Source organism: Enterococcus sp. AMC2644, from assembly GCF_058216475.1.
Window position 1 is genome coordinate 792,501 of sequence record NZ_CM177095.1, and the last position, 115,343, is coordinate 907,843.

The following is a 115,343-nucleotide window of genomic DNA, read 5'->3' on the forward strand; positions in this document are numbered from 1 at the left end:
GCGGGCCCCCGTCAATTCCTTTGAGTTTCAACCTTGCGGTCGTACTCCCCAGGCGGAGTGCTTAATGCGTTTGCTGCAGCACTGAAGGGCGGAAACCCTCCAACACTTAGCACTCATCGTTTACGGCGTGGACTACCAGGGTATCTAATCCTGTTCGCTCCCCACGCTTTCGAGCCTCAGCGTCAGTTACAGACCAGAGAGCCGCCTTCGCCACTGGTGTTCCTCCATATATCTACGCATTTCACCGCTACACATGGAATTCCACTCTCCTCTTCTGCACTCAAGTCTCCCAGTTTCCAATGACCCTCCCCGGTTAAGCCGGGGGCTTTCACATCAGACTTAAGAAACCGCCTGCGCTCGCTTTACGCCCAATAAATCCGGACAACGCTTGCCACCTACGTATTACCGCGGCTGCTGGCACGTAGTTAGCCGTGGCTTTCTGGTTAGATACCGTCAAGGGATGAACATTCTCTTCTCATCCTTGTTCTTCTCTAACAACAGAGTTTTACGATCCGAAAACCTTCTTCACTCACGCGGCGTTGCTCGGTCAGACTTTCGTCCATTGCCGAAGATTCCCTACTGCTGCCTCCCGTAGGAGTCTGGGCCGTGTCTCAGTCCCAGTGTGGCCGATCACCCTCTCAGGTCGGCTATGCATCGTTGCCTTGGTGAGCCGTTACCTCACCAACTAGCTAATGCACCGCGGGTCCATCCATCAGTGACGCAAAAGCGCCTTTCAGCTTTCTCTCATGCGAGAAAAAGCATTATGCGGTATTAGCACCTGTTTCCAAGTGTTATCCCCCTCTGATGGGCAGGTTACCCACGTGTTACTCACCCGTTCGCCACTCCTCTTTTCCAGTGAACCGAAGTTCGGCGGAAAAGAAGCGTTCGACTTGCATGTATTAGGCACGCCGCCAGCGTTCGTCCTGAGCCAGGATCAAACTCTCATAAAAAATTTGAAACAATCTTTCGATTGTTAAGCTCAATAAAAAATTTAACTTTGCTAGCTATTGCTTGCTTGTTGTATAACTTCTATCTAATAGAAGTGTCCTACACAATTGGTTCGTTTGCTTGCTTTGTTCAGTTTTCAAAGGTCTACTTTTTGCTGCGTTAGCAACTTTTATATAATATCACTTCGACAATCGAATGTCAACTATATTTTAAAAGTTTTTTTATTGAAGTATTTAACTTCTTCACAGCGACTTTATAATATTAACAAATGAATTGTTATTTGTCAACAGAATTTTTTAGTTATTTTGTTGTGATTACAACGTTTATAACCTCTTCAATTTTGACGACTTCGTTATAATATCATCTGTCATTTACTTCGTCAACTCTTTTTTTAAAAAAATTTCAAAAGTTTTGTTTGTTGTTTGTCATTCAATCAACGTTGATTAATTTATCACGTTTTAGCTACAGCGTCAACTAAAAAAAGAACAGACTTTCGAGTTAAAATACGACTCATTTATACATTTGTTCGCATTTTAACTCGAATAAGGTTCATACTATGTGTTATCCATTTTTATAAACATGAAATTCGAACATTCTACTACTATCCATCCTAAAAATATCGGTAAAAAAAAGCCGAAAATCGGCTTCAAATCATTTATTTTTAGAAAAAAGGCATCCCATCAATATCATAGTCTTGAATAATTTGACGAAAATCTTTTGCCTCTCTCCAAGCATATTTTTCTGGTAAAGAATTACTTTGATCTTTTTCTTGTGTTTCAAACACAAACAGCGGAATGCTCATATTATCTGCATAACCATTCGTTAATTCTACTAACTCAATGCAGGAAATATCAAGGTGTACTGTTTCTTTCAATAACTGTAAGATATTCGCTAATCCTGTACGTTCTTCTGAAAAATCTGTAGATGCTAATTCTAAATTCTCATCAACCATGCGCATCAAAAATTTCTTCGAGCCATCTTCCAAATGAAGCATGACTGTTCCGGCAACTCTTTTGTTTTTCAACATACTCACCTCGATCGGTATTCTCTTCTATTCCTATATGATAACACAATTTATCAACAGATACAGTTGATTTTCAGCATTTTTCTGAAGAAAGCATTTCCATCGCTTCTTTCATCCAAAGTGGTAATTGCTCATCAATGGTTCGAAAACCAATACGCTTATTTTTATTCGTGAAGTAGCGTTTTTTTCGATGACCTGTGTGTACAAATTTCGTTTCTAAGGTGCGTCGTGATAAACTAATTTTCTTTGTATATTCATCAATATCAATCACTTGTACATTTACTGAGTCACCTATTTGTAGGACTTCATGAATGTTTTTTGTAAAACCTGACTGTATTTCTGACACATGAATCAGCCCTTGTGTTTCGTCATCTAATGAAACGAATGCACCATATGGTTGAATTCCGGTCACTGTTCCTTCTAAAATATCCCCAATTTTATATGTCATATCGTTCCCTCTCTTCGCATCTTTTATTATACTATAACTAATAAAAAAATGAAGCAGAGAATCACTAGCTTTTATGGAGGGAAATTTATTATGAATCGATTCGATACAGTCATTCCAAGAAAAAACACCAATAGTGTCAAATGGGATACACCTGAAAAAAAATATAAAAAAGAAGATTTACTTCCATTATGGATTGCCGATATGGATTTTCCTGTCTTGCCTGCTATACAAACTGCACTTCAAGAATACATTCATCACGGAATTTTAGGTTATGCAACATTTCCTGAAAAACTATACGAAGCAATAATCGATTGGCAAGCAAATCAACATCAGTATACCCTACAAAAAGAAGAGATCCTCTTTCATAGCGGTGTCGTACCAAGTATCGCCTTAGCGATCCAAGCTTTCACCAAACCCAATGATGCTATTTTAATTCATGATCCTGTATATCCGCCTTTCGCCAATGTAATCAAAGCCAATCAACGAAGACTTGTTCGTAATCAATTGATTAGTCATCAGCAATTTAAAATTGATTTTGAAGCTTTTGAAAAACTAATTATAAAAGAGAATGTTCAACTATTTATCCTATGTAATCCTCACAACCCTGGTGGACGAGTGTGGAGTCAAGAGGAACTATACAAAATTGGAATTATTTGTCAAAAGCATCGTGTCCTTGTAATTAGTGATGAAATCCATCAAGATATTGTTTTTGCTCCTCATATATTTACAACTTATCATAATGTTGATTCAACATTCATGGACCATTCAATTATATTAACTTCAGCAACAAAGACATTCAATTTAGCTGGAATTAAACAATCCATGGTTTTTATTAAAAACCCCGACTTACGTCATAAGTTTAAAACGCTACAGCAACAACTTTATCAAAATGAAGTGAATACATTTGGCATGCTAGGAACACAAGCAGCCTTTCAACATGGCGAAGATTGGTTAATCGAATTACTAACTTATATAGAAGGAAATATACAATTTACTTTAAATTTTTTAGATCAACATCTGCCAAAAATCAACTATATGAAGCCAGAAGCGACTTATCTATTATGGCTTGATTTTTCAGCCTATCACTTAACAAATAGCCAGCTAAATAAAAAAATGATTGAAGAAGCCGGTGTTGTGTTAAATTCTGGTATTACATTTGGCTCAATGGGTAATCAACACATGCGCTTAAATGTTGCTTGCCCAAGAAGCATCTTAGAAGAAGGACTGCAACGAATTGCTCAGGTATTTTAAATATAAGCTAAAAAAAATCCGAATGGTCCTCTGCTTTATTTCTAGCAAGAGGAGACCATTCGGATTTCAGCTTATCCTTTAAAAGGTTATTCACTGATTTCGATTGTTTCAATAACTACATCATGGACAGGACGATCTTGGGGGCCACGTTGAACATTGCCAATTTCATCAACAACATCCATGCCTTCTGTTACTTGACCAAATACTGTATGACGGAAATCTAACCAAGGTGTACCACCTTTTTTATAGACATCAACAATTTCTGCTGGGTAACCAGCACTTTCCATTTGTCCAATCATATTTGCAGGTACGTTTTGGTTGGTTACGATAAAGAATTGACTACCGTTTGTATTTGGCCCAGCATTTGCCATTGATAAGGCACCACGTAAATTGAACAATTCTTGTGAGAATTCATCTTCAAAACTTGAACCATAGATACTTTCACCACCCATACCAGTGCCGGTTGGATCGCCACCTTGAATCATAAAATCAGGAATAACACGGTGGAAAATAATGCCATCATAGTAACCTTTTTTGGCTAATTCAACAAAATTTTCAACAGTTTTTGGTGCGTGTTCTGGGAATAATTGAATTGTAATATCCCCACGGTTTGTTTTAACGAGTGCGTTAACACCCTTTTGATTTGCTAAGTCTAATTGTGGAAATTGAGACAAATAAATCTCCTCCTTACGGTTTGATAGTCTAATAATAGCAGAAAAAAATAAAAATGCCACGCACAATATTCTTTGTTATAATGGTAATTACAAAAACAATGTTCAGTTTACAAAGGAGCTTATACTGATGAATATTTACGATATTACAATTGTAGGCGCAGGTCCGGCCGGGATGTTTGCTGCCTTTTATGCCGGTATGCGGAATGCCAAAACAAAAATTATTGATACCTTACCACAGCTTGGTGGACAACTTGCAACATTATATCCTGAAAAATATATTTATGATATTCCAGGGTACCCTAAAGTGAAAGCTGGTGAGTTAGTGCAAAAGTTAGAAAAACAACTCACTACGTTTAATCAACGGTATTGTTTAGAAGAACAAGTCTTAAAAATTGAACGCCTAGAAGATGGTATTATTGAATTAACAACAAATAAACGCACACACTATTCTCGTGCCGTTATTTTAGCCCTAGGAAACGGATCGTTTCAACCACGAAAATTAACGGTTCCTAATGCTGAAAATTTTGAAAATTATGGTGTGGATTATTATGTGCCTGACTTAATGAAATATGCAGGAAAAAAAGTAGCGATTGCTGGTGGTGGTGATTCAGCCATTGATTGGGCTTTAATGCTCGCACCAATCGCTGCAGAAGTGTCGCTTATCCATCGTCGCTCAGAGTTTCGAGCACATGAATATAGCGTGAATCAATTAAAACAATCATCAGTCAACATTATGACACCTTATATCATTAAGGAAGTAGCTGGTGAACGTATGCTTGAAGAAATTTCTCTTCAAGCGCCAAAAAGCGAAGAAACAGTACGTCTATCAGTCGATTATTTAATTGTTAATTATGGCTTCACTTCTTCTTTGAACTTAAAAGACTGGGGTCTCACTAGTTCTCGACAAGGAATTCCTGTCCGTTCTGACATGCGTAGTTCGATGGAAGGTGTCTATTGTTGTGGAGATATTACTTTGTACGATGGCAAAGTGAACTTGATTGCCACAGGATTTGGCGAAGCACCGACAGCAGTAAACAATGCTCTGCATTACATTAATCCAAAAAATCGGACGCAACCTGCCCATAGCACTAGCCTTTTCCAAGAATAAGCAAAAGAGGAAAGTTCAAACAGAACTTTCCTCTTTTTATCTACAAGTAATCTTCATAGCTTGCAACTATTTTTTTCACTAAAAAGAGCAGTTTTTCTGGCGTCTCAGCAGCTAGGTACTCGCCTGCAAAAAGCCAAAAAAGCTTTTGATTTACGCTCATAAGTAGGAACCCATCTAGTCTCTTCTTCCATTGAAAAAATGATTCCATCACTATTTGACTACCTTTCTGCTCAATTCGTTTCAGAAAAATCAACAAGAGAAAACGTCACTTCCCTGCTTTTCTTTATTTGATTCCAGTCGTGCAATAGTATAACATAAAGGAATAACATACTCGAAAAGCTAATAGGAGGTTTTTTATGGTCTTACAAACAAGTGACTTGGAACAAAAAGCTCGCCAATTATTAGGTGATCGCGGTGTTTCCATTGTTGACATCGCGAATTTAGTCATGCATCTTCAAAAAAAATATTTGCCTAATCTCACCTTGGAAGAATGTGTGGATAGCGTCAATTCTGTTTTAACTAAACGAGAAGTCCACAATGCGATTTTAACAGGCATTCAATTAGATATTTTAGCTGAAGAAGACAAATTGCTTCAACCTTTACAAGAGATTGTTGCTGAAGATGAAGGCTTGTACGGCATTGATGAAATTCTTGCGCTATCAATTGTAAATGTATATGGTTCTATTGGTTTCACTAATTATGGATATATCGATAAAGTAAAACCAGGAATTTTAGCCGAGCTTAATAGCCATGAAGGTCCACGTGTGCATACCTTTTTAGATGATATTGTTGGTGCAATTGCGGCATCTGCTGCGAGCCGTATAGCTCATCAATATCCAGATAAAGCACATGATATTACTCAATAAAAAGAAGTTCGCATGATTTAGTTGTGCGAACTCCTTTTTATTTCTATTTGACCTAATATAAACGGTATTAAGAAAAAAATCTCTATCAAAATAAAAAATAGAACAAAACAATACATAAAGAATTGTTCTGGTAGTACATTAATAATCGGGTCTGTCACTGGATTAAATAACCAATCATCATTACTAAAAAACAACTCATGAAATTTAGTGAAAAAAGTATCGAAACCAACCATCATAAAAAAGCCAAAAACGATTGGTACAATCATCCCCATTTTTGTTGGTAATAGCAAGCGCCAAAAACGACGATGTTTTTGGAGATAGCGGAAAAACATCCCCGTCGGAATAATCGAAACTGCTAAAACGCTGTAATTTAATAGAAATAACTTTTTCACATCATAAAAATGCCCCGCTCCTGCTTCAGACATCGGAAAGTCCGGTAATGCCAAGGTTTGATTCCATGGATTATTTAAAAAATTTAATAGTAAGCGATAATTATCCAACAATTCATTTTTAGACAAACTTGTATAGTTTAATACTTGAAATTGATCGACAGACCAACTATATAAAGGCTGGAAATTAATCGTTACTGTGATTGCTAAACTAATGGCTGTTAAGAAGAAAGATACCATTCCTAATCGCTCAATCCATTGCCATTTTTTATTCATCATCAAAGTCCCATTCATCCAAACTATCCAAAACATACGTAGGTGCAACTGGTAAAGTAGGAACTGCTGCTTTCGGCGTAAAACCCGACAACACTAATAAACTATCCATGCCATTATTAATTCCTGAACGAATGTCTGTTTCGTAATTATCCCCTACCATAATGACTTCTTCTTTTGTTAAACCAATATGTTCCAAAGCTTTTTCCATAATTATCGCTTCTGGTTTACCAATAAAAATTGGTCGAACACGTGTCGCCGTTTCTAATAAACTAATTAAAGCACCTGCTCCTGGGAGCAAGCCACGCTCAGTTGGAATATTTTTGTCAGGATTTGTCCCAATAAATGTCGCACCATTTTGAATTGCTAAAGTGGCAATCGTTAATTTTTCATAAGTAACCTGAGAATCTAAACCAACCACGACATAATCCGGATTTTTTTCATCCCATTCAAAACCAGCTGATAAAATCAAGTCGATTAAACCTGTTTCACCCACAACATAGACTTTATTACCTTTTTTGTCATCATGCATATAATCAATAGTTGCTAGGCTAGCCGTATAAATCTTTTCAGACTCCACATGAATATCAAATTCATTCGCCAAACGATGAGCTACTGTCTCAGGCGTTTTTGTTGTATTATTTGTAACGAATAGAAAAGGTAAGTTGCGGCGTTGCAATTCTTCGACGAAACGTTTTCCCGCAGGAATTGGTGCACTCCCCAAGTAAATCGTGCCATCTAAGTCAATTAAGTATCCTTTATAAGTCATTTATTCTTCTCTCTTTCGAATCGTAAAACTTTTTTTATCTTTCACTTGCTTCTGTTTTTCTGGTTTTTCTTTTGGTTGACGAGTTTTAATTATTGTTTTCGCCTTATTTGTGACAACCTCTTTCTTTTCAGAAATATGTGCTTGCGGAGGTGTTTGGCGTTTTTTTCGCCGACGACTGTTCACTTTATCTCGTTTACCACCTACACGCTGAATCACAAAGTAGGCACATCCAAAGTTACAATACTCGTATAAATAATCTTCTAACATATCGATACGCTGATCGGGTAGAGCTTTGCGATTTGAAACTTCAAAGAATCCCTTTAAACGTAGCTGTTCATAACCCCAATCACCAACGACATAATCATAACGCGCTAATACTTCACTATAACGTTCGCCTAAGCGTTGGGCATCGAAACCTTCACGATAATTCATCACTAATTTATATTGACGATTACCAATCATAAATTCTGTATCGCTGATTGGTAAAACAAGTTCGCCTTTTTTGGGTTGTTCTTTTTCAGTTGTTTCAACAATTTCTTCTAAAACTGCTGTCATTTCATCAGTAATATTCGCTTTTTCTTTGGTCATTTTTTCACCACCTATTCATCATTATACCTTCTTTTAGATAATGTGTGTAGTCCGTCAATTATTTTCTTCCAATGCGGCTAAAGAGTACGTCTGTGCAAGATGATTTCCTAAAACAGTACGAATAAATTCTGGAAATAAAAACTCGTATTTGCCAGCAATTTCAATTGTTGGGATAAAGGGAACAAACATCAGATGATCCACTGTTGTCAATGAATATTCTTTTTCAGATTCTAATGGTTTTCCTTTCCATAAAACAGTATGGTTTGCTGCATCATACGTCAATCCATCATAGATAATTTCACCAAAAATTTTCCCACGAAATCCCATTCCCACAATTGGATAATTACGCAAAAATAGGCGGTTTTTTTCAATTTCTAGCACCATTCGAATGACATCTCTCCCTAATAAAGTAACCCGAATCAAGCGCATCGGATGAGGCAAAATCATATGCAGTTGTTCTTGATTAACCAACCCTTCTGGTAATTCATCTAAGAATAAACCTGTATTTAAAAGGGCAACTTCTGTTTTTCCCCGTTTACGTACAGCAGTTAGTGTTTCACGAACTAATGAATAATCATCATAAGGATTAAGCGTTAAATCATAGGGTAACCAGGCTACTTTATTAGCAGCTAATAATTTTTGACCTTGCTCCATATAACTAAAAATCTCTTCATTATCCTCCGAAAACTCCAACATTTCGGCAGTTGAATAGGTTTGGGCGGTCGTTTTTAAAATGTGGTGGTTGTCATCTAAAAAAAGCGTCACCTCGCCTACATAATAGCCAAATTTACCAGCTGCTGCTAATTGAGTGCCATTTACTCGCTCGCCATCAACAAATAAGTGGTGCGTGTGTGAGCCTAAAATTACATCAATTTCTGGTAGTTCTTCAGCAATCAAATAATCGTCGGCAATTCCTAAATGGCTTAACAAGACGATAACATCGACTTGTTGACGCAGTTGTTGAACTAAATCCGGTAAGATATCCATCCATTGGCGGATATCCCAACCATTTGGTGTATAAGTTAATGGAAACGGTGCAGTTACACCAATCAAACCAATTTTTGTTCCATGTTGGCTAGTTATAATTTTATAAGAACTTGCCCAATCAGGTAATTGCAACGTTTGTTTATCAAAAAGATTGGCTAAGACAATATCGAAATTTGCTTCATTATATAATTGATTTAAAATGGCTTTGGCATTGCCAATCCCTTCATTGTTTCCAATGGTAACAGCATCATAATGAACTTGATTCATTAAGGCAATATTTGCTTGCCCTTCACTTGCTTCTGTCAACGGATGCCACCGATCGGAAAAATCCCCTAAATCAACGGTTAGCACAGATTCATCTTCTGCGCTTTTTTGATGCTCTTGAATAAAGCGACGAATTTTAGGCCAATTCTCAAAATGTGAATGCAAATCATTCGTATGTAAGATTCTAATTTTTTCCATTTCGTTCCCTCTATCCTCAGTAATTGTTTCTAGTCTCAGTTTACCAAAAAAAGAAAGATTCTAACAAGGATTCTTTTTGAACGATAAAAAAAGCTCAAAGAAGTTCCTTTGAGCTTCGCTAATGTTTACTGGCGTTTAGTCCAGTCGAAAACATTTTGACGAATATATTCTAAATCTTTCATTGATAAAAGGGGACTAATCTGAATTCCTGCCACATTTTCCTCTGTTGTAATGATAATATCTACTAGTGTTTCTTCAAATACAACGGTTGCACTGTTTTTTAAATAATTACTAATTTGTAACTGCATATGAAGAATTGTTTCATTAGGTAAACTGGACAGCATTTTCATACGAACCACTGGAAACAGTGATTCTGAATCAGCGAATTGATAGCAAAGTAAAAAATAGGCTTGTTTAAATGATTCGTTAGAAAATTCAGCTGGTTCAGCTAGCCACTCTTGCCATAACCGCTCAAATTTTTTGTTTAACAAAGGCGGATGTTTACAAATCGCTGTTTGTTCGATGGCTGTCAAAAATAAACATTCAATGCCCAAGCACTTCCCTAAATAGTAGCGATACATTTGTTTTGCAAAATTTTGTTTTTCTGAAACTGTTAGTTTACGAAAATGTTTTTCAAACAAATTAACGCTAAAACGTGTTATTTCTGTTGCTTGTGACTCATAAAGTTTTTCAAAATCCCAGCGTGGCTCAATTGTTAACAACGATAATACAAATACCACAGTCAAAACATATTCCCAGTCTTTTGGAGTTATAGCACTCGCAGGTAAAACTAAATCAAAGCTTTCAAGCTCAAGATTCTGTTCTAAAACATTGTTTTGCTTAATTGCTTGCAAATTGACAAACAACCACAAAGCAATAACTTCTACATTCAACTGTTCTTCTGAAAAACAAGCCCAAGTCACGCGTTTTGCTAAAAAAAGATACTCTGTACTATCAATCCAAGAAACGCGAGAAATTCCCCGATGTGTCATTCTTAAAAAAGCAAAAAGTAAAAAACGAATTTGAGATTCTTTTCCCACAATGGTAACATTTTTCCCGATTTTTAAAACGACCTGATACCCACTAAAAAAATGATTTATTCGATCAATATGGCGTCGAAGTGTAGACAAACTAATTTGATGTTCTTTACAAAATTCTTCGGCTGAAAAAGCTCGTTCTAAAATTAATTGTTTAAATAAATGATAATTCATTGTTTCAGATATTATTTTTTCGAAAATTCGATTAAAATTTACACCATTACGTACTAAATACACTCCATAATGACGATTGATTTCTAGACGCATTTCTTCTTTATCATAGCAACTGTCCAATTGTTCTGCTAATTCTTTAACTACTTTTAGTAATGTTTGAATGGTAACTTTATTTAAATCTTTAGCCATTTTTTGGCTACTAACTGGTTTTGTTTGTTGTTCTAAGTAAAATAAAATATCCCGTTTTAATAAGACATCTTTTGATAATCCAAACACCGTCACTCCTCCTATCTCCTGTACTTACCAGTGATAAATACGTTAATTTCCCCTTTTATCTTTATTCTTTTTTTGGAAATTATATATAGTATATTGTGTTTAAATTAGAAACGTCAATACACTCGATAGTTCTTTTAGAAACATATGTATCCTTTTGCGTAACGATATTTTTCAAAGCACAAAAAAAGACCTAGGAGCATATCCTAGGTCCTCTCAACTCTATGTACAGGCACATGAGAATCACTGCTTAGTGCTGCTTCCTTCCAGATCTGACACGCTTCACAATATTCCCATTGCCCAAAAAATAGTATAACGTATTTTTTACTATTTGACTAGTTCTTTTTTTCTTTTTTTGCTTGTTTTTTTAAACGACGCAATTCACGGAAAAAATCCGTTAATAATTGACCACAGGCTTCAGCTAAAATTCCTGATTCCACATAACTCCAATGATTAAAACGTTCATCTTCCAATAAATTTAACAAACTACCAGCCGTCCCACCTTTAGGATCAAATGCACCAAAGTAAACTTCTTCCACTCGAGATAACAACAATGCTCCGCTACACATCGGGCATGGTTCTAAGGTAACAAATAATTGAGCATTCTCTAAACGCCAACTGCCCATTTTTTCACAGGCTTGTTGAATTGCAATCATTTCCGCATGTGCTGTGGCATTCTGTGTTGTCTCTCTTAAATTGTGTCCTCGTCCAATGATTTCTCCGTCTAATACAACGACTGCTCCGATTGGTACCTCTCGCATCGTTTCTGCTTTTTTAGCTTCTAAAATTGCTTCTTTCATAAAGCATTCTTTTTGTTCTTGTGTTAAAGAACTTATCTTCATTCATTTCACCTCGACTCACTTTAGCATGGAAAAAAGAAAAAGCAAATAAAAAAACTACCCCTAGTTATTAGAGGTAGCTTATGGATTAGAATTTACTTTCTACAAAGTTAGAAATTTTGTCTTTGACGTTACCTGTTGCATCTTTAACATTATGACCATATTCTACGATTTGGTCACGGCCGTTATTGACTTTTTTAGCTACTTTCATAAATGAATCGATGTCTTTGTCTTCTAAATTGTCAACAAAACCTAATAACGTTTCATTTCCATTAAATTTGTCATCGACAAAACGTTTTACTTTACGTCGGTTAGACATAGAATGTACCTTGCCAATTATTTTTTCTGATACAACTGCAGCAGTTGCGATTCCTGCAATTGCTGCTACGCTTAATCCTATTGTTACTTTTGTTGATGTTTTCATAATACGACATCTCCTTCTTCTTTTTTACTATGATAACACGTTGAGAAATAGAAAAACAGTAATATGAATAGCTTCTACTTGTTACGGCATCGCTTTCAATAACGAAACAGATTATTGCTTCATTGCTTTTTCCACACTTTTAGTAATAAGTGGTTGCGAAATTTTTCCGTCCCAAAATTTAATAAATGGTCCTGTTAAAAAGGCATTGATGAACGTTCCTATACCGATAGGGCCTTTGAAAAAAAAGCCAATTAGAGCAAAACTGACATCTTGGACCATCCGTACTTTTTTATAGTCCCAACCAGTTTTATCCACAATTGTTGGCGCAATAGAATCGTAAGGGGCAGCACCCACATTCGCTGACATATAAAAAGATGCGCCAAAAGTAAAAAATAAAACACCCACAACTAAACAAATCACTTGTTCCACTAGTCCGTTTGCCATTATTTTTAAATAGGCAAAAAGCGCAGTATACATATCAATAAAAAAACCCGTCAACACCATATTAATGACTGTTCCTGTCCCTATATATTTACGACCAAACAAAAAAATGAGAATTAAAATAACTATGTTCACTCCAAGTTGGTAAACGCCTAACGACAAACCAAAAAGTTGACCTAAAGCAATGTTGGCACTGGTAAACGGATCTAAACCGACGTTTCCAATTTTCATAATAGTTACTCCAAAAGCCAAAATCAAAACTCCAATTAGAGCATAAATAGAACGAATGATAATTTCTTTGATATTCATGTTTTTCATAGTGAGCTCCTTTAAGCAACAAACATGTGCTAGTTTCATAAGAAAATCCTTCTTACTGCAGTTGCATAAGAAGGATCATAATTAATCTCGATTGTTATTACCAAAAATTAAAACAAGACGAAGCAATTGTAAAAAGGTACTAACTGCGGCAGCAACATAGGTCAATGCTGCTGCGGTCAATACTTTGCGTGCCATCGGAACTTCTGCTTCCGTTAAAAGCCCACCTTCACTTAAAATATTCAATGCACGACGTGATGCATCAAATTCTACTGGTAAAGTGACTAATTGAAACACTAATGCCATTGAAAAAGCAATTAATCCCAGATTCACTAATACTGGACCTTGTAATAACGCTCCAATTAAAATTAATGGAATCGAAATACTTGAACCAATGTTAGCCACAGGTACAATCGCTGCTCTTAAACGCAAAGGGAAATAACTTTGCGCATCCTGTACAGCATGTCCACATTCGTGAGCTGCAACGCCAATCGCTGCTACTGAAGTTGATTGTGCCGTAGCCTGCGATAAGCTTAATATTTTTGTTCCAGAATTATAATTGTCTGTCAGATTACCTGCAATTCCTTGGACTCCTACGTTATGAATCTGTTGGTTTTGCAAGATAAATTGTGCTGCTTGGGTACCAGTCACATTATTTTGACTGCGTATTTTGTCATATTTGCGAAAGGTGCTATTTACATAAGCTGAAGCTGCCATTGATAGTGCCATTCCAATAATGACTAAGATAAATGTTGGATCAAAAAACATTCCATAACCGGGCATCTCAGATTTCCTCCTTTATTCACTTTTCATTAGTTTAACAAGTTATCTTGAATTTTCCATGAAGAGAAACTGAAAAAATCCCCTTATAATTTCTTCACAAATTCTGATTTTAATTTCATAGGACCAAAACCATCAATCTTACAATCAATATTGTGATCCCCTTCTACTAAACGAATATTTTTCACTTTAGTTCCTTGTTTTAGTGCGTTTGATGCACCCTTGACTTTTAAATCTTTAATTACTGTAACAGCATCGCCATCTGCTAACAGATTACCATTGGCATCATGCACCACAAGTCCTTGTGATACTTCAGCAGTATCCCATTCATGTCCACACTCTGGACAAATAAATAATCCACGATCCTCATAAGCATATGTTGATCCACATTCTGGACAATTTGGTATTTCAGTCATTGTTATTTCCTCCTTGATTTTAACTAAAAAGAGGGAAGTCTCCCTTCCCTCTATTATACTAATATTTGAAAAAAATTCTCGTTTGATTATGTTTTGTGAGTATTTTCTTATTCAAGAATTAGTTTAATGACTCCGGAATCCGCTCATTTTGAATAATTTGTTCATAGCTTTGACGCGCTACAATAATATCTGCTTTACCATCTTTAACTAAAACAACGGCTGGAATGGGCAGTTTATTATAGTTACTAGCCATTGCATACCCATATGCGCCTGTTGCAAAAGTAGCAAAAATATCCCCCGATTCAATAGCTGGTACTTGAATGTCTTTCACTAGGATATCCGTACTTTCACAAGCTTTACCAGAAATAGTCACGGTTTCAGTCACAAGTTCTTCAGCTTTGTTGGCAAGTATTCCTTCATACTGTGCTTGATACAAGCCTGGACGAATATTATCGGTCATGCCTCCATCGATCGATGCGTATTTTCGAATACCTGGTAAATCTTTAATCGCGCCAATTGTGTGCAAGCTAATACCAGCTTCGGCTACGACACTACGACCGGGCTCAATTACAATCGCTGGACGAACCAAATTATTTTTCTGACAAAAAGCTTCCGTTAGTTCCATTAACGGATCTAAGAAATAACTATACGGTTGACGAATATCTTCTTTGGTATAAGTAACCCCAAATCCGCCACCGTAATTTAACTCTTTGACATCGTAAGCAAAACGTTTCTTAATTTCTAAAAGCAAACCTAAAGCTACTCGTGCAGCTGCTAAATGAGTGCTATTGTCTGATAATTGGCTACCAATATGGAAATGAATACCATAAAAATTAATTTCCGGTGCATGAATTGCTTGCTCAATTACTGGAAATAAGATTTCTTCATCCAAAGGAATCCCAAACTTAGAATCTTTTTGCCCAGTTGAAATAAATTCATGCGTTGAAACATTGACTTCAGGTGTAATTCTAAAAAGAATGTTAGCGGTCTTACCTTTTTCCCGACAAAGCGCTTGTATCCATTCAATTTCTTGAATACCATCGACAATAATTCGACCTACCCCATAATCAATCGCCATTTCTAATTCTTCAATTGATTTATTGTTACCGTTAAATTCAATATGTTCAGCTGGAAAATCAGCTTTAATTGCTGTAAATAATTCTCCCCCACTGACAACATCTAAACAAAGTCCTTCACGCTCAATAATTTTTAGCATTGCCAATGTATTAAATGCTTTGGATGCATATGCCACTCGAACATTGTCATATTTTTGAATGAAATCTTGTTGAAAGGCCTGACATTCATTTACAACCGCCGTTTCCGAGAGTACATACAAAGGTGTACCATAAGTTTTTGCTAATTCGACTGTATCACAGCCATCCCAAAATAAATGGTTATTTTTTACTTCTTTAATCATCGAATGACCCCTTTATTAAAATTAATTGTTACATTCATGCGAATTTGAAAGCTATTTTCGTATAAAAATTTACTATTTGAGGACAAAAACGAATTTTCCTCATCAATTTATTAGGAAAATCTTTCTAACCATTGAATTATTCTAATCATATAGTATATAATTTCAATAATCTACATAAAAACTTCTCATTTTTAAGTTTTTTTGCCAGTAGATTAAATAGAACTGATATATAAAATTCGAGAGGATGTGTAAAAAATGGCAATATTTAAAGGTTCAGGCGTTGCTCTGGTCACTCCAATGCATAATGATGGTTCGGTGGATTTCGATAAGCTGAAGGAATTGACAGAGTGGCATATTGAGCAAGGTACGGACGCAATTATTGCTTGTGGCACAACCGGAGAAGCATCTACTTTAGACGATGAAGAACATATTGCAGTAATCGAAGCAGTCGTAAAACAAGTCAATGGACGAATTCCAGTGATTGGCGGAACAGGCTCTAATAATACACAACATGGGATTCATTTATCAACTGAAGCAGAACGTGTAGGCGCAGATGCGCTGCTAGTCGTTACTCCTTACTATAACAAAGCTACGAAAAAAAGCTTAATCGCACATTACGAAGCAATTTGTAGCCAAGTTTCCATTCCTGTTATTTTGTATTCTGTTGCATCACGCACAGGAATGAATTTAGACGCTGCCACAGTTGCGGAGCTGAAAAAGATTCCAAATATTCAAGGAATTAAGGAAGCTAGCGGTGATATTTCACAAATTGTAGAAATCGGACGCTTAGTTGATGAAAATTTCGCGCTTTATTCTGGCAATGATGATCAAGTTCTACCACTACTTTCAATCGGAGGTTCTGGAGTTATTTCAACGATTGCAAATATAGCGCCAAGACAAACATCTGAAATGGTGCATAATTATCTGTCTGGCAATTTTGAAGCAGCAAAAGAAACCCAATTAACACAATTACCATTAATTCAGGCGATTTTCTCAGAAGTTAATCCCGTTCCTGTAAAAGCTGCCGTTTCTTTGCTTGGAAAATGTCATTTAAGCTACCGTTTACCACTAGGTGCACCTGAAAAAGACACAATCGAAACATTAAAGCGTGAGATGACTGCTTACGGAATCTTGTAGGAGGAAGTATATGAAACGAATAATATTAAGCGGCTGTAACGGCCGGATGGGACAAGTATTACAAAAATCAATTAAAGCGAATAATGAATTAGTCCTTGTAGCGGGAATCGATCATAATCCACAACAAAACGCTGATTTCCCTGTATACGCTACCGCAAAAGAGGTACAAGAAGAAGCCGATGTGATTATTGATTTTTCCCATTATACAGCTGTTCCTGATTTAATTGAATTCGCTGTTAATCAAAAGTTACCAGTCGTCGTAGCAACAACTGGACTAGAAGAAGAGACAAAAAAATTATTAAAAGAAGCTGCAGCAAAAATCCCTGTCTTCTATTCTGCAAACATGTCATTAGGAATTAACGTTTTGGCCAAAGCTCTACAAACGATTACTCCAGCTTTGGAAAGTGACTTTAACATTGAAATTATCGAAAAACATCACAATCAGAAGAAAGATGCACCAAGTGGCACCGCCTTGCTTTTAGCAGATGCCATCAACGATGTTTGTGAAACGAAAAAAGACTATATTTTTGGACGTTCAGGTAATGATAATGAAAACAAATTAAGCGAAATGGGGATTCATGCTGTCCGTGGCGGTACGATTCCTGGCGAACATATTGTGATTTATGCAGGTGATGATGAAATCATTGAACTAAAGCACACTGCTTTATCACGTGATATTTTTGCCAACGGAGCATTAAAAGCCGGTATTTTTTTAGCAGACCAACCAATTGGCTTTTATAGTATGTCGGATCTTTTAGCTTAGAAAAAGAGTAGCGAGAATTGCTTCAAAATTCTCGCTACTCTTTTTTAATACAGTACGACGCAACCTGTTTGTGCCGATTCATAGGCGCATTCAACTAAACGCGTCAATGTCTTAGCTGCCTCTAAACCATAATAAGGTAGCTCCTTTTCATCAGAATGATTGACTAAATCCACAAATAACTCTATGGGATAATCTGTCAATCTACTAATACCTTCAGACGAAATCAACGTTTTACGTTGATATTCTGCTTTTAAATTACTTTGAATAAAAATGGCTTGGGGTTCGTGTTCATTCCCAACAATTTGTAAAGAACCTTGAGTACCGATAATTTCGAGATAATTATCTAGTGTAGAGGCCAAAAATGAGGTTGTTGCCGTTCCGATGGCCCCAGAAGCGAATTCAATGACTGTTGTCGAACGTTCATCTACACCACTCCCCCATTGTTCATTCATTGTACAACTTACCGTTTTAGGTTTCCCACAAATCAATGGCAATAATGTAAAACCATGCGATCCTAAATCAAGGGTCACGCCACCACCAGACTGACTAACGTCAAACCAATAACTTGGTAAATGATTTTGGATAACAGCCCCATGCGAACGACGAAAATAGGCTGAGGTAACTTCACCTAATAGACCATCATGCACTAGTTGAAGTGCATAGTGGTAAGCATTATTAGCTAACGACTCTAAAGAAATCATAAATTTTACATTGTTTGCCTGAATCGCTTCTTCAATTTCTAAGCAATCTTGAGAAGTTAAAGCTAAAATTTTCTCTGAAAAAATATTTTTTTTCGCTTGTGCTGCCAAAATGATTAATTCTTTGTGCATTGTCGTTGGCGCTTCAATAATTACGGCATCAATTGTATCATCTGCTAAAATCACTCGATAATCTGCTTCAAATTGTGCGTGATATTCGCGTGCCGCTTGTTTCCCACGTACTTCATCAAAATCCCAAACATAGACACAGTCTACTTTTTTCGCTAACAAACGCGCCATAAATTTTTTTGTATGTACATGCCATGCAGAAATTAATGCTACTTTCATAGGTTCTCTACTCCTTTTTTCTTTTAGTATAGCATGAAAAAAAGAAGGAAAACGAATCTTTGTTTTCCTTCTTTGTGATTAACTAATTTTTTTACGATTTAAATAAATAACATATATAGCTCCAAGAATTAAAGAAAATAAAGGCAAAGAATAAACTGTCAACATCCCTAAACAAACTAGCGCAAATTTCATTTTCAAATCCATTTTAATGGTCTCCTCGTTTCATCTTTCGTGTTACAAATCTTTTATCGAGATTATTGTACAAAATCTAGAATAAAAGACGACCATTCGCTAGCATTTCTTACTAAATTATTATAAAACTGGGACTCTCTTAAGAAACGTTTAATTTTAACAAAGAAAACGTTTCAAAAACGATAACTACGTTAGAAAACATCACATAAATCAGTTGACGTCTTCCTACTTATCTCTTAGTTTCTGACTACGATTCTGCCTCTTCAATATCTTGTTTAATTTCGTCTATATCAATTTCACTTTCTAGATATTCTTGGTTATCAATCGGAAAATGTTGACGAAATTCTTCTAATTCATTTAGCATAATTTGACCATCTTCTAATTCAAAATCTAAAATATGTCCACCAAATAAACGGTCATCGCTTATAAAATGTAAATGGAAACCGGCTGCGGCAGCTCCATGAAATAGTTTTGGTGTAAAGAAACCTACAATAGTTCCTGAAACATTTTTTCTTTCAAATTCTGGTTGATGGCGAGCTATTTCAACAAAGCGCGGATAAGGTTTTTCTTGCTTTGGAGCTACTCGTACGTGCATCATCGCAAAAGTACCTTCAATTTTAATTGCTGTAAACAAATTAGGACTAATTTGTTCACTAATAATCGCTTTGACATCGGCTGCTTGCTGATTTGATAAAGCAAATGTTTTCTCTTCTTCAAAATTAGTTACTGCAGCATATGGTGTTAGTTCTTCGCCAGTGAGTTGAACTATTTCTCCTGTTTGATAGGCATGATACATCACCCCATCTAAAATAATAACCTCACCATTTGAGCCCGCCAACGTCCCAATACCAAAATCACCATAATTTAATAACTGACCTATTTTTTCAGTTCCATCCATCAAATCATTCATCAATCCGCCTAGCAATCCATGTTGATAAAGATAGCTTCGATTTTTCACTGCCATTTTCTCACTTCCTAATAAAATTGATCTGGTAAAATAACTTTACCTAGTTCACTATTGTCAGCATAATCAATTGGAATATCAATAATTACAGGTCCCTCTGTTGCTAAACCTTCGATTAACGCTAGTTGTAACTCTTCTTTTGTAGTTGCACGTAGACCTTTTGCCCCAAAAGCTTGTGCGTAAGTAACAAAATCTACGGGTCCAAAATGAACACCTGAGGAACGATTGTATTTCATTTCTTCTTGAAATTCTACCATGTTATAACTACCATCATTCCAAATTAAATGAATAATATTTTGTTTTAAACGCACTGCAGTCTCTAATTCTTGTGCCGAAAATAGAAAACCTCCATCGCCAGATACCGAAATAATTTGAGATTCAGGATAAACTAAAGCAGCTGCAATCGCCCACGGTAACGCAACACCTAAAGTTTGCATGCCGTTGCTAAATAATAGATGACGTGGTTCGTAACTTCTAAAATAACGAGCCATCCAAATATAATGACTACCTACATCCACGGTAACAGTCATATCATCTGTTACGATTTTTTGAAGGCTATCAATCACTTCCAGCGGATGAACTTTACCTGAATCTGGACGAACAGGTGTACATTGAGGTTGCATTTCTTTTTGCAAAACACTTAGATACTCTTTAGCATCTAAAGGCAATTGATAATTATGGATATTTTCTGCTAAAGCTTGAATATTCGCACCAATATCGCCAATCAATTCAAATTCTGGTTGCATAAACTGGTCAATTTCCATAGGTATTTCATCAAGGACAATCACATGCGCATTTTTTTCTGCATTCCAGTTACGGGCTTCATATTCAATCGGATCATAACCGATTGCAATTACTAAATCACTACGCTTTAACAACATATCTCCTGGTTGATTACGAAAAAGTCCTACGCGCCCAAAAAAGTGATCTTCTAACTCTCTAGAAATAACTCCGGCACCTTGAAATGTCTCTACAACAGGTAATCCTGTTTGAGCCACCAATTGTCGAATCGCTGCCGTTGTTTCTTTAGTAGAAGCTCGCATCCCTACTAAAAGGGTAGGTAATTTTGCTGATTGAATACGTTCGCCTAAACGTTTAATTTCTGTCAAAGTTGCCTGTCCTAATTTAGGTGTGCTTAATGGTTGAATTGCTTTTCCTTCAACCACACTGTCTGTGACATCTTGCGGAATTGATAGAAAACTTGCTCCTTTTTTCGCTGACTTAGCAATTCGAAAAGCATTTGCGATGTTTTCAGACAAAGTTTCTGGATCTTGAATTTCATTGCTATACTTAGTAATTGGTGTAAACAAGGCTGTATTATTCATACTTTGATGTGTCTGTTTAGCTAAGTCAGAACGTTTTACTTGTCCAGCCAAAGCTAAAACGGGATCTCCTTCTGCTGTTGCGGTGACTAATCCGGTAGCTAAATTGCTCGCTCCTGGCCCACTCGTCGCAATGACAACACCCGGTTCCCCTGTCAAACGTCCAATCGCCTGTGCCATAAAAGCGGCATTTTGTTCATGTCTAGTTAACACTAAAGTTGGTCCATCATCTTCTAATGCATCGAACACACCATCGATTTTCGCTCCTGGAATCCCAAAAACGAACGGAACATGATGGTTTTCTAAACTTTTAACAATAATATCTGCACCTTTATCCATTATAAAACAGCTCCTAAATTCTGTATCATTAACAAATACAAAAATAACACCAAATAATTTTTTTATCAAACAAAAACAACTATAAATTTAAGTTAAAATGAAAAACAAATTATTTCACATATACTATAACAGGTTTTAAAACTGTTTAAAAATAGATAAAAAAATACACTTAGATGGCCATCTAAGTGTATTTTTTATAGAAAATTTTACTTATAGTTTAATTATTTTCAGCTAAACGATTTTTTTCCATTACTTTGAAAAATGGATAATAAATAGCCGCACTAACCAACACCAACACAAAAGTAAAGACGACATTCCGCCAGTCCATGCTAGATAAGTATGCTTGCGCAAAAAATGGCGTAAATGATGGGTCAATAATAAATCCATAACCAATTAAATGAACTTTTTGAGCGAAATAAGTCAATAACAAATTAACAATTGGAGCTGTTAAAAATGGGATAGCTAAAATAGGATTTAATACAATTGGCAAGCCAAAAATAACTGGTTCATTGATTGAACAGATACCCGGAATGAATGATAATTTACCAATAGTCCGAAACTCACGCACCTTACTGCGCATCATTAACAAAATTAACCCCAGTGTTGCACCTGCCCCACCCATCACAGAAATCCGGAACATTTGTAAATTCATTAAGTGAGTCATTGCTTCGTTTGCCGTCATTTGCTCTGCATTGTAGCCGGTTTGTGCAATTCCTAATGTGAAAACAATCGGAAAAATAATGGATGAGCCGTTAATTCCAAACAACCACAAAATGTTGCCTAAAGTCACAATTAACAAAAAACCACCTAAACTACCAGCAATGTTCGTCGCAGGTGTCAACACTTGCATCACAGCTTCTGGAAAAATTTGATCTGTCGTTACAACGAAGATAATATTGATACCATAAAATAAAATAATATTGACCAACAACGGAATCAACATATTAATAAACGTTGCAACCATTGGTGGAACACTATCTGGTAAAGAAATTTTAATCTCTTTTATCTCAAACCAACGGCAAATCTCAACAACTAATAATCCAACAATAATCGCAACAAATAACCCATTCGTTCCTAAATAATTTAAATCGATTTTACCTTCAACTACAGGTGTACAAATCATTGCGTATACGACTGTCGCAATCATTCCTATCATTGCTGCATTTAGTTTGTACTCATTAGCTAATGAGTAGGCAATTCCAAAAGCACTAATTAAACCAATAATTCCCATAGTTAAATTATAAGGTGCTGTAATTAGATCATAATTTGCGACCGCAAATTCTTTCCATGTTGCTAAAAAATGCATGAAAAAATTCGCTGTTTCCGGATTATATTGTTCCATGTTAATTGATGGATTGGCAAAAATTAAAAAGAAGGAACCAATCACAATAAACGGTAAACTAAACATCATCCCCGTAGAGATTGCTCTTAAATGACGCTGATTCCCCAATTTCGCTGCTAATGGACTTAATACGCCATTCAACTTATCCACTATAGATACATTTCCCATTTTTTCTCCTCCTATTTACACTTGCCATGAATTAAATTGAAACGCATTTTCTACTTGCTCACTTGGATTGTATTTTTTCAAAATTTCATTGTATTGCTCTTTATAGTCATTCTCTACTTTAGCTTGAGGAATCACTTTACTAGCTTCGTGTAAAAAATGATGAGAATCACGACCCATTGCTAACCCGCGAGTGGTATGCTTGTCTAAAGCATATTCAGGAATTTCCGGAACATACCCCATAGCAAAACTCTTAATCATAATATTTTTCAATAAATCGGAAGAGCGATCTTTTTCTGAAGCACATAGGTAACGAATTGCATGGATAATAAACATTAAGCGATCAGACTCGTTGTATTGAAATTCTTTACGCATTTGGTTAAAATTATTAACCATAATAGCTGCTTGTGGATTTCCCATCCCAATATCTTCTACAGAGATTGCTAATAAACGACGCCATAATTTTTCTTCATATTGAGGAGAGGTAATGTACATTTCATAAGCAAACTCACATGCAGCTTTTTCGTAGCCACGACGAATCGATTTTTGTAAAGCAGAAATAACCTCGTCACCTGCTAAACCATTTCTAGTTGTTGTTCTTGCCCAAGGATCTTGAATAATTTTTTCTTTTTCCATGATATAATGCTCCTATCAAATAATATAAAGGTGATTGTGAAATGAATATTGAAATGCTAATTGAGAAATATCAATTGAATGATGCAGAAGCGCAAGTTTTGCGTTACATGCAGGAAAATAAGCAAACATTAAAACAAATGGGAATTCGCGAAGTCGCCAAACAATCTTTTGTTTCGACCGCAACTATTGTTAACATGTCAAAAAAAATTGGTTTTTCTGGATATAGTGAATTAGTTTTTTTCTTCCAAAACGAACCGACTCCAGCCCCTACTTTTCAAGTTGTCTCAGATAGTGAAATTCAACAATTCACCCAGCTATTAACTGCCTATAAAGATAAACGTATTATGATACTAGGTTTTGGTTTCTCTCAAAATTTGGCTAATTACTTTGCTGAATATTTAAATTTATACGGTTTTCGAGCAACCGCTAATGGCCATTTGGAATTTTTACGCGTATCTGTTGAAAATGAGATGTTAATTATCATTATTTCTAATTCTGGTGAAACGCGTCGTTTAATTGAACTAACACACACTGCAGTTGAACATCGTTTAAAGGTGATTGCTTTTGTAGGTGAACGTTGCTCTTCAATTGGCTCACTCGCTCATTTAACTATTAGTAGTGGCACCTATTCCCCCCGTTCATTTCAAGAGTTTGCACCTAACTTATTTTTCGGTACGGCTCTTAATCAATTTGAATTACTCATGAGCGAAACACTCAAATCCATTTTCACTTAAAAGTTGTTTATCAACTCCTGCTTCATTATACGACATCTTGCTTCTTTTATATGTGTTTACAGAGATTATTAAACATGTTTAGTTGTTTTAAAACATGTTTTTCATAAAAACACGAACATTCATAACCATACAAAAAAAACCTCTAGCTTATACTAGAGGCTTGTATCTCCACAAATATTCTACATTGGCTACAGAACTGATTTTCCTAATAATTTTCAGTTTGATACAACTAAAGCTTACCTATCCTTTAAGAGAATTAAACCTAGAGTGTACTAAGCCTATTTCTTTTCAAGCTGTTCTAATGCTTTTTGGGGAATTTCTGCTTCAGAGACTTCTTCGTAACTATTTTCTCCTGCAAAACGGGTAACATTAATTTTCAAATAAGCATTTTGTTTAAAAGGTCTACCTAGATCAGGATGGGTCGTAAAGTCTAACATTTTTTTCTCACCATCTTTGTCGTAACCTGGTTGATTATATTCGTATTTTACATATTCTTCTTTATTATCAAAGCTGCCTTTGATTTCTGTTCCTTTATCATTGATTTGTGTGTAATAAGCAGTTGGTACTAACATGTAGTAGAAAAACCCGCCTCCTGCAACTACTAATAACACAAAGAAACTAACAAGTGATTTGGCTAATTTACTCATAATTCTTTCCTCTCTTTCTATTTTCATTTTAGTCGCTTTGGAAAATTTTGGCGAGTGAATGAACTGACATTTTACTTACAGTATTGTCATATGATGTTTGATTTCCAGTAACTTGTTTCAGCAATAGTTTAACTTTAGATTTTGGCTTTTTCAAAATTTAGCTGAATCCTTTGCTAAATTTTCAAATTCATTTTAAATAATTACTAAGTGAAACAGTCAAATTGCTTGTATTTTTAAGTCTACCAACGATTTCCCCATAATAAAAACTGACCTCTCAACAGGTAGATTTTTAGGTCTACCTGTTGAGAGGTCAGCTCACTTCGATGGGTTCTTTTGATTTAAATATGTTCTGCAATATAACGCACAAGTTCTTCGGTTTTTTCCCAACCTAGACAAGGATCCGTAATTGATTGACCGAAGATTCCGCCACCAGGTTCTTGACGACCGTCTTCTAGGTAACTTTCAATCATAAAGCCACGAACATATTGTTTGATGTCTTCATTCCATTGACGATTAGTTAGCACCTCTTGAACGATACGAATTTGTTCATTGTATTTTTTACTAGAATTATCATGATTCGTATCAACCATGATGAATGGATTTTTATAATTGCCTTTTTTGTAAGTTTCAATCACTTTTATTAAATCTTCGTAATGATAATTCGGAACAACACTCCCATTTTCTTTTAAAGCGCCACGCAAAATAACATGAGCTAAGGGATTTGAACTTGTTTCTACTTCCATTCCATTGTACATTAATTCTTGTTTTTGTTGGCTAGCATGTAACGCATTGAATAACACATTGATATTACCACTTGTCGGATTTTTTAAACCTGTTGGATGGTCAATACCACTTGCTACAAAACGATGCTGTTGGTCTTCTACTGAACGAGCACCAACTGCATGATAACTAACAAGATCTTCGATAAACTCTAAATTTTCAGGATATAACATTTCGTCCGCAGTTGTTAACCCAGTTTCTGTTAAGACACGTTTATGCATTTTGCGCACTGCTACCATTCCACGAACTAAGTTAATTTCCCCTGACGGATCTTGTTGGTGCAATAATCCTTTGTAGCCATCACCATTGGTGCGTGGTTTATTTGTGTATACACGTTGAACGATGAAAATTTTATCTTTTACTTCTTCTTGTAATTTTGCTAATCTTCTTGCATATTCTAAAACTGCTTCTTCGTTATCTGCAGAACAAGGTCCAATAACTAATAAAAAGCGGTCGTCTGTTCCTTCCATGACTGCTTTTAATTCTGCATCGCGTGCAGCTTTTTTGGCTGCTTCCTCTTCAGTTAGTTTTGAAATTGATTTAACTGTATCTAAATTAATATGTTGGCTTAACGCTTTAAAACTCAAATTCTTTCTCTCCTTTGCTATTTCTCTTATAGTAACAGATTTCAAGATAATAGTGTGAATATTTTGAATACTTTCTTACGAATTCTTTTATAGATAATACGCAAATTGAAAATCATCAACCCAAGTATCATTTATCCAAAATTCTTTTTTGTAATGGGCTTCCTGTTCAAACCCGATTTTTTTATAAAAGGCAATCGCTCCAGGATTAGTTGCCATTACACGTAAAGAAAGTTTAGCAATACCTGCTGCTTTTGCTAAACGAAACAGCTCTTCAATTAATAAACGCCCGATACCTTTCCCTTGTGCAGTCGGACTAACTGCAATCCCAAAAACCCATTGTTTATTGCGAGAAGGAATCACATCAATAACGTGATACGACAATGATCCTACCACTTCTTGACCCCAGTGTGCAACTAATAGCTGTTGATCAACTAAATTTTTCTTAAACGTTTCATAATCTTCTGTATTTAGAGGTACTGGCGTATTGGTTTCATTCCAAATTTTTTCCAATAACCATAAGCCCTCACTATCTTCTTTAACAAATGGTGCAATTGTAATCTCCATTTTTTCTCCTTTGCCTTTAAAACAATTTCTTTATTCCTATTAACCCATTTTTTTTGAAAAAAAACAAGCTGTTAAACAAGTCACTCTCACTAAAAATAAAGGGTCAGCGAAAGATATTCCCATCATCTATACAGAACCATATTTTCACAGGAGTTCCTCACTTTTACATAGCGCTACTTTTCAAGCTACCCTGCTTGGAAATCGTTATCATTCCACGGTTTTTTTCTACTGCTCATTATTGTTCTTACTTTTTTCTCATTTTTAAAAGAAAGACTGTACAAAAAGAAAAAACTTGATATAATCGGGTCAGTTTCATCAAAATTAAAAAGATTTCTTAGAGAGAAAAGCAATTCATTTTAGAAAGGATTTACAACACCATGATGTTCATCAATTTTCTTCTTGTAGGTACCTTTGCAACAATCGCAGAATTACGTTGCTCTAGTACTTTACATGGGAAAAATAAGACAGTCATCTTTTTACAAAATACGGTATTTATTAATTTATTTTCGCTCTTTTTATTACGTTTTGTTTTACAAAAAAATCATTTGTTTCTAAATGCTACTTACACAATGACGTATAGCGTCAAATATGTATTATTTGCAATGATTGTTGCGCTAGGTTTTTTATTTATGAAATATCAAATTCATCATTCTGCTCATTTAAAAGAGTGTAAAAAACCACGAACAAAAGCTGAACGACGTTGGTTAATTGCTGATTCGGCAATGTTTTTAATTGGTTGGTTTTTGCTAATTGGTACCGATTGGTTTCATCATTTAGTTGGTTCGATTGCTCCAGAACAGTTTATGTTTAACTTCACTTCACCAATAAATGGTGCTGCCAATGATCTTTTAATCGATGTAGCAGATACGCAAATTTTATTATACGTGACTGGTGCAGTTGTGTTTTTAACTTTTTTATGGGCACCTGTTCATGTCGTCAACAAATATCGTACCCCTTTGCCCAACGGACGTATTCGTAAAATTGGCGGTATCATCGCAGCATTTTTATTATTTGTCTCTAGTATCTATGCAGTTTCAACTTTGCGTTTAGATGAAGTCATCCATTCATTAACATCTAAATCGTCTTATCTTGAAGAAAATTATGTTGCACCCGATTCAGTCGCATTAACCTTTCCCAAAGAGAAACGAAACTTAGTGCATATTTATTTAGAATCGATGGAAAACTCTTATTTAGCTTCTTCTTTAGGAGGCAATTCAGAAGAGAATTTAATGCCAGATTTAACTGCCTTGTCCAAAGAAGGCATTCATTTTTCGCAAAACCAAGCATTTGGTGGACCTTATCAAACATATGGTTCTAGTTGGACAATGGCTTCTGTTGTGAATATGACAGCAGGTGTGCCGATAAAAATTGCCACAGATAGTAATGCCTATGGTAAAAAAGGTTATTTTTTACCAGGTGCAACAACGTTAGGCGATCTTTTATCCGAAGCTAACTATAGACAAACTTTATTAATCGGCTCTCCTGCTGATTTTAGTGGCATGGCAACTTATTATCAAACACATGGAGCTACACAAGTAGTTGATTATCAGCAAGCAAAAGAAACCAAGCGGATTCCTGATGACTATTACGTTTGGTGGGGATTTGAAGATCAAAAATTATTCCATTTTGCTAAAGAAGAATTATTACGTTTGGCTAATACTAAAGAACCGTTTGCTTTAACCATGCAAACAATTGATACTCATTTTCCAAATGGATACCTTGATAGCCAAACACCCCAAATTTATGAAAAGCAATACGCCAATGTCATTGCACATTCTCAAAAACAAGTGGCCGATTTCGTCCGCTGGATGCAAAAACAGGCTTTTTATAAAGATACAACCATCGTGCTAACAGGCGATCATCTAAGTATGGATAAAGACTATTTTGATAAATTCCCTACTGATTACCAGCGTTCAACATTTAATTTAATTTTAAATAGTGCCACTCCTGCTAAAACAACCAAACGATCATATGCTCCTTTTGATTATTTTCCAACAATTTTAGCTAGTATGGGTATCACAATCCCCAATCATCGTTTAGGTCTAGGTACTGATTTAACCTCATCCACGCCCACATTGATTGAGCGAGATGGTTTTAAAAAGGTTAATTTAGAGCTTGCAAGAAAAAGTAAGTTTTATAATCAAGAATTAGTTACACCTCAATAAAAAAAGACGATGACATAGGTTCATTGAACAGTAAGCTATCCGAACTATTTAGAAATTAATCCTGCAGTCTAGCAGGTCCAGTCGCAAATTCACCAGAATGAGCGATTTCCCCTAAATAGTGCGGATAGTTTTATTTGGGACTATTTTTTTAAACTAATGATACCTACTGTCGAATATTCAGCGCTAGATAACGTTCCTCCCTATACCCTATCCATAAGCTAGTAGCCATAAACGCTTTTATTGCCCGCCTCAATTTATCGCTTATTTTTCTTGATTTATCCCAGATATTTTTTCATTTTTGCTTGCCTTCAGACAAAAAAATCATCGAGTATTCCGCTCGATGATTTTAAAATTATTTGCTTTCGATAGAACCGATGATAGCGTTGGCATCATTCGTTCCTGTTTCAACTGCTAGCGAAGCAATGCTATCTGGATTTGTAAAGACCACAATCATATCTGTATGACGTCCAGCAGCTTTAATTCCATCTAGATCCACTTTTGCAAGCAATTGGCCACGTGCAATTTTTTGTCCTTCTTCAACATACAACTCAAACGGCTCACCTTTTAAGCTTACCGTATCAATTCCCATGTGTAACAAGACTTCTACGCCAGAAGCTGTCTGAATTCCTAGCGCATGTTTTGTAGGGAAGATGTTTAAAATTGTCCCTGCAACAGGCGCAAAAATTTCACCAGTTGTTGGCAAGACTGCAAATCCATCACCCATCATTTTTTGAGAAAATACTTCGTCAGATACTTCAGTAATTGAGACTACTTGTCCATTGGCAACCGCATAAATATCTTGCGCTTTTGGTAGATCAGTCATCGCTTCTTTCACCGTTTCAATAACGGTAGTTTTCGGTGCACCTGTACCTGTATGCATCCGAGACAGTTCATCTGCGACAAATTGCACTTCAGTACCAACAATAACTTGAATATTATTTTTATCAATCACTTTGATTCCTGGAACTCCTGTTGCTTTAATTTTCGCTTGGTCCACAGCGGCAGTGTCTTTCACTTGCAAGCGTAAACGAGTTGTACAGTTATCAATTGCTGTTAGGTTTTGGCTGCCACCTAAACCGACATAAATACGCTCTGCCATCACTGCATGTTTACCGCCAATTGATGAAGCTATATCTTCAGTTACTTCATCTTCCCCCTCTTCGCGACCAGGTGTCATTAAATTGAATTTTTTAATAGCAAAAGTAAAACCAAAATAGTAAATTATAGCAAAAACAAGACCTTGTACAACTAACATTAATGGTTGATTTGCAACTGGGTTTTTTAACGCTAAGAAGTAATCCACAAAACCGGCACTAAAAGCAAATCCTGCTGTCCATTGGAAAAAGGCACTGATTGCTAATGACAATCCTGTAAAAACGGCGTGCAACACATACAATGGCCATGCTACAAACATAAATGAAAACTCTAGCGGTTCAGTAACTCCTGTAAAAAATGCGGCAAATCCTGCTGCCATCATCAATGAAGCTGTTACTTTTTTCTTTTCTGGACGCGCTGCACGATACATCGCAAATGCCCCCGCCGGCAAACCAAACATCATTACTGGGAAGAAACCAGCTTGATACATGCCTGTTTTCCCAACAATAGCCAAGCCAGAATCAATTGCTTTTTGGCCACCTAAGAAGTTGCCGATATCATTAATCCCTGCTACATCAAACCAAAATACTGAATTCAAAGCGTGATGCAAACCGGTTGGAATTAACAAACGGTTAAAGAAGCCATACAATCCAGCTCCCACAAAACCTAAGCTAGAAATTCCTGTACCAAATGTTACTAATACATCATAAATGACTGGCCAGGCAAAATATAAAATAGCTGAGGCAACTACCATTGAAATTGCTGACATAATTGGTACTAAACGTTTTCCACTGAAGAAAGACAACGCCATGGGTAATTTTACATTACTAAAACGATTGTACATTGTAGCAGCTACTAAACCAGCAATAATCCCAATCAATACGTTATTTTGTGTTTTAGTAAAGGCTGCGGCTACCGCACTTACATCATCCAAACCTTGAATTGTTTGAATTGAAACGGGTGATAATAATTTTTCTGGCACTAGATAAGCTACTAAACCAGCTAAAGCTGCCGCACCATCTTTATCCTTTGACATGCCTAATGCCAAACCAACTGCAAACAATACAGCTAAATGACTTAAAATTGCATCTCCTGCATTAAACATAAAAATTGTAAATACATTGACGTTTGGATTACCATTTCCTACCCAATTGGCAATCCCCATTAAAATTGCGGCTGCTGGTAATACAGCTACTGGTAACATTAACGAGCGACCCATTCGTTGCATATATGCTTTCATTTTTATTCCTCCATTTGTTTGGCGATACGCAAGCGTTCAATATGAATCGCAAGGTAGCCTAGTTCTTCCCTTGTTGTTGAAACTTGATAATTCTTAATTAGCAAAACACGAATTTTTTTTGCGACTTCATGACTTTCCGGATATTTACGTTTCACCATCTCAATAATCTCATCATCTAACACTGCGTATTGTTGATTGTGATAACGCTGCAAAAGCAAGCGTAAATGATTGGCTAATCGAGAATAATTCAATGACATTCGTTCCCCGTGAATATCTACAGACAGTTCTTTTTCTATTAAGCGGATAATATCTGAAATAATGGTGACTTCCCGAATACTTTGATGATTACTGCTGTGTCCGCTTCTTGCACTGTGTAAGTGAATCGCAATATAACCAGCTTCATCATAGGTATATGGTATTCCTAGCTCTTTGTTTAAATAACTCACTGCCCACTGTGCGATACTAAATTCATCACTGTATAAGACTTCGATTTCCCGAAGTAACTTATTGCGAATAATAATCCCATTGCGAATATTCGATGCAGAAAATGCAATGTGATCAGTCAACGCAATTACAATGTGTTCATTTAGTTTTTCCATCAGGACAGTCTCCGCATAATCAATGATATGTTCTGCGACGAATAAAAATTGTTCATCAATTTGATTTAATAAACTTTGTAACTTCATTTGCCCTTCTGGTTCCATAATGAACATGCGTTCAATTTCTCGTGAAAACAATAAGTCATTTTTCTTTTTCTCAAACCCAATTCCTTTGCCAATTGCTACTTTCTCTTCGCCATCATCCTCAACTAATACAGCATTTTGATTTAAGATTTTTTTGATTTTCATTACGAACAATTCCTCTTCTGCAGAATAGTGATTTTCATCTTTTTAGAAAGGTTTGCGGCCAACAAACAAAAAAAGCATGGAAAACTCCTAAAAAGTGTAAAAAACACCCTTTGTGGAATTTTCCATGCCTAGTCTATCCTAGTCACATGAAAACAAGTATGTTAACAATTACCAATTGTATAGACCTATTTTTAACTTGTCAAGTTTATTTTTTCTACCTATGCTAGTTTCTAATAAAATAAAAAAATCCGATGCTTTCCCTTTTGATTGACAATTAGAAAACGTCATCAATTTTATAATATTAACAAGCAAAAGAAGTTTTATTTTCTTGTTGTGAATCTGTTCAAGTTAGTTTTTTTCAATCTAATTTAAGAGCTTCATCATACGCTCTCATTTTTTTAATTATTTTTTACAAACTCACGACACAAACGTTTGATTTCTTCATAAATTTCTTGCGCTTCTTCCAAACTATACGCATTGGCTCCACTGGCTAAAGGATGTCCGCCACCATGATGCTGCTTGGCTAACTCATTAATCACAGGTCCTTTTGAGCGCAAGCGTACCCGATAATAGCCTTGCGGTTGCTCTACAAAAATCCCCCAAGCTAAAACATCCTCAATGACACCCGGTAAAGGGACAATACCAGCTGTTTCAGCATCTGTCACAGAAAATTCTTCCATTAGCTCTTTCGTAAAAATAATGCGACCAGCGCCATAGTCATCAATTTCCAAATTTTGATAAACGTAACCAGAAAGTCTGGCAACGTTTCGTGAAACTTGTTCAAGTTGACGATTTAATTTTGCAGCATCAAAACCATATTCTAACAACTTTGAAGCAATTGCTAATGTACGTGCAGAAGTTGCTGGATATAAGAATCTTCCAGTATCGCCAACAATTCCACCATATAGTAAACGCGCAGCCTCTTCATTCATTATCAACTCTTCAGGGAATAACTGCCAAAAATCAGCAATCATTTCACTACAACTGCTCGCTTTGGTATTGACCCAAACCAAGTCACCGTATGGTTCATCATTCGGATGGTGATCAATTTTGATTAACTTATCACCTAAGTCATATCGAGAATCGCTAATTCGAGGCGCATTCGCTGTGTCTGTCACAATAACTAGCGCTCCTTGATAGATTTCTTCAGGAATTTCTTGCATCACAGCTAAATATTCTAAGCCCTCTACTGGTCCACCCACTTGATAAATCTCTTTTTCAGGAAAACTTTGGCGTAAAATTTCGGCTAATCCTACCTGTGATCCTAACGCATCAGGGTCTGGACGTTGATGACGATGAATAACAATTGTGTCATAACGTTTAATTTCATTTAAAATTTCAGTTTGTACATTCATTATAACTATCCTTTCTTACGGACGTTCCATTACTTGACAAACAACAATTGCTTTACCAACTAATGAGTTTTCAATAAAGATTTCCATATCTAACTTTGCTGAACGTCGCCCTAACTCTAGAATTTTTGGTTGCAAGATGATTTCACTTTCCAGTTGAATTAAACGGAAGTAATGTAAATTAACTTGTTCAATCCAAGTGTTTCGTCTTTGATTAGCAATCATCGTACGTTTTGTCGCATTAGCAATCACTTCATTCAACGCACCAAATGATATTGTACCTAATTCATCCACCATTTGTGGAGAAACAGTAAAACTGAAATGTGGTTGATCTAATTTATGGCCCTCAAAATCTTGTTCAATGATACGTACTTGATCGGTAATTTGATCAGAAATAGTATCAGAAACTTGTGGTTGACGTTGCACTAATTGCATCGCTTTCATCACATCTTGTCGAGTAACAATTCCGATTAAAGATAAATCATCCGCTACTACCGGCATCACTTCTAATCCATCCCAAATCATTTGATGGCTAACAGATGCTACGCTCATTTCTTTTTTTACCATTCGCGGATCTCTTGTCATTACACGCTCAATTAATTGTGTGCTTGATTTTTCAAAAACATCTTTCGCTGTCACTATGCCAACCACACGCATGTTACGATTCACTACAGGATAGCGAGAATGATGCGTTTCTTCGGATAATCGTTTGTACTCTTTTACCGTGTCTGTAATCGTTAAATATTTTGTCTTCTCTAGCGGCATATAAATATCACTGACCAATAAAATATCTTTTTTGATTAATTGGTCACTTAAGGCACGATTAATCATTGTCGCTACTGTAAACGTATCATAGGTTGTCCGTAAAATTGGTAGCTCTAGTTCATCTGCTAGTTGCTGAATTTCAGTGGTTGTATCAAACCCTCCAGTAATTAAAACAGCTGCTCCTTGTCTAAGTGCCAGTTCTTGCACATTTTCACGGTTTCCGACAATCATCAACGAGCCTGGCGTGATATAACGTTCCATAGCATTCTCTTTCATCGCACCAATGACAAAACGATTTAAGTCCTTATCTAAGCCAGATGATCCCCCTAAGACATCCCCTTCAATAATCCGAACCACTTCACTGAAAGTTAATTTTTCAATATGTTTTTTTAATTTCCGTTCAATTCGAATTGTTCCAACACGCTGAATGGTTGAAACCAATCCAATATTTTCGGCATCTTTGATTGCACGATACGCCGTTCCTTCGCTGACTTCTAATTCTTTAGCAATTCCTCGAACAGAAATCCTTTCGCCAACAGGTAAACTTTCAATATGTGCTAAAATCAAATCATGTTTTGTTGCCATTTTTTACACCTCAATTTTTTGTTATTTCAGTCTTTGTTTAGATTAAAATAGTTCAATTAATATGAATAACAATTTCTCCACTGTGTCTTATCTGTAGTTTTTATCTTTTATTTAGCCTAGTATTTTTTTATATAAAAGTTAATACAGTATAACACTTATATTGTAACAGATAATAACAGATAAAATAAACAAAGAACTTTATAAAACAACAGAAAAAAACCTTAAACAAGTTATTGTCTAAGGTTTTTTGAACGTATTCTATAATTTACTTGCTGCTGCTTCGTCAATAATGACTACAACGTCATTATGACCTTGTAAAACACTTGCAGGAAGATCTGTGGTTACGTCTCCGTCAATCATGCCTTTCACCGCATCAGCTTTTACTTCACCAAATGCCATCAAAATGATTTTTTTACTCTTCATAATTGAACCAATTCCCATTGATAAAGCATGTGTTGGAACATCTTCAATTTTATCAAAGTAACGTTTGTTTGCATTAATTGTTGATTCTGTTAATTCCACAACTTGAGTAGTTGCATCAAATGGTGTACCAGGTTCATTAAAACCAATATGGCCATTTTGACCAATTCCTAATACTTGAATATCAATTGGATGTGTTTCAATGATTCCATCGTAACGTTTACACTCAGCTTCTAAATCTTCTGCTTTGCCATTTGGTACAAAAGTTTCTTTAAATGGTTTTTCATTAAATAGGTGTTTGTTCATAAAATAGCGGTAACTTTGATCGTCATCACCACTTAAACCAACATACTCGTCTAAGTTAATAGATACTTTATCCGAAAAATCTAAATCACTTGCAATCATATGACTGTACATTGTTTCTGGTGTGCTGCCTGTCGCTAATCCGAAAACTTCTGCGCCGTTTTTGATACCTTCTTTAATAATTTCAAACGCTTGTTTTCCGCCTTCGTCCGCATTTTTTACACGAATAACCTTCATGAAAAACTCTCCCTTACAATTTGTTTTTGGTATATGCCAATTCTAACACCCTTTAATTGCAAAAGCAAGAATCCTTCAATTAAAAATCTATTTATTTTTAGTGTACACCACTTCAATTTCATCAATTAATGAGTCATCTTCCAACTTCGTTACTGTTTGAATAACTTCTCGTAAAGGTTGTTCTGCTAACAGTTGAGCTAATTTTTCGCTTTCTTGATCTGCTGCATCACGATAACTTAAAATCATCGCTACTACTTCTAATAAGTGTTTGTAAGAAAGGCCACGCTCTTTGGCTTCACGAATCGGACGAATAAATCGTTCATCAAAACCTAGTTTACGAATTGGTGTTCGAGCTACTCGTGTGATATCGTCTGAAATGTATGGATTTTCAAAGCGATGGATGATTTTCTCTGTATATTTTTCATGCGCTTCCCGGTCAAATCCCCATTTAGCAATCAATAAATCGCCTGTTTCTTGTAAGACATTTTTTAATTGTGTCAATACACGTTCATCTGCTATTGCTTCACCAATTGTTTGATAGCCGTAAAAACTACCAGTATAAGCGGTTGTTGCATGTCCAGTATTAACAGAAAACAGTTTTCGTTCAATATATGGTTCTAAATCTTCTACATACAATACATTTTCTAATTTAAGTTCTTGATTTTTACGCTGTGTCGCATCAACAACCCACTCGCTGAAAGGTTCAACTGATACAAATAATGGATCTTCATGGTGTTGAATTGGTACAATTCGGTCAACCGCTGCATTAGGAAATCCTACAAATTCTTCGACATAAGCTAAATCTTCTTCAGCTAAGAATTCTTTTACTTTTGAGAACAAGAATTGACTGCCGCCAATCATATTTTCACAAGCAATGACATCAACAGGAGTTGTTGTTGCTGCTTGACGGCGTTTTTGAATACCTTTTGCAATTAATTCAGCAATAAACGGTAAGACATTTGGTCCAATCGCTGTTGTCACAATATCAGCTTCTGCAATAGCCTCTACGACCGCTTCAGGTTCTGTCTGATTATTTAAACCATTAACATTTGTTACAGCTATTCGTTCTTTGTCTTCGCTTGCTAATTCGATTTCATAGGCATTTCTAGCTTTTAACGCATCAATAATCGTAGCGTTAATATCAACAAAATCAATTGAAAAACCATTATTAAACAAAATTTCTCCGATAAAGCCTCGACCAATATTTCCTGCACCAAAGTGAACTGCTTTCATCCTATTCAACCTCCTCAAGTAAAGAAATAATTTCTTCCACAGACGATGCACTCACTAACTTCACGACATTATCTACATCAGAACAGAAAATCGCAATTTTTTGTAAGATATCTAAGTGCTCATTGTCTACTCCAGCAATTCCAAAAACAACCATCGCTAATTGTTCTTCATCAGGATTGGTACTAAAATCAATTCCTTGAGGGACTTGAATAATTGAAATGCCACTTTTTTTCACGAATTTTTTTGCTTCGTCCGTACCATGTGGAATGGCAATAAAGTTCCCCATATATGTTGAAACCAAATTATTGCGATCAATCATCGCATCCACATAGGCCTCGTCTACACAGCCAGCGTCTACCAATAAACGACCACTTTCACGAATCGCTTCTTCTTTTGTAGTAAATTCTTTGTTTAATAAAATCATGTCTTTTTTTAATTCCATTATTTTTCCTCCTCTACCTCTCTTATTTCATTTACAAAGAGAGAACTAATTAATTCATAAATAATTTCTTTGGTTTCATGTTGATAGATATCCATGTTCAAATCACTCTCAATGATTGATGCACTAATTAAGCCCAATAGCTTTTCTTCAGCAGCAGTCATTGATTCTGGAGCCAACATTAACAACACCCGTGTCAATGCCATTGGTTTTCTGTCCATACCTAAAATAGGAATCGGTGAACTTAAATCAAAAATACTAAAGTATGGTCCCTTCACGTAGGTATTGGCACTATGAAATAAAGCTAAGTTGGTTTCTGGTATGCCAATCGGTGCTGTCCGATGTCGATTTAAAACTAATTCACTGACCTTTTGAGCATCCTCAACAATAACACCTTCTAAATCATCAATAATTTGTTGAATTGTTGTGTCCAACGTTTTATTTGTTTGTATCGATTTCACATCAAACTGTGTAAGTAAATCATTCCCTACTCTCATTATTTCATAAACATGATCAAATGATCCTTCAGATTCTTTGGAAACAATGGTTGGTTCAGCACTTTTTGATTCAAAATGTTTTTCATGAATTTCTTGTTTGATTTTTTGGATTTCATCATCAAGTAGTAATGGTGATATCAATTTATACGGTAATGTAAAGTCCGGCAAGAAAATAGTCGATAGAATCAAATCATATTCTTTATAATCCACATGACTCATCTGCGAAATTTTAATCACTTGAATATGGTCGATCTCAGGAATATACTTTCGCAAACGACTTTCTAAAATCTTCGCTGTACCAATACCACTTGAACACAGAACTAAAGTTGAAATAGCTTTTTTCACTGGATTACGTTCTAATGATGCTGCAAAATGAATAACAATATATGCCAGTTCATCATTCGAAAACTGTTCTTTAGGAAACTGTTTGGCAAGTGCCAGTTGGATAGCACGTGTTAAATCATCATATTGAATCATAACTTTATCTAGAAGTGGATTGTTTGCTAACTGCACAAGATTATCCATCCTTTTAAAAGCTGCTGATAAATGAGTCAAAAGATCATAATACAAGATATCATCTGCTCGAAAATCATTATGGGTCAATTCTGAAACAAAACGAATCACTTCACGAATCTGATATGATAATTCCACATCGAAGCTTTCTAAAAAGATGTTTTGTGGTTTCTTGTAGTTGACACCTTCTAATTGTCGGGCAAAGAAAATCGTTTCTTCTGTCGGCATCACTAAACCATGTTCTTCGACATTTCCCATAATCTGTTCAGCTAATGCATAGATTTCAGATGAAATTTGACTATCCTCAATCGGTGGCATTAATAAATGGTTCGATTTTACTCGATCAATAGATAATGCCAAAATCGTAACAATTTGTTGGACTTGATTGTCTGTTACTTCTAAAAATAATTTGTTTCGTTCATCTAATATAACTGTTTTCGCAATGTAGAAAGATTGTGGACTAATTAAATTCAAGAAGAGATTCGATGTTACTTGTTCCGTTGTCATCGCGGTCAATAAGGAAAGGTAGTGAAAAAATTCATACTCACTGACACCACTATAAATGGTATTTCCTAAAATTTGTCGTCGTTCATACTCACCACCAACAATGATAATCCCTCTTGCTTTGCGCCGTTCAAGAACCAATGAATATTCAGTTAGACTTTCTTCGACTACTTGTAAATCAGCATGTATTGTACTTTGACTTACTTCAAAATCAATCGCTAGTCCTTCAATCGTTCGTTCCTCATCTGCCAAAAGTAAATTAGACACTAAGGCACTCTGACGATGAACATTATCAAGAGGAATCCTTTCATCTTCTTGTATCAACTGTTTAATCTCAGTTAATTTCTCAGCCTCTCCAACTAATCGATAGCCTTTACCACGCGGTTTCACAACTTGAACTTCCATCGGTTTTAAGCTTTTTTCAATACTGGATATTTCACGATACAAGGTTCGCTTACTAATTTGTAATATATCTAATAATTCTTGTGGGGTAATTCCTTCTGTACATTCAATTAATAGTTTTAAAATTTGTTTTTCCCGATTCGAGAAATACAAGTTATCCACCTCCTCTAAAAAAATGACGAAAAGCAGCGGATTCCCCCCTGCTTTTCGCCGCATGTTTAATTAAGTAGCAAGCAAGCAGCTAGCTATGATATTTTACTGTTCTTTCATTCGATTGACAACTTCTTCATAACGTGGACTATTCATAAAGTTTTCAACTGTTACAAAGTCAGAAGATGGTGCTTTTTGTTTCGCACGTTCGTGTAATTCGACCTGAGTCACAATTAAAGTATTTGGTTCATCTTTTAGGTTGTTAATCGCTGAGTTAGTTACTGGAATATCAACCCCAGCTTTCTTAATCATATTACGTAAGACAGACGCTCCCATTGCACTTGAGCCCATCCCTGCATCACAAGCAAAGATAATCTTATCAATTTTCTTATCTGCTGTTTCGGCAACTGTTTCTTCCACAACAGCTGCTTGACCTTTGCTTTCAGCTTTCGCAGTTGCTACAGCTTCTTGTGTCGCTTCAAATTCATCCTCTGTTGAACGATCTGATTTCAAGATAATCATTGAAATCAAGAATGATACCACAGTTGCGACAACCACACCGGCAATTACTGGTAGATGTCCGCCTTTAGGTGCCATACCTAAAATCGCAATAATCGATCCTGGTGAAGCAGCTGCTTGTAATCCGGCATTTAACAATTGGAAAATAAATGTTCCTGAAATACCACCACTGATAACCGCTAAGAATAAAATTGGTTTCATCATTACATATGGGAAGTAAATTTCATGAATCCCACCTAAAAATTGAATGACTACCGCACCTGGTGCCGAAGATTTTGCTGAACCTTTACCAAACAACGTATACGCTAATAATACTCCTAAACCTGGTCCAGGGTTCGCTTCTAGTAAGAATAGAATTGATTTTCCTGTTTCAAGCGATTGCTCTGTTCCTAACGGTGTTAGAATACCATGATTAATTGCATTGTTTAAGAATAAAATTTTTGCTGGTTCAATAAAGATATTGGCTAACGGTAACAGATTTGCGTTAACAATGGCTTCTACACCATTCCCCATCATTTCTGTCAACGCAGTAACTACCGGTCCAATCCCATAAAAACCTAAAATAGCTAAGGCAAATCCGATTAATCCTGCTGAAAAGTTATTGACTAACATTTCAAATCCGGCACGAATTTTATCTGAGAATAAATCATCAAATTTCTTAATACACCAACCACCGATTGGCCCCATAATCATTGCTCCAATAAACATTGGAACTTCTGATCCGACAATCACTCCCATTGTGGCAATTGCCCCTACAACTGCTCCACGTTGACCATGAACCATGCTTCCGCCTGTATAACCGATTAATAATGGCAATAAATATTTGATCATTGGGTCAACCATTGTTGCTAATTGTTCATTTGGCAACCAACCTGTTCCAATAAATAATGCTGTAATAACACCCCACGCAATAAAGGCGCCAATGTTCGGCATAACCATACCACTTAAATAACTTCCGAAACGTTGAACTTTGGCTTTCAATCCTTTTTTCTCTGCCGCCATGTCATTTCTCTCCTCTCAATAAATAAAGTGTTTTTCTTTACAGACTTAGTGTAATTTATTTTGGTAGGGTTTTCAATCCTTTCTATATAGATTTTTGGCACACTACTTTGTGCCAAATCTGCATGTGAAAAATAACACTATGTCGCAAAAAAATATTCTATTTAAAAAATACGCTTATAACTGGAATCAGCTATAAGCATACCTTCTATCTTCTTCTATTTCGTTGACTAGCTTCCATAATAACTGGTAAAATCACCGGGCGACGTTTTGTTTGTTCAAATAAATAACGACTTAATTGGTCACGAATATCTTGTTTTAACTTACTCCATTCAAAATCGTCTTCATGGAGATGTTTGTCAACAATTTGCTCGACCATCTCGCCACCTTCACGAATCAAGTCACGACTTGCTTTCACATAAACAAACCCTCTAGAAGTAATCTGTGGTTTTGAAACAATTCGTTTTTCACGACGGTTAATTGTTACGACCGCAACAAAAATACCATCTTCTGATAAGACTTTACGATCTTTTAAGACAATATTCCCAATATCGCCTACACCAATCCCATCAACCATGACATTTTCTGCTGGAACTGAACCAGCTTTTGTTAATTCACCTTTATCATATTCTAAAATATCACCGCGTGCCGTAATAAAGATACGATTTAATGGCATACCAACTTCTTGAGCTAACTCTGCATGAGCAGCTAGCAAGCGATATTCGCCTTGTACTGGAATGAAATAGTTTGGTTTCAATAGATTCAACATTAATTGCAAATCATTGGGGCTTGCATGTCCAGATACTCGCAAATTATCCGAGATATTTTTCACCGTAGCACCTGCTCGATAAATAATATCTTCTGTTTTTGCCACAAATGTCTCCATCGCAATCGTTGGCGTAGTGGTAATATAAACCAAATCGCCTTCTTTAATGCGTAATGTACGGTGAGCGCCACTTGCCATTCGTTGTAAAGCTTTAATTGGTTCACCCATACGACCTGTTTCTAAAATAACTAGTTGGTCATCAGCGTAATTTTTCATTTCTTTTTGGGTAATTAAAATCGTTTCATCAGGAATTTCTAATTTACCTAATTTCATTGCCGTACGAATAATTTTTCCAAAGTCTTGTCCAGTCAGCACTACTTTACGTCCGGAACGATAAGCAGCATCTAGCACTTGTTGTACTCGTTGCAAATTACTAGCAACACAAGCAACAATGATTCGACCTTCCCAATAGCGAATAGTATCGTAAACTTCATCGGCAATTTGAGCTTCCGAAACTACAGTTGCAGGATTTTCAGCATTGCTTGATGTACTTAATAATGCCAAAACACCCTCTTTACCAATCTCGGCTAAGCGCGCAAAATCTGTTTGATACATTGGCACAGCGGCTTGATCAAATTTGAAGTCTCCTGTATAAACAATGTTGCCAGCTGGTGTTTTCAAACTAATACCAACTGAATCCGGAATTGAATGTGTCGTTGAAAAAAAGCTAACAGTTGCAGAACCAAAGTCAATTTCAGAATGCACATCTATTACATGGAACTCTTTAAATTTCTTTGTTGGTTCATAGCGTTGCACTGTTAACTTTGCTAATTCAATTGTTAATTTGGTCCCAAATACGGGCGCTTGAATTTTTTCTAAAAAATACGGCAAAGCGCCAATTGCGTCTGCATGCCCATGCGTTAAAAACACTCCCGCCACACGCTCAGCATTGTCTTCTAAATACGTGAAATCAGGAATAACCGTATCAATTCCTAATAGTTCATTTTCTGGATAGCGTAGACCACAGTCTAACACAAATATATCCTCTCCCACTTCAGCAATGTACAAGTTTTTACCATTTTCTCGGACACCACTAAGGGGAATAATTTTGATTTTACTCAAAATTTTCACCTCTCAATTATTTATATTTACTACTTCTTATAAGTATGTATATTTATTTTTAAATAAGAAACACGTTCATTATTATCCTATTCATTATACAACACATTTTACAAAAATCGCAGTGTTATATCTTCTACCTACACGAAAAGATTCTCTTACAGTATAACATAACTTCATTCTCAAAAAGAAGATTCCGTTGATTCTATCATTGTTTTATCAAAAAACAGGACTATGACATAAATTGATTGACAGTAAAATATCCGAACAAGAGAAGATTGCTCCTTGATTTGGCGCAACCATTCTATTTTGTTCGGATATTTCCGTCTTGTTTTTTTAGGTCACAGTCTCGTCACCTTATTATTCAATTACTTTTTTGCCCTTAAAAACGTCGTAGTCAATTTCATTGACTGATTTAGCAACAACAATTGCTGAATAGACATCGGAATTCACATTTAAAATTGTTCGCAGCATCCCGACAAACCACTCGACACCTGCAAAAATCGCAATGCTTTCAATTGGCAGCCCCATTTGTGGCACAATAATTGCCAATGAAACAAGACCTGCTCCAGGAACAACTGCATTAGCCAATGAAATAATCGTAGCAGCCACAGCCACATAAATCATTTGTGGTAAATTAAAGTCCATTTGATACATTTGGGAAATAGTCATAACAGTAATTGCCATATGCATCGCTGAACCATTGCTATTTAATGACATCCCTAAAGGTAAAACTAAATTAGTAATTCGATCGCTTACCCCTAATTTATTTTGCGTTTCATCCATCGCTGTTGGTAACGTAATTGCTGATGACGTTGTTGCCAAAGCCATGACTGACATTTTTTTCATATTTTTGATTAAACGAAGCGGATTGACACCTACATACAAGGTAATAAAAGTAATCCACAACCCTAAAAATAGGAAGGTTGCTAACGCGTACACACCTAAGTAAGAAAGTAATGAACCGATAATCGTTACCCCTAAATTACTAATCGTTGAGGCGATTAATGCAAAAATTCCTAATGGAGCAATAATCATAACATAGCGAATAATCATCAAAATTACTTCATTAAAATCAATGATGATTTGAGCAAGCCCTGACTCTGGATGTTTACTCATAAATTTATTCAATGCAACACCAAAAAATAGCGCAAAAACAATAATTTGTACAATCGTGCCATTCGACAACGAATCAAAGATATTGGTTGGAATAAAACCTAAAAATGTCTCTGAAAACGAAATTTCTTTTGCTTCAACAGATGCCTCTTGCAAACCTGAAAGATTCGTTCCTTTCCCTGCTTGAAAAAGGACGGCCATTAAAATTCCCCATGTTGCTGCTAATAAGGAAGACGTGCCAAAAACAAAAATTGTTCGTCCACCCAAACTGGTTAACTCTTTGGCTTCAATACTTGCGACTGCTTGAATAATTTGCCCTAAAATTAACACTGGGATAGCCATTTGCATTAAACGTAAAAACAAATCGCCCACAATTTTTAAATGTTGTGCCACGTCCGAGAATAATGCACCTACTAAAATCCCTAACACGACCGCAATTACAATTTGCGTAGTCATCGATACCTTCTTTTTCATATGTTCTCCTTTTATTTTATTTGTCACTTCTAACCTACACCCTCAATTAAATAAAAATGACATGTTTATTTTATATGTAGTATAGCTTATTTTTTAACTTAAAGAGAAAAACCATGCCTATGAAAAAAACGAAGCTCTGACATAAGCCAAAGCCTCGTAAGTTACTTTATGTTTTATTCTTGGACTTTTTTTGACATGCTACGATTAATTAAATAAAATACGAGCGTTCCAATAATAATAATCCCTATAGCTAAGTAAAAACCATACACTTTAGACCCGGTTTTATCTGAGATAAAACCAGTCACAGTTGGAACAAGCACTGATGCCGACATACCAAAAAAATTAAAAATGCCATAAGTTGTGGCAATATTTTTTCTCGGTGCAAACTGACTTAACCATGAAATAATAATCGGTTCCACTGCTAATTTCCCAATAAAGCCATAAGCAATAAAACCGACGACAACGAAAATAGGATTCGTTACACTTAACGTAATAAATAAAATCAACGCTGCTAACAGTTCTAAAGAAATAATCAACCGAATTTTATTTTGTGGCATCTCATCTGCTAAGCGACTAAAAAGTAATGCCCCTGGAATTGCGACAAAAAAGACTAATGAAGAAATCGCCCCAACCGTATTACCTGGAATATTTCGTTCCGTTTCTAAAAAGTTTGGTAACCAAGTATCAATTAAATAATACGTATATAAAGTAGAGAAATACAGAATATAAGCGGCAACCATCTGTGGTTTAAAAAAATCCTGAATTTTTGTTTTTTGAACCACTTTAACTGTTGTTTTGTCCTTGTTGTTCGATTGTTCAGGTCGAATAAATTTAAAAAATACAACCAACATTACAAATGTGAGCACAATCGGCAAATAAAACATCGTTTGCCAAGAAATGATTCGACCACCTACTAACAAGTTAGAAGAAATCAAACCAATCCCACATCCTAAAGCTGTCCCACTATTTACAATAGCTGTGGCCATGCTTCGTTTTTTTCTAGGAACAAACTCAGTTGTTAATGAATAAGCTACACCATAATAAGTCCCACTACCAAGTCCCGCTAGAATACTCCCTACATAAACCATTGGCAACGTATTGGCTGATGAAACAAGCCATGCCCCTATACCAAATAAAATAAATCCTGGAATCAAAATATTTTTTCGCCCTAGTTTGTCTACTAAAATCCCTGATGGAATTTGCATTGTTGCGTACCCTAAGAAAAAGGAACTTGATATTTTACCAATTTGGGCATCTGATGCTCCATCAAAAAACTCTTTGACAATCGGATAGATTGGTGGGAATGTATCCCGATATATCCAAATCACAACCCAGCCTGCTGTTAAAATAAAAATAATTTGTTTCCAATAAACTGCTTGTCCTTTTTTTTGCTCGTTCATTCTCAAGTTCTCCTTTGCATCATCCAATCAAATAAAAGGAATCAGTTATCTATTATAATACATTCCTTATTTAATAAAAAATAGCTTGCCACACTTTCTAAAGAAAGTGTAGCAAGTGCTATTTTATTCATTATTTTTTGATAAACGCCCCTGAGAAATCGCTAACCACACCAGTTTCTTGGCTATAAACAACTTCACCACGAAGAATCGTTTGAGCAACTTGTGCATTGATTTCACGTCCAATATAAGGACTGATTTTATTTCTATACTCTAAGTCTTCTGCTTTTAATGTATAAGATGAGTTGGGACGAATCAATACTAAATCTGCATCTTTTCCTACACTAATACGACCTTTTTGATCTAATCCAAACCGGTCAGCCGGATTTTTGGCAATGATAGCCGCAAATTGCGTTAATGACATGCCCCGTTTTTGAACACCTTCATCAAACAACACATCGACATTATTTTGTACGCCAGAAATTCCACCCCAAGCATCAAAAGCATTTTCTTTGTCTTTTAAATCTGGTGTACACGGTGAATGGTCGGAAGTTACAAAAGCAATTTCATCATTTAATAATTTTTCCCACAAACCATCTTGTGCTGCTTTATCACGAATTGGAGGTGAACATTTTACAACCGGACCAATAGCGTCTAACTCATCTGTTTCAAAGTATAGATAGTGCGTGCACGTTTCACACGTAACGTCTACTCCTTCATTACGAGCTTTCGTCACTTCAGCAACACCTTCTGGACAAGCAACATGACAAATATGAATCCGGCATCCAGTTTCTTTAGCTAATAAAATAGCTCGACGGATAGGTTCTACTTCAGTGAAAACTGGACGAGTTGCTACATACGCTTTTAGTGTTGTTTCCCCATTTTTATAAGCAATTTCGCCTAAGCGATCAGTGATTGCAGCATTCTCAGCATGAATCGCTAGTACTTTACCAGTCTTAGCAATTTGTTTCATCCCTTCATACAATGAATAATCATCCACATTCATAAAATCTTCTGAAATTGCACGGTCACCACAAGTCGCCATAAAGCATTTATATGCAGCAACACCACCTTCGTCTAATTCTTGAATCCCTCCATCTAAATTAAATGGCACTAAACCACCAAATGACGCAACATCGGCTTTTAATTTATTTTTTCCAGCAGCATATTTCACTTGTAATGATTCACCGTCAAAAGTTGCTGGAATTTGGTTCAATGGCATCTCCATAAAAGAGGTTACGCCCCCTTTAGCACAAGCAGCTGTCCCTGTAATATACCCTTCCCATTGATCGCGATAGCCTCCACCTGGATCTGTGATATGCACGTGTGCATCTAACATCCCTGGGCTAACAATTAAACCTGCGGCATCTATTTCTTTTTCGCCAGATAAATGATTACCAATTGCCACAATTAAACCATCCTTGATGGCAACATCTGTTTGTACTTCACCGCCTTCTAAAATAACTAAACCATTTTTCACTACTAAATCATAACTCATTATTTTTATCCTCCTATTTTTATCTTCTATTTTTTAGAAGAAATTTTTTGTAAAAATAAATAAATAACAAATGCTGAACCAAAACCTACTAACCAAGAAATATCCGAAATAATACTTAGTGAACGAATGACCTGCCCACTTAATGATAAAATTAATGCTACAATAGTTGCAATGTACGCTTGGCGATTAATACCGCGATAACTACTATTGGTATTATCTTTTGTTTTATCCATATACAACTCATCTAAATCAATCGTTTGCTTTCGCTCGAAATAATAACTAGCAATCATTACCCCAGCTACAGGCCCTAAAACAGCCCCAATCGTGTTTAAGAAAATAAAAATGCTGTCGGAATTCTCCATCAATTTCCAGGGCATAATTAGAAAACTAATAATCCCTGCAATTAATACCCCTTTTTGATAATTAATATATTTCGGAAATAGCGCAGATAATTGATATGCAGCTGGAATAATATTTCCAGTTGCATTTGTTGATACAGTAGTTAAGAGAAACACTGTCATCGTAATAATAATCGCTGGGGTATTATCCCATCGCTCAATAATACTCAATACATTCCATTCTTGAATTCCATAATGAATGGAACCACCGATTAAAATAATTACGCTAAAAATGGCAAAAATAATATACCCTACTACTAAACTAGCTGTTTGCCCAACTACTTGATCTTTTGTTGATTTAGCATTTTGTGTAAAGTCTGAAACACTTGCACCTGGTGCAGCCCAAACAGCAAGCACAGAATTAATAATCATTAGATAACCAAATATAGGATTCACATGCCGAGTCGCACCAACTGTATCATAGGATAGAATAGCGCTAAAGCCTCCACCTGCACGAAAAGCCCAAATGGCCATTGCACCAAAAACAATATAAATCAATGGACTTAAGATTGCTGTAAAACGGTTAAGAATATTGCCACCACCAAAACCAATGAGTACATTAATTGCCCAAAAAATAGTAAATGCAATCAATCCTGGAATCCCAATACCTAGAATCGTTGTATCTCCACCAATTGTTAGAAAACCAGGCCAAATTTTTCCAATTAAAATTAGAAGTGCTAAAGAACCTGTAAAGTTTTGTAAACCAAACCAAGCAATAGCTGCCACGCATCCTCTTAAAAACCCAGGCAGTTTAGCACCTAAATCACCATAAGTTGACCGTAGATGCAGCGCGAAAGGAATTCCATATTTTGATCCTGCTTGCCCATTAATAACCATGAATGCGGCAACTACTAAAGAACTTAATACTAATGCTAGCATAACGTTTACTGGCGATAATCCTAGAAAGAGAAATCCTCCAACTGCGGCATAGTTTGGAATGTTATGAACAGATCCCATCCATAGAGTAAAATAATTCAGTGCACTCATATTTCGTTTTTCATTACTCTTTGGCAATAAATCTTCATTGTATCCTCTACTTCTAAATTTTTGCAGTTCTTGCTCTGAAACGTGATAATCTTTAGCCTCCAAATCTTTTCCTCCTTTTATTTAGATAGAGCTAACGCATGTAACAAAACCATTGTTATCTCTTGTTTCATCTATTTTTATTGTAAACGCTATACTCAAGATAATCATTATCCAATTAAAACAAAACAAATATTTTCATTAGCTATTTTAAACAAAAGTTGGGTCTTAAAAAGGTTGTGACCGCTTGTCAAAGCAAGTCACAACCTTTTCTTAATCCGCTCTTAAATTCAGTGTTTTAATTTGTTAATTCGAGAACACCTCTTCAATTAATTGTTTTCATAAATTGCTAGTGCTGCTTTTACTGCTTCACCATGATTAATTGGAGCACCATAATAAGTCAAAGCACCTTCTAAGGCAGTTAATACATGTAAGACATTCTCATGTCGACTGCTGTATCCCATGTTCCCAATACGCCATAATTTCCCTTTTAAATCACCAAATGAAGAGGCAATCTCCACGCCAAATTGATTTAATAATAGTTCACGCACTTGCTCCCCATCACCAACACCATCTGGAATCATAACAGGAGTAACCGTTGGCATTTTTGTTGCTAAGTCTCCATAAAAACCAAGTCCCATCGCTTTGATTCCAGCGACAATTGCTTGATCATTTAATGCATGACGAGCATAAACGTTTTCTAACCCCTCATTAATGATTGAACGTAAGCCTTCGTGTAACGCATAAATCATACTTGTTGCTTCTGTATGATGATTAATGCGTTCTGAACTCCAGTAGCGTTGCAACTGACTTAAATCTAGATAGTTACTAGAAATATGATTTTCGTTACGATCATCTTTACTCAAACCCAATTCTTTTTGGTAGCGAGCATTCAAAACTGCTTCAACACGGTCATTGTAAGTCACTAATGACATTCCAGCTGGTACACTTAAACATTTTTGTGTTCCACCAACCGCAATATCCACACACCAATCATCAACTTGTAGCGGAACACCACCATATGTAGCAACCATATCAACTACAAAGAACATGTCATTTTCACGGCAATGTTGACCAATTTTATCAATAGATTGCATTTGACCATTGGCTGTTTCACCGTGAACCATCGCCACAATTTTTGGTTGGAAGTCATCAATTGCATCAATTACAATCTGTTGATCAAATGTCGATGTCCAGTCTTTTTCTAGATATTTAATTTCGGCTTGCGCTCGTTCAGCAATTTCACCTAATAAATAAGCAAAACGGCCATATGCCGGAATCAAAACTTTATCCCCTGGCTCAATCAGCGCTATCATTGCGGCTTCTAAACCAGAACGAGATGTCCCATCTATAGCAAAAGCTTCTTGATTTTTGGTACCAAAAGGTAATTTGATCATTTCTTTGACATTGTCCATAATTGTCAAAAATGCTGGATCAAACTGTCCCAAAATTCGAGAACTCATTGCTTTTAGAGCAACAGGATTTGCCTCAACGGGTCCAGGTGTCATAATGGTTCTGTGTGGTATTACTAATTCTGAAAACATACTATCTCATCCTTTTCTTTTTTTGAAAAATAGAGTTATCACTTTGGCACAAATTACGGCTAATTTTAGCTATTTTATACAAAAATAATTTGAGTCTACTCTCCTTTTTTTATATAATAGCAAAAAAGGAGATGTTTTTGTGAAAACCTTAATCGATTTGCTAACGATTCCTCGCTTTACAAATTTAACATTACTTACCTCTGCAGTAGACGCAGCCTGCGAAATAGAGAGTGTCGAGATTACTGAAACGCCAGATATTGCACACTATATTCCTGAAAAAACGTTTATTTTAACAACAGCGATGACTTATAAAGATAATCAACAGGGGCTTCTGACGCTTATTGATTCATTAAAAGAAAAACAGGCTGCTGGATTAGGAATTAAAATAGGACGTTTTATCGAAGCAATTGATCCTGCTGTGATTGCATACGCCAACCAAAAAAAATTGCCACTTGTCCAAATTCCTAGTACCATTCCCTTAGGTAGTTTGTTACATCAACTGCTCAATTTCTTACACTATACCAAAACAGAGCAACTCAGTTACGCATTAGATATCCAAAAACAATTTTCAAATATGCTAATAAATGACGTGAGTTATGAGCGTTTCATTGATAATTTTGGGGAACTTATCAATACACCAGTTATCTTGTTAAGTCCCTACAAAAAGATACTCGCTTGCTCAAAAAATTTTACAAAAACAAACACCTCTCCAGATTACTACATTGAACAATTGTCACAAGAAAATATTGTATTCACTCAAAAGAAAGCAACTTCATTATTGATTGAAGATTCCAAAAATAAAAAGTTGCAAGTAGCGTATTATCCTGTTGAGATAAATAGCTATTTCCCTCATTATCTAGTGATTTTTAATCCTGAACAGATTCCTTACCCCGTCTCTGATTTTGCCATTGACCAAGCAACGCTGGTTTTGTCATTCATGCTGTATAAAAATCAAAAAATTCAAGAATCCTTAGAGCATTTAAAAACTGATTTTTTAACGCGGATGATTGAATACCAACAATCTTCATCTGCTAAAGAACGTGACTGGCTAGATCTAGGAACTAACTATGGCTTAGTCAAAGCACGACATTATCGCATTGTGCATATCGCTTGTCATAGCAATGATTCAAAGAAAATTCGTTATCAAGAAGAAGAGAGTCAGCTGGCTTTCCAATGGTTACAAGAAAAACTGAACTTTCGGATTAAAGACATGAGTCTCTTTAAAATCAAAAATACCAATCATTTTGCCTTACTGATTCAACACAAGTTAGATAATATTGAAATGATTTTACTAGAAATTGCCAATGAATTAAAAACAATTACAGGTATTCAACTTGTCTTTGGTATCGGAAATATTTATGATACGATTCAACAAGTCGCAAAGTCATTTATTGAAGCACAACATGCGTATAATGAAATGCTACTCACTGCAATTGATTTTAAAAAACCACTGACTCATTATCAACCACGTGGTATGCGAAATTTATTTGAAAAAATTAACGTGACCGATATTCATTATTTTTGCGAAAGTATCCTGAAAGAATTGGCCTATCCTTCAGAAGGCTCGCTTATCGAATTACGGAAAACACTCAAATGTTATTTAGATGCTCAATGTGAAATTGCGCAAACAGCTAAAGCATTATTTGTCCATCGAAATACGATTAAATATCGGATTGAACGATGTTCACAACTTCTTGGAAAAGACGTTCACGACTCAGTAACTAGTTTAGACATTCGGCTGGCATTAGAATTATCTGAAGAGACACAAGATCAGTGAGCAAGAGACTGTGACATAAATTGATTGACAGTAAAATATCCGAATAATAGAAAATTGCTCCTTGATTTGGTGTAACTCTTGCTATTTTATTCGGATATTTTCGTCTTATTTTTCCTTATGTCACAGACCTCTTTTTTATTCTTTTTCAGCAAATGCATTTGCCCCACCGTATTGATTAAAATGAACGGTATCACTTGTCAAATAATTATAAACGGTTGTTGCAATCGGAATCCCATTTTCCATGTAATTTTCGAAATTCAACTGATTAATTTCACCTGGATAATAAACTTGCTTAAAACCTTCCGCTGCAGGAACAGCATGTAAGTCACTGACCATCGTTTCAATATTTTCTTTAAATTGTTCTAAATCAGTGAAACGCTTTGGATCAATTAAAATAAAGATTTGTCCTAAATCACGTCCTTTGGTTAAGTCGTTATACATTGATGACACATTTTTACCAAATGGTAACCCTAATAACATTCCCGATAAAATATCCACCATCATCATTAAGCCAAAGCCTTTAGGGCCAGCAATTGGTAATAATCCATGCACGTCGTGAGGATTTGTTGTTGGCTTTCCTTCACTGTCAACTGCCCAGGTATCTGGAATATCTTTATTTTTAGAACGAGCATCTAAAATTTTGCCCCATGCTTGTACCGTAGTGGCCATATCAAAAACGACCGGGTCACTCGCTTTTCTTGGTGCTGCAAAAGCAATTGGATTGGTACCAAAATAATTTTCTTTCCCACCAAATGGTACAACCATTGGATCAGATTGACACATTGAAATAGCAATTAAATCTTGTTGTGCTGCTTTTTTCACATAATAAGATAATGCTCCGCTATGACTTGTCCGACGCACACCAACAACTGCCACACCTGATTCTTTCGCTACAGCTATTGCATATTCTAAACTTTTTAAGGCTACAAATTGTCCAACACCGTTTTCTCCGTGAACAATCCCCGTACTTGGTCCGGTTTTTTCAAAGGTAATCTCTGGATCAAGATTGACACCACCTTTGGCAATTCGTTCAGCGTAATAATCTACACGAACAGCGCCATGTGAGTGAATTCCATTCGCATCTGCAAACACTAGATGGTTGGCAGCTTCATTGGCATGTTCTGATTTTAAACCCGCTTTTTCTAATTTTGTTTGAATTAATTGATGTAATTCATTTGGTTGTACAATAACTGTCTCTTCCATTTATATGCTCCTCTGCCTTAAATTTCAGGATCGCGATTGCAATCTTTTGAGTACACGTAAGATAATGGTTCCCCTCGACCAACAGCATAAGCTGCTTGTTGGACATAAGCACTCATAAATATATAATCACCTTTTTCAACTGGATACCATTCATTATCTAAATTGTACATTCCTTGTCCTGAAAGCAAATAAGCACCATGTTCTTGATAATGCGTTTCAACATAACCATGGCTTGCACCAGGTTCAAATGATAAAATATGAAAGTTCATATCAAAACCAAGATCTTTAGGTAAAAAGTCCCACAATAAAACATCTTCCATCCCTTCATATTGCACGGGTTCAAGCTCTTCAATGTTACCTACCACCTTATAAGCTTCGTAGCCTTCTAATGGTTGATAACGTTTTTTATAAAGGAAAATCTCTGTGGGCTCTTCTTGAGCATTTTTCAAATACATTAATTGACTTGCAGGAAAATACGCATAACCACCACTTGTAAGTCTATGTGTTTCCTTATCATCACGAACTTCCAACGCGCCGTCAATCACGTAGACCAGTGTTTCAACACCTTCTCCACCAAAACCGCAACTGTTTTCGCCATCTTTTTTCATTGTGATAATATAATCAACAAAACTTGCTCCAATTTGTTTGGAACCTAAAATTGAGCAATCACAGTTTTCAAATCCTGGTATTACATTGTTCACTAGACCATCGTGAGGAAGAATCGCAAAATTATTCTTCTTAATCACGGCTCTCGATTGTAATAATCCATCTAAGTATCCTGTGTTGTTGTTTTTGTATCCCATACCTATTCCCTGCTTTCTACATTTATTCTTTGTATGCTAATTCATATAAAGCTTTGGCTAAAACTTTCACGCCCGCAACTAAATCCTCATGCTTCGTTTCTTCTGCCGGATTGTGGCTAATCCCTTTAATACTTGGCACAAAAATCATGGCTGACGGATAATGGGGGGCAATAATTTGTGAATCATGGCCTGCACCACTGTGCATGATTTTGTACTTCATGTTTTCTTCTTTGGCTGCTTTTTCTACAGTCGCAACAATTTCTTCATTCATTGGTACGGGAGCTTCATCCATCCATAAGTCAATAGCGATAGCTAATTGATGGTCTTTGGCAATTTTTTTCATGAACGCCTCGGCTTCTTCTGTAAACTTTTTCAAAACATCTTGGTCAGTATGACGGCAATCCATAGTAAACAAGACTTCTCCTGGTACAACATTCACGGTATTTGGTTTTGGTTCCACTTTGCCAAAGGTCACCACTAACGGGTCACCCACTTGCACTGCACGATCAATGATTTCCGAACAAATTTTAGAAAAACCGTAAACAGCATCTTTACGATAGCCCATTGGTGTTGTTCCGGCGTGGTTGGCTTCTCCTTTTAACACAATCGTATAGCGACGTTGACCAGCAATGTTATTGACAACACCAATTTGTAATTCTTCTCTTTCCAGAACATTGCCTTGCTCGATATGAATTTCAACAAAAGCGCGAATATCATTGCGTTTTGGCGTCGCTTCATCTCGAAAATCAAAACCTTGTCGTCGCATTTCATCCACAAAGTTTTTGCCTTCAAAATCAGCAATTTCTGCCACATCTGAACGTTTTGCTTCACGAACAAAATTTTTGCTTCCCCAGAAAACAGCTGGAAAACGACTTCCTTCTTCTTCTGCCATTGAAATAACCTCCAGTGAACGCAAAGGTTTACCATAGGTTTCTAATAAATATTGAATTGCTACATACGCAGCAATCACTCCGAATTGTCCATCCAATGTCCCACCATTAACTACCGTATCAATATGTGAGCCAGACAAAATGGTTTCTTCTGGGTATGTTGTACCCTCTACACGACCAAATAAATTACCAATTTCATCAAATGTGGCCGTTAAACCAGCATCGATTAGTTGGTTTTCTACATATTTTTGAGCTTCTAACCAAGAGTCTGTATAAAGAAGTCTTGTCATTCCTCCAGTTGGATCGCTCCCAATCTGTGATAGATTTTTGATATTATCTGCTAACACTTTGTCTAAATCCATGTCTGAACATCTCCTTTGTTTATTAGTATTATTGTAATCGTTTTTAATTATTTTTTCATTGTACATTTATAACAAAAACAAATGATTCATTGTGCTAATGTGCTACCTAAAAAAAAGAACTTGAAAAAAATCAAGTTCTTCTCATCCAATTTTTCATTTCATTAATCAGAAACAATGGTTGTTCCAGCATCAGTCTGGATATTTTCTAAGTTCTCAATTGATGTGATGACTGCTTTACGGTTACTAGCACCTTTCACAAAAGCTAGTGCTGCTTCGATTTTTGGCAACATACTTCCTGCCGCAAAATGCCCTTCTTGAATATAGCCTTCTGCTTCGGCAATACTAATCGTTTCCAAGGCTTTTTGATTTGGTTGATTGTAATTGATATAAATGTTATCCACACCGGTTAATAAAATTAAACGATCGGCTTGAACATTTTCTGCTAAAACTTTTGAGGTAAAATCTTTATCAATAACTGCCTCAACACCAACGTATTCCCCATCACGAATGATGACTGGAATACCGCCACCACCTGCACTAATCGTTAACACGCCACTTTGCGCCATTGTACGAATTGCCTCTTTTTCGACAATATTTTGCGGGAACGGTGAAGGAACAACTTTACGGTAACCACGACCAGAATCCTCAATAAAAGTTGAATTGTCTTTAGCTGCTTCAACTTCTGCTTCTTCTGCTGTAAAGAACGGACCAATTGGTTTTGTTGGATTTTTAAATGAAGGATCATTGATGTCAACTTCTACTTGTGTCACAACGGATGCTACTGGTTTTATTACCTTTCGTCTCGAAAATTCATTATTCAAGGCATTTTGTAACCAATAACCAATGCTACCTTGAGTCATCGCTACGCAGGAATCCAATTTTAATGCAGGATTTTTGTCGCTATCACCAGCCTTTTGTTGTAACAATAAATTGCCAACTTGAGGACCATTACCATGACAAACAACGACTTCTTCGCCTTTTTCGACAAAATCAACAATATACTTTGCTGCCTTTTTGATAAATTCTTTTTGACCAATATCGGTAGGATCTGTATCTAAAATCGCATTTCCACCTAATGCAATAACATTTAAACTCATGTTATTCTCTCCTTTTCCACGTCATCAATTGCCAACAATAATCCGTAACACAAATCATTTCCTGATGAATGACCAATTCTCATTATTTGTTGTACATCATATGTGATAACTTCTTTTTCTTCATTATTTTTCAAATCGATATACAATTGATACACTAGGGAGTTCACACAACCTTGCATGGCATACCAAATATATTCTTTACTGATATCCGTTGTAGATAACACTTGTTTTTTTAAAGCGTGAATCAAGCCAATGCTACGCGAATCTTTGCTGACATATAACATGACTAAATAGGCCACTAAAATATCATCTCCACTAGGCGTTAAGCCTTTACCACGACCAATTAAATAGCTAACAATTTCATTCCACTCACTAGAGAGAAGTTCTTTTTGACGTAATTTTGTAAAAATTTGGCGTGCATGAAAATCGATAGGTAAGCCAATTTTAGTTGCCACTTGCGCTTCTTCTAAAACAGTTTTTAATACACTTTGCTGTTCTTTTGTCAGCTGAATATTTTTTACTTGAAGTGAGACAATTTCATAGTCAGACCAGGTTATTTTTTTTATTCCTTCATGACTATAAATCGTCAATCCATTAGAAAAAACTTTTACTAAATTATCTTGTTGTAAATACGGAACAAGTGACTGATAAAATTTATCTTCTAAATAAAGACCGAAACTTGCGAGATACCCCGAATAATTTGCTACATTAATTAAACGATCACCAACTTTAAGATTAAAGGAACGATCAAAAACGCTATGGATTTTTCCCATCTTACCAAATTGGTCGATGGGAAAAATACCTTCGCTAATTTTTACGTTATTCAACGTCAATACCTAATTCTTTGGCATATGCTTCTAAGGCATTTTCAAAACATCCTAGAGGTGCACGCACTGTACCGGCGCCAACTTGACCACGACCAGCTTCTTTGTGTGCAATCCCAGTGTTGATTAATGGTGTAATCCCCGTTTCAACTACTTTACGGATGTCAATACCTAAACAAGTTCCTTTAAAGTCCCACGTTGGAATCGTAAATGTTGGATTGTGTGTGATACAAATTTTGGCCATTTCATTTGAAATATCTAAGGCATCTTGGAAACCACCGGCACCAACGAAACGTGTCACGCCAGGAGCAGCGACCATTGCCATTCCACCTACACCAACTGTTTCAGTAATTGCACTATCTCCAATATCTGGATTCCCGTCTTCCTCAGAGAAGCCAGTGAAATACAACCCTTTTGGCGTATTTACTGGTGCAGTATGCCAAGTATCGCCTGTCTCTGCAATCCGCACACCAAAGTCCACACCATTACGTGCCATAGTTGTTACAACAGTACCTTTTGTGCCTTGACGTGCGCCATCAACAATCGCTTTACTTGCTGCCATCATAATATTTAAGAAGAATTGATCCGTGTCTGATAAAAACTTAATTACTTCATATTTTTCTTTTTCAGAAATATCTAATGTTGTAATTAACGGTGCCATTTCTTTTAAGAAGTTTAAAGATGCTGCAATATTCCGTTGATGGAACTCATCTCCCATTGTAATTGAACGAGCAATCAATACATTTAAGTTCAAACCTTCTTCTGTTTTTTGCAGTGCTTTAGATAAAGTTGGTCCTAAAATATTTTGAATCCAGATTAAACGATCCACTACTTCTTGTGAGTAAGCACCAAAACGTAATACTTTTCCGATTCCTTCATTCAAGATACAGAATGCACGATTCCCTTCTGCACGATTTTCAACTACCGCCATTGGCATATTTGCTGAAGAAATCCCTCCCATTGGACCAACTGCTTGAACATGGTGGCAAGGGATAAAGCGGACTTCATCTTTTTCAAATAATTTCAACGCCTCTTCTTCAGTTGCTGCCCAACGTTCAAATAAAGCTGCACCAATACAGGCACCTTGCATAGGTTTTGTCATATTTTCCCATTTAATTGGTGGGCCTGCGTGCAGTAATGTTTTCTTCTCTTCATTTAATTCTGGAATGACCGTTTTCGCCGGAACAACATCCACTAAGAAAGGTTGGGAATTTTGCATTTTATCAATAACTTTTTGATTTTCTGTTGCAATTTGTTCTTCGTAATCTTCAAGTGCATCTAAAATGCGAATCATTTTTTTGTTTCCATTCGCACGCGGACGCCAATTGAACTGTTCAGATTGTCCACCATATTCCACGACTGATTCATTGAAACTTTGTAAGCCCACGTTAATGATACGTGGTTTTGTGTTCAATAACTCCATCACTTTTTCGCTAACCTCAGGAACTTCAATCGTTTCGCCTTCATAAGCAATAACAGCTTTATCTGCTTCCGTGAATTCAATTCCTTTCAGTAGTAGCGCTAAACGAACTGCTTTAGCATTGCTGTCTTCAACAAATACCCCTGCATCTTTTAGTCGTTTGACTGTCTCATGATAATTTTGTGGGTCTTTGGTTGTTCCGCAGACAGTTGCTACAAAATGTAAATCACGTCCATCTGCTTTGGCTGTTTGACGTGCTTCTTCAATCGTTGGTAATAAGGCACTCGCCATATCCGCATGCGCGCCATAACCAAGGACAACATCGAACAAGATGATGCCAGTCGCTTGATCTGTGGCATACTCTCTGATTTTTTGAATACGAACTTCTGGATCAATCATTGGATGTGGCTTGCCTTGTGTATAGATGTCATCGCCTAAGTCCATCACTTCGTAACCATGTGATTTCAAGACAAAGCCTTCTTTTTTCACTAAGCCCTCTAAGCCTAGTGCTTCGGAAATCAGCATGCCCGCTTCAGAAGCTAATGTCCCACCGGAATACAATCCTTTCACCACTTTCTCTTCTGGTAAAATAGGTGCCTCTGGTTTTTCAATTGCTTCTAAATAGTTGGCTTTAATCGCTTCTTCATTCGCTAAATCAACAGCAATGCGTGCTGTTTCTTCTAGTGTATGCGCTAAATAAACTTTTCCTTCATGGGCAGTTGGCTTTTCACCTAAGAAAATCGCCACTACTGGTTTAGAAATGCTTTGTAATAGTTGAACAACTTCATCACGTACTTCTTTTGCAGGTGGTTTAGAAATAACACAAATCACATCTGTTGGTTCATGATTTTCTAAAGCAACAATGGCATCTTTCATGGTAATTGCCCCAACTTTATCGCTTAAATCACGGCCGCCAGTTCCAATTGCGTGTACTACACCGCCACCTAAACGATCGACAATCGTTGTTACTTCTTGAATCCCTGTACCTGACGCACCAACCACACCAATATTCCCTGGTGATACTACGTTAGTAAATGCAACTGGGATGCTAGAAATAATGCCTGTACCACAGTCTGGCCCCATCATTAATAGGCCTTTTTCATGAGCTAATTTTTTCAAGCGTACTTCATCTTCAATTGCGATGTTATCTGTAAACGAAAAAACATGTAAATCATTTTTTAAAGCTTTTTCCATTTCAGGTGCACCATATTCACCTGGAATACTGAATAATGCTACATTTGCATCCGGTAACGCCTCTAAAGCTTCTGCCCAAGACGTAGATGCTGCTTTTGCTTCTGATCCACCTTTAGAAGATAAATCGCTTAAAAATTCATCAACGGCTGGTAGTACGTCATCCATGATGTTTTCATTATCACTATCTACAACAATCATCAAGTCGTTTGCTGAAGCTGCTTCTGCTTCTATGGTTAATAAATTAGTATTACGTAAAATATCTTTATTGGCATCTGTTCCCATCATAATTTGGCTCATTACAACATTTTCAAACTCATTGATTTTGTTTGTCAAAAGCATCAAATTGATAGAGTCTTGGTAGTTATTTTTTAAAATAACAGTATTTAACATTCTATTTCCTCCTTTTATTGCTTACATCCTTATTGTAATTTTTGTTGTTTGCGTTTACACTGGACAAAAGTCTAAACTTATTTTATATTTTTTATCCAAAAAGCGCAAAAGGAGAGAATCATGACAATTAAGGAACTTATGTCTTTAGAACTTTTTAAAACATGTAAACTTTTAACTGGAGACATTGGACTAACCAATGAAGTGGATTCTGCAATGGTATTAGAAGCTTTAGATATTGAAAATTGGAGTAAAAAAAATCAGTTAATTTTAACTTCACTGTACGCCTTCAAAGACTTACCTACTACTGACTTAATTAATTTTTTCCAAAAGATGAAAAAATTAGGTGTTAGTGGGTTAGTCGTTAAAATGGATCGATTGATAACAATTTTACCAGATTGGTTGGTCACACTTTGTTTTGAACATCAAATCCCCTTAATTAAAGTGGAACAAGAAATCAGTTATGAAAAAATCATGTTGACCATTTATGAACCTTTATTAAATCATCAAGGACACTTACTACGAACCTATTATGATGTTCGACAACGTTTTACAAAAGTCGAACGTAATATACACTCATTTGAACAAATCATGGAAACTTTTTATCAACTAATTCAATTACCTTGTATGCTTAAAATTCCAGCCTTATCATTAAACATCCATAAGGGTGCTTCTTTCGAAAAATACATGGTGCAGCAAAAAGATTATATAGAGACGAATGAATTTACAAAAAACTATTATGAACGACTCACCTTATTTTCTTCAGATGACTCACAACAAGCGATTGCCTTAAAAACTGAAATCACTACTCGCTTTGGCAGTCCATGTACGCTCATCGTTTATCAATTAACGGAAACAATCGAAGAGTCTCACATGATGATTATCGAAAATGTGATTGATATTATTCATGAACGTTTACAGATGGAATATCTTTTAAAAAAAGAACGCTATGCTCGAATGAATAACTTAGCAGATGCGATTTTACAAAATACCCCCACAAGTTCGGATGAATTAAATAGTTTACTAGAAGAAGCAAAGATGAACAAATTTCGTTATTATCAAGGAATTACTTTTTCTTCAAAAGTCGGAGAATCCACCTCTCATCACTCGGAAATTTTAACTAGGCTCTGCGCGTTGCGTTCTAACACCCTTTTCTTTGAGCATTACAATTATACGGTTATTTTGTACAATCTAGAAGAAGCAGAACAAGAAATACAAAGGGCAGAGATAAAAAAAGTAATTAATCCTGCGATACTTGAATCAGAAGAAACTATTATTTCTTTCAGTCTGGTTAAAGAAAAAGGGCAGTTAAAAGAAATTTTGCTTGAATGTCTCGATGCGATTCGTTTCAATCAACAATTCCAAATTGATCCAGTTGTTTCAATTAATGATTTAGGGATTTTCCGCTATTTTATGAGAGAAAACCAAGCCGAACAACTAGAAAAACTAGTTCCTCCACAGTTACATCTGCTATGGGAAAATCACGAGGAATTATTTCTTACCCTGTATACCTTTTTCCAAGCGGGAAGAAATTATAAAAAAACAGCAGAGACACTCTTTTTACATTCAAAAACGATTCGTTATCGTCTCAATAAAATTGAACATTTACTGAATATTGATTTGACAAATCCAATTCAATTGGTTAATTATGAGATTGGGACTTATTTACTGAAGACAAAAAGGAGCGACAAAAATGACTGAAATTCTCACGTTAAGTAACGGTTGTCAAGTCACTATAAAGAAACCTGTTACCCCAAGTGAAAAATATATGGTGTATTTACATGGTGGTGGTTTTGTATATGGTAGTAAAAACGACCTGCCACAATCTTTAGCTCAAAAATTCTTAGATACCGGTTATACAATTTTAGCTATGGATTATTTATTAGCACCAAACCATTCGTTAAAAGAAATTTTAACAGGAATTTACGATTCATTTGCTGAGGTAAAAGAGACACTCATTAAAGATGCCCCCTTTAGTTTTTGTGGCCGTTCTGCTGGTGGTTATGCGCTGTTGTCTTTAACTGCTCATTTAGTACAAACAAAGATGACTTTACCAGAGCAGCTAATAAATTTTTATGGTTATTATGATTTAACATTTATCCACACAAAACGCCACTTAACAAACACGACGATTACACCTGAAATGATTACAGGCATCAATCAGACTCAGACTGTTTGGGATGACCCTTTATTACAACGCTATTTATTGTATATGTATGGTGTACAGCAACAACAACTAAATGACTTTTATCAAGTATCTGATGAAACAATCGCTGATTTTACTATTTCGGTTGAGTTATTGAAACAATTCCCTCCTACTTTTAGCACGGCTAGTACATCCGATGCGGAGGTGCCATTTAAATATAGTAAATCTTTAAAACGCTTGATTCCTGAGTGCAAATTTATCCCTATTTATGACTTAGAACATGATTTTTTAAAGCAAGCCGAAAATGAACAAGTTCAAAAAGTTTTCAACCAACTAGTTAACTGGTTGAAATAACCTATTTAAACAACTCTAAATGATGAAATAAGGACAAAAAAATAGCCGAACTATTGTAGAGTGTTTAACTAATTACAAGTTCAACTCTAATATAGTTCGGATATTCTACTGTTAAAATCTATCTTAGACTTTTTATTAAACGCGCACTAAATCCATTTCATGTAAGGTTTCAGCGATTTGAACAGAATTCCATGCCGCACCTTTTAACAAATTATCTGAAACTACCCATAGATGGAAACCGTTATCGACATCTACGTCTTTACGAATACGACCGACAAACGTTTCTTTTTTCCCAATACTATTCAAAGCTTGTGGATAGATTTGCTGACTTGGATCATCTTCTAAAACAACACCTGGTGCAGCCGCCATCAATTCACGAATAGCTGCCACAGTCAAATCAGCTTTGGTTTCAATGTAAACAGATTCCGAATGACCACTAGCTACTGGAATACGTACACAGGTTGCTGATACTTTGATTGTGTCATCTTCCATGATTTTTTTGGTTTCACGAATCATTTTCCATTCTTCATAAGTGTATCCTTCTTCGGCAAATACATCAATTTGTGGCAAAGCATTAAATGCTAATGGATAATGTTTTTTATCTCCGCCACAAGGTAAGATATCTGCTTTTAGTTCTGCAACGGGCGTGCCATTTAGATACGCTTGTGTTTGTTCTTCTAATTCACGAATCGCACTTGCTCCAGCACCAGATACCGCTTGATAAGTCGATACAATAACACGATCTAAACCAGCTTTTTGGCGAATTGGTTCTAAAGCAACCATCATCTGAATCGTTGAGCAATTGGGATTGGCGATAATTCCTTTATGTTTTTTCAAAGCTTCTTTATTTACTTCAGGAACCACTAATGGTACTTCTGGATCCATACGAAAATGGCTGGTATTATCAACGACTACCGCGCCACGCTTCACTGCTTCTGGGGCAAATTGCTTCGAGATTCCTCCACCAGCACTAAACAAAGCGATGTCAACCTGCTCAAATGATTCTGGAACTAATTCTTCAATCACTAGTTCTTCTCCTTTGAAGGTTGCTTTTTTTCCAGCAGAGCGCTTAGATGCTAATAATTTTACCTCTTTAATAGGTAGCACAGTTTGCTCCAACATTTCGATCATTTTTGTTCCGACTGCACCAGTAGCTCCTACCACCGCAATACGATATCCTGACTCCATCTAAAACACTCCTTTAATTAATTCAACATTTTCATTATTTTATCATACTTATCAGAAAATTCTAGCATTCTATCTGAAAATTTTTGAGTCCCTTGTTAGAAACCGCTTTAATAAAAAATTTTTTTCTTATATAAAGCTTTATAAATCAAGGAAAATAACTTTGGTTTTTTCAACTAAAAATCGTTCCCCTCTTGTTTTCAAGCCCCTAAATTCATGAGAATTTTCTCATTAAAAAACGAAAAGCAATTCACTACCACTAACAACAAATCGTTCGCAACAAAATGTTTTTATTTGTGAAAACCACTATCTTTGTTCTATAATTGAGTTAAGAAGAATTTTGGGGAAGATTCTTCGCAACGTGTATAGGAAAAACTTCCTATTTAATAATCAAAGACAAAGGAAACAAGCACGATTTCGTCTTGTTTCCTTTGTCTTTTTTATTTTTGGATAAATATTGCAAAACCTTTTGGTGCAACTTCCACAGTCGTGTCAGCTACTTCAACCAAATTACTTAAGAGAACCTCTCCAGCTTTTTCAGCACGAATTTCTTGCTCCCCAGTATTAAAAATTCCCGTTAGAATTACACCATCTAACTTCCGTTCAAAAACAATGACTCCCGAATCTTCTGAAACTTGTTTCCAATGAACGCTACCTTCTGAAAGAATTTTTTGGTTTGTTTTACGTAAACCAATTAAATTTTTGATAAATTGATGCAATTTTAAATCTTGTTTTTCTTCATCCCAAATCATACATTTACGACAATCTGGATCCATTTCTCCTGTCATACCAACTTCATCACCGTAATATAGACAAGGAACACCTGGTTGAATATAGGTAAAGGCTAAGACTTGTTTCATTAACTCTTTATCTTCTTTAGTCTCAGTCAAAAGACGTGGCGTATCATGTGAGTCTAAAACATTAAATTGCATTTGATTCGTTTGGTCACGATATAGCATCAACTGATTATTCATCTCAGAAACCATTTTACTCATTGTCAATTCGTTCTTAACGAAATAACCCATAATTGCATCTGTAAACGCATAATTCATCACAGCATGGAATTCGTCACCTTGCAACCAACTTTGAGAAGAATGCCAAATTTCACCTAAAATATAGAAGTCATCTTTCGCTTCATCACATACTTGACGGAATTTTTTCCAAAAAGCATGATCAACTTCATTTGCTACATCTAAGCGCCAAGCATCAATATCAAACTCTTCAATCCAATAACGAGCAATATTTAGCAAATGTTCTTGCACTTCTGGATTAGCAGTATTTAATTTTGGCATATGAGGGGTAAAAGCAAAAACATCATAAGTAATATCGGTTGCTTCTTCAAAGAATGAACCTTCTTTATAACTTGCTGGAAATTCGTTTACATGGAACCAATCTGCATATTTTGATTTCTCGCCATTCTTCAGTACATCTTCCCATTGTGGGGATGTATCTCCCATATGATTAAAAACGGCATCCAACATAATTTTAATGCCACGTTTATGACATTCTTCAACTAACTTTTTAAATATTTCTGCATCGCCAAACGCTGGATCAATTTTCAAATAATCAATTGTATCGTATTTATGATTTGAATACGCCTCAAATAAAGGACAGAAATACAAGCCATTAATACCTAAATCTTCTAAATAATCCAAGTGATCGATAACACCTTGTAAATCTCCACCAAAGAAATCTTTGTAACTTGGATCTTTTGACCCCCAAGGTAGCGTTCCTTCTGGATCATTGTCCTTATCTCCATTGGCAAAGCGTTCTGGGAAAATTTGATACCAGACAGTTTCTTTTACCCACTCAGGCGCTTTAAAACGGTCAATTTCTTGGAAAAATGGCATTCTAAAATAATTATTAGGCATTTCCAAAAATTTATCTACCAATGGATAAACACCATGATCACCGTAAAAAACAGAAAGCCCATCCACTCCTACTAATGAGAAAGCATAAGACAAACGTTTATAAGGTGCACTTACTTCAACAAACCAATAATCATATAAATCAGTCGACATTAATAAAGTCATTCTTAATGGCTTTTTATGCCATTTTTCTTTATCCAATAAATAAGGATCTCCATGTAATAAAGAAACTTCTCGAACATCTCCTCTAGCGGTTCTTAAACGGACGTGCATAGTTTTTTCATCATATAGATAAGCAAATTCACTTTCTGGACGATGATAAATAGCTGCTGTATTCATAAAATTCATTTCTCCTTTTCAATTTTTCACTATTATTATGACACATAAGAAAAACGGTTGCAACGATTTTACAGCAATCGGTTGCATTTAATTCAACAAAACCTAATACTGCTAGCTTTTATCCTTTTAATTATTAGAAAGTTTCTGATTTTTCTCATTTTAACATCATCATTTAAATACTCTATTTATAATAAATTTATACTTTTTTTATTTTTTTGCAACATAAAGCTTGACTATTTCAGCAAACGGTTGCATAATCACATGTGTAGAAGAAATATTATTTATGGAGGAAAACAATTATGAAGACAAATTGGAAAAAGTATGTGACAACTGGCTTAATGTTAGGTAGCGCTGTATTATTAACAGCTTGCGGAGGCGGGAACTCTGATAAACAAGATGATGCAAACGCTTCATCAAATGAAGAACCTAAAGTTGAAGGAAATGTAAAACTTTGGGTAGACCGCGACTTCCTTCCTGCTTATAAAGAAATTGTTGCTGATTTTGAGAAAGAGTATCCTGATGTAAAAGTAGAATTAACAGAAGGTACTTCTACTGATGCACAAAAAGATGTTTCTAAAGATCCTAAAGCTGCTGCTGATGTATTTATGATGCCACATGACCAATTAGGGCAAATGGCTGAAGCTGGCTTAATTTATCCAAATACAAAATATGCAGATGATGTAAAAGCAAATAACGTTGACTCAGCAATCGAAGGGGCTTCATGGAAAGGCGAACTTTACGGCTACCCTTACGGTGTTGAATCACAATTTCTTTACTATAATAAATCAAAATTATCTGAGGATGATGTAAAAACTTGGGAAAGTTTAACATCTAAAGGTAAATTAGGTGCAAACTTTGGAGAAGCTGGTGCCAATTATGTCTTCGCTCCATTATTTATGAGTAACGGCTTACATTTATATGGTGAAAACGGTGAAGATCCAAAAGGAACAGATTTTAATACAGAACCAGGTGTTCAAGTAATGCAATGGATTGCTGATCAAAAAAATAATCCTGGTGTTATTCAATCAAATGCTGAAACATTAGCAAGCTTACAATCTGGTAAAATCGACGCTTTCTTATCTGGTCCGTGGTCTAAAAATGATGTAATCAAAGCCATTGGTGATGATATGGCCGTGGCTGCTTATCCAACAGTTGATTTTGGAAATGGTCCAGTTCAACAAAAAGCATTTATGGGTGTAAAACTATTTGCTGTCAACCAACAAACAGAAGCTCCTTTAGCAGCTATGGCACTAGCAGATTATATTAGCAATGAAAATTCACAACTTACTGTCTTTGAAAACAATGGAATCATTCCTTCAAACAAAGCAGCACAAGAAAGTGAATCAGTAAAATCTGATGCTGTTTCTACTGCTGTAGTTGAAATGACACAATCAACACACACTGTTGTAATGCCTAAAATTCCTGAGATTGTTTCATTCTGGCCAGCAATGGATGCTGTAATCAATGATACCTACAAAGGAAAAATCAAATCAGCTGATTATCAATCAAAATTAGACAAATTAATCAATGATGTTGGTACGCCAGCAGAATAAAAACAGGATAGTTAAGGCGAAAGAGCCCTTCTTTCGCCTTCCTTTGTAAAATAATGAAAGTGAGTGGAAGGCTATGTTTAAAAGAAAAAAATACGAACAAAAAACAACCTTTCGTGAGTTATTCAAAAAAGGCGATGCAATGACTAAATTGTCATTTATTATTATGGGATCTGCAAACTTAGCTAATAAACAATGGCTAAAAGGTTTCATCTTTCTAGGATCACAAGTTGCTTTTCTTTTTTGGTTAATTCGCAACGGATTAACAGCACTAAGTATGCTATCAACTTTAGGAACACAAGAACAAGGGTTAGTCATGGATAAGAAATTAGGAATTCCAGTCCTTCAAGAAGGCGACAACTCGATGCTCATTTTACTTTTCGGTATTGCAGCTCTTTTACTCTGTGTTTTAATGATTGTTCTTTATATCGTGAATCTAAAAAGTGCGCGTCACCTTTATGATTTAAAACAAGATGGTCAAAAAGCACCTACCACAATGCAAGATTTATCTAGTTTGTTAAACGAGCGTTTCCATGCAACTTTGATGACAGTGCCATTATTAGGTGTTTTATTCTTTACAATTTTACCATTAATTTATATGGTTTCTATCGCATTTACGAACTACGATCACAATCATCTACCACCGAAAAACTTATTTACGTGGGTTGGCTTTTCAAATTTCGCAAATGTCTTAAATGGGAAAATGGCAGCTACCTTCTTCCCTGTTCTTAGTTGGACCTTAATTTGGGCAGTCATTGCAACGACTACTTGTTTCTTCTTTGGGGTTTTATTAGCTTTATTAATCAACAGAAAAGGTATTAAATTCAAAGGACTTTGGCGAACAATTTTCGTAATTACCTTAGCTGTGCCACAATTCGTTTCATTGTTAATTATGCGCAACTTATTAAACGGTGCGGGTCCGATTAATGCTATGTTGATGAGTTGGGGATTAATCGATACAGCGATTCCTTTTTTAACTGATCCATTATGGGCGAAAATTTCTGTTATCTTTGTAAATATGTGGATTGGTTTACCAGCAACAATGTTAGTTTCTACAGGGATTATTCAAAACTTACCTGAAGATCAAATTGAAGCAGCTCGGATTGATGGTGCGAATGCCTTTCAAATTTTTAGAAATATTACATTCCCACAAATTTTGTTCGTTATGACACCTGCACTTATTCAACAATTTATTGGAAATATCAATAACTTTAATGTGATTTTCCTATTAACAGGTGGCGGTCCAACAAATTCTGACTTCTACGGAGCAGGATCAACTGACTTACTAGTTACTTGGTTGTACAATTTAACTTTGAATACAATGGACTATAATTTAGCTTCAGTTATCGGTATTTTAATCTTTATCCTCTCTGCAGTATTTAGTTTAATTGCCTACACTCGAACAAATTCATTTAAGGAGGGCTAATGACTATGGAAGCACAAAAGAAAAATAAAAGTTACAAATCCAGTCAACGAATGTCTTTAACTGGAAGTTATATCTTGTTAATCGTCATGTCTATTGTCTGGATGTTCCCGATTGCTTGGATTGTACTATCGAGTTTTCGTGCAGAAGGTGGCGCGTTCGTTCCTTATATCATCCCTAAATCATTTACATTAGACAACTATAAAATTTTATTAAGTAATACCACTGGAAGTTTCCCATTTGTCCGTTGGTTCTTAAATACTTTGTATGTCGCAACAATTAGTTGTATCCTATCAACTTTCATTACTATTGCGATGGCTTACGCACTTTCTCGTTTGCGTTTTAGAATGCGTAAACCAATTTTGAAAATTGCGTTAGTATTGAACATGTTCCCTGGTTTTATGAGTATGTTTGCGATTTATTACATTTTGAAAGCTTTAGATTTAACCCAAACAAAATTTGCGTTAATTTTAGTTTATTCTGCTGGTGCAGCACTTGGATTTTATATTGCTAAAGGCTTCTTTGATACCATTCCAATGGCATTAGATGAATCTGCGATGATTGACGGTGCAAATAAATGGCAAATTTTCACTAAGATTACCTTACCTTTATCTAAACCAATGATTGTTTATACATCTTTAATGGCATTTATGGGACCTTGGATGGACTTCATCTTTGCCAAAGTAATTATGGGTGATAAAGTCGAAAACTATACTGTAGCAATTGGGCTATTCTCAATGATGACAAAAACAACAGCCAACTCATTGTTTATGGCGTTTACCGCTGGTTGTGTCTTAATCGCTATCCCAATTACGATTCTATTTATCTTCATGCAACGCTTCTATGTTGCTGGAATCACTTCTGGTTCAGTAAAAGAATAAGCTTTTGGGTCTGTGATATAAGTAGATTGACCGTAAAATATCCGAATAATAGAAGATTACTCCTTGATTTGGTGTAAATATTCTATTATTCGGATATTTTTGTCTTTTTTCCTTATATCACAGGCCTATTTTTTATATGTAAACAAGGCATGCCCACTACACTGAGCATGCCTTGTTACTAGGATTTTTTCAAAATCAAATAACTGTATTCGTTTAATTCCAGTTGTTTATCTAAGCTATATATTTTTTGTTGGATTAAATCAATAACTTTTTGTTGTTGCAGTTCTAGAGGCAAGTCAACTTTATTCGTGCCTTTTGTATTAAAGATAAAATAAATCGTTTCGTCGATAGAATATTTCTTAAAGATGATGGTATTGGTTGTAACACTTAAAAACTCATATTCTCCTGCATAACCAATGGTCGGATACGCTTTTCGCAATTGTGCTAATTGAGCAATATTACTAGTCGGTTCCACTTCCCAATTCATGCAACGACGATTGTCAGGATCGTCCACTCCTTGCAGATAAATTTCACTTCCATAGTAAAAACAAATCGACCCTGGTGTTGTTGCCAGCAACGCAAAACACATATCGACTTTTCGCAGATTATTTTGTGCGCTCGTCATAATTCTTGGTGTATCATGACTATCCAATAAAGTCATCATCCCCAAATTTTGGTTTTTTGGATAACGTGTATACGCATGAACAAATTGCTCCAGAAAATCATGACCATTAATTCGTTCGGTCGCAATCCATTCTTGGATTGGTTTAGCTAACGGATAATTCATCACTCCATCAAATTGATCCCCATTTAACCAAGCCTGACTATCATGCCACAGTTCGCCACAAATGTAGATATCAGACTTCACTTCTTTGACTGATTTTCGGAATATTTGCCAAAATTGATGATCGACTTCATTGGCGACATCCAAACGCCAACCATCAATATCTACTTCTAAAATCCAATACTGAGCTACACGAATCAAATAATCAATCACAGCTGGATGACTTGTGTTTAGTTTTGGCATGTGAGGAGAAAAATTCAAATAGTTTTCTCCTTCAAAATAAAACCAATCATAATAGTTAGATGCAGCCCCTTTTTCTTGCGCATCTTTAAATTGATACGAGGTCCAACCAATATGGTTAAACACAGCATCTAACATAATCCGAATCCCTAATCGATGAGCTTTGTTCACTAGTTCTCGTAAATCTTCTTTCGTACCAAAATGTGGGTCAATTTCAAAATAGTCTTCAGTGTCATATTTATGTGAAGTTGGCGATTTAAAAATTGGCGTTAAATAAATACCAGAAATACCTAAATCAGCCAGGTAGGGTAATTTTTGAATAATTCCCCGTAAATCACCTCCATAAAACTCAAATTCTCCTAAAACAGCAGTTGTAGTCGTTGTCCAAGGATGTTTTCCTTCTGGATCATTGGCTGCATCGCCATTGGCAAAACGTTCAGGAAAAATTTGATACCAGACCGTTTCCTTGACCCATGATGGTGCTGCAAAGATATCATTTTCATGGATATAAGGAAATGAAAAGTAGCTATTAATATCATTTTTAATGAAGTCATCTTCAGGTGAAAAGAAACCACGTTCAGTAAATAAAACTTGTGCCTTTCCATCATCTAATAAAAAGCCATATCTAGCTTTCAAATTTTTTGGTTTTGCTTCAACAAACCAATAATCAAATAATTCAGTTGAGAATTCCTTGCGCATCGGTAGTTGTTTTTTTTGCCACATCCATACGCCTTGTTCATTCGGCAGCCAGCCATCTTCATGGTCGATTAAAAGAGTGACCTTAAGTAAATCATCACGCTTACTTCGCAAACGAAAATGAAGTGTTTGTTGATCGTAAGCATACGCATAATTACTTTTAGTTTTGTGCAAAATCGCTTGTCTCTCCACATTATTCCTCCTAAAACTTAATTAATCCTACCTCTATTATGCAATCGTTTGCATTTATAATCAATACTTATATAAAGTATTTTTAAAAAATAAAAAAGCAATCGGTTGCAAATAAAAAAACCAAAGCTACTTCTCATCCCCTAGCTCTGGTTTGTGACATCTCGAGATATTCATTTGTTTATATTTAGCTAGAACTTCCAACGCCCCCACCAAATGATTCGTAACAGTTTGATAATCTTCTGGCATTAAGACAGAAAACGTATCTGCTAGTTTCTGTTTCACTTGCTCTTCTTTTTGCGCAAATAACGTCTTACCTCCTTGAGTGGTAAAAACATTTACGATACGACGATTTCGTTGATTATGTTCTCGTTGAACAATTTGGCGTTTTTCCAAGTTAGTGATTGACCGACTAATTTGCACTTTAGACGTACCAACCTGTTGTGCTAATTCTGTCATGGAAATGCCTTCATTTGTTGCCACAATTAAAATAATAAGCATTTCTATTTTGGTGAGCTTTAAATCTTCTAAATCCATTTCAAGATCTTGGAAAACCAACTGACTCATAAAAGAAAAAATATCTGTAAATACCGAAATATCTAGCTCTGATCGTTGCTTCATCCTGATTCCCTCATTTCCACTTTAGTGTAAATGATTTTTAAAGAATTATCAATTGTTGATTGTTGATTTTTGTTAACTGTTATGATACCGTTAAAAATGAATTTAGTTAGAGTTGTTGGTAAATTAAAATAGAGAAGAGTGTCGCAATGTTAGAACTAAAAGATATCAAAAAGCACTACAAAGTCGGTACCACTACGACAAAGGCCTTAGATGGTGTATCCGTTGCTTTTCGTAAACAAGAATTCGTTGCTATTTTAGGGCCAAGTGGTTCTGGAAAAACGACTATGTTAAACGTCATCGGTGGTTTAGATAATTATGATTCTGGAGATATGATTATTAATGGTAAATCAACTAAAACCTTTAAAGATCGTGATTGGGATGCCTATCGTAATAATTCCATTGGTTTTATCTTCCAAAGTTACAACTTAATTAGTCACCAAGGAATCATTGACAACGTCGAATTAGGAATGACTTTAAGTGGTATTTCTAAAGCAGAACGTCGAGCAAAAGCAGAAGATGCTTTACAACGTGTTGGTTTAGGCGATCATATGAATAAAAAACCAAATCAACTATCTGGTGGACAAATGCAACGTGTAGCTATTGCGCGCGCATTAGCAAATGATCCAGATATTTTGCTTTGTGATGAGCCTACAGGGGCCTTAGATTCAGAAACCAGTCTACAAATCATGGAATTAATTCAAGAATTATCCAAAGAAAAATTAGTGGTTATGGTTACTCATAATCCTGAATTAGCTCATCAATATGCTGATCGAATTATTGAGTTCTCAGATGGAAAAATTCAAAATGATTCCCACCCACATATTGAAGGTAAAAAGAAAGACGAATTTAATTTAAAACATACTAAAATGAAATTCATGACAGCCTTACGTTTATCCTTCAATAACATCCGTACAAAAAAGGGACGAACATTCTTAACCTCATTTGCCTCAAGTATCGGCATTATCGGGATTGCGATTGTCTTGTCTTTATCGACCGGTTTCCAAAAACAAATTGATAAAACACAATCTGAGACCTTATCACAGTTTCCTATCACTATTTCGCAAGTGACTACCGATCAAGATCCAGCAAGTTTTGAAAACCGCTCAATGAAAGGTGACTTTCCGACTGAAAAAGAAGTCACAGCTAAAATTAGTGATGCCGATCGTGCACAACATACGAATAAACTGGACAAAACATATGTCGATTATATTGAAAATATCGACCCTGAATTAAGTAATAATATTGGTTACACACGTTTAGTTAATATGAATTTATTGCGTGAAATTGATGGCAAACCTGAAATGGTCAAATTCTCAAACGATGCCGCAGATAGCCAAACAGCTTCCATGATGTCTATGATGGCTGCACAAACTGGCATGGGCGTGTCTTCTTTTCCACAACAATTGGATAAAGATAAAGGAAACTTCCTAAAAGACAATTATTCGTTACTTGAAGGAGACTACCCTGAAAATGCGAACGACGTTGTTTTAATTGTGGATAGTAATAATACAACGAATGTCAACGCCTTGAAAAATTTAGGTTTCGATGTCAAAGATGGTGAAAAAATACCATTTTCAGAGATTGTTGGTACAACGGTCAAACTTGCCTATAATGACGCATTTTATACCGAACTACCTACTGGTAACTTTATTCCTAATCAAGATTTAGCAGCGGTCTACGACAATAGTGCAAATGAAGAATTAACGATTACTGGCGTTTTACGTATCAAAGATTCTTCAACAATGGACTTACTCGCACCAGGTATTGCGTATAGTGATACATTAGCCCAAAAAATCATTGAGAAAAATCGTACCTCTGCAATTGTCAAAGCACAAGAAGATAGTGCGACAAATGTTATGACGAACGAACAATTAGATGAAACTGCCAAAGATAATTTTTTGAATTATTTAGGTGCCAGCGCTACCCCTTATAGCATTATGATTTATCCAAATGATTTCAAATCAAAAGATCAAGTCTTAGATTATTTAGATGCGTATAATAAAGGAAAAAGTAAAGAAGACAAAATCATTTATAGTGATTTAGCTGGCACAATGACCCAATTAACAGGTGGCTTAATGGATGCTATTACGTATGTCCTAATCGCTTTTGCAGGTATTTCACTCGTTACAAGTATGATTATGATTGGAATTATCACCTACACTTCTGTACTCGAACGTACTAAAGAAATTGGGGTCTTAAAAGCCTTAGGTGCCCGCAAAAAAGATATTACTCGTGTCTTTGATGCTGAAACAGCTATCTTAGGCGTTGCATCTGGTGCTTTAGGTGTCGCAATTGCTTATTTAGCAACCTTCCCAATCAACGCTTTATTATATAATTTAACTGAATTAGAAAATATTGCCACATTAAATCCAGTTCATGGATTAGTTTTAATTATTGTTAGTACGATTTTAACAATGATCGGCGGACATATCCCTGCACGTATGGCAGCCAAAAAAGATGCCGCAATCGCTTTGCGTGCTGATTAATCAACAAAACTGTCATATAAAAACAGTCTAACACTAAAATACCCGAACTAGCGTGAGATAGCTTTCTGTTTAACGAAGCTCTACTCATAATAGTTTGGGTATTTTTCTTTTAATAAAGCTATGACAAGTGTTATTAAGTTATACTAGAAGTAACAATTACACAAGGAGGTTTTTAACATGCGTGAACCAAAACCAATGACAGAAATATTGATTGACCATGAAGAAAAACAGTCACTTGTTGCCTTTGCTACGACATTAGAAACAATTGCTAAAAAATTAAAAGAGCCAGGAACCTTCCAGTTTGTTCAAGGGACTCAAACGATTCCCGTCACACCCAGTCAGGAGCTAAAAGTTGAATATAAATATACTAAAAAAGCCGATAAACATTCCTTTGAAATTGAATTTGATTGGTATGAAGGTCGAAAAGAGCCGCCTACAATGTCCATTGAGTGATACTTTTTCACGACTGTGGCAACATTCATTTAACTAAGAAAAAAGCGAGCTGCCTGCTCTCGAACAATGAACAACTATTTTTTCGTATAAAATAGCTTAAAACATTTCATTACAGTTAATAAAAAAGAGTAAGAGATAGAAGAAAAATGAATTTTCTTCTATCTCTTACTTATTTTCTATACAAGCGTGCTTCATAAGGTCGCAAGCAGTCTATTAAACTATCCTCATAATTTGCTAAAATGATTTCTTGATTTTTTAGCGTTAACAAATAATCACAAGTAGACTCAGTTTCACCTAAATTAACCACGATGGTAAAGCAAGCATTCTCATCTTTTCTTTCATAACAGAAAAGATAATCACTATTCGTTTCAATATAATGGAATTCTCCGTTAATAAATGTTGTATTTTCTTTACGCAAAGCAATTAATTGCTTGTAAAAGTGATAAATAGAAGCCTCATGACGTTGTTCTTCCACGACATTCAACCAATTTTTGTTCTCATTAATAGCTAACCAAGGTTCTTTATCTGAAAAACCAGCAAAGGTTGATGCGTCCCATTGCATTGGTGTCCGTGCATTGTCACGAGTGGTTCCTGAGATAACTTGCATCGCTTCTTCTACTGTCGCACCGGTCTCAATTAAGCTTTCATATAGATTGCGTGAATCGACTGCATCAACTTGCTCAATACTTTCGAATTGATTGTTAATCATTCCGATTTCTTGCCCTTGGTAAATAAATGGTGTCCCTTGCAATAACATAAAACTCATCGCCAAAGCTTTGCCAGAAAGCGTCCGATAAGCGAAAGAATCATTACCAAATGCGGAAATACTACGAGGAACATCGTGGTTTTCCATGTATAACGCATTCCAACCACGCCCATCTGCTAATGATTCTTGCCAACGCACCAATGCATGTTTGAATGAACGCAAATCAATGCCTTCATCGTTTCGTGTACGCCATAAATCGATATGCTCAAATTCAAAAATCATATCAAAATAACCATTTTCACCGACCCATGCTGTCGCCTCTTCGGCAGTAACGCCATTTGCCTCACCGACTGACATCACTTGATGTTTTTTCAATACTGCACTTAATTCTTTCAAGTACACATCGATACCTTCAATATTTTTATAATTGCCATTCACATCTGCAAAATCAAACGGTCGGTGCCACACATCTTTTTTAATATGAGAAATGGCATCAATTCGGAACCCATCAATCCCTTGCGCAATCCACCATTCAATCATAGCGAATATTTTTTGACGCATCGCTGGTGAATCCCAATTCAAATCAGGTTGTTCTTTGGCGAAGGCATGAAAATAATATTCTCCACGTTCCTCATCGTATTCCCAAACCGAACCACCAAAAATCGCATGCCAATCATTCGGTTCTTTCCCATTAACAGGCGGATGCCAAATATAAAAATCACGGTAATCATTATTGCCACCTTTTCGTGATTCCTGAAACCAATGATGCTGATTGGACGTGTGGTTAATCACCAAATCCATAATAATTTTAATATCTAACGCATGGGCTTCTTTGACTAATGATTGGAACTCTTCCATCGTACCAAAATCTTCAGAAATCGCGCAGTAGTCTGAAATATCATAGCCATTATCAACGTTAGGCGATTCATAAATCGGGGTAATCCAAACGAAATCAATGCCTAAATCTTTTAAATAAGTCAGTTTTTCACGGATACCATTAATATCACCTAACCCATCATGATTGGTATCTTTAAAACTTCTTGGATATATTTGATAGCCAATTGCTTCTTGCCACCATTTACTCATGTATTCCTCTCCTTTCATCTACTCCTATTATACGGAAACGGTTTCCAAAATGTAATGATTTTCTTAAAAAAATGGGGCTGTGACATAAGAAAAAACAAGACGAAAATAACCGAACAAAATAGCATGAGTTACGCTAAATCAAGGTGAATTGCAACGAGGACCAACTGGACCACAGAAGCCACCTTCTATTGTTCGGATATTTCACGGTCAATCTACTTATGTCACCGGCCCATTCTGTTTAATTCTCTAATGGTACTTTTTGAATCTGCTCGTTAGTAATTTCTAAAATTGTTTCGAAATTTTTCTTTAGAAAATAACGATCATGCGTTACGGCTAAAATAGTTCCAGAAAAATCTGCTAGTAACCTTTCAATTTCTTCACGAACATATATATCTAAGTGATTCGTGGGTTCATCTAAAATCAGAAAATTAATTTTTTGTTGTAATAATTTCATTAAATACAAGCGGACTTGTTCTCCACCAGATAGATCACCAAGGCGTTTTGCAACATCTTCGCTAAAAAATCCATATTGGGCCAATGTTTGCCTTGCTTTTTGTTCATCTCCAATAAATGTTTTTGTGTAGGCTAATAACCGTTGTTGACTATCTGGAAATATAAGTTGTTGCGGTAAATACCCTAATTTCAAACTAGCTCCATATTTAATACTGCCTTCATCTAACGATTCTTGGTTCATAATTAAACGTAATAATGTTGTTTTACCAGAACCATTTTCGCCAGTGATAGCAACACGTTCTCCACGATAAATTGCAAAAGAGCTGTCCATAAAGAGCAACTTATCCCCCGCAATTTTTCCAATTGCTTGAGCAATGACAACTTCTTTGCCTGAGCGAGAAGCTTGGTCGATACTTTTTAGACGTTTTCTAGGAGCCACAGGTGCTTTTACTAAGGTCATTTTTTCTAAACGGCGTTCGATTTCTTTCGCCTTCTTAAAGAATTTTTCGTTATCGCCTTCATTTCCCCATTGACGGTAACGATGAATCATCCGCTTTAGACGTTGGATTTCTTTTTGTTGCAATTCATAGTTCTTACTTAATTCAACCAGACGAGCTGCTTTTAAAGCGACATAGCGGCTGTAATTTCCAGGATAATCAATCGCTTGTCCGTCTTCAATTTCTACAATTCGTTGCGTCACTGCATCTAAAAAGGCACGATCATGCGAAATAACCACAAACGACTGCTTCGTGTTTTTTAAATAATTTTCTAACCATTGAATACCAACTAAATCCAAATGATTGGTTGGTTCATCCAAAAGTAATAGATCATTTTCTTGGATTAAAATCTTCGCTAATTCAACACGTACCCGTTCCCCTCCACTTAGTTGGTTTAAAGGGCTGTAACATTGTGCTGCTAGTCCCAAACCTTTCATCGTTGTGGTAATCCGATCAGTCAGTTGATAGCCGCCCAATTCTTCAAATTGTTGTTGTAAATTTCCATATACTGTTAATATCCGAGTCAAGTCGACCGTTGTTTCGGTCATTTTTGCTTCGTAATAACGTAATTGCTTTTGCAACTCATGTAAAGCGGTAAAACTATGACTAATATAATCAAAAGCCGTATCGTTCACGCTAGGTAATGTTTGGGGGATCCAACCAATTGATAAATCTTTTTTACGACTGAGAACCCCTTCGTCAATTCCTTCAGTTCCTAGTAAAATCCGTAATAAAGTGGTTTTTCCCGTACCATTTTGTCCGACTAAACCAATTTTCTCATTTTCATCGATATTAAGAGTTAATTCTTCAAATAGCGGGGTACCACTAAAATTTTTGCTGATCTTATTTGCTTGAATATACATATTCTTACTCCTTTAAGACCACTCAAAAAGGCCATGGGAAATCCATGACCTGTTGTTATTTTATTTATCCATTATTCTTTTACAAATAGGTTAAACATATTGAATGGTCATTGATTTTAGTTTTATTTGACTGTTTTTAGATACACTTCTCCCGTAAACGGCCATTGTAAAACCAATCGCGTGACTAAAGCTAATATGATAGCGTTGATAATTTTCAGACGATGTTATTTTAGTCATGCTTACCATTGAATACGTTCCCTCCTTTGTTAACTTGTCTCTTCATTATAGCGAATTTACAAATCCAATGCAATTCCCACTATTTTTCACTTGTTTTTTCAAAACATTAGGAGTACGATATATATGAATTTAGGTCAACCTAAAAGTTAGCGAGGTTTTAAGGATGGAAAATAAACAAACAAAAAAAATCGTCTCCTATGCCAATGGTCCAAGCTTAGAAGAAATTAACGGTACTGTCGCTGTACCTCAATCTGGAAGTTTTTGGAAAAACTTAGTTGCCTTCTCTGGCCCTGGCGCACTTGTTGCGGTAGGATATATGGATCCAGGAAATTGGATTACTTCCATTGGTGGCGGGGCTAAATATGGTTATTTATTAATGTCGGTAATTCTCGTTTCAAGCTTAATTGCGATGTTACTGCAATATATGGCAGCGAAACTTGGAATTGTTACTCACATGGATTTAGCTCAAGCTACTAGAAAATTCACAGGTAAAAAATTAGGCTTCGGGCTTTGGATTGTGACCGAGCTAGCGATTATGGCAACCGATATTGCTGAAGTAATTGGTGGTGCAATTGCTTTGAATTTATTATTTGGCATTCCTTTATTATTGGGTGTTATACTAACTATTTTTGATGTATTACTTTTATTGGTCTTAACACGTTTAGGCTTTCGAAAGATTGAAGCTATTGTTATGACCTTGATTTTGGTAATTTTAGTGGTATTTTTATATGAAGTAATGATTGCCCAACCCTATATTCCCGATGTATTAAAAGGCTTAATTCCACAAAAACAAGTATTAAACCATGGCGAATTAACAATGGCTTTAGGAATTGTAGGTGCTACTGTTATGCCGCATAATTTATACTTAGGCTCCTCAATTTCGCAATCACGGAAGTATGACCGCAATGATGAAGAACATATTGCTAAAGCATTGCGCTTTTCTACTTGGGATTCAAATATCCAACTGTCCGCCGCTTTTTTTGTAAACTGTCTCTTGTTAATTTTAGGGAGTGCCATGTTCTTTGGTCATGGAGATGAGTTAGGTACATTTTCAGCGTTATATAATGCGTTACAAGATTCTTCCATTGCTGGTGCTGTGGCTAGTCCTTTATTGAGTACCTTATTTGCAGTAGCCTTATTAGCATCAGGACAAAATTCAACCATTACTGGTACTTTAACCGGTCAAGTCGTCATGGAAGGTTTCATCAACATGAAAATTCCTACTTGGGCTCGTCGGATAATTACTCGTGGTCTTTCAGTGATACCGGTCTTATTATGTACGATTTATTTTGGAGCAAATGAGCAAGCCTTGGATAATCTACTGATTTATTCTCAAGTTTTCTTGAGTTTAGCCTTACCCATTTCGATGATTCCTTTGGTTTATTTTACTAGTTCCGAAAAAATCATGGGCAAACGGTTTAAAAATACCAAACTAGTTGCTGGCTTAGGTTGGGGCTGTACGATTCTTCTAACTATTTTAAACATAGAATTAATCATCGAAACATTGAGTCAATTTCTATAAAAGTACGACAATTTCAGACATAACAACAAAATATCCAAATAATAGTGATTTGCGGTTCCAGCAACTTCTACTATTATTTGGATATTTTTCTAGTTTTGAGATAGCTTATTGTCTCTTTTTAGTACTCATACAATTTAATCTCACCTGAAATATATTCCCCTAAATAAATATCAGTGATTTCTTTACCCGTTAATTCATGTACTTTGCCACTTAACCAAGCTTCATCTTTATTGACAATATCCAACAAATCTTCATTAATTTGTCCATCCATAATAATTGGGTAACGGATATTTTCATCGCCTTGTTCTATAATCGTTAATTGACCATTTTGTTCTAATACAGCACGTTTAACTTTCGATACTTCATAAATTCCGTTACTGCGCAATTTAAACATTAAATCATTCGCTGAGATACCATGTTGCAGGCACGTAGCAATATCAACTGCACCATTGTGAATTAAAGTAGTCGGTTTCCCATCAATAATATTTTTCACAAAACGATTATGTTCTTTGGTAAATTTAACGGTTAGAACCAAGGTTGTCCATACGATTAATACTAGCACAAACTGTAAAACACTAATGGCATCATTATAAATAACCCCGCCAATAATGCCCCCAAGGACATAGTTTTGTACTTGATCCATCGCAGAAGAAGGTGCTAAGTTACCTTTTCCCATAATATTGATTTGAACAATCAAACATAAAATACCTAAAGCTAGTTTAATAATAATTGGGCTATATAAACTCATCTTCTTCCTCCTACTCTACAATAGTAACATTGGTGTTTGCCAGATACGTTGGTTCTAAACGAAACGAATTGCGATCATTGCTAAGATGTAAAACATAATATTTGTCATCAACTAAAAATAAAGTTTCATCACTAAGCGTCAAATTATTCACATAAATTTTTTCGACAGGCACGTGTAATTGATCAGCCACCGTATGTAAGAAGCCTGCCATCTGTGAAGAATTTTCATCTTGAGCCTCTGCTTGTTGGTATTCTGTAAATTGTGTTCCCAAAACAAACAATAAACTTAAAAATAAAATCAAACTCAGATCACGATATTTCGTTTGGATTCTTGAGCGTAAATAACGAATAAAAACGAAAACAAAAAAGATTAAAATACCGAAAATAATCACATATTTAATCACATCATTAAGACTTCCTCTATTTTCTAAATAACTGAGTCCATAAAAATTAATTGACATGTATTTCCCTCCATAGTTGTTTCCTTTAGTTTACTTGAATTAACCTTTTTTCGAAACAAAAAACATCTGAACGATTATTCATTCAGATGTCTGTGATTATTCTTATTAATAAGCCGTTTCTACATTTTTAATCATTCGGACACGGATGACGTCAGAATTTTGTTCTAACAGTGCTACTACGTTTGCTAGTTTTCCTTCGTCCGTTTCATTAATGTCTACTAAAGTATATGCATAATCCCCACGTCCACGGTTAATCATATTATCAATATTAATTTCCGCTGCGGCAATCGTTGAAGAAATTTGCCCCAACATGTTTGGAACATTTCGATTAATGATTGTAATCCGATAAGGTGAATGGAATGCCATTTCAACTGTTGGGAAGTTTACTGAACGCTTAATTGTTCCTGTTTCCAAGAATTTTTTCAACGTACGTGCTGCCATTTTCGCACAATTAATCTCTGCTTCTTCAGTTGATGCTCCTAAATGTGGTAAGACTAAGATTTTTTCATTATTTAACAGATGTTCATCAGCAAAATCAGTTGTAAAACCAGCAAGATAACCGTCATTTACAGCTTTTAAGACTGCTTCTGGATCAACGATTTCCCCGCGAGAAAAGTTAAATAATTTTGTCGTTGGTTTCATCATTGCCAATTCTTTGTCACTAATTAAGTTACGTGTTTGTTCAAGCAACGGTACATGCACTGTGATAAAATCACACGTTGAAAAAATTTCATTAATTTCAGTTGCACGTTTCACACGACGTGAAATACTCCAAGCAGTATCCACTGAAACATGAGGATCATAACCAATTACTTCCATACCTAAACGATAGGCATCATTTGCAACCATTGCTCCAATTGAGCCCAAGCCGATAACACCTAATTTTTTGCCTTCTAGTTCGTTTCCAGCAAATTGTTTTTTATTTGCTTCTACTTGTTCTTCAATGTTTGAACCAGTCAAGTCTTGAACCCAAATTGCTCCTTGAATAATGGGACGAACACTTAACAATAGACTTGCAATCACTAATTCTTTTACCGCATTTGCATTGGCACCGGGTGTATTAAACACAACAATTCCTTGCTCTGTACATTGGTCAACCGGAATGTTATTTGTACCTGCACCAGCACGTGCCACACCTAAAACTGATTCTGGAAAGTCATAATCATGTAATTTTTGACTACGTAAAATAATGCCATCTGGATTTTCACTTTGATTGATTTGATAATTTTTTTCATCGAAACGACTCATACCTTCTTGAGCAATTGCGTTGAATGTTTTAATCTGAAACATTTATTTTTCTCCATTCTCATCTTCAAATTTTTTCATAAAAGCAACGAGTGCTTCGACACCCTCTTTAGGAAATGCGTTGTACAAACTTGCTCGCATTCCGCCTACTGAACGGTGACCTTTCAAGTTTTCGAATCCTTGAGCTAATGCTTCTTGATTGAATTTTTTATCTAAGTCAGCATCACCAGTTACAAAAGGAATGTTGGTTAATGAACGGTATTTTGGGTCTACAGGACTAGTAAATAGAGTTGACGCTTCAATAGTATCATATAGTAATGTAGCTTTTTCTTGATCGCGTTTTAAAATTTCTGTTAAGCCACCTAGCTCTTGAATCCACTCAAAAACTAATTTTGCAATGTAAATTGCATAAGTTGGCGGTGTATTATATAACGAATCATTGGTTGCTTGTACAGCAAAGTCTAGCATTGGTGAAAAAATCGCTTCTTTATTTAATAAATCTTCACGAATAATCACGACTGTTAATCCTGATGGGCCAATATTTTTTTGCGCACCAGCATAAATTAAACCGAAGTCTTCCACTTTATAATCATTTGCTAAAATATTTGAAGACATATCTGCAACAATTGGAACATCCCCCACATCAGGAATAGTTTGATAGGCGATTCCTCCAATGGTTTCATTCGTAGTAATATGAACATATGCTGCATCTTGATCAATCATATCTTTAGTAATTTCTGGTACATAGGTAAAGTTTTTATCTTCACTTGATGCAATCACTTCGACTTCCACACCATCAATAGCTTTGGCTGCGCTAATAGCTTTCTTCGCCCAAGCACCAGTATTGACATACAATGCTTTTTTACCAATAGCTAAATTTAATGGAATCATTGAAAATTGTAGGCTTGCACCACCTTGTAAGAATAATACTTTGTAATTATCTGGAATCCCCATAATTTCTCTTAACAGTTTTTCTGCCTCTTTAATGATGTTGTCATACAAGGAGGAACGATGACTCATTTCCATCACGGACATTTCACTACCTTGGTAATTCACAAGTTCAGCTTGTGCTTTTTCTAATACAGGTTTTGGTAATACGGCAGGGCCGGCAGAAAAGTTATAAACAGTCATTCTTTTTTTTCTCTCCTTCTAACAATAAGATGTGGTGTTTATTATAGCAGATAGCTATTAAATTAAAAAGATTTAACCAAAATTATTTTCATTTTTTCTGAAAAAGTTCGTATTTTCATTAAATATTTGCTTATTCTACTAAAAAAAAGCTCAAATAATCGTATTTCACAGACTTTTTTTACAAACAATCAGTAATTCCCTACTAAAAAATGGGGACAAAATGAGAAAAGATAAAATCTCTCTCGTTCGACCAATCCAAATCAAGTAATATAAAGCCTTGTGTTTCAGCCTTAAATTCATATTTAATACTAACTCCTTATGGTGAGTCACATATCTCTTGATTTTTTTCCGAATATTAACTAAAGACTTCTCTGACACAAAAAATCTAGCATTTTGTTCACCCTAGCATTCTTTGAATGAGACTTATCGAAGTAAAAATCCTCCAAGTAAAACTGTTTTATAAAAAAAGTTATAATTCTTCTTGAATGATAGTTTTGAACGTTTTTTCATCTACACTTGCTTGTAAACGCACTAGAAACTCAGAGTCTTTCGCTTTTTCAATAATTCGTTGTAATTGATCTAAATGAGTCACCTTATCTCTTACTAGTAGGATAAAAATAATTTGAGTCGTTAATAACGTTTCTTTATTCGTTCCCATTTGATAAAATTCTAGGGGTTTTTTGTTTAAAATCCCTACAATCACGTCTTCTTTGGCATAAGTCCCATCACTATGTGGAATCGCCACTGGCGGATGACTTGGTAAACCAGTAGGGAAGCGCGCTTCTCTTTCTCTTAAGGCAGCTTCGAATTCTATAGTCGCCCAACCTTTATCTACTAAAAATTGTGTGACACCTTGAAATAACTCTTCTTTGGTTTGAAAATTTGTCTGATACATTCCCTCTTTTTTCACCATGATGTTGCTTGCTACACGTTTACGTAATCGTAGCTTCTCCCTTCTTCATTTTTATTTTTGTAAACGCTATCATAAATGTAGCATATTTTCTATTGTTTTGGAACATAGACGATTAAAAAGAGGCTAGGAAAAAAGCAAAAAAAAAAGCATGAAATCAATGTTTAAAAACAGACTTCATGCATTTTTTCAAGACTTTTCTCCAGTCTCACTAACTTATTTATTCGCTTGAAACATTTCTTCAATTAATGATAATACTTGACGAACTTCACTATTTTTTACAATTGGCTCTGCTCCATCACGGACTACAGAATAGAAGTTTGCATAAAATGGTTGATATTCGGCTTTCGCTTCTGGAAATTCTAATTGTTCAGTTGCTTCTTCTGAAGGAGGTGCCATTGTTTTTGTTAAGCCAACACCAGCTTGAATTGGTTTTGGTGCAGAAGCGTCCTCATCATGAGTAGCACGAATAAGTTCTCCAGAAAGATCCCAATCGTCAATTCGTGCAGTTCCTTCAAAGCCTTTCACATACCAACGAGGTAACGTCGTATAGTTGCTGGTACCGACTTCAATCAGCGCTTTTACGCCATTTTCAAACATCAAATAGCTAATAAAACCATCGTCTACTTGATCACCTAAAACATAGCTAAAATCCACGACGAATTTCTTTACAGGGCTATTGACTAACCATAAAATTTGATCTAGTAGATGAACACCCCAGTCCAATAGCATGCCCCCACCATGTTCTGGTAAATGACGCCAGTCTCCTGGAATACCATTTGCGCCTTGGACACGTGATTCTAATTGAAATATTTCGCCAATTTGTTGATTTTGATACAAATCACGAACCACTAAGAAGTCGGGATCCCAACGACGATTCTGATGAACCATAAAGGTTTGACCAGTTTCTTTGGCAACTGCTAAAATTTCATCCAGCTCGGCCACATTCATTGCAACTGGTTTTTCGCAGATAACTTTTTTCCCTGCCTGTAAACCACGAATCGCCAAGTCTTTATGATAATCATTTGGTGTTGCAACTAGAATAGCTTCTACCTTTTCATCAGCTAATACTTCTTCAAAACTATCATAAGCTATTAAGCCTTTTTCTGCTGCGGCTTGACGACGTTCTTCCAATACATCGTAAACACCCAGTAAATTGATTTTTTCTTTTTCAGTTGGCATTAGCGTATGGGCATGGTAAGAACCCATACCACCATAGCCAATAATGACAAAATTAATTGCTGACATCGTCTTTGCTCCTCTTATGCCCACCACATGTCTGTTGGTTGGTCATTAATCATAATTGTTCGTAAGTTGGTAATCGCACGGTTTAACCCTTCATCAATCGACATGATTGGATCTTCATGCTCGATACTTAGAACGTAATCATAGCCTTGAATTCGTAAAGCTGAAATAATATCTGACCACACTTTCAAGTCATGCCCACAGCCTACTGAACGGAATGTCCAAGCACGCGTTTTTACATTCCCATAAGGTTGCATATCTGTTAAGCCATGCATGTTGATATTGTCTTGATCTAAGTACGTATCTTTTGCATGGAAATGATGAATCGCATTTTCATTTCCTAAAATCTTAACTGCTGCAACGGGATCAATTCCTTGCCACCATAAATGACTTGGATCTAAGTTACAACCAATTGCTTTCCCCGCAGCATCACGCAAACGCAACATAGTATAAGGAGTATGCGCTAAGAAACCACCATGTAATTCAATACCGATTTTGACACCAGCTGCTTCTGATACAGTATTGATATCCTTCCAATAAGGAATCAATTTTTGTTCCCATTGATATTCGTAGCTATCACTGTATTCTGTTGGCCATGGTAAAACAGGCCAGTTTACTTGAGTATCTGTTGCGTTCCCACCGGCTACACCAGAGAAGCCATTGACTACAGGTACATTCATTAAGTTCGCTAATTTAATTGTTTTACGCAACAATTCATCTGCTTCTTGTGCGACTTCTTTAATTGGTGAAATAGGATTATGATGGGCACTTAAAGCTGAAATTTCTAAGCCTTTGTCAGAGAGTTTATGCAAATATTCTTTACGCTCATCACTACTTGCTAGTAATTTATCAATATCTAAATGTGCGCTACCTGGCGAACCGCCTGTACCGATTTCTACTGTTTGCAACCCTTTTTCTGCTACTTTTTCTATCATTTCATCAAAAGTTAAATTATTAAATAATGGGGTAAATACGCCTAATTTCATCTTTATTTCGCTCCTTCTCTTGCTTGATAATGTCCATAACTTGGATAATTATTTTCTGTTGGTGCACACCAACGAATACCGTTTTTAATCACTCGTTGAACTTTCTCATTGTAATAACTTGGATACGTTTCATGTCCTGGCTGGAAATAGAAAATTTTCCCGTTGCCTCGACGATAGGTACAGCCACTGCGGAAGACTTCGCCACCTGGGAACCAGCTAACAAAAACTAGTTCATCCGGTGCAGGGATGTCAAAGTGTTCCCCATACATTTCTTCTTGATCTAATTCAATAAATTCTCCAACACCTTCAACAATTGGATGGCTAGGATTAACGTTCCAAAGACGGCAGTGTTGACCATCTTCACGCCATTTCAAATCACAAGATGTACCCATTAATTTTTTAAAAATTTTAGAGAAATGACCTGAATGTAAAACAATCAGTCCCATTCCCTCTAAGACACGTTGATGGACACGATTTACTATTTCATCAGAAACTTCATCATGTGCCATATGACCCCACCATACAAGGACATCTGTTTCAGAAAGGACAGCCTCTGTTAAGCCATGTTCTGGTTCATCCAATGTAGCTGTCTGAACAGTAAATTCTTCTTGAATGAATGATGCCAGTTGGCCATGAAGCCCTTCTGGATACATCTCACGAACACTTTCATCCGTTTTTTCGTGACGAAACTCATTCCACACGGTTACTTGAGTCATTAATAAACCTCCTCGATTATTCGTTTTAGTGTTTTCACATTTAAATCTGCTGCTTCTAGTGGCGAATGTTTTTGGAAAGCTTCTTGCTCGACTACTAACCAAGGCAATGCCAATTTTTTTGCATAGGTGACATATTCTGTTAATGGTAAAATTCCTTTACCTAATTCTGTACTTTCTTCAGGTTTCGCCTGCTTGTCTTTGATATGAACTAAACCAATAGCTGCCTGATGCTCTTCAATCCAAGGCGCAACATTGACTCCAGCGTGCGCTAACCAATACAAATCTACTTCTAGTTTCAAATTTTTAATCTTACAAGCCAGCAAATCTAACAGATCGATATCTGGAACTTCTAAAAATTCATGGTCATGATTATGGTAGTATAAATCCATTCCTCGTTCAGTTATTGCTTGAGAAATTGGTTGCAACGTCGTAATAAACGCTTCCCACTCTGCTAAAGTTGTAAAACTTGCATAAGGTATCACTACTCTGCGATTCCCAATTGCTTGTTCGAAATCCAAGGTCTCTTCTAGATTATCACGTAACTTTTCATAAGGAATATGAGAACCCGCAATTTCTAGTTCCAGTTCATCCAATAACGTTTTGAGCTCCGCCGCCGTCTTTTCATAATAGCCAGCAAATTCTACACCATCATAACCAAATGTTTTCACTTTCTGTAAAGCAGCATTAAAATCATTTTGGCATTCTTCTTGAATACTCCAGAGTTGTAAAGCAACTTTTGGTTTCATTCTCTTCCTCCTAGTACCAGTCTGCTCTTTCACTTATTACGTAGAGTGAAAGAGCAAACAGCATGTGCTTATAAAAAGACTGGTTGTCCTGTTTCTGCCGATTTGTAAATAGCTTCTAAAATTTCAGTTACAACTAATGCTTCTTCTGGTTTAACAACAGGTTCAGTATCATTGATTACGGCATTAATCCATGATTGAGCTTCTAAGGTTGCCGGATCTTCACCGGTACCATCGTAAAAATCAACACCACCTGTTTCTAATTCCACTTTTTTATCAAATAATAATCCGTGGGCTTCTCCATTGATCGTTAAGCCATCGTTCATGTCAGCGCCACCTTGTGTTCCAAATAGTGTCGTTTTCGCCTCTTTTACATCCAAACTATTTAATGCCCAGCTTGCTTCTAAATAGATTGTGGCACCATTTTCCATTACAACAAAACCAAATGCTGAATCTTCTACTGTGAATTTCTCAGGATCCCATGGGCCCCACGCATTTGCAGCATTTTTTGTTTCTGCTAATTTATGATAAGTATTCCCCACCACGTATTTTGGTTTGTAATTAGCCATCATCCATAATGTTAAGTCTAAGGCATGTGTACCGATATCAATCAATGGTCCGCCACCTTGTGCTTCTTCATCTAAGAATACGCCCCAAGTTGGCACAGCACGGCGACGAACGGCATGTGCTTTTGCTGAATAAATCTCTCCTAATTCACCGTCTTCACAAACGGTGTGTAAATGTTGTGAATCTGTACGGAAACGATTTTGGTATCCAATTGTTAATTTTTTCCCAGTACGTTTTGAAGCAGCAATCATTTCACGCGCTTCTTCTGATGTTTTTGCCATTGGTTTTTCGCACATTACGTGGCTCCCAGATTCCATCGCTGCAATCGATAATTCTGCATGTGACGAATTTGGTGTTAGAACATGAACGACATCCAACTCATTTTCTGCTAATAATTCTTTATAATCTGCATAAATTTTTGCATCTGCTGTCCCATATTTTTCTTTTGCTTCCTCGGCACGTTCAACAATAATATCGCAAAACGCTACCATTTCTACTTCTGCTACATTCGCTAAGGCTGGTAAATGTTTTCCTTTAGCAATTCCGCCACATCCGATAATTCCAACTTTTACTGTCATTTCTTTCCTCCTGAAAACGTTTTTAAATTGATAAATTTATTATAACTGAGAACGGTTCCATATTCTTCCCACATTTCATCCAAAAAATTCCCGAATTTTGCGCTAAAAAAAATAACGAGTCTATGACATAAGGAAAATAAGACAAAAATAGCCGAACAAAATAGCCTGATTTACGACAAATCGCAATCTTCTATTCTTCGGATATTTCACTGTCAATTAACTTACGTCATAGACTCATTTTTTCCATCGAATCACCTGTCTAGCTATCCTTGTCAAAACAACCAGAATTAACGTTCAGGCTCGATGAATAGCTTTTGCTGCTTTTGAACTATTCCATCGTACGAACCATTTTAAAAAATCAACAGAAGCTTCTTTGATTCCCCTTCAATGACTGCACAGCATAGCATCCAAACCTTATTATTTGCCTAGTATTTCTTTACGATAGCTACTGGGCGTAAATCCCATCACTCTTTTAAATACGCGAGAGAAATAATTATAATCAGAAAAACCAACTGCTTCAGCAATCTCTTTGACCGTCATCTCTTCTTGTAAATAACGTAAAGACTGCACCATTCGATAATTGTTTAAATAGTTAATCGGCGTTTGCTTATAGTCTTTTTCAAAAGCTCGAATAATCTTAAATTTGGAAACTTGGAAAGCTTCTGCTAAATCATCCAAAGAAAGACTATCTTTATAATGTCCCTCTAAATAGTCTTTGATTTGCTCGGTAGTCGTTGTTTTTGTTTGTAAGACTTCTTTGATTATTAAAAATAAATCATAGGCACTACGCGAATTTGTGTATAAGGATTGTTCTTCTATTAAATCCTCCAGTTGAACCAACATTTGTTCGACACGTTCTTTTGAGCAGGTACCAATTTGTATAGGCAATGATAGCCACTGCAAAAATTCTTTAGAGAATTCAATATAAACAAAACTCCATTCCTCTTCCCCACGATAATAAGTAAACGGATTCGGCAATTCCGCTAGAAAGAATGTCTCTTCACTTAATTTATAAATTTTATTTTTCGTTGCTAAATACCCCGTACCACTTAATGTATATTGAAAAACAATAAACGAATCTTGCCTCTCTTTAGCATCCCAGTAATACACTTTAGGTGAATAATCTACTCCAAAACCCTTCAGATGAGGTAACTCTGCGGTTGTCGGAAAAACAAATTGATGGGAGAAGGGATGCAATTTTGTCCTATCTTCCTCAATAATTTCGTCTTGTGTCATATTCTCCCCTCCTCTATGCTTAGTATAACGAAATTTAGTTAAAAAGGAGAACTCTTATGCCAATAAAATTTGATGAAAGAACCCAATGTTTTCATCTAAGTAATCAACAAATAAGCTATGTCATTGGAATTGAAAAAAATCGCTATCTTACTCATCGCTACTGGGGAAAAACGTTACCCTTTTATGCGGGTAGTAATCAATTGCAATTGATTGATCGAGGTTTTGCGACGAACCCTTTTCCAAACGAACGTACTTTTTCATTGAACACTTTACCTTTAGAGACAAGCACACAAGGCAATGGTGATCATCGCATTGCAAATTATCAAATCCGCTCGCAAGCCGGACATGATGTTACTGATTTCCGCTATGATTCTTATGCAATTTCAGAAGGCAAATCAGCGATTCCAGGTTTACCAAGTTTACATGCAACCACTGATACAACAACCTTAGAAATTCGGTTAAAAGATACTGTCCAACAACTAGAAATGCGTCTAATTTATACTTTATTTGAAAACTATCCAGTCCTCACACGCCGAGCTGTCTATATGAATTCAAGTGAGACAGCAGTCGCTTTGGAAAATCCCGGATCAATGTCTATTGATTTAGCTGAAAGTCAATTTGATTTAATTACTTTGGATGGCTCCCACACCAATGAAGCAATTATTACCCGCCAACCAATCCGTCCAGGTATTCATCGGATCGAAAGCACTCGTGGAACAAGTAGTCCACAACATCAACCATTTGTAGCATTAACCAATCCTTATACTTCCGAATTTCAAGGAGAAGTTTTTGCTTTTCATTTCGTTTATAGCGGAAATTTCATTGCTCAAGTAGAACTTGAACAATATGGCACAACTCGGGTTCAAGTCGGAATTCATCCTGATCACTTCGAGTGGCAATTAAAAGCAAATGATTGCTTTTATACACCAGAAGTTGTCTTAAATTACTCAAGTCAAGGCTTAAACGGCATGTCGCAAACCTTTCACCAGCTATATCAAGAACATTTAGTTCCTACTAATTGGGCACAGAAAGAACGTCCAATTTTATTAAATACCTGGGAAGCGAATTATTTCGAATTATCTGAACAAGAATTAATTAACCAAGCAAACAAAGCAGCAGAAATTGGCATTGAATTATTCGTTTTAGATGACGGTTGGTTTGGTGAACGCCATTCTGACGATTCTTCTTTAGGTGATTGGTTCGTCAATCAAAATAAATTGCCCCATGGCATCCATGGACTAGCAAAAGAAATTCATCGCTTAGGCATGCAGTTTGGCTTATGGTTTGAGCCTGAAATGCTTTCCAGGAGAAGTCAATTATTCCAACAACATCCTGAGTGGGCGCTTCAAGTTCCCAACTATCCCTTAACAGAAGGACGACAACAATTAGTACTTGACCTTAGTCGTACAGATGTACAAGAATACTTAATTACTACCATAGCTAATTATTTAAAAACGGGTGATATCGACTATATTAAATGGGACATGAACCGCCATTTAACTGAGGTTGGTAGTGCCTATTTTACAGCACATCAACAAAAAGAAATTGGGCATCGCTATGTACTTGGGTTATATCGCATATTAGATGTCTTAACCGAGCAATTTCCCGACTGTTTATTTGAAAATTGTTCAAGTGGTGGCGGTCGTTTTGATCCGGGGATGATGTATTATATGCCTCAAACTTGGACCAGTGATAATTCTGATGCACTTTGTCGCAGTGTCATTCAATACGGCTACAGCTACTTATATCCACCAATTATGATGGGGGCACACGTGTCATCTACTCCCAACCATCAAGTCGGCAGAACCACCTTATTGGAAACACGTGGCTGGTTAGCGATGAGTGGCAATTTAGGCTACGAATTAGACTTACAAAAACTGTCTAAAAAAGATCTTCAAGAAGTCAAACAACAAATTGCTTTTTATCAAGTACATCGACACTTGTTCCAATTCGGACAATTTTATCGTTTACAAGCGCCAGATACACATTTTGCTAGTGGTTGGTTATTTATGAATGACGAAGAAGCGCTTGTCATTTACTTTAACGGCTTATCCAGACCCGCTTGTCCCACTAAATATTTAAAAATGCACTACCTTGACGCTGAAGCAATTTACGAAGACATTGATACAAAGCAACAATATAGCGGCGCAGAATTAAATCAAGCGGGGGTCTTGATTCCTCGAGTAAAAGAAGATTTTTATACACACGTCTTTCACTGGAAAAAAGTATCATGAAGCTAGCTCATTGGTTAAGCTAATAGGCTAGTTTCATTACAAATTTTAGCTTGAGTGTTCGAAAAAGCGGTTCGAAAGATTTCTTTCAAACCGCTTTTTCCTTTTTATGATTTAGCTTCTAAAATTACTTCGCCTGCATTCACTTCTATTTTTCCTGAAGGAACGATGTCAGAATAATTCGCTGTATTAGTCACAATAACCATTACTGTATCATCGTAACCCGCTTTTTGGATAGCTGCACGATCAAACGTACCTAATAAGTCACCTTTTTTGACTTTATCGCCACTTTTTTTAGCTGTTGTGAAATGCTTACCTGCTAGATTTACCGTGTCAATTCCAATGTGAATTAGAATTTCGGCACCATTATCTGACTCAATACCATAAGCATGTTTTGTATCATAAACCACTGTCAATGTGCCATCAACTGGTGCAAAAACTTCATCACTTGCAGGTTTAACAGCAATCCCTTTACCCATCATTTCACTTGAAAAAACAGGATCATTCACTGTCGATAAGGCTGTTGCTTGACCTTTCACTGGAGAGCTTACTTTTTCTGCTTTGTTTGTCACTTCTGGTGTTACTGAAGCTTCTGATGATACAGATGTTGTGTCATTCGCTACTACTGCTACTTCTGATTCAGACATTTTCTTTTTACCGTAAACAAAGGTTAAGACAAATGCTATTACGAAACTAATCACTGCACAAATCAAGAAACTTGGCACAAATTTAGCTGGGATTGAAATGAATCCAATAATACCAGCAGGTCCCATTGATACGGATAAAACATGGAACAAACCAATGAATACACTTGCAATACCCGAGGCAATCATCGCACAAACAAACGGATATTTTAATTTCAAGTTAACCCCGAAGATAGCAGGTTCAGTAATTCCTAACATTGCCGAAATCCCCGCAGAAGATGCCAAACTTTTTTGTTTTTCATTCTTTGTAATAAAGAATACCGCAAATGTTGCAGCACCTTGTGCGATATTGGCCATTGCTGCAATTGGGAAAATAAATGATCCGCCTGTTTTAGCAATATCTGCTAATAAGGTTGTTTCAATTGCTGGGAAACTTTGGTGTAAACCAGTGATAACAATTGAAGAATAGAAGATACCAAATAGACCCAAACCAACTGCTCCAGTCGTACTATACAACCAAACTAATCCATCCGTTAACCCATCAGAAACCGTCCGCATCACTGGACCAACAATCGTGAAAGTTAAGAAACCAGTAAGAATAATTGCTAACATTGGTGTAAATGTAAAGTCAAATACTTTGGGAATGCGTTTATGGAAAAAGTTTTCCAAGTTTGCCAAAATGTAAGAAACTGCCAGAACAGGTAAAACAGAACCTTGATAACCAGCTTGAGCCACTTGTAACCCAAAGATATTCCAATAAGGCATAGTTCCTTCAGCAACTGCATTTGCTACACCATAGCCGTTGACCAAGTCCGGCATAACCATGGCCATGGCCATTGCTGCTCCTAAATAACCATTTCCACCAAAACGCTGTGTTGCTGAAAATCCTACTAATATTGGTAAGAAAGCAAATGGCGCCGACGCTAATAAATTAATAATACTTGCAAAATCGTTAAATGCCGGAAACATTTCCACAACTGATTGGGGACCAAATAACCCTTGAGACGTTAATACATTGTTAATTGCCATTAATAAACCACCAGCAACTAACGCTGGAATCAACGGAACAAAGATGTCAGATAATACTTTTGCTAGAGCCATAATAGGATTTGGTTTCTTCCCACTGGTAGCGATTTCTTTCAAATCATCAGTTGATGCTTCCTTCACTCCAGTAGCTTGAACAATTTCTGCATAAACTTTATTTACATCCCCAGGTCCAATAATAATTTGATACTGACCATTTGTTTCAAACGTTCCTTTCACATCATCGTTGTTATCCAATGCATTTTGATCAATTTTACTTGAATCTCTCAAAACCAAACGTAACCGTGTGGCGCAATGAGCTGCTGCAACCAAATTATCTTCTCCAACTGCCTCAATCACTTCTAACGCAACTTTTTTGTGATCCATTTTATTTCCTCCTTAAATGTAATCGCTTTTCTGATTTTCATTATAACGCATTCACAAAAATTGTCAAACGTTTATCAAAATATTTTTAAATTATTTCAGAAAACGCAGCCTTCATTGTTAAATCAACTAATAGTTACTTGTTATACGTTTGACAAAATAGCTAAAAAAAGCTATCTTTAATATAAGAATTTATAAAAGGAGCTTGTTTATAATGAAGGAATGGACAACTGAAATGCGATATCGTCCCTATGAAGAATGGGAAGAAGACTATTCGCAAAAATTAATTACAGCAAAAAAAGATTCCCCCTGGCATATGAACTATCATATCCAACCCAATTCGGGATTGTTGAATGATCCCAATGGCTTTTCTTATTTTAACGGACGTTGGCATTTGTTTTATCAACTATATCCATTCGGTCCAGTTCACGGCTTAAAATCTTGGTATCATCTTTCTTCTACTAACTTAGTTGATTGGCAAGATGAAGGTTATGGTTTGCTTCCAGATAATCAATATGACAGTCATGGCGTATATTCAGGGACTGCCTTACCCATAGGCGATCAATTGCTACTGGCCTATACTGGAAATGTGCGCGGTGAGAATTGGGAACGCGCTGCTTATCAGCTAGGCGCTTGGATGGACAAGGATAATCAAGTGACAAAAATTGAAGAACCCTTGATTCCCGCTCCACCAAAAGGCTATACTACACATTTTCGTGATCCACAAGTAATTCCTTATAAAGACGGTTATTTATTAGTGATTGGGGTTCAAAATAAACAAGAAGAAGGCAAAGTACTGGTTTACCAAAGCCTAAATGTTACTGAATGGACATTATTAGGAGAATTGGATTTTACAAATGAATCAATGGGCTTCATGGTTGAATGTCCGAACCTACTCTTTATCGATGAACGTCCGGTGTTAATTTTCTGTCCACAAGGAATGAATAAAGAGGTTGCCTCTTACAATAATATTTATCCAAATATGGTTGTCATTGGTGAGCGTTTTGACTGTGAAAATTTAAAAATTATCAATCCACAACCTTTACAAAACTTAGATGACGGATTTGATTTATATGCTACTCAAGCTTTCAACGCTCCTGATGGGCGCATACTAAGTGTTGGTTGGGCTGGTTTACCCGAATTAGAATATCCAACAGATGCCGAGGGCTGGGCACATTGCTTAAGTTTAGTTCGTGAATTGCATATCCAAGACAATCACTTGTACCAACAACCTGTTGTAGAACATCAAGCATTGCGTCAAACACAAACATCTGTGCAAGGGACACTTACAACACGTCAAGCAATTGTGGCAAGTACAACAAATTGTTATGAACTTGAGATGAGTTTACCAGCAGATAGTCAAGGGACACTATCTTTCTTTGCAGATGAACAAAATAACCATAAGTTAGCGCTTCATTTTGATACAAAAAATGGTAAGATAATCTTAGACCGTTCTCAAGTGAGTTTACCGTTAAATGAAGAGTTTGGTAACACACGGACAATTGAAATTGCTCCAAATCAAGCAGTGAACCTTCAAATCTTTGTCGATCAATCAATTTGTGAGATTTTCGTCAATAATGGTGAATATGCATTAACTTCCCGCGTTTTCCCACAAGCAGACGAAACCCACCTCTTCATTGAAGGCGATCAAGGCGAATATACTGGCAAATACTGGGAATTACGGTCATCATCACAAAACTAAGGAGTACAGACGATGGCAATTAAACTCACAGATGTTGCAAAAAAAGCAGGCGTTTCACCAACGACTGTTTCACGCGTGATTAATAACTATGGTTCATTAAGTCAAAAAACAATTGATAAAGTCCACGCAGCCATGAAAGAATTGAATTATCAACCAAATTCATTAGCTCGTTCGCTACAAGGAAAAAACACGCAACTAATCGGCTTAATTTTTCCAACAGTCGCCCACCCATTTTTTGGTGAATTGGTTGAAAAACTAGAAACAAAATTTTTTGAGCGTGGCTACAAATCAATTTTATGCGACAGTGCTAACAATAAAGAAAAAGAACAAGCATATTTAAATATGCTTGCAGCAAATAAAGTTGACGGTATTATTGCTGGTGCTCACAATCTAGGAATCAAAGAATATGAGCAAGTGAATTTACCAATTGTTTCTTTTGATCGCGCCCTAGCAGACAGCATTCCGATTGTTGGTGGTGATAATTATCAAGGTGGTTATCTGGCGACAGAACATTTATTTTCACAAGGTGCAAAAAAAATTGGAATCATTACTGGTAGTAACGCTTCTGATTCCCCTACAAATAATCGTCTGCACGGCTATCGTGATTTTATTAAGACACAAAAATTAACTGAACATATCTATCGTTTTGAATCTTTTGAACATTCACTTGCCTTAAAAACAATGCGCCTCAAACGTATCTTAGAAGAAGAGGATATTGACAGCTTATTTTGTACAGATGATTTAACAGCGACTCTTGTTTATAATTTGTGCCAAGAGCTACAACGAAATATTCCCAAAGAATTAAAATTAATTGGTTATGATGGTACCCGCTTTATACAAAATTACTTTCCTCATTTAACAACTGTCGTACAACCAATTGAAGAATTAGCTGAATTGCTGGTTGAATTGCTGATTCAGCGTATCACCTCCCCTGACAAACAACTAGAGCCTGCATATAAATTACCAGTTAAAGTTTTACAGGGCCAAACGACGTAAAAGGTGGATGAGCAAAGTGTAAATTTTGCTCATCCACCTTTTTTAGTTTACTTTTTGTATTTCCAAAGCTAATCCATCTCCTCGTGCAACCAAATCTTCTTCAATTATCCATTGTGTATGGTTTAACTTACGGAGGCTAAATTCCTGTTGTTGATGACTCACCATTTTATTTCCAACTTGATTCTTATCTGTAGAAAAAATCTGATCAAAATTAAAAGTTACCGTAACTGCTCAATCGATATGTGGATTAGCCGCTACTAAAATTATTCGTTGCTCGTATTGGTAAAATCCCCTCGCCAGAATAATCCATAGTTGCATACGGCATTCCCATTTAATTCATTCTAAATCCATGAGTTAAATGAGAATATTTATGTCGAATAGGAATGAATCGTTTTACATCTTGAAGCATCGCATGTTTCAATGAATCATTTAGTTGTTCTCAATCTAACCAATTTCATATAACCATCGAACACCTTTAGTTATACCATTACCAAATTAATAGGACGACAAATTTATCAACGGTCGATAAGATGCATTGAATTCTTCTCCTGCCATAAAAACTGACACGCCAGAAGAAAGTAACCCCACATATTCCATCAAATAGCGACTACCTTTGGCACAATAAGAACCTTCATCACTAGGAAAGCCAATCCAGCTACCATCATAACAACTGATTTGTGTAGATAAAAGTTGTCCGTTGGTGGCAATTTCATAAATAACTAAGTGCTCCAAATAATCAGTAATCTCTGCTATAGTTATTGGAAAAACTACTTCTCGTAATAAATAATCTTATTTGTTTATTTTAAAATTTTCTCAAAAACAGCCAATAATAAATAGGTTCTTAAAAAATGAATAAAACTAATACCAAGAAAGCAACTCATATACATCCCAAAAACAAATGCATACGGAGACAATACCATCACGAAAATTGGTGCCAGCCAAACACCTATTAAAAGTAAACTACTAATTGGATAACGCAACAGTAATTTCAACAAATTACGCAGCACTTGTTGAAGCGAATCGTCGAAACGAGAAAGATAAAAAAAAGCATATTGAGAAATATTCATTACTAACAAGGTTACCAAGCCTAGACCGACTACCAGCCAACTATGCAGTTGCTGAAAATGAACGACGTAATTCCAATTGATAATTAAAATGCTACTAATGACTAGTAATATTCCCCACATCATTGTACTTTGTTTAAAATTCTTTTTAAAAGATGATATAAACGTAGTTGTAAGATGTATTTCATTTTTAGTAATCATTCGTGTAGTCACTGTAAAACCTGCTGTTTGAGCAGCACCAATGGTAACGAGTGGTAAACTAAAAATCAGAATCAGAAAGTTTAGTAGTAATAGATGCCAAATTTTCATCATCACTCGATAAAATAACCCATCTATTCGAAATATATTTTCCATCATCTCTCTACTCCTTCACTGCTCCAACTACAATCCCTTGTACAAAATACTTTTGTAAAAATGGATAAATAACTAACAATGGTACAATTGCTACAACAATCTTAGCTGCATTTAAATTACGATCAGAAACAGCTAATAAACTTTGTAACTGCTCTGTAGATAAACCAGCTGCATTTTGAAGTGTTTCTGCGATATTAACTGATAATGATTGAATGTAGGTCATAAGGGGATAGTTTTCAATCTTTGTCATATAAATTAATCCACCAAAAAAGTCATTCCAACTACCTACAATACTAAACAAGGAAACTGTTGCTAGCGAAGGCAACGAAATGGGAATATAAATCTTTAATAAAATATCCCAAGCATTAGCGCCATCTAATAAAGCCGATTCTTCCAAGGATTTGGGTACACCACGGAAAAAATTCATAACTAAAATCATACTCCCTATCGGAACTGCACCTGGTAAAATTAAAGACCAAACACTGTTAATTAAGCCCAGATTACGTACAATTAAATAAGTTGGAATCATTCCACCATTAAATAACATAGCAAAAATAATCAGACTCATAAAAAACTTTCTAGAATAAAATACTTTAGCTGATTTAGATAGTGGATAAGCCAATGTAACAATTAAAACGATATTCAGTACCAACGTAACAAGTACACGAAACACAGAAATCCCAAACGAACGCCAAAATTGGGTATCATTCACAATTCTTTCATAGGCTGCCCATGTCAATTCTACCGGCCATAATCCGACACGATTTCCTGCTACTGCTTGTGAGCTACTCAACGACAACGCTAAAACATTTAATAATGGAATCAAGCAAGATAATGTTAATAAAATGACAATAGTGTAAATAACAAATTGACGTACACCAAATTTTTCCTTCATAAAATACCCTCCTTTAGTTAGAACATCACACGATTAGTCGCTTTTTCTGCAATTTTATTAGAAGTTAATATCAATACTAAGCCAATAATTGAACGAATTAATCCGACTGCTGCTCCCAAACTATAGTCTCTACCAATTAGACCAATTCGATAGATATACGTATCTAAGACATCACCACTTGCATAAACAGGAGGAGAATATAGATTGTATACTTGATCAAATCCTGCACTTAAAATATTTGGTAAAGCTAAAATTGTCATTAAAATAATAAAAGGCATCATTCCTGGTAATGTAACGTGACGCACTTTTTGACCCCAATTTGCCCCATCCATTGTAGCTGCTTCATATAACCCTGGGTCAATCGACGTAATCGCTGCTAAGAAAATGATGGAATTATAACCAAATCCTTTCCAAACATCCGTCCAAATTAACAAATGCGGAAATACTTTGTTGCTACCTAAAAAATTTATAGAATCCAACCCTAAATTGGTTAAAATTTGATTGACAGTACCATCCAAATTAAATAAATTCACTACAACAGACGCCAAAATAACCCAAGATAGAAAATGTGGAAGATAGACAATCGTTTGCATAGACTTTTTCATCCACTTCACACGAATTTCATTTAATAAAATAGCAAATGCGATTGGAATAATCGTATTAAAAATAATTTTTCCTACCGCAATAAAAACTGTATTATAGGTAACTTGCCAAATATCAGGAAGATTAAGTATGTATTTAAAATTATCAAACCACACAAATTCAGAACTTAAAAAACCTCTTGCAGGTACAAAATCCTGAAAGGCCATAATCAACCCAAACATTGGTGCATATGAAAAAACAGCTAAAAAAATCAATCCAGGAGTAATCATTGCTAAAAATAGCCATTGGTCTTTCGCAAACCAAGCTTTATTTTCTTTTTTTCTCTTCATAGTTTTCTCCTCTACTTGTTTTGATAAAGATGAGACTGCGACATAAGTCACAACAAGATAAAGTAACCGAATGATACGAAACAAAAAATACAGTCGCAATGTTCTACGTAGTTCGGATATTTCACTGTTAACTAGACTTATGTTACAGTCTCACTTCCAGACATAATTATTTATTTTCTTTGATAATTGTACTCATTTCATCTAAAATTGCCTGACCACCTTGTTGATTCCATTTTTCTACGTAATCATCAAAGTTAGCAATCGATTCTTCACCAGTAACAAATTTGATAAAGGTTTCTTCTTCTATCTTGGCTACTTGTGCACCATTTCGTTCATTTGCTTTAATTTTTTCAAAGATAGCAATTGGATGTATTTCATTAAAACTTCCATTTTGTCGAACACCATTCATCACATTATCTACGGCTAGCAAACGTGAAGCATAAACTGCCCAATCAGTTGGATCAGCTTCTTTCGGATTGTCTAGATAGGATTTAATTTTATTCGCATTATTTCTAACAATAAAACTATCAATATCTTCAATATCAGTTTCTCCTAAAGCGGCATTCGATGCTATCACTGCGTCATCGATTTCACTTAAGTTTTTAAACATCTCAATATTGACTGGACGTACAGAGCCATCCACAGCTTGCTTCATATATTGATAAATTTCGGGAAATTCATTTTCAATGTCTTTTGAATTAGCAACTTCATCAAAAATCAAATCAATCATTTCTACAACAAGTTCTGGTTTTTCAAATCCCTTACGTACGACTACGAAATTTCCAACACCTGGTTTGGCAACGCCATTCACTTTGCCATCTTTGTCCTCGATTGCAAAAGGAGTAAACTCGGCATTTGGATTCGTTGTTTTTGCTTGAACTAAAGCCCAGTCTGGCATATGCCATGGTCCAGGAATAATTCCTAACTCACCATTGACCATCATTGCATTGATATCATCATATGTTCTTGTACCAAATTGAGCATCTAATACACCTGCGTCAAACCAGTCTTTCAAATAAGTTAGCCCGTCTTTCATTTCAGGTGTGTTAGAACCATAAACTAAATCACCTTTTTCATTTTCTAAATACGTTTTAGGATACGCATTAAAAGCATTTAAAATAGCTGTAGCAGTATAACCTGAGCCACCATGATTATCTGAAGTCAACCAATTGGCAAAAGCAATTCCTTTAGTTTTCCCAGTACCACCCGCATCTTCTTCTTGAAACGCTTTAGCAGTTGCTTCTAATTCATCTAAAGTAATGGCTTGGTTCCCATCTTTATCCAACTTGATATTTAATTTATCTAACCAGTCTTGACGAACCCATACTAAGTTTGGTCCAAAATCATTTGCTGTTCCCGGTAAAGCCATCAAACGATCATCAATCGTTGCTGCATCTAGTTGAACATTATCAAATGATTGATAAATTTCTTTAATATACTCACTGGCATGTTCTGCATAAATATCAGTCAAATCAGCAATTAGACCATTATCGGCTAATTCTTCTAATTCATCTCGTCCTACTACCATCATATCGGGAATATCTCCTGAAGCAATTGACAACGAAACTTGACGATTATAATCATCTCCATTCGCTTCAAAAGAGCTTTCTAATTCAACACCTAATTTTTCCTTAACTAAACGGCGATAGGCATTATCACTGTAACTATCCCCTTGAGGTAATTTTGAATTTGGAGCTGTTTGTTGACCTACAGTCATAATAATATCCCCGTCTTGATTCGTAGGTGCTTCTTCTGTCTTTTCCCCACCACAAGCGGTTAAAACTAGCGGTGCAATTGCTAAAAGTGAAAATAAAGTTTTCTTTTTCCAGCTTTTCATTTTTGTATCCCTCCGTTATTTGATAATACAAGTATACGCAATCGTTTTCATCGCATAAATAGCACATTTTCCATTTTTATAAAACAAATTCCATAACATGAAGCGCTTTCAACAAGAATATTCATTCTTATTTGTAGGAACAGGAAATTCAGACTATACTTTTAATTGTTCAACTAGTTTTTAGGAGGTTTTCACATGTACCATGTATTAATTGCGGATGATCATTTCGATCAACGTGAACTACTATATTTTCTTTTAGAAAAACATTCAACCCAGTGGGTAATTTATGAAGCCACCAATGGCAAAGAAGCACTTAATATTTTTACTAACCAACAGATTGATTTATTGATTACCGATGTACAAATGCCTTTTACAACAGGAATTGAACTGGCTGAAACAATTCGGAAAAAACATCAACAATTACCCATATTATTTATTAGTGGCTATGATGATTTTACTTACGCTAAAAAAGCACTTGATTTACAAGCAGTAAATTATCTTCTAAAACCTATTAATCCAGAAGAATTTTATTTACAGTTAGATAAATTAGTTACGTCTATCAAAAAAACAAAAATTGAAAGTATACAACAACAACGAATTAATCAGCAGGATTTATTAATCAAATTGTTTAGTGGGATTTCTTTTGAACAATTAACTCTAGAAGAACAGTCTCTTGCTTTTCCTCTACTTACAAAAACAACATATCTGCTAACAATCGACAGCAACCATGATGAAGCAGCAAAGTTGGAAAATTTTCTTTATCTCTATGTAGAGGATGCTGTATTGATTCGAACAAGTTTAACACGCTTTGTTTACTTACTCTCAGTTTCTACTTTTCACGAGGCTGTCTTAAAAAAACGCGAGCTAGTACAACAGCTTCAAAAAGACTTAGGAATTGAAGTAACTCTTGAATTATCTCAACGTATTCATAAAGCTTTGGATATTTACCAAGTTTATCAACAACATAATGAACAAATTACAAAGAAATTCTATCAAATAGATAGTCAACCTACATTAGGATTAGCATTACCTACCAAAGATATCGTCAAAGAGGAAAATATTTTAAATGAAATAAAAAATACTATCCATCTTCAAGATTTTGAAGCTCTTCAAAAGCAAATGAGCCTTTTATTTTCACAGTATGAGCAAGCAGCTAGCGAAACACCCAGTATTGTAAAATTTTTCTTTGCTACAGTGTATCGTAATATTGTCGAACTTGTAGCAATTCCCCCTATGGAAGTCAGAACTGATTTGGAAATAATTCTAGAAGCCGCCACTTTTGAGCAAATACCCAAAGCATTCATAAAATTATTTCAATTAACACAACAACGATTGAATGACTTGAATAAGACGACCAATGAATATGTTCGTGAAACAAAAAACTATATGTGGAATCATTATCAAGAAGACTTAAATTTAGAAATTTTAGCTAATAATGTTCATCTTGCACCCAAATATTTGAGTGATTTGTTCAAGCGAGAAGAAAAAATTGGAATTACGAAATATTTAAATGAACTACGGATGGAAAAGGCAAAAGAGTTACTCATTCATTCCCATCATCGTATTCGTGAGATTAGTCAGTTAGTAGGTTTTAACAGTCACTCGTATTTTATTAAAAGTTTTCAAAAATATACTGGAGTGACACCCGAACGTTTTCGAAAAATAAAGGGGATAATTGAAAATGAATACTAAATTCAAAGCATTTTTCCAGAACTTGCCTTTTCAAAGAAAAATTGTTGTGATTTCTTTTGCGGCAAGTCTTTTCCCATTACTCTTACTTACTTTTTTCAGTATAGGAACGATTCAACATTTTATTATTGAACGCGAAAAATCGAATAATCAAGATAATCTGACAGCTACGTATCAACAAATTAATTTACGATTAACTACTTATGAAGAAGCCATTGCTTTTTTAACAAGTTCTCAATTTTTAATTGATGAATTATCTATTGAAAATCCGAGCAATTTTGAACAATATGACTTATATACCAATACAATTGTCCCTTTGTTTCGCAGTATTTATTCACAACAAGATACCATTGCTAACATTACCTTATATACTTCCATTAATTTGTACGATCATGGAAAATACGTCAAAAAAATAGTTCCAGGTGATATTACTTCAAAATTCAAGCTAAATAACACTACCAATATTTCTTATTTTTTTGATAATAAACAGAATCAAATTTATTTATACAGTCAACTATTTTCTACTAAGAACGCTGATACCAATATTATTGTTTTCCAGCTGTCACCAGAAGTTATTTTTGATAATCTAGATAATATATCCAATGAACCTTATCGTTTAACAATCACTAATGAAAAAAATGAAAACTTATTTCAATTCTCTAATGAACAACCTGAACAATTAAGCTTTTTTTCTCGTTTAATGCAAACGCTTAACCAATCACAAATTAAAAATCAAAAACAATTAAAAAATGATTGGATAATTACCTTTTCACGACCTATGTACTCTGTTTATAATGGTGTACTTTTGCTAGCTTCTGTGGCATGTTTGATTTTTTTATTTGCGATTGTCATGTTGAGCTTATCAATCATTGGCTTATCTAAGACAGTTGTTGCACCTATTCAAAAATTGGCGAATCAAATGAATGATTCACCAGAGAATACTTTAAATCTAAAACCTACCTATCAATCAAATGATGAAATAGGTAAACTCTATCAAAGTTTCTACCAGATGATTCATCAAATCCAAGAACTTATCAATAAAGTCTATAAATCTGAAATCAAACAACAAAAACATGAGCTACGTGCACTACAAGCTCAAATTAATCCACATTTTTTCTACAATTCTTTGTCCTTAATTAATAACAAAGCCTTATTGACAGGCAATCAAGAAATTAGTGAGATGGCACAGCTACTTTCTCAATTTTATCGTTTAAGCTTAAATAATGGTAAAAGTCGCTTATCGGTTGCTAAAGAGTTAGAATTAACGATTACCTATGCAAAAATCCAATTAAAAATGCACAATCATTCTTTTGATTTAGCGATCGATGTAGACGAAGAAATTAAACAATATGAAATTATTACCTTATTGATTCAACCATTTGTTGAAAATGCCATCTTTCATGGAATTGACCATATTGAAGATGAACGACGTGGTAAATTGACCATTCGTGGCAAAGTTTTAAATAATCATTTACAATTTGAAATTAGCGACAATGGGCGAGGAATGGCAACTGAGCAAGCTGCCACTATTTTAACTCATCAAGGAAAACATTATGGGATTCAAAATGTTAAACAACGAATTGCTTTATATTATGGAGTTAAAGATGCTATTGTTTATACGTCCATATTAAATGTTGGAACGACTGTACGCATTACTTTACCTAAGTACACAACATAAAAAAAGGATGAGCGAAGTATAAATTTTGAACTGACCCAAAATAATAAGACACAATAAAAAAGCACTTTCTGTTGAATTCAATTAAAATGAATTTAACAGGAGGTGTTTTTTGATGGGAACAAGAGTGGCATATCCAATTGAAGTAAAAAATAAGGTGATTGAATTAAAATTATCTGGAATGACAACTAAAGAAATTATGACAGAATTAAATATTAAAAATAAAACACAAGTTGAAACATGGTGGCGTTGGTATAGAAAGGGAGAAACACATAGGTTTCTTCAACCAGTTGGCAAACAATATAGTTTTAACAAAGGACCTGAATATGTATCTGAAATAGAACGATTAAAAGTTGAGAATAGATTTTTAACTCAGCAGTTAGATATCCTAAAAAAGTACAACGAATTGGAAAGGATGTGGAACCCAAAATATTTATAGATTTAGTTTCTAGTATGAAAGGAAAAATGACCGTTACTGAGTTATGTGGTTTATTCAAAATATCTCGTTCTACTTACTATGGCTGGCTTAAAAATAAAAAAATTAGACAATTAACAGATTTAGAATTAGATATACAACAATTATGTTTAGAAAATAAGTATAGACCTGAATAATTCATAGCTCTAAATTTAAGCTATTTTTTTGAACAAAGTGCCTATATTTAAATTAGGCAGATACATTCTTCCAAAATAATGTGTTTTCGAACAGGATATATACGGAAGAAGGCTATAATAAAAATTATTTGTCTATTTAAGGGCAGACTGATCCCTTGGAAAAATAGGTTAAAAATTTTTACGATAACTAGCCTAAATCCATTGCCTAGATCGCCGTAGGCGTTCAAAAACCTTATAAAATTCAGTTTGATACACATGATAACTCGACAGTTTGAGATAGACTTGTCTACCTGTTTTAACGAGTTTTCCGGCAACTTTAAGCAATGTCAATCGTATAGAATGAATCGTCATCCCCCGATTCACTTGTTCAAATCCAATGGTCTTTAAAAAATTGACGAGGTTGTAAGCCAGGACACTGATCATCATTCTGACATGATTTTCCAGGAAACGCGGACTATCTGTTTTGTCAAAATAAAAGCCTGATTTCGCTTCTTTGATGAAATTTTCCATTGTTCCACGCTTGCCGTAAAGAGAGAATATGACTTCAGGCGAGACATTATCGGATAGATTCGTCACAATGAATGCGTGGTGAAAAAGAAGCTCTCCTGCTTCACGGATTGATCGAATACAAACGCGACGGGGTTTTGACCAGGATTGTGCTTGATAAGGGAGTGAAAAATACTGTATTTCTCGGTCTTCCCATTTTTTATTATCCCCATAAAGAACAGAGTGTTCAGCTAACTGACTTAACCTCCGATTGCTCTTTAATCGGATAACGTACTGGCTTTCAGTTGCTTCACAAGATTCATACACCTCTGGTGTGGCGAAGCCGCTGTCACCCCGAACCAATATCTCGGTATGAGGTAACGTGCTCTTGTAGTGGTGTAACAGCGGGTCGATAAAGGCTTTTACCCCTTTAGACGTGTACTGATTGCCTGAACGCAGTTCAGCTTTTAGGAAATCTCCGGTCAATCCGTCAAATGCAACTAATGGGTGATAGCCGTAGGTTTGATAATGGGCATTATAATCTGTTTGTTCTTGGCGTCCAAAGGTATCCGAATGTGTGGAATCGACATCAATGATTAACTCGGTGTCATTGCGAATCAAACGCGCTTTATCAATCAGCGACTGATTTAATGCTTGGAGTTGATCCATGTTCTCCTCGGTGAAACGATCTAAAAACCGTGAGATTGACGATTGTGAGGCCAACTCTTTTTTACCGAGTACAGCTTGAAAGACTGGATCCTGTCTTAATAGATTAGCTGATGAGTCTGCCGAGTACCCAGCAATTAACTGCATAATGAGTTGTTCTAATATCGCTAAGTTATCATGTGTGAAGTAAACACGTTTGTCTTTAATATGGAGCCACTGTTTAGCTACGTGTGAAAAGTCGAAGGTATTCATCACCTCTTTAACTAAGACCAAACCCGAATCACTCGATAAGCGACCACCTGTATGTGAAATAGTCAAATTTGAATTGAATTTTACCTGGTTTTTGTGTAAGCTAGTCATGAGAAGAACTCCTTTCTTATGGTTGGTTTCGACACCTTTACCATATCAGAATGGGGTTCTTTTTGCATCACTTAACAGGTGAAAATGAAAAAGTAAATGAAGACTGCCGTTAGGCAGTTTCAGACGGTTTGAAGTCAAAGTATGAATTATTCAGGATAGATATGGTTATAGAAAAATTACTGCCCTATTAAATAGAAAAAGAAAAGTGAGTAAAAATACTGTTCAACGTATCATGCAAAAATATAACTGGAATTGTAAAGTGAAAGTTAAAAAACGTAAAAAAATGGGACAACCTTTTAAGGTTGTTGAAAACAAACTAAATCGTCAATTTAATTCTAATGAACGATTCCAAAAGCTAGTTACAGATATTACGTATCTACCTTTTGGAAGAAAGCAACTTTATTTGTCTTCTATCATGGATTTGTATAATGGTGAAATCATTGCTTACAATATTGGTGAAAAACAAGATATTAATTTTGTTCTTAAAACTTTAGAACAACTTCCAGAAGTAACCGATTGTTTACTGCATAGTGATCAGGGATCGGTGTACACCTCATATCGTTATCAAGAAGAAGTACAAAGAAAAAGCATTACCATGAGCATGTCCCGAAAAGGGACACCCTCAGATAATGCTTGCATCGAATCGTTTCATGCCTCTCTAAAGTCTGAAACGTTCTATTTAGATAGGCTCAATAATGAACCTACATCTATTGTAATACAGACAGTTATAGATTACATTAATTACTATAATAAAATTCGAATTCAACAAAAATTAGGCTATAAATCTCCGATAGAATATCGTAAATCTATAGCCTAGTATATGCTTTTTTGTTTGTGTCTTAATTTATAGGGTCAGTCCCTTTCGCTCATCCTTTTTTTATTCCGTCATCTTCTTTTGATATTGTAATGGGGATTGTCCCACAGCTTCTTTAAAAACGTGATGAAAGGTCTTTACACTCGAAAAACCAGCTTGTTCTGCAACTTCTGCCATGGGTAGTTTTTCGTTTGCCAAGATAAATTTTGCTTGATTGACCCGATATTCTGTCAAAAACTGGATAAATGTTTGTCCGGTATTTTTCTTGAAAAAGCGAGTAAAATAATATGGACTAAATCCTACAAATTTGGCAACTTCTTCTACCGTAATCGCTTCTTGATAACGCGTTTCAATATAATCAAAGACTTGATTCAAGCGTTCTAACGTTTCTTTTCGATGGACGGCGGTTGGCGTAACCTTTACTTGCTCAGTCTTACGTGGCAGCGAATGATAGAATTCACCAATCAAACGATAAAGAGCGCCGAGTATCAAATAATTTTCACCCATCGGTTGTGTCGTTTCTAATTCGTACAATTCCACTAGTAGATTTTTGATTGTCTCACTAAATTCTAAAGGCCAATAGCGACTATGGCGTTCTCCTTGTTCAAATAAAGTAATTAGACTTTCTTCATTTTTACGCAAACTAGACTCATCAAACAATTTTAAATCAAATTGATACACATAGCGTTCACTATCAGGAGAAGCTAGAAAATAATGAGGTTCTCCACTAGCAAAGTAAATCATCTCGCCTTCTTCTAAAGCAACTACCGTTTGACCAATACCAATGTTTACCTTGCCTCGACTAGCATAGATTAACTCAATTTCTTTATGCCAGTGAGGATAAACAATTGTCATCCCATCGTTTAATAAAAAACGATAAGGAAACTGTTGATTTAGTTCAGGAATTTCTAGATATAAACTCATACTAGCTCCCTTTGGCTTAAATTAATGTCCGTGTAATTCTGCATTTCTCGCTAAAGCTAAACAACCTAATGTTCCTGCGTTGTCTTCTAATGCGGGAGTTACGATATATTTATCTACTTCAGGAGTTTTTACATAGCCATTTAATAATTTTGTAAATGCTTGATGAACTTTGTCAACCATGTGACGTTGCTTCATGACACCGCCTCCAAAAATAATGACATCTGGCGATAACATTAATGTTGTATTGTAGGCACATTGCGCAATATAATACGCTTCAATTTCCCAAAATGGATCATCCTCTGGAATATCTTGCCCTTTGCGCCCATTACGTTTTTCAACGGCTGGTCCTGCTGCCATTCCTTCTAAACAATTGCCATGAAATGGACAACTTCCTTCAAATTTATCCTCTTGATGTGGCACTACTAACATATGCCCCATTTCAGGATGACTAAAGCCTTCAACAAAACGCCCATCTTGTAAAGCGCCTCCACCAACGCCCGTACCAATTGTATAATAGACGACACTTGATAAACCTTTTCCATTACCAAAGACATACTCACCATAAGCAGCTGCATTCACATCGGTTGTCCAAGCAACAGGTAAATTGAACGCTTTTTTTAATGTACCTACAAAATCATAATTTTGCCATGCTAATTTAGGTGTCGATGTAATGTAGCCATATGTTTCAGAATCTTGATGAATATCGATTGGTCCAAATGACCCTACCCCAATTGCAACCAATTCTTCTTTGTAATTGTTGAAAAAGTCAATAACTAATGCCATTGTTTCTTCTGGTACAGTTGTTGGAAAACTCACGCGTTCCACAATTTCTAATGTTTCATTGCCGACTGCACAGACAAATTTTGTCCCGCCAGCTTCAATTGATCCATATAACATGATTTTACCTACTTCCTTTGTTAGTCGTTTCTCTTTCATTTTAAATAGAAAAGGACTAGAAAGCTAGTCCTTTTCTAAATTTATTCTGTTATTTTTCTTGACGTGCGAGATTAGTAATGTAGTCAAAGAATGTATCATGTTCTACATGGTAAACTAACTCGACTGGACGACCTTCACTATGGCGTTCTGTCTTACCTTGGCTAACTCCATCCGCAATGACAATTGATGGCACTGTTTCTTTCTTCACCATTTCTTCTTTGCCAAATGTCGCAGCAGTCAATACATCCCATAAGAAATAAGTTGAATTGGTTTGGAAGTGAACTAATGGTGGAACAATTGCATAGGCTTGACCTAAGAAATCAATACCTTCATCAGATCGATTTCTAGCCCACATGTCACGAATATCATTGGTTAATGGTACCATATTCGTACTTTCTAGTGCTACCAAGACAATTTCGATTGTGCTGTCCCAAACAACAGCAACAGCTTCTGGATCCCAAAAGGCATTCCATTCAGCTGATCCATCATGCTCAGGCTCTTCAACATTGCCCTTTTCTAAAAATGTGCCACCCATCCAATATAACTTACCAATCTTTTCTTGAATCGTTGCATCAAGTTCTAACGCACGAGCTAAATCAGTTAAAGGTCCTACAAAAACCAAATCAATTTTTTCATCTTGTTCATGTAATGTATCAATTAAATGCTGATGCGCATATGTTTCAGCTAATTCTGTTTCTACTTTGCCACTTTCATTTAAAATTGGTAAAGCATCCACGGTAAACGCATGCATTCGCCAATCTTTTGGAAAAGGATTTTTAGGGCGAGAGTTTGATGCAGCCACAGAAAGCTTTTGTCCTTTACCAAACTTATCAATAATTTTACGACTTGCTGAAACAGCAGGTTCTAAATAACAATCTGCTGGAATAACTCCTACACCAACTAATTCTACTTCTTCCATTTGTAACATTAAAAATAGGGTCACTAAATCATCCACGCCACCATCATGGTTCAAATAAACTTTTCTCATAATTGCTCCTTTTCATTAAAGACGACACAGACAAATGAAAATCGTTTATCTGTGCCGCGTCATTTATTCTATTTTAACGTATCTTCTACAACAATGTCACCTGCAATGATTTTTTCACGAGCTTCTTTGACTGCAGCTTTCGCTTCATCAGAAAGTTGGCCATCTGTTAAACCAACACCATTTTCTTCTAAACCATAGACAATATGTTCGCCACCAGGGAATGTACCATTATTTGATTTTTCAGCTAAGTCTTTCACAGCCTCACCTACTTCTTTCAATGTAGAAGTTAATGTGAAGTTATCATCTTTACCATCTTTTTTATAGGCACCTTCTTCGGATTGATCACGGTCAACACCGATTACCCAAACTTTATCATCACGTGTTTCATTTAATGATTTTGCTTCTTGGAATAAGCCATTACCAGTTGCACCGGCTGCTCCATAAATGATGTCTGCGCCTTGTGCATAAATAGCTGAAGCAATCGTACGGCCTTTATCTGGTGCAGAGAAATCACCAGCGTATTGACTAATCACTTTAATTTCTTTACCCAAAGCTTTTGCACCATCAGCTACACCTTGTTGGAAACCAGCATCAAAGGCTTCAATTAAAGAGATTTGCATGCCACCTAAGAATCCGACTGTATTCGTTTTTGTTGTATACGCTGCTGCTAAACCAGCCAAATAAGCCGATTGATTTGATTTGAATGTTGCCGAAACTGTATTATCTAATCCTTCAACGATTTCATCTACCAGGACAAAATTCACTTCTGGGTTGGCTGTTGCTTGCTCTTGAATTGCTGCTTGTAATTTAAAGCCAATCCCAAAAATTGTTTTATAACCAGCAGTTAATGCTTGGTCAATATTCGGAATAAAATCAGATTCTCCTGATGATTGGAAATATTGGTAACCATTAGCTCCTTGTTCCAAACCATTTTCTTCTCCCCAGGCAACCATTCCTTCCCAAGCAGATTGGTTGAACGAGCGATCATCTACACCATTTCCATCTGTAATTAAGGCTACTGGTGAAACTTCTGATGAACTTGCTTTACTAGAAGAGCTGCTGCTTGAGTCTGAACTATCGGTTCCACCAGTTCCACAACCACTTAATACAGCCACAATTCCTGCTGTTGCTAAAGCTAATTTCATCAATTTTGTTTTTTTCATCTTTTATATTCCCTCCGAATAAAATCATCTGTATTTTCCGTAATTATAGATAAAAACGAATGTATTTAGAATTAAAAGTAAAATCCAACCCACAAAACACGTACATTCATATCTAAGCACTCGTTTATTATACACTTTAATTATTCGTTGTAAATACTTTTTGTAAAAAAAACGAAAGAAAATAACTAAACAAATAAAAACATCCCTTTTGCAAGCTAATTTTCGAATATTAGCATTAAAAAATAGCTGAAATCCAACTAAAAGACGAACAAAAAAAAGAGTGTAGCTTAAAAACTACACTCTAAGAACTACTAGAACTACTTGCTGCACTCTCGTCTGCTTTGACACAATCGATAGCAATCACTAATGAAATGATTAGCTGTTCCATCGCTTCATCTAAAATCGTCACTTCATACGTATCGCCCCAAGTAAACCATTTTTTATTAATATCAGCAATTTTTTTGCCGTGGACACGCACATCAAAGTCCATGTCCCACCAGTTTCCTTCGACATTTATCCCCCGTGAATCAATTGAATATCTAGGCTTAAATAAAGTAAATTCTTTTGTAATGGTAATCATTTCTTCACCAGCTACTTCAACGAAGAATTTAGGGAGCCAAGAAAATATTTTTTTCGTAATAACCCCAACTTCACGATGATTTTCATCTAAAATTTTGAATTCTTTCGGAATCTTAAAAAAGCTTCCTTCAACAAAATAACGCGGCTGTTGATTTTCATCCGTAATTGTAAACTTCTCACCAATACTAAAAACTTTTTGTTTAATATAGAGTTTTTTCATAACGAGGTCTCCTATCTCGATTTAGATTCTTGAACATCACCTGTATTAATAACAGGTTGCGTGCCACGATCAGTAATAATTGAGACAAGTAAATTGTTAATTAGCTGTACTTTGCGATCATCTGTAAAATTAATTTCTTGGCCTTCTTCAATTTGTTCCAATGCCATTTGTGTCATTGTCACTGCACCTTCTACAATCGTTTGGCGTGCCGCTAAAATAGCTTTTGCTTGTTGACGCTGCAACATGGCACTTGCAATTTCGGTTGAATACGCTAAATGATTCAAACGTGTTTCAATAACCTCTACTCCTGCTACTGCTAAACGTTCTTGTAATTCTTTGGCTAATT

General features: G+C 35.8%; 96 protein-coding genes, 1 rRNA gene, 1 other RNA gene and 1 pseudogene (2 of these 99 cut by a window edge). 23 read left to right on the forward strand and 76 right to left on the reverse strand.

Annotation, left to right across the window (positions count from 1 at the left end; translation table 11 throughout):
• The 3 genes from AC4BC5_RS03895 to AC4BC5_RS03905 all read right to left on the reverse strand — a co-directional run.
• A 16S ribosomal RNA gene (locus AC4BC5_RS03895) occupies window positions 1–950 on the reverse strand (it extends 608 nt beyond the left edge of the window).
• A 659-nt stretch (window positions 951–1,609) separates the two neighbouring features.
• The gene (locus AC4BC5_RS03900; RefSeq protein ID WP_490496867.1) at window positions 1,610–1,975 is read right to left on the reverse strand and encodes a hypothetical protein; all 366 of its coding nucleotides are present in this window, start codon (window positions 1,973–1,975) and stop codon (window positions 1,610–1,612) included.
• A gap of 70 nt (window positions 1,976–2,045) precedes the next feature.
• Entirely contained in the window at window positions 2,046–2,420 is a 375-nt protein-coding gene (locus tag AC4BC5_RS03905; protein ID WP_490496868.1) for a CvfD/Ygs/GSP13 family RNA-binding post-transcriptional regulator, read from the reverse strand.
• A 90-nt stretch (window positions 2,421–2,510) separates the two neighbouring features.
• Here AC4BC5_RS03905 and AC4BC5_RS03910 point away from each other — a divergent pair, with 90 nt between their 5' ends.
• Window positions 2,511–3,671 carry a MalY/PatB family protein gene (locus AC4BC5_RS03910; protein WP_490496869.1) on the forward strand — a complete coding sequence of 387 codons (1,161 nt, stop codon included), beginning with the start codon at window positions 2,511–2,513 and terminating at the stop codon, window positions 3,669–3,671.
• Window positions 3,672–3,757: 86 nt separating this feature from the next.
• Here AC4BC5_RS03910 and AC4BC5_RS03915 read toward each other — a convergent pair whose 3' ends face one another.
• The gene (locus tag AC4BC5_RS03915; protein WP_490496870.1) at window positions 3,758–4,345 is read right to left on the reverse strand and encodes a peptidylprolyl isomerase; all 588 of its coding nucleotides are present in this window, start codon (window positions 4,343–4,345) and stop codon (window positions 3,758–3,760) included.
• Window positions 4,346–4,472: 127 nt separating this feature from the next.
• Between AC4BC5_RS03915 and AC4BC5_RS03920 the strand changes: the two genes are divergently transcribed.
• Together AC4BC5_RS03920 and AC4BC5_RS03925 are read left to right on the forward strand one after the other, a co-directional pair.
• Window positions 4,473–5,453: an NAD(P)/FAD-dependent oxidoreductase gene (locus AC4BC5_RS03920; RefSeq protein WP_490496871.1), complete on the forward strand. Its 981-nt coding sequence runs from the start codon at window positions 4,473–4,475 to the stop codon at window positions 5,451–5,453.
• Between the two features lie 356 nt (window positions 5,454–5,809).
• Window positions 5,810–6,319, forward strand: a complete 510-nt coding sequence (locus AC4BC5_RS03925) for a phosphatidylglycerophosphatase A family protein (protein WP_490496872.1) — start codon at window positions 5,810–5,812, stop codon at window positions 6,317–6,319.
• 17 nt (window positions 6,320–6,336) lie between these two features.
• Here AC4BC5_RS03925 and AC4BC5_RS03930 read toward each other — a convergent pair whose 3' ends face one another.
• The 12 genes from AC4BC5_RS03930 to lysA all read right to left on the reverse strand — a co-directional run bounded on the left by AC4BC5_RS03930 (window position 6,337) and on the right by lysA (window position 15,903).
• The gene (locus tag AC4BC5_RS03930; protein ID WP_490496873.1) at window positions 6,337–6,987 is read right to left on the reverse strand and encodes a TIGR01906 family membrane protein; all 651 of its coding nucleotides are present in this window, start codon (window positions 6,985–6,987) and stop codon (window positions 6,337–6,339) included.
• A complete protein-coding gene (locus AC4BC5_RS03935; RefSeq protein WP_490496874.1) occupies window positions 6,977–7,750 on the reverse strand; it encodes a TIGR01457 family HAD-type hydrolase in 774 nt (257 codons plus the stop codon). The genes AC4BC5_RS03930 and AC4BC5_RS03935 overlap by 11 nt, the downstream gene beginning before the upstream one ends.
• A complete protein-coding gene (locus AC4BC5_RS03940; protein ID WP_490496875.1) occupies window positions 7,751–8,338 on the reverse strand; it encodes a YutD family protein in 588 nt (195 codons plus the stop codon). It abuts the gene before it with no gap.
• A 54-nt stretch (window positions 8,339–8,392) separates the two neighbouring features.
• The gene (locus AC4BC5_RS03945) at window positions 8,393–9,787 is read right to left on the reverse strand and encodes a bifunctional metallophosphatase/5'-nucleotidase (protein ID WP_490496876.1); all 1,395 of its coding nucleotides are present in this window, start codon (window positions 9,785–9,787) and stop codon (window positions 8,393–8,395) included.
• Window positions 9,788–9,912: 125 nt separating this feature from the next.
• Window positions 9,913–11,274: a helix-turn-helix domain-containing protein gene (locus AC4BC5_RS03950; RefSeq protein WP_490496877.1), complete on the reverse strand. Its 1,362-nt coding sequence runs from the start codon at window positions 11,272–11,274 to the stop codon at window positions 9,913–9,915.
• A gap of 211 nt (window positions 11,275–11,485) precedes the next feature.
• Window positions 11,486–11,584: signal recognition particle sRNA small type (ffs, locus tag AC4BC5_RS03955), an RNA gene on the reverse strand.
• A 22-nt stretch (window positions 11,585–11,606) separates the two neighbouring features.
• The gene (gene tadA / locus AC4BC5_RS03960) at window positions 11,607–12,113 is read right to left on the reverse strand and encodes a tRNA adenosine(34) deaminase TadA (RefSeq protein ID WP_490496878.1); all 507 of its coding nucleotides are present in this window, start codon (window positions 12,111–12,113) and stop codon (window positions 11,607–11,609) included.
• A gap of 85 nt (window positions 12,114–12,198) precedes the next feature.
• Window positions 12,199–12,534 (reverse strand): hypothetical protein, encoded by a 336-nt coding sequence (locus AC4BC5_RS03965; RefSeq protein ID WP_490496879.1) that lies wholly within the window; start codon window positions 12,532–12,534, stop codon window positions 12,199–12,201.
• A 111-nt stretch (window positions 12,535–12,645) separates the two neighbouring features.
• Complete coding sequence (locus tag AC4BC5_RS03970; RefSeq protein ID WP_490496880.1) at window positions 12,646–13,293, reverse strand: YczE/YyaS/YitT family protein; 648 nt, start codon at window positions 13,291–13,293, stop codon at window positions 12,646–12,648.
• An 81-nt stretch (window positions 13,294–13,374) separates the two neighbouring features.
• Window positions 13,375–14,073, reverse strand: coding sequence for a zinc metallopeptidase (locus AC4BC5_RS03975; protein ID WP_490496881.1), 699 nt, complete (start codon window positions 14,071–14,073; stop codon window positions 13,375–13,377).
• A gap of 83 nt (window positions 14,074–14,156) precedes the next feature.
• On the reverse strand, window positions 14,157–14,486 hold the full coding sequence (locus AC4BC5_RS03980; RefSeq protein ID WP_490496882.1) for a zinc ribbon domain-containing protein YjdM: 330 nt from the start codon (window positions 14,484–14,486) through the stop codon (window positions 14,157–14,159).
• 118 nt (window positions 14,487–14,604) lie between these two features.
• The gene (gene lysA / locus AC4BC5_RS03985) at window positions 14,605–15,903 is read right to left on the reverse strand and encodes a diaminopimelate decarboxylase (protein ID WP_490496883.1); all 1,299 of its coding nucleotides are present in this window, start codon (window positions 15,901–15,903) and stop codon (window positions 14,605–14,607) included.
• 255 nt (window positions 15,904–16,158) lie between these two features.
• Between lysA and dapA the strand changes: the two genes are divergently transcribed.
• A complete protein-coding gene (gene dapA / locus AC4BC5_RS03990) occupies window positions 16,159–17,040 on the forward strand; it encodes a 4-hydroxy-tetrahydrodipicolinate synthase (RefSeq protein ID WP_490496884.1) in 882 nt (293 codons plus the stop codon).
• A gap of 10 nt (window positions 17,041–17,050) precedes the next feature.
• Window positions 17,051–17,803: a 4-hydroxy-tetrahydrodipicolinate reductase gene (gene dapB / locus AC4BC5_RS03995; protein ID WP_490496885.1), complete on the forward strand. Its 753-nt coding sequence runs from the start codon at window positions 17,051–17,053 to the stop codon at window positions 17,801–17,803.
• A gap of 44 nt (window positions 17,804–17,847) precedes the next feature.
• Here dapB and AC4BC5_RS04000 read toward each other — a convergent pair whose 3' ends face one another.
• The 5 genes from AC4BC5_RS04000 to AC4BC5_RS04020 all read right to left on the reverse strand — a co-directional run bounded on the left by AC4BC5_RS04000 (window position 17,848) and on the right by AC4BC5_RS04020 (window position 23,809).
• Entirely contained in the window at window positions 17,848–18,849 is a 1,002-nt protein-coding gene (locus AC4BC5_RS04000) for a Gfo/Idh/MocA family protein (RefSeq protein ID WP_490496886.1), read from the reverse strand.
• Window positions 18,850–19,288: 439 nt separating this feature from the next.
• Entirely contained in the window at window positions 19,289–20,005 is a 717-nt protein-coding gene (budA, locus tag AC4BC5_RS04005; protein WP_490496887.1) for an acetolactate decarboxylase, read from the reverse strand.
• An 11-nt stretch (window positions 20,006–20,016) separates the two neighbouring features.
• A complete protein-coding gene (alsS, locus tag AC4BC5_RS04010; RefSeq protein ID WP_490496888.1) occupies window positions 20,017–21,666 on the reverse strand; it encodes an acetolactate synthase AlsS in 1,650 nt (549 codons plus the stop codon).
• Between the two features lie 217 nt (window positions 21,667–21,883).
• Entirely contained in the window at window positions 21,884–23,176 is a 1,293-nt protein-coding gene (locus AC4BC5_RS04015; protein WP_490496889.1) for a PTS sugar transporter subunit IIC, read from the reverse strand.
• Window positions 23,177–23,191: 15 nt separating this feature from the next.
• The gene (locus AC4BC5_RS04020; protein WP_490496890.1) at window positions 23,192–23,809 is read right to left on the reverse strand and encodes an AAA family ATPase; all 618 of its coding nucleotides are present in this window, start codon (window positions 23,807–23,809) and stop codon (window positions 23,192–23,194) included.
• A gap of 41 nt (window positions 23,810–23,850) precedes the next feature.
• Here AC4BC5_RS04020 and AC4BC5_RS04025 point away from each other — a divergent pair, with 41 nt between their 5' ends.
• Window positions 23,851–24,543 carry a MurR/RpiR family transcriptional regulator gene (locus tag AC4BC5_RS04025; protein WP_490496891.1) on the forward strand — a complete coding sequence of 231 codons (693 nt, stop codon included), beginning with the start codon at window positions 23,851–23,853 and terminating at the stop codon, window positions 24,541–24,543.
• A 278-nt stretch (window positions 24,544–24,821) separates the two neighbouring features.
• On the opposite strand, the gene AC4BC5_RS04030 is transcribed toward AC4BC5_RS04025, so the two are convergent.
• From AC4BC5_RS04030 to AC4BC5_RS04040, 3 genes are all read right to left on the reverse strand, one after another.
• Complete coding sequence (locus AC4BC5_RS04030) at window positions 24,822–25,190, reverse strand: YxeA family protein (RefSeq protein ID WP_490496892.1); 369 nt, start codon at window positions 25,188–25,190, stop codon at window positions 24,822–24,824.
• Between the two features lie 338 nt (window positions 25,191–25,528).
• Entirely contained in the window at window positions 25,529–26,557 is a 1,029-nt protein-coding gene (locus tag AC4BC5_RS04035; RefSeq protein WP_490496893.1) for a 3-deoxy-7-phosphoheptulonate synthase, read from the reverse strand.
• An 87-nt stretch (window positions 26,558–26,644) separates the two neighbouring features.
• Window positions 26,645–27,121 carry a GNAT family N-acetyltransferase gene (locus AC4BC5_RS04040; RefSeq protein ID WP_490496894.1) on the reverse strand — a complete coding sequence of 159 codons (477 nt, stop codon included), beginning with the start codon at window positions 27,119–27,121 and terminating at the stop codon, window positions 26,645–26,647.
• Between the two features lie 377 nt (window positions 27,122–27,498).
• Between AC4BC5_RS04040 and AC4BC5_RS04045 the strand changes: the two genes are divergently transcribed.
• The gene (locus AC4BC5_RS04045; protein ID WP_490496895.1) at window positions 27,499–29,286 is read left to right on the forward strand and encodes an LTA synthase family protein; all 1,788 of its coding nucleotides are present in this window, start codon (window positions 27,499–27,501) and stop codon (window positions 29,284–29,286) included.
• A gap of 352 nt (window positions 29,287–29,638) precedes the next feature.
• On the opposite strand, the gene nagE is transcribed toward AC4BC5_RS04045, so the two are convergent.
• From nagE to AC4BC5_RS04120, 15 genes are all read right to left on the reverse strand, one after another.
• A complete protein-coding gene (gene nagE / locus AC4BC5_RS04050) occupies window positions 29,639–31,621 on the reverse strand; it encodes an N-acetylglucosamine-specific PTS transporter subunit IIBC (protein ID WP_490496896.1) in 1,983 nt (660 codons plus the stop codon).
• A 2-nt stretch (window positions 31,622–31,623) separates the two neighbouring features.
• The gene (locus AC4BC5_RS04055) at window positions 31,624–32,469 is read right to left on the reverse strand and encodes a PRD domain-containing protein (RefSeq protein ID WP_490496897.1); all 846 of its coding nucleotides are present in this window, start codon (window positions 32,467–32,469) and stop codon (window positions 31,624–31,626) included.
• A 398-nt stretch (window positions 32,470–32,867) separates the two neighbouring features.
• Entirely contained in the window at window positions 32,868–33,824 is a 957-nt protein-coding gene (locus AC4BC5_RS04060; RefSeq protein WP_490496898.1) for a DHH family phosphoesterase, read from the reverse strand.
• Window positions 33,825–33,839: 15 nt separating this feature from the next.
• A complete protein-coding gene (locus AC4BC5_RS04065) occupies window positions 33,840–35,171 on the reverse strand; it encodes a DRTGG domain-containing protein (RefSeq protein WP_490496899.1) in 1,332 nt (443 codons plus the stop codon).
• A 258-nt stretch (window positions 35,172–35,429) separates the two neighbouring features.
• Window positions 35,430–36,131 carry a glucosamine-6-phosphate deaminase gene (gene nagB, locus AC4BC5_RS04070; protein WP_490496900.1) on the reverse strand — a complete coding sequence of 234 codons (702 nt, stop codon included), beginning with the start codon at window positions 36,129–36,131 and terminating at the stop codon, window positions 35,430–35,432.
• An 87-nt stretch (window positions 36,132–36,218) separates the two neighbouring features.
• A complete protein-coding gene (locus tag AC4BC5_RS04075; protein WP_490496901.1) occupies window positions 36,219–37,364 on the reverse strand; it encodes a mannitol-1-phosphate 5-dehydrogenase in 1,146 nt (381 codons plus the stop codon).
• Between the two features lies 1 nt (window position 37,365).
• On the reverse strand, window positions 37,366–37,806 hold the full coding sequence (locus AC4BC5_RS04080; RefSeq protein ID WP_490496902.1) for a PTS mannitol transporter subunit IIA: 441 nt from the start codon (window positions 37,804–37,806) through the stop codon (window positions 37,366–37,368).
• On the reverse strand, window positions 37,806–39,872 hold the full coding sequence (locus AC4BC5_RS04085) for a BglG family transcription antiterminator (RefSeq protein WP_490496903.1): 2,067 nt from the start codon (window positions 39,870–39,872) through the stop codon (window positions 37,806–37,808). Before AC4BC5_RS04085 ends, AC4BC5_RS04080 begins: the two co-directional genes overlap by 1 nt.
• 102 nt (window positions 39,873–39,974) lie before the next feature.
• Window positions 39,975–41,390, reverse strand: coding sequence for a PTS mannitol transporter subunit IIBC (locus tag AC4BC5_RS04090; RefSeq protein WP_490496904.1), 1,416 nt, complete (start codon window positions 41,388–41,390; stop codon window positions 39,975–39,977).
• Window positions 41,391–41,595: 205 nt separating this feature from the next.
• Window positions 41,596–43,275 (reverse strand): ribonuclease J, encoded by a 1,680-nt coding sequence (locus AC4BC5_RS04095; protein ID WP_490496905.1) that lies wholly within the window; start codon window positions 43,273–43,275, stop codon window positions 41,596–41,598.
• A gap of 357 nt (window positions 43,276–43,632) precedes the next feature.
• Window positions 43,633–44,862 (reverse strand): dicarboxylate/amino acid:cation symporter, encoded by a 1,230-nt coding sequence (locus AC4BC5_RS04100; RefSeq protein WP_490496906.1) that lies wholly within the window; start codon window positions 44,860–44,862, stop codon window positions 43,633–43,635.
• Between the two features lie 173 nt (window positions 44,863–45,035).
• Window positions 45,036–46,262 carry an MFS transporter gene (locus AC4BC5_RS04105; protein ID WP_490496907.1) on the reverse strand — a complete coding sequence of 409 codons (1,227 nt, stop codon included), beginning with the start codon at window positions 46,260–46,262 and terminating at the stop codon, window positions 45,036–45,038.
• A 130-nt stretch (window positions 46,263–46,392) separates the two neighbouring features.
• Entirely contained in the window at window positions 46,393–47,757 is a 1,365-nt protein-coding gene (gene allB, locus AC4BC5_RS04110; RefSeq protein ID WP_490496908.1) for an allantoinase AllB, read from the reverse strand.
• 26 nt (window positions 47,758–47,783) lie between these two features.
• Complete coding sequence (gene allW / locus AC4BC5_RS04115; RefSeq protein WP_490496909.1) at window positions 47,784–49,244, reverse strand: allantoin permease; 1,461 nt, start codon at window positions 49,242–49,244, stop codon at window positions 47,784–47,786.
• A gap of 263 nt (window positions 49,245–49,507) precedes the next feature.
• Complete coding sequence (locus tag AC4BC5_RS04120; protein WP_490496910.1) at window positions 49,508–50,722, reverse strand: pyridoxal-phosphate-dependent aminotransferase family protein; 1,215 nt, start codon at window positions 50,720–50,722, stop codon at window positions 49,508–49,510.
• A 139-nt stretch (window positions 50,723–50,861) separates the two neighbouring features.
• On the opposite strand from AC4BC5_RS04120, the gene AC4BC5_RS04125 reads away from it, so the two are divergent.
• Window positions 50,862–52,499: a PucR family transcriptional regulator gene (locus tag AC4BC5_RS04125; RefSeq protein ID WP_490496911.1), complete on the forward strand. Its 1,638-nt coding sequence runs from the start codon at window positions 50,862–50,864 to the stop codon at window positions 52,497–52,499.
• Between the two features lie 135 nt (window positions 52,500–52,634).
• Here the strand turns inward: AC4BC5_RS04125 and allD are convergent, their stop codons facing one another.
• From allD to AC4BC5_RS04155, 6 genes are all read right to left on the reverse strand, one after another.
• Window positions 52,635–53,702 (reverse strand): ureidoglycolate dehydrogenase, encoded by a 1,068-nt coding sequence (gene allD / locus AC4BC5_RS04130; RefSeq protein ID WP_490496912.1) that lies wholly within the window; start codon window positions 53,700–53,702, stop codon window positions 52,635–52,637.
• Between the two features lie 17 nt (window positions 53,703–53,719).
• The gene (gene allE / locus AC4BC5_RS04135) at window positions 53,720–54,505 is read right to left on the reverse strand and encodes a (S)-ureidoglycine aminohydrolase (RefSeq protein WP_490496913.1); all 786 of its coding nucleotides are present in this window, start codon (window positions 54,503–54,505) and stop codon (window positions 53,720–53,722) included.
• A gap of 22 nt (window positions 54,506–54,527) precedes the next feature.
• Window positions 54,528–55,757, reverse strand: coding sequence for an allantoate deiminase (gene allC, locus AC4BC5_RS04140; protein ID WP_490496914.1), 1,230 nt, complete (start codon window positions 55,755–55,757; stop codon window positions 54,528–54,530).
• 161 nt (window positions 55,758–55,918) lie between these two features.
• Entirely contained in the window at window positions 55,919–56,854 is a 936-nt protein-coding gene (gene arcC, locus AC4BC5_RS04145; protein ID WP_490496915.1) for a carbamate kinase, read from the reverse strand.
• Complete coding sequence (locus tag AC4BC5_RS04150) at window positions 56,851–57,681, reverse strand: oxamate carbamoyltransferase subunit AllH family protein (protein ID WP_490496916.1); 831 nt, start codon at window positions 57,679–57,681, stop codon at window positions 56,851–56,853. The genes arcC and AC4BC5_RS04150 overlap by 4 nt, the downstream gene beginning before the upstream one ends.
• Window positions 57,674–60,682, reverse strand: coding sequence for a bifunctional FdrA/YlbE family protein (locus tag AC4BC5_RS04155; protein WP_490496917.1), 3,009 nt, complete (start codon window positions 60,680–60,682; stop codon window positions 57,674–57,676). Before AC4BC5_RS04155 ends, AC4BC5_RS04150 begins: the two co-directional genes overlap by 8 nt.
• 120 nt (window positions 60,683–60,802) lie before the next feature.
• Between AC4BC5_RS04155 and AC4BC5_RS04160 the strand changes: the two genes are divergently transcribed.
• Window positions 60,803–62,380: a PucR family transcriptional regulator gene (locus AC4BC5_RS04160; protein WP_490496918.1), complete on the forward strand. Its 1,578-nt coding sequence runs from the start codon at window positions 60,803–60,805 to the stop codon at window positions 62,378–62,380.
• Window positions 62,373–63,179 (forward strand): alpha/beta hydrolase, encoded by an 807-nt coding sequence (locus AC4BC5_RS04165; RefSeq protein WP_490496919.1) that lies wholly within the window; start codon window positions 62,373–62,375, stop codon window positions 63,177–63,179. The genes AC4BC5_RS04160 and AC4BC5_RS04165 overlap by 8 nt, the downstream gene beginning before the upstream one ends.
• A 135-nt stretch (window positions 63,180–63,314) precedes the next feature.
• On the opposite strand, the gene AC4BC5_RS04170 is transcribed toward AC4BC5_RS04165, so the two are convergent.
• Both AC4BC5_RS04170 and AC4BC5_RS04175 read right to left on the reverse strand, forming a co-directional pair.
• A complete protein-coding gene (locus tag AC4BC5_RS04170; RefSeq protein WP_490496920.1) occupies window positions 63,315–64,367 on the reverse strand; it encodes an aspartate-semialdehyde dehydrogenase in 1,053 nt (350 codons plus the stop codon).
• A gap of 437 nt (window positions 64,368–64,804) precedes the next feature.
• Window positions 64,805–66,571 (reverse strand): glycoside hydrolase family 13 protein, encoded by a 1,767-nt coding sequence (locus AC4BC5_RS04175; protein ID WP_490496921.1) that lies wholly within the window; start codon window positions 66,569–66,571, stop codon window positions 64,805–64,807.
• Between the two features lie 299 nt (window positions 66,572–66,870).
• Here AC4BC5_RS04175 and AC4BC5_RS04180 point away from each other — a divergent pair, with 299 nt between their 5' ends.
• The 3 genes from AC4BC5_RS04180 to AC4BC5_RS04190 all read left to right on the forward strand — a co-directional run bounded on the left by AC4BC5_RS04180 (window position 66,871) and on the right by AC4BC5_RS04190 (window position 70,425).
• Window positions 66,871–68,124 (forward strand): extracellular solute-binding protein, encoded by a 1,254-nt coding sequence (locus AC4BC5_RS04180; RefSeq protein WP_490496922.1) that lies wholly within the window; start codon window positions 66,871–66,873, stop codon window positions 68,122–68,124.
• A 73-nt stretch (window positions 68,125–68,197) separates the two neighbouring features.
• Window positions 68,198–69,547 carry a carbohydrate ABC transporter permease gene (locus AC4BC5_RS04185; RefSeq protein ID WP_490496923.1) on the forward strand — a complete coding sequence of 450 codons (1,350 nt, stop codon included), beginning with the start codon at window positions 68,198–68,200 and terminating at the stop codon, window positions 69,545–69,547.
• A 5-nt stretch (window positions 69,548–69,552) separates the two neighbouring features.
• Window positions 69,553–70,425: a sugar ABC transporter permease gene (locus AC4BC5_RS04190; protein WP_490497497.1), complete on the forward strand. Its 873-nt coding sequence runs from the start codon at window positions 69,553–69,555 to the stop codon at window positions 70,423–70,425.
• Between the two features lie 178 nt (window positions 70,426–70,603).
• On the opposite strand, the gene AC4BC5_RS04195 is transcribed toward AC4BC5_RS04190, so the two are convergent.
• Together AC4BC5_RS04195 and AC4BC5_RS04200 are read right to left on the reverse strand one after the other, a co-directional pair.
• Complete coding sequence (locus tag AC4BC5_RS04195) at window positions 70,604–72,337, reverse strand: glycoside hydrolase family 13 protein (RefSeq protein WP_490496924.1); 1,734 nt, start codon at window positions 72,335–72,337, stop codon at window positions 70,604–70,606.
• A gap of 126 nt (window positions 72,338–72,463) precedes the next feature.
• Window positions 72,464–72,955, reverse strand: a complete 492-nt coding sequence (locus AC4BC5_RS04200) for a MarR family winged helix-turn-helix transcriptional regulator (RefSeq protein WP_490496925.1) — start codon at window positions 72,953–72,955, stop codon at window positions 72,464–72,466.
• A gap of 146 nt (window positions 72,956–73,101) precedes the next feature.
• Here AC4BC5_RS04200 and AC4BC5_RS04205 point away from each other — a divergent pair, with 146 nt between their 5' ends.
• Together AC4BC5_RS04205 and AC4BC5_RS04210 are read left to right on the forward strand one after the other, a co-directional pair.
• Window positions 73,102–75,441: an ABC transporter ATP-binding protein/permease gene (locus AC4BC5_RS04205; RefSeq protein ID WP_490496926.1), complete on the forward strand. Its 2,340-nt coding sequence runs from the start codon at window positions 73,102–73,104 to the stop codon at window positions 75,439–75,441.
• A 177-nt stretch (window positions 75,442–75,618) separates the two neighbouring features.
• Window positions 75,619–75,894: an amphi-Trp domain-containing protein gene (locus AC4BC5_RS04210; RefSeq protein WP_490496927.1), complete on the forward strand. Its 276-nt coding sequence runs from the start codon at window positions 75,619–75,621 to the stop codon at window positions 75,892–75,894.
• Window positions 75,895–76,063: 169 nt separating this feature from the next.
• On the opposite strand, the gene AC4BC5_RS04215 is transcribed toward AC4BC5_RS04210, so the two are convergent.
• The 3 genes from AC4BC5_RS04215 to AC4BC5_RS04225 form a co-directional block, all read right to left on the reverse strand.
• Window positions 76,064–77,686: an alpha-glucosidase gene (locus AC4BC5_RS04215; RefSeq protein ID WP_490496928.1), complete on the reverse strand. Its 1,623-nt coding sequence runs from the start codon at window positions 77,684–77,686 to the stop codon at window positions 76,064–76,066.
• 238 nt (window positions 77,687–77,924) lie between these two features.
• Window positions 77,925–79,499, reverse strand: coding sequence for a ribosomal protection-like ABC-F family protein (abc-f, locus tag AC4BC5_RS04220; RefSeq protein ID WP_490496929.1), 1,575 nt, complete (start codon window positions 79,497–79,499; stop codon window positions 77,925–77,927).
• Window positions 79,500–79,589: 90 nt separating this feature from the next.
• Entirely contained in the window at window positions 79,590–79,745 is a 156-nt protein-coding gene (locus AC4BC5_RS04225; protein WP_016175885.1) for a hypothetical protein, read from the reverse strand.
• 154 nt (window positions 79,746–79,899) lie between these two features.
• On the opposite strand from AC4BC5_RS04225, the gene AC4BC5_RS04230 reads away from it, so the two are divergent.
• Entirely contained in the window at window positions 79,900–81,258 is a 1,359-nt protein-coding gene (locus AC4BC5_RS04230) for an Nramp family divalent metal transporter (protein WP_490496930.1), read from the forward strand.
• Between the two features lie 118 nt (window positions 81,259–81,376).
• Here the strand turns inward: AC4BC5_RS04230 and AC4BC5_RS04235 are convergent, their stop codons facing one another.
• The 11 genes from AC4BC5_RS04235 to AC4BC5_RS04285 form a co-directional block, all read right to left on the reverse strand.
• Entirely contained in the window at window positions 81,377–82,006 is a 630-nt protein-coding gene (locus AC4BC5_RS04235) for a DUF421 domain-containing protein (RefSeq protein ID WP_490496931.1), read from the reverse strand.
• Between the two features lie 10 nt (window positions 82,007–82,016).
• Entirely contained in the window at window positions 82,017–82,466 is a 450-nt protein-coding gene (locus AC4BC5_RS04240; protein WP_490496932.1) for a DUF3290 domain-containing protein, read from the reverse strand.
• Between the two features lie 105 nt (window positions 82,467–82,571).
• Window positions 82,572–83,756 carry a phosphoglycerate dehydrogenase gene (locus AC4BC5_RS04245; protein WP_490496933.1) on the reverse strand — a complete coding sequence of 395 codons (1,185 nt, stop codon included), beginning with the start codon at window positions 83,754–83,756 and terminating at the stop codon, window positions 82,572–82,574.
• Window positions 83,757–84,842 (reverse strand): 3-phosphoserine/phosphohydroxythreonine transaminase, encoded by a 1,086-nt coding sequence (gene serC, locus AC4BC5_RS04250; RefSeq protein WP_490496934.1) that lies wholly within the window; start codon window positions 84,840–84,842, stop codon window positions 83,757–83,759.
• A 469-nt stretch (window positions 84,843–85,311) separates the two neighbouring features.
• Window positions 85,312–85,755, reverse strand: coding sequence for a PTS sugar transporter subunit IIA (locus AC4BC5_RS04255; protein WP_490496935.1), 444 nt, complete (start codon window positions 85,753–85,755; stop codon window positions 85,312–85,314).
• Window positions 85,756–85,968: 213 nt separating this feature from the next.
• Complete coding sequence (locus AC4BC5_RS04260; RefSeq protein ID WP_490496936.1) at window positions 85,969–87,000, reverse strand: Gfo/Idh/MocA family protein; 1,032 nt, start codon at window positions 86,998–87,000, stop codon at window positions 85,969–85,971.
• A gap of 14 nt (window positions 87,001–87,014) precedes the next feature.
• The gene (locus tag AC4BC5_RS04265; protein ID WP_490496937.1) at window positions 87,015–87,983 is read right to left on the reverse strand and encodes a sugar phosphate isomerase/epimerase family protein; all 969 of its coding nucleotides are present in this window, start codon (window positions 87,981–87,983) and stop codon (window positions 87,015–87,017) included.
• Between the two features lie 2 nt (window positions 87,984–87,985).
• The gene (locus AC4BC5_RS04270; RefSeq protein WP_490496938.1) at window positions 87,986–88,699 is read right to left on the reverse strand and encodes a ThuA domain-containing protein; all 714 of its coding nucleotides are present in this window, start codon (window positions 88,697–88,699) and stop codon (window positions 87,986–87,988) included.
• A complete protein-coding gene (locus AC4BC5_RS04275) occupies window positions 88,699–89,445 on the reverse strand; it encodes a sugar phosphate isomerase/epimerase family protein (RefSeq protein WP_490496939.1) in 747 nt (248 codons plus the stop codon). Before AC4BC5_RS04275 ends, AC4BC5_RS04270 begins: the two co-directional genes overlap by 1 nt.
• 68 nt (window positions 89,446–89,513) lie before the next feature.
• The gene (locus AC4BC5_RS04280) at window positions 89,514–90,587 is read right to left on the reverse strand and encodes a Gfo/Idh/MocA family protein (RefSeq protein WP_490496940.1); all 1,074 of its coding nucleotides are present in this window, start codon (window positions 90,585–90,587) and stop codon (window positions 89,514–89,516) included.
• Between the two features lie 417 nt (window positions 90,588–91,004).
• Window positions 91,005–91,823, reverse strand: a complete 819-nt coding sequence (locus AC4BC5_RS04285) for a helix-turn-helix transcriptional regulator (RefSeq protein ID WP_490496941.1) — start codon at window positions 91,821–91,823, stop codon at window positions 91,005–91,007.
• A 56-nt stretch (window positions 91,824–91,879) separates the two neighbouring features.
• Here AC4BC5_RS04285 and AC4BC5_RS04290 point away from each other — a divergent pair, with 56 nt between their 5' ends.
• Window positions 91,880–94,057, forward strand: coding sequence for an alpha-galactosidase (locus AC4BC5_RS04290; protein ID WP_490496942.1), 2,178 nt, complete (start codon window positions 91,880–91,882; stop codon window positions 94,055–94,057).
• Window positions 94,058–94,161: 104 nt separating this feature from the next.
• On the opposite strand, the gene AC4BC5_RS04295 is transcribed toward AC4BC5_RS04290, so the two are convergent.
• Window positions 94,162–96,108 carry a sucrose-specific PTS transporter subunit IIBC gene (locus tag AC4BC5_RS04295; protein ID WP_490496943.1) on the reverse strand — a complete coding sequence of 649 codons (1,947 nt, stop codon included), beginning with the start codon at window positions 96,106–96,108 and terminating at the stop codon, window positions 94,162–94,164.
• 211 nt (window positions 96,109–96,319) lie between these two features.
• Between AC4BC5_RS04295 and AC4BC5_RS04300 the strand changes: the two genes are divergently transcribed.
• Both AC4BC5_RS04300 and AC4BC5_RS04305 read left to right on the forward strand, forming a co-directional pair.
• Entirely contained in the window at window positions 96,320–97,807 is a 1,488-nt protein-coding gene (locus tag AC4BC5_RS04300) for a sucrose-6-phosphate hydrolase (protein ID WP_490496944.1), read from the forward strand.
• A gap of 12 nt (window positions 97,808–97,819) precedes the next feature.
• Entirely contained in the window at window positions 97,820–98,803 is a 984-nt protein-coding gene (locus AC4BC5_RS04305) for a LacI family DNA-binding transcriptional regulator (protein ID WP_490496945.1), read from the forward strand.
• A gap of 495 nt (window positions 98,804–99,298) precedes the next feature.
• On the opposite strand, the gene AC4BC5_RS04310 is transcribed toward AC4BC5_RS04305, so the two are convergent.
• The 5 genes from AC4BC5_RS04310 to AC4BC5_RS04330 all read right to left on the reverse strand — a co-directional run bounded on the left by AC4BC5_RS04310 (window position 99,299) and on the right by AC4BC5_RS04330 (window position 103,885).
• A complete protein-coding gene (locus AC4BC5_RS04310) occupies window positions 99,299–99,535 on the reverse strand; it encodes a hypothetical protein (RefSeq protein WP_490496946.1) in 237 nt (78 codons plus the stop codon).
• A gap of 65 nt (window positions 99,536–99,600) precedes the next feature.
• Complete coding sequence (locus AC4BC5_RS04315; protein WP_490496947.1) at window positions 99,601–100,224, reverse strand: DUF624 domain-containing protein; 624 nt, start codon at window positions 100,222–100,224, stop codon at window positions 99,601–99,603.
• Window positions 100,225–100,228: 4 nt separating this feature from the next.
• Complete coding sequence (locus AC4BC5_RS04320) at window positions 100,229–101,116, reverse strand: carbohydrate ABC transporter permease (protein ID WP_490496948.1); 888 nt, start codon at window positions 101,114–101,116, stop codon at window positions 100,229–100,231.
• 17 nt (window positions 101,117–101,133) lie between these two features.
• Complete coding sequence (locus tag AC4BC5_RS04325) at window positions 101,134–102,048, reverse strand: ABC transporter permease (RefSeq protein ID WP_490496949.1); 915 nt, start codon at window positions 102,046–102,048, stop codon at window positions 101,134–101,136.
• Window positions 102,049–102,214: 166 nt separating this feature from the next.
• Window positions 102,215–103,885 (reverse strand): type 2 periplasmic-binding domain-containing protein, encoded by a 1,671-nt coding sequence (locus tag AC4BC5_RS04330; protein WP_490496950.1) that lies wholly within the window; start codon window positions 103,883–103,885, stop codon window positions 102,215–102,217.
• Between the two features lie 195 nt (window positions 103,886–104,080).
• Here AC4BC5_RS04330 and AC4BC5_RS04335 point away from each other — a divergent pair, with 195 nt between their 5' ends.
• The 3 genes from AC4BC5_RS04335 (at window position 104,081) to AC4BC5_RS04345 (ending at window position 107,688) form a co-directional block, all read left to right on the forward strand.
• Window positions 104,081–105,577, forward strand: a complete 1,497-nt coding sequence (locus tag AC4BC5_RS04335) for a response regulator (RefSeq protein WP_490496951.1) — start codon at window positions 104,081–104,083, stop codon at window positions 105,575–105,577.
• Window positions 105,567–107,252 carry a sensor histidine kinase gene (locus AC4BC5_RS04340; protein WP_490496952.1) on the forward strand — a complete coding sequence of 562 codons (1,686 nt, stop codon included), beginning with the start codon at window positions 105,567–105,569 and terminating at the stop codon, window positions 107,250–107,252. The genes AC4BC5_RS04335 and AC4BC5_RS04340 overlap by 11 nt, the downstream gene beginning before the upstream one ends.
• 112 nt (window positions 107,253–107,364) lie before the next feature.
• Complete coding sequence (locus AC4BC5_RS04345; protein ID WP_490496953.1) at window positions 107,365–107,688, forward strand: helix-turn-helix domain-containing protein; 324 nt, start codon at window positions 107,365–107,367, stop codon at window positions 107,686–107,688.
• A 365-nt stretch (window positions 107,689–108,053) separates the two neighbouring features.
• Here the strand turns inward: AC4BC5_RS04345 and AC4BC5_RS04350 are convergent, their stop codons facing one another.
• Window positions 108,054–109,373 carry an IS1380 family transposase gene (locus AC4BC5_RS04350; RefSeq protein WP_003140845.1) on the reverse strand — a complete coding sequence of 440 codons (1,320 nt, stop codon included), beginning with the start codon at window positions 109,371–109,373 and terminating at the stop codon, window positions 108,054–108,056.
• Window positions 109,374–109,530: 157 nt separating this feature from the next.
• Between AC4BC5_RS04350 and AC4BC5_RS04355 the strand changes: the two are divergent.
• A pseudogene (locus tag AC4BC5_RS04355) lies at window positions 109,531–110,190 on the forward strand (IS3 family transposase); the annotation flags it as partial.
• Between the two features lie 60 nt (window positions 110,191–110,250).
• On the opposite strand, the gene AC4BC5_RS04360 reads toward AC4BC5_RS04355, so the two are convergent.
• The 6 genes from AC4BC5_RS04360 to AC4BC5_RS04385 form a co-directional block, all read right to left on the reverse strand.
• A complete protein-coding gene (locus AC4BC5_RS04360) occupies window positions 110,251–111,111 on the reverse strand; it encodes an AraC family transcriptional regulator (protein WP_490496954.1) in 861 nt (286 codons plus the stop codon).
• Between the two features lie 21 nt (window positions 111,112–111,132).
• The gene (gene scrK, locus AC4BC5_RS04365; protein WP_490496955.1) at window positions 111,133–112,008 is read right to left on the reverse strand and encodes a fructokinase ScrK; all 876 of its coding nucleotides are present in this window, start codon (window positions 112,006–112,008) and stop codon (window positions 111,133–111,135) included.
• An 88-nt stretch (window positions 112,009–112,096) separates the two neighbouring features.
• Window positions 112,097–113,035 carry a nucleoside hydrolase gene (locus tag AC4BC5_RS04370; protein WP_490496956.1) on the reverse strand — a complete coding sequence of 313 codons (939 nt, stop codon included), beginning with the start codon at window positions 113,033–113,035 and terminating at the stop codon, window positions 112,097–112,099.
• Between the two features lie 68 nt (window positions 113,036–113,103).
• Entirely contained in the window at window positions 113,104–114,198 is a 1,095-nt protein-coding gene (locus tag AC4BC5_RS04375; protein WP_490496957.1) for a BMP family lipoprotein, read from the reverse strand.
• A 301-nt stretch (window positions 114,199–114,499) separates the two neighbouring features.
• Window positions 114,500–114,997, reverse strand: coding sequence for an LURP-one-related/scramblase family protein (locus AC4BC5_RS04380; RefSeq protein ID WP_490496958.1), 498 nt, complete (start codon window positions 114,995–114,997; stop codon window positions 114,500–114,502).
• An 11-nt stretch (window positions 114,998–115,008) separates the two neighbouring features.
• Window positions 115,009–115,343, reverse strand: partial view of an SPFH domain-containing protein gene (locus tag AC4BC5_RS04385; RefSeq protein WP_490496959.1) — the 3' portion only. The gene runs 544 nt beyond the window's last position; 335 of the gene's 879 nt are visible here — the last part of the coding sequence; its start codon lies off the right edge, out of view — the gene reads right to left on this strand; it ends in the stop codon at window positions 115,009–115,011.

Bases quoted from the DNA above. Each gene is read 5' to 3' on its own strand.
- AC4BC5_RS03900 (WP_490496867.1), bottom strand. From the start codon at position 1,975: ATGTTGAAAAACAAAAGAGTTGCCGGAACAGTCATGCTTCATTTGGAA.
- AC4BC5_RS03905 (WP_490496868.1), bottom strand. From the start codon at position 2,420: ATGACATATAAAATTGGGGATATTTTAGAAGGAACAGTGACCGGAATT.
- AC4BC5_RS03910 (WP_490496869.1), top strand. From the start codon at position 2,511: ATGAATCGATTCGATACAGTCATTCCAAGAAAAAACACCAATAGTGTC.
- AC4BC5_RS03920 (WP_490496871.1), top strand. From the start codon at position 4,473: ATGAATATTTACGATATTACAATTGTAGGCGCAGGTCCGGCCGGGATG.
- AC4BC5_RS03925 (WP_490496872.1), top strand. From the start codon at position 5,810: ATGGTCTTACAAACAAGTGACTTGGAACAAAAAGCTCGCCAATTATTA.
- AC4BC5_RS03930 (WP_490496873.1), bottom strand. From the start codon at position 6,987: ATGATGAATAAAAAATGGCAATGGATTGAGCGATTAGGAATGGTATCT.
- AC4BC5_RS03935 (WP_490496874.1), bottom strand. From the start codon at position 7,750: ATGACTTATAAAGGATACTTAATTGACTTAGATGGCACGATTTACTTG.
- AC4BC5_RS03940 (WP_490496875.1), bottom strand. From the start codon at position 8,338: ATGACCAAAGAAAAAGCGAATATTACTGATGAAATGACAGCAGTTTTA.
- AC4BC5_RS03945 (WP_490496876.1), bottom strand. From the start codon at position 9,787: ATGGAAAAAATTAGAATCTTACATACGAATGATTTGCATTCACATTTT.
- tadA (WP_490496878.1), bottom strand. From the start codon at position 12,113: ATGAAGATAAGTTCTTTAACACAAGAACAAAAAGAATGCTTTATGAAA.
- AC4BC5_RS03965 (WP_490496879.1), bottom strand. From the start codon at position 12,534: ATGAAAACATCAACAAAAGTAACAATAGGATTAAGCGTAGCAGCAATT.
- AC4BC5_RS03970 (WP_490496880.1), bottom strand. From the start codon at position 13,293: ATGAAAAACATGAATATCAAAGAAATTATCATTCGTTCTATTTATGCT.
- AC4BC5_RS03975 (WP_490496881.1), bottom strand. From the start codon at position 14,073: ATGCCCGGTTATGGAATGTTTTTTGATCCAACATTTATCTTAGTCATT.
- AC4BC5_RS03980 (WP_490496882.1), bottom strand. From the start codon at position 14,486: ATGACTGAAATACCAAATTGTCCAGAATGTGGATCAACATATGCTTAT.
- lysA (WP_490496883.1), bottom strand. From the start codon at position 15,903: ATGATTAAAGAAGTAAAAAATAACCATTTATTTTGGGATGGCTGTGAT.
- dapA (WP_490496884.1), top strand. From the start codon at position 16,159: ATGGCAATATTTAAAGGTTCAGGCGTTGCTCTGGTCACTCCAATGCAT.
- dapB (WP_490496885.1), top strand. From the start codon at position 17,051: ATGAAACGAATAATATTAAGCGGCTGTAACGGCCGGATGGGACAAGTA.
- AC4BC5_RS04000 (WP_490496886.1), bottom strand. From the start codon at position 18,849: ATGAAAGTAGCATTAATTTCTGCATGGCATGTACATACAAAAAAATTT.
- budA (WP_490496887.1), bottom strand. From the start codon at position 20,005: ATGGCAGTGAAAAATCGAAGCTATCTTTATCAACATGGATTGCTAGGC.
- alsS (WP_490496888.1), bottom strand. From the start codon at position 21,666: ATGGATAAAGGTGCAGATATTATTGTTAAAAGTTTAGAAAACCATCAT.
- AC4BC5_RS04015 (WP_490496889.1), bottom strand. From the start codon at position 23,176: ATGGGAAATGTATCTATAGTGGATAAGTTGAATGGCGTATTAAGTCCA.
- AC4BC5_RS04020 (WP_490496890.1), bottom strand. From the start codon at position 23,809: ATGGAAAAAGAAAAAATTATTCAAGATCCTTGGGCAAGAACAACAACT.
- AC4BC5_RS04025 (WP_490496891.1), top strand. From the start codon at position 23,851: ATGAATATTGAAATGCTAATTGAGAAATATCAATTGAATGATGCAGAA.
- AC4BC5_RS04030 (WP_490496892.1), bottom strand. From the start codon at position 25,190: ATGAGTAAATTAGCCAAATCACTTGTTAGTTTCTTTGTGTTATTAGTA.
- AC4BC5_RS04040 (WP_490496894.1), bottom strand. From the start codon at position 27,121: ATGGAGATTACAATTGCACCATTTGTTAAAGAAGATAGTGAGGGCTTA.
- AC4BC5_RS04045 (WP_490496895.1), top strand. From the start codon at position 27,499: ATGATGTTCATCAATTTTCTTCTTGTAGGTACCTTTGCAACAATCGCA.
- nagE (WP_490496896.1), bottom strand. From the start codon at position 31,621: ATGAAAGCATATATGCAACGAATGGGTCGCTCGTTAATGTTACCAGTA.
- AC4BC5_RS04055 (WP_490496897.1), bottom strand. From the start codon at position 32,469: ATGAAAATCAAAAAAATCTTAAATCAAAATGCTGTATTAGTTGAGGAT.
- AC4BC5_RS04060 (WP_490496898.1), bottom strand. From the start codon at position 33,824: ATGAATGTACAAACTGAAATTTTAAATGAAATTAAACGTTATGACACA.
- AC4BC5_RS04065 (WP_490496899.1), bottom strand. From the start codon at position 35,171: ATGGCAACAAAACATGATTTGATTTTAGCACATATTGAAAGTTTACCT.
- nagB (WP_490496900.1), bottom strand. From the start codon at position 36,131: ATGAAGGTTATTCGTGTAAAAAATGCGGACGAAGGCGGAAAACAAGCG.
- AC4BC5_RS04075 (WP_490496901.1), bottom strand. From the start codon at position 37,364: ATGAAAGCAGTTCACTTTGGTGCAGGAAATATTGGTCGAGGCTTTATC.
- AC4BC5_RS04080 (WP_490496902.1), bottom strand. From the start codon at position 37,806: ATGGAATTAAAAAAAGACATGATTTTATTAAACAAAGAATTTACTACA.
- AC4BC5_RS04090 (WP_490496904.1), bottom strand. From the start codon at position 41,390: ATGGCGGCAGAGAAAAAAGGATTGAAAGCCAAAGTTCAACGTTTCGGA.
- AC4BC5_RS04100 (WP_490496906.1), bottom strand. From the start codon at position 44,862: ATGAAAAAGAAGGTATCGATGACTACGCAAATTGTAATTGCGGTCGTG.
- AC4BC5_RS04105 (WP_490496907.1), bottom strand. From the start codon at position 46,262: ATGAACGAGCAAAAAAAAGGACAAGCAGTTTATTGGAAACAAATTATT.
- allB (WP_490496908.1), bottom strand. From the start codon at position 47,757: ATGAGTTATGATTTAGTAGTGAAAAATGGTTTAGTTATTTTAGAAGGC.
- AC4BC5_RS04120 (WP_490496910.1), bottom strand. From the start codon at position 50,722: ATGTTTTCAGAATTAGTAATACCACACAGAACCATTATGACACCTGGA.
- allD (WP_490496912.1), bottom strand. From the start codon at position 53,702: ATGGAAGAGACAGTTATTGTACAACCAAATGAATTACATCAATTAATT.
- allE (WP_490496913.1), bottom strand. From the start codon at position 54,505: ATGGGATACAAAAACAACAACACAGGATACTTAGATGGATTATTACAA.
- allC (WP_490496914.1), bottom strand. From the start codon at position 55,757: ATGGATTTAGACAAAGTGTTAGCAGATAATATCAAAAATCTATCACAG.
- arcC (WP_490496915.1), bottom strand. From the start codon at position 56,854: ATGAGTTTAAATGTTATTGCATTAGGTGGAAATGCGATTTTAGATACA.
- AC4BC5_RS04155 (WP_490496917.1), bottom strand. From the start codon at position 60,682: ATGTTAAATACTGTTATTTTAAAAAATAACTACCAAGACTCTATCAAT.
- AC4BC5_RS04160 (WP_490496918.1), top strand. From the start codon at position 60,803: ATGACAATTAAGGAACTTATGTCTTTAGAACTTTTTAAAACATGTAAA.
- AC4BC5_RS04165 (WP_490496919.1), top strand. From the start codon at position 62,373: ATGACTGAAATTCTCACGTTAAGTAACGGTTGTCAAGTCACTATAAAG.
- AC4BC5_RS04170 (WP_490496920.1), bottom strand. From the start codon at position 64,367: ATGGAGTCAGGATATCGTATTGCGGTGGTAGGAGCTACTGGTGCAGTC.
- AC4BC5_RS04175 (WP_490496921.1), bottom strand. From the start codon at position 66,571: ATGAATACAGCAGCTATTTATCATCGTCCAGAAAGTGAATTTGCTTAT.
- AC4BC5_RS04180 (WP_490496922.1), top strand. From the start codon at position 66,871: ATGAAGACAAATTGGAAAAAGTATGTGACAACTGGCTTAATGTTAGGT.
- AC4BC5_RS04185 (WP_490496923.1), top strand. From the start codon at position 68,198: ATGTTTAAAAGAAAAAAATACGAACAAAAAACAACCTTTCGTGAGTTA.
- AC4BC5_RS04190 (WP_490497497.1), top strand. From the start codon at position 69,553: ATGGAAGCACAAAAGAAAAATAAAAGTTACAAATCCAGTCAACGAATG.
- AC4BC5_RS04200 (WP_490496925.1), bottom strand. From the start codon at position 72,955: ATGAAGCAACGATCAGAGCTAGATATTTCGGTATTTACAGATATTTTT.
- AC4BC5_RS04205 (WP_490496926.1), top strand. From the start codon at position 73,102: ATGTTAGAACTAAAAGATATCAAAAAGCACTACAAAGTCGGTACCACT.
- AC4BC5_RS04210 (WP_490496927.1), top strand. From the start codon at position 75,619: ATGCGTGAACCAAAACCAATGACAGAAATATTGATTGACCATGAAGAA.
- AC4BC5_RS04215 (WP_490496928.1), bottom strand. From the start codon at position 77,686: ATGAGTAAATGGTGGCAAGAAGCAATTGGCTATCAAATATATCCAAGA.
- abc-f (WP_490496929.1), bottom strand. From the start codon at position 79,499: ATGTATATTCAAGCAAATAAGATCAGCAAAAATTTTAGTGGTACCCCG.
- AC4BC5_RS04225 (WP_016175885.1), bottom strand. From the start codon at position 79,745: ATGGTAAGCATGACTAAAATAACATCGTCTGAAAATTATCAACGCTAT.
- AC4BC5_RS04230 (WP_490496930.1), top strand. From the start codon at position 79,900: ATGGAAAATAAACAAACAAAAAAAATCGTCTCCTATGCCAATGGTCCA.
- AC4BC5_RS04235 (WP_490496931.1), bottom strand. From the start codon at position 82,006: ATGAGTTTATATAGCCCAATTATTATTAAACTAGCTTTAGGTATTTTA.
- AC4BC5_RS04240 (WP_490496932.1), bottom strand. From the start codon at position 82,466: ATGTCAATTAATTTTTATGGACTCAGTTATTTAGAAAATAGAGGAAGT.
- AC4BC5_RS04245 (WP_490496933.1), bottom strand. From the start codon at position 83,756: ATGTTTCAGATTAAAACATTCAACGCAATTGCTCAAGAAGGTATGAGT.
- serC (WP_490496934.1), bottom strand. From the start codon at position 84,842: ATGACTGTTTATAACTTTTCTGCCGGCCCTGCCGTATTACCAAAACCT.
- AC4BC5_RS04255 (WP_490496935.1), bottom strand. From the start codon at position 85,755: ATGGTGAAAAAAGAGGGAATGTATCAGACAAATTTTCAAACCAAAGAA.
- AC4BC5_RS04260 (WP_490496936.1), bottom strand. From the start codon at position 87,000: ATGTCAGCAATTAATTTTGTCATTATTGGCTATGGTGGTATGGGTTCT.
- AC4BC5_RS04265 (WP_490496937.1), bottom strand. From the start codon at position 87,983: ATGAAATTAGGCGTATTTACCCCATTATTTAATAATTTAACTTTTGAT.
- AC4BC5_RS04270 (WP_490496938.1), bottom strand. From the start codon at position 88,699: ATGACTCAAGTAACCGTGTGGAATGAGTTTCGTCACGAAAAAACGGAT.
- AC4BC5_RS04275 (WP_490496939.1), bottom strand. From the start codon at position 89,445: ATGAAACCAAAAGTTGCTTTACAACTCTGGAGTATTCAAGAAGAATGC.
- AC4BC5_RS04280 (WP_490496940.1), bottom strand. From the start codon at position 90,587: ATGACAGTAAAAGTTGGAATTATCGGATGTGGCGGAATTGCTAAAGGA.
- AC4BC5_RS04285 (WP_490496941.1), bottom strand. From the start codon at position 91,823: ATGACACAAGACGAAATTATTGAGGAAGATAGGACAAAATTGCATCCC.
- AC4BC5_RS04290 (WP_490496942.1), top strand. From the start codon at position 91,880: ATGCCAATAAAATTTGATGAAAGAACCCAATGTTTTCATCTAAGTAAT.
- AC4BC5_RS04295 (WP_490496943.1), bottom strand. From the start codon at position 96,108: ATGGATCACAAAAAAGTTGCGTTAGAAGTGATTGAGGCAGTTGGAGAA.
- AC4BC5_RS04300 (WP_490496944.1), top strand. From the start codon at position 96,320: ATGAAGGAATGGACAACTGAAATGCGATATCGTCCCTATGAAGAATGG.
- AC4BC5_RS04305 (WP_490496945.1), top strand. From the start codon at position 97,820: ATGGCAATTAAACTCACAGATGTTGCAAAAAAAGCAGGCGTTTCACCA.
- AC4BC5_RS04315 (WP_490496947.1), bottom strand. From the start codon at position 100,224: ATGATGGAAAATATATTTCGAATAGATGGGTTATTTTATCGAGTGATG.
- AC4BC5_RS04320 (WP_490496948.1), bottom strand. From the start codon at position 101,116: ATGAAGGAAAAATTTGGTGTACGTCAATTTGTTATTTACACTATTGTC.
- AC4BC5_RS04325 (WP_490496949.1), bottom strand. From the start codon at position 102,048: ATGAAGAGAAAAAAAGAAAATAAAGCTTGGTTTGCGAAAGACCAATGG.
- AC4BC5_RS04330 (WP_490496950.1), bottom strand. From the start codon at position 103,885: ATGAAAAGCTGGAAAAAGAAAACTTTATTTTCACTTTTAGCAATTGCA.
- AC4BC5_RS04335 (WP_490496951.1), top strand. From the start codon at position 104,081: ATGTACCATGTATTAATTGCGGATGATCATTTCGATCAACGTGAACTA.
- AC4BC5_RS04340 (WP_490496952.1), top strand. From the start codon at position 105,567: ATGAATACTAAATTCAAAGCATTTTTCCAGAACTTGCCTTTTCAAAGA.
- AC4BC5_RS04345 (WP_490496953.1), top strand. From the start codon at position 107,365: ATGGGAACAAGAGTGGCATATCCAATTGAAGTAAAAAATAAGGTGATT.
- AC4BC5_RS04350 (WP_003140845.1), bottom strand. From the start codon at position 109,373: ATGACTAGCTTACACAAAAACCAGGTAAAATTCAATTCAAATTTGACT.
- AC4BC5_RS04360 (WP_490496954.1), bottom strand. From the start codon at position 111,111: ATGAGTTTATATCTAGAAATTCCTGAACTAAATCAACAGTTTCCTTAT.
- scrK (WP_490496955.1), bottom strand. From the start codon at position 112,008: ATGTTATATGGATCAATTGAAGCTGGCGGGACAAAATTTGTCTGTGCA.
- AC4BC5_RS04370 (WP_490496956.1), bottom strand. From the start codon at position 113,035: ATGAGAAAAGTTTATTTGAACCATGATGGTGGCGTGGATGATTTAGTG.
- AC4BC5_RS04375 (WP_490496957.1), bottom strand. From the start codon at position 114,198: ATGAAAAAAACAAAATTGATGAAATTAGCTTTAGCAACAGCAGGAATT.
- AC4BC5_RS04380 (WP_490496958.1), bottom strand. From the start codon at position 114,997: ATGAAAAAACTCTATATTAAACAAAAAGTTTTTAGTATTGGTGAGAAG.